The sequence below is a fragment of the Micromonospora sp. WMMA1998 genome (assembly GCF_027497375.1).
Lineage (GTDB): Bacteria > Actinomycetota > Actinomycetes > Mycobacteriales > Micromonosporaceae > Micromonospora > Micromonospora sediminicola.
In genome coordinates this window covers 2,740,001-2,850,028 of sequence record NZ_CP114911.1, presented here as the reverse complement: position 1 = coordinate 2,850,028, position 110,028 = coordinate 2,740,001, and the positions used below count along the sequence as shown (strand labels likewise).

Sequence of the window (110,028 nt, the reverse complement as noted above, 5' to 3'; positions counted from 1 at the left end):
GGTGGACCCCGCCGAGCTGGGCGACGAGGACCTGATCCGGGAGATGCAGAGCCTGCACCGCACCCGGCTGGACACGCTGCGGCACGCCACCGACTCCGCGCTCGCCAACCACCTGCGTCGGACCGCCGAGCTGGAGACCGAGTACCTGGCCCGGCACCCGGGCCGGGAGGTCGACCCGAGCCGGTTGCGGGACGCCTGATGGCCAGTCACGCCGAGCGCGGCATGTCCGCGCCGCCCGAGGTGGTGTTCAACACCGCGACCGACCCGGACCGCTCCTCCGCCTGGCTGCCGGAGGTGCTGCGCCGCTCCGGCGACTGCCAGGTGGAGGTGGTCGACGCCGAGGACATGCGGGTCCGGTGGAGCGCCGCCGACTGGTCCGCGGAGATCGACGTGGAGCCGGCCGACGCCGGCGGCGCCCGGGTACGCCTGGACCTGGCCGGCCCGGACCACGCCCTGGCCGACGAGATCCTGGCCAACCTCGACCGCGAGGTGGCCGACAACCTGACCGCCGGCTGAGCCCGGCCCGCCACGACACACGAGAGGGAGGCCGGGTTGACCGGGAGTGGCCTGAAGCAGAAGGTGGCGCGCCTGCGCCAGGCGTACGCGCCGCACGAACACCGACCGCTGGAGGGCTACCTGAAGGCGATGGGCACCTACGCCGGGGTGACCGCGGCGCTGGTCGGGCTGGTCCGGGCGACCGGCCGGCCGGTGCCGGAACGGCCCTCGCCCGGCGACGTGGTGCTGCTCTCGGTCGCCACGCACAAACTGAGCCGGCTGCTGTCCAAGGACGCGATCACCAGCCCGCTGCGGGCGCCGTTCACCCGCTACGACCACCCGATCGGCAGCGGTGAGGTGATGGAGCAGGTCCGGGACGAGGGCAGCCCCACCCGGCACGCGCTCGGCGAGCTGGTCAGCTGCCCGTTCTGCCTGGCGGTCTGGGTGGCCACCGGGCTCACCGGCGGCCTGGTGCTGGCGCCCCGGCTGACCCGGCTGGTCGCCACCGCCCTGACCGCGGTGGCCGCCTCCGACTTCCTCCAGATGGGCTACGCGGTGGCCCAGCAGGCCGCCGAGGGCGGGCGCCACGAGAAGTGAGCACGACGCGACGGGGCCGGCGCGAGTGCGCCGGCCCCGTCGTCGTCGCGCCGGAGATCAGGTGGGGGTGGTGCCGTGGTCCTCGCCGGCCCAGCCGCGCGAGGTCTCCGGCTCGCGCTCGTCCTCGTCCGCCCCGGTGATGATGTCCCGGTCCACCGCCGTGCGGTCGTGCTCGTTGGCGAAGTCCGGCTCCGGCAGCGTGTCCATGCCCTCCGGGGGCTGGCCGAGCGCCGCCAGGTGCTCGTGCTCGGGCTCGCGGTCGGTCATGTCGGGTCCTCTCGGTCGGGCGGGTGTTCAGGCGACCGTGCCGCCCAGCAGTTCGGCCGCCTCGTCGACCGCGTACTCGCCCTGGGGGAGCGCGGCGATCCGGGTGAGCAGCTCGGCCGGGAGCTCGGCGGCCACCGCCCGGCGGTAGATGTCGGCCTGGGTGATCCGTTCCTGACCGCGGTAGAGGTCGTCGAGCAGGTCGTCGAGCGGCCTGGTGTCCGGCTGCTCGGTCACGGGCGCGTCATCGGTCACGCCGACCACCTACCCGGCCCCGAACCGGTCAAACTCCCCCAACCCCGCTCAGGCAGGGGCCGGAAGCGTGGCGCGGCGCGCCCGGACGGCCTGGGCCAGGTGGTCCAGGACCTCGCCGGTGGTGTCCCAGCCGATGCAGGCATCGGTGATCGACCGGCCGTACTCCAGCTCCCGGGTCGGGTCCAGGTCCTGCCGGCCGGGGAGCAGGAAGCTCTCCAGCATGATGCCCACGATCCCGCGCTGCCCGGCGGCGAGCTGCGCCGCCACGTCGGCGGCCACCACCGGCTGGTTGCGGTGGTCCTTGCCGCTGTTGGCGTGGCTGGCGTCGACCACGACCCGCTCGGGCAGGCCTGCCGCGCGCAGCAGGTCCAGCGCCCCGGCCACCGACTCCGCGTCGTAGTTGGGCCGGCCGCCCCCGCCGCGCAGCACCAGGTGACCGTCGGCGTTGCCCCGGGTGTGCATGATCGCCGGGGTGCCGGAGACGTCGATGCCCGGGAAGACGTGCGGCACGCCGGCGGCGCGGATCGCGTCCACCGCGGTGGCGATGCTGCCGTCGGGCCGGTTCTTCATGCCGATCGGCATGGACAGGCCGGAGGCGAGCTGCCGGTGGACCTGGCTCTCCACGGTCCGGGCGCCGATCGCCCCCCAGGCCACGGTGTCAGCGATGTACTGCGGGGTGATCGGGTCGAGGAACTCGCACCCCACCGGCAGGCCCAGCCGGAGCACGTCGAGCAGGAGCGCCCGCGCGGTCCGCAGACCCGTGTTCACGTCACCCGAGCCGTCCAGCGCCGGGTCGTTGATCAGGCCCTTCCAGCCCACCGTCGAGCGCGGCTTCTCGAAGTAGACCCGCATCACCACCAGCAGGTCGTCGGCGACCCGGTCGGCGGCCTCGCGCAGCCGTCCCGCGTACTCCAGGGCGGCGGCCGGGTCGTGCACGGAACACGGGCCGACGACGACGAGCAGCCGGTCGTCGTCGCGGTCCAGCACCCGGCCGACGGCACGCCGGCCGGCCACGACGGCGTCCGCGAGCGGGGCGTCGAGCGGCAGGTGGTGGTGCAGCAGGGCCGGGGTGGTCAGCGGCACGACGCGGTCGATCCGCTGGTCGATGACCCGATGGGCGTCCGGGGACGTGGTCACGGTGGGGATTCCTTCCGCCGACCGCGCCCCCGTGCCGGGTCCGGGGGATCGAGCCGGCTGCTCGCATACGAAAGGGCAGGGAAAAGAATCCCTGCCCGGCCGGCTCGAAGAGGTGGTGACGTCAGCTCACGGTCGAGTCACCGGCTCCTCCAGCCGGCTGCCTAAACCATCGATACGACCGCGTCACGTCGGCCAGCCTACCCGACGCGACCGGGAAGTCCCGCTCCGTTCCGCAGAGCGGAACGCGGGGTATGGAACGACCATGAGCCACGACCAGAGCGACCAGGACCGGATCGAGTCCCGCGCCCACCTGCTGCCGGAGGAGGCGGCGGTGGGCAGCGACGACGCGGAGGCCCAGGCCGACGCGATCCTCGCCGAGTCGGACCTTCGCGAGGAGGACCGCAACGCCGCCCCGGACACGGTGCTGGAGCACCGCACCTCCGAGGAGACCGTCACCCCGATCGAGCCCCCCGACTGAGCCCGACGCCCCGGCCCCGACGCGATCCCCGGTAGCCGGCGTCCCGCAGCCGGGCCAGCGGACCGGCCAGGCGCAGGCCGGGTGGCACGTTGCCGACCGGGTCGAAGGCGAGCGCGGCGTCCTCCGGGGCGCCGCGCCGCCCGTCGAGGCGTACCTCGCCGAACGGTCGCCACGGGCCCACCGCCGAGGCCACCGCGAGCACCAGCCGGGGCTCGTCCGCCGCCACCGCCGCGTCGACCCCGGCCAGGGAGCGACCCAGGTCGGGCGAGTCCGGGTCGGCCAGCGCGGCGAGGAACAGCCGCCGCGCCCCGGCGCGGAACGGCATGATCGAGGTGTACGTCCCGGTGAAGCGCCGCCGGGGCAGCGGCAGGTTCCGCAGCACCGGCGCGGCGCCGCTGGAGCTGACCAGCAGGTCCACCGGCGGCTCCGGGTCCCGGTGCAGGCGGACCGCCACGCCCAGCACGTCCGGCCAGCCGCCCGGCGTCGGCACCCCCTTGGAGAGGCGGACCGTGGCCGGCCACCGGCCCGGCCGGTCCAGCAGCGGCACCCCGGTCGGCGGTCCCGACGTACCCCAGATCAGCACCTCGGCGGCGAAGGTGCGGCCGGCGGGGTGCAGCAGCCGGGCGTGCCGGAGGCGGGCCAGCGCGGCGGCGGCCCGCTCGACGGCGGACGGTGCGGGGGTGACCATGGCGCTCGGGTACCCCGGCGCGCGGCGACGATGCTCCCCGCGCGTCACCTTTCCGCCCCCGGGATCGGATAGCGTCGTGCCATGCCCGACAGCGGTTACCCCTGGCCGATCGAGACGACCCGACTGGACAACGGCCTGCGTGTGGTGGTGAGCGAGGACCGCACCGCCCCGGCCGTGGCCGTCAACCTCTGGTACGACGTGGGTTCGCGCCACGAACCGGCGGGCCAGACCGGCTTCGCCCACCTCTTCGAGCACCTGATGTTCGAGGGCTCGGTGAACGTGGCCAAGACCGAGCACATGAAGCTGATCCAGGGCGCGGGCGGATCGCTGAACGCGACCACCAACCCCGACCGGACCAACTACTTCGAGACCGTCCCCGCCGAGCACCTGGAGCTGGCGCTCTGGCTGGAGGCCGACCGGATGGGCGGCCTGGTGCCGGCGCTGACCCAGGAGACGCTGGACAACCAGCGCGACGTGGTCAAGAACGAGCGGCGGCAACGCTACGAGAACGTCCCCTACGGCGACGCCTGGCTGCGGCTGCTGCCGCTGCTCTATCCGCCCGGCCACCCCTACCACCACGCCACCATCGGGTCGATGGCCGACCTGAACGCCGCCGACCTGGCCACGTTCCAGGCGTTCCACAGCACCTACTACGCGCCGAACAACGCGGTGCTGACGGTGGTCGGCGACACCACCGCGGCCGAGGTGTTCGCGCTGGCCGACAAATACTTCGGCGGCCTCGCCGCGCGCTCCGACATCCCGGCCGCCCCGGACGGGCGCGCCGTGCCCGCCACCGGCACGCCGGCGGTGGAGACGGTCACCGCCGACGTGCCCGCCCCCCGCGTCTACCTCGCGCACCGCACCCACCCGTTCGGTGACCCGGGGTACGACGTGACCACCGTGCTCGCCACCGTGCTGGGCAGCGGCCGGGGCAGCCGGCTCTACCAGCGGCTCGCCGACGGCGAGCGGATCGCCCAGCCGGACCTCGTCGGCGCGTACGGGGTGGACCTGGCGCACGCCCCCGCGCCGCTGATCGCCACCGCCACCGCCCGTCCCGGCGTGACCGCCGAGCGGCTGCGCGACGGGCTCGCCGAGGTGGTCGACGAGCTGGCCACCGTGCCGGTGACCGCCGCCGAGCTGGACCGCGCCAAGGCCCTGCTGAGCACCATGTGGTGGCGGCAGATGTCCACCGTCGACGGTCGCGCCGACACGCTCGGCCGGTACGCCACCCAGTTCGGTGACCCGGCCCGGGCCGCCGACCGGCTGCCCGGCTGGCTCGCCGTCACCGCCGAGCAGGTCGCCGAGCAGGCCGCCGCGCTGCTCGGCGCCGACGACCGGGTGATCCTGACCTACCTGCCCGAGGAGACCTCATGACGCTGATCGCCACCCGTCCCGGCCCCGGCGCCGCCCGCGCCTACCGGTTCCCGCAGGTGGTCCGGCGGACGGTGGCCGGCGGTCAGGTGGTCGCCGCGCACCTGCCCGGGCAGACGCTCGCGGTCGCGCTGCTGCTGCTCGACGGCGGCGCGGGCCGCGAGCCGGTCGGCAAGGAAGGGCTCGGCGCGGTGCTGGCCAAGGCCCTGGAGGAGGGCACCGCGCAGCGCGACGCCACCGCCTACGCGCTGGCCATCGAGGCGCTCGGCACCGAGCTGGTGGCCGGGCTCGACTGGGACTCGTTCCAGGTGAGCGTGCAGGTGCCGGTCGACCGGCTGAGCGCCGCGGTGGAGCTGCTCGCCGAGGCGGTCCGCACGCCCCGGCTCGACCCGACCGACGTGCTGCGGGTCCGCGACGACGAGGCGACCGCGCTGCGGATGGACTGGGCCAACCCGGGCCCGCGCGCCGACGCGGTGCTGCGCGCCGACCTCTTCGGCGCCGACAACCGGTGGGGCCGCCCGCTCTACGGCGACCCGGAGAGCGTGGCCGCGTTGGAGGTGGACGACGTGACCGTCTTCCACTCCGAGTGGTTCATCCGTCCCGGCACGCTGATCGTCGCCGGCGACCTGGAGCGGATCGACCTGGACGCGCTGGGCGCGACCGCGTTCGCCGGCACCGGCGGCGGTCCGGTCGACCGGGGCGGCCCGATCGAGACGACGCTCGCCGGCCGGCGGCGGGTCATCCTGGTCGACCGGCCCGGCTCGGTGCAGTCCACGCTGCGGCTCGGTCATCCGTCCCCGCACCGCGCCCACCCCGACCACGTGCCGATGACGCTGGCCGGCACCGTGCTCGGCGGCGCGTTCACCTCCCGGCTCAACCACCTGATCCGCGAGGTGCGCGGCTACACGTACGGCATCCGGGGCGACTTCGCCTCGTCCCGGCGCTTCGGCCGCTTCGCGGTCACCTCCGGCGTGCAGACCGCGGTGACCGCGCCGGCGCTGGTCGAGTCGGTGGGCGAGGTCTCGCGTACCCAACTGACCGGGGTGACCGAGGAGGAGCTGGAGGTGGCCCGCTCGTGGCGGGCCGGCCAGCTCTCGGTCGAGTTGCAGAGCCCCCGGGCCATCGCCTCGGCGCTGACCACGCTGGTGGTGCACGACCTGCCGGACGACTACCACGCGCGGCTGCGCGAGGCGCTGCTCGCGGCGACCGTCGAGGAGGTGTCCGCTGCCGCCGCCACGCACCTGCACCCGGAGTCGCTGACGCTGGTGGTCGAGGGGGACGCGGCGGTGATCCGGGACGAACTGGTGGCCGCCGGCCTCGGCGAGGTGCTCGACCACGACTGACCGGGCGGGGCGACGGGTGTGATTCCCGTCGCCCCGGCCCGCGCGCTGGGAAAGGCCTCCCGCCCGCCCCGCCCGGCTGGGTAGCCTCGCGGGCATGAGGATCGGCATTGTGGGAGCCACCGGCCAGGTCGGTGGGGTCATGCGGCAGGTGCTGGCGGAGCGCGCGTTCCCGGCGGAGCAGGTGCGGCTGTTCGCCTCGGCCCGGTCGGCCGGGCGCACCCTGCCCTGGCGCGACGGCGAGGTGACCGTCGAGGACGCGGCCACCGCGGACTACCGCGGGCTGGACATCGTGCTCTTCTCGGCGGGCAAGGGCACGGCGAAGGAGCTGGCCCCCCGGGTCGCCGAGGCCGGCGCCGTGGTCATCGACAACTCCTCCGCGTTCCGGATGGACCCCGAGGTGCCGCTGGTGGTCGCCGAGGTCAACCCGCACGCCCTCGCCGACCGGCCCAGGGGCATCGTGGCGAACCCGAACTGCACCACGATGGCCGCCATGCCGGTGCTGCGCCCGCTGCACGCCGAGGCCGAGCTGGTCAGCCTGGTCGTCGCCACCTACCAGGCGGTCTCCGGCGCCGGCCTGGCCGGCGTGGCCGAGCTGGACGAGCAGGTCCGCAAGGTGGCCGAGGACGCGAGCGCGCTCGCCTTCGACGGCTCGGCGGTGCCGTTCCCGACGCCGCGCTCGTTCGCCGCCCCGATCGCGTTCAACGTGCTCCCGCTGGCCGGCTCGATCGTCGACGACGGCTCCGACGAGACCGACGAGGAGCAGAAGCTGCGCAACGAGAGCCGCAAGATCCTGGAGATCCCCGGGCTGAAGGTCTCCGGCACCTGCGTGCGGGTGCCCGTCTTCACCGGTCACTCGTTGCAGATCAACGCCCGGTTCGCCCGGCCGATCGACCCGGCCCGCGCCCGGGAACTGCTCGACGGCGCGCCCGGGGTGGCGCTGCGCGACGTGCCCACGCCGCTGGAGGCGGCCGGCCAGGACCCGACGTACGTGGGCCGGATCCGGGTCGACGAGACCGTCGCGCACGGGCTCGCGCTGTTCTGCGCCAACGACAACCTGCGCAAGGGCGCGGCGCTCAACGCCGTGCAGCTCGCCGAGCTGGTCGCCGCCGAGCGCTGAGCCCGGCTCGGCGCCGGGGCGTCGAATCGTCACGGGGGCGTCCGTGGCCGCACGGACGCCCCCGCAGCGGGTATGCGGGCCCGGTCGTCGGCGAACCACGCCGGCGGGCGGGAGGAACCATGGCGGCCGGACGGGACCCGGGGGACGTCGACGAGGTCGAGATCGAGGCCGGGCTGCGCTCGGACACGGCCCGGGCGATCGGCTTCAGCGACGCGGTCTTCGCCATCGTCATCACCCTGCTGGTGCTCGACCTGCGCGTGCCCGAGTCGGCGCCGGGCGGGATGCTGCACGCGCTGCTCGACCAGTGGCCGGTCTACCTCGCCTACGTCACGTCCTACCTGTACGTGGCCGTGAACTGGCTGAACCACAAGGGGACGTTCCACCGGGTCCGCTGCGCCGACCGGGGCCTGCACTGGGCCAACCTCGGGGTGCTGTTCAGCGTGGCGCTGCTGCCCTTCGTCACCGCGCTCGTCTCCCGCGCGGTGGAGCAGGGTGACACCTTCGACGAGCGGGTCGCGGTCGCCGCGTACGCGGTTGTCGGCGTCGTCCTCTCGGCGGCCTGGCTCTGGCTCTACCACTACCTGAGCCGGCACCGGGAGCTGCTGCAGGCGGGCGTGACCGCCCGGTTCTTCGCGGCCGAACGGGTCCGGGCGGCGCTCGGCGTCGCCGCGTACGCGATCGCCGGCGGGGTGGGATGGTGGGTGAGCGTGCCGGTGGCGCTGGTGGTGCTCCTGCTGCTGCCGCTCTTCTACGGGCTGTCCAGCAACGGCTCCTACGACCTGCTCCGGCGGCTGCGGCACCGGCGGTGACGCGGCCCGCGTTACCCCGCCTCGGGCGGCGGGTAGACGGCGGTGCCGACACCGAGAGGGGAGCACCATGACAACGGTCGGAGAGTTCATGACGACCCGGTTGGTGACGATGGACGGCAACGACACGCTCACCGCCGCGGCGCAGGAGATGCGCGACAGCGCCATCGGCGACGTGGTGGTGACCGACGGCGACAACGTGATCGGCATCGTCACGGACCGGGACATCACGGTCCGGGGCGTCGCCGAGGACATGAACCCCAGCGCCACCACGCTCAACCAGATCACCAGCAAGGACGTGGTGACGGTGAGTCAGTACGACGACGCGGTGGCCGCCGCCGACCTGATGCGTACCTACGCGGTCCGGCGGCTCCCGGTGATCGACGACGGGCGACTGGTCGGCCTGATCTCGATGGGTGACCTGGCGGTGGAGCGGGAACCCCAGTCGGTGCTCGCGGACATCAGCGCCGACGACCCCAACAACTGACCGGTCCACGCGGTGACGCCGGCTCCCGGTCCGGGGGCCGGCGTCTCGCGTACGCCGACCGTCGCCTCACCCGGAACGGGCGAGGTTGACCCGCCGCCCGGCGGGGACCCGTGCTCGGACGGAGGAGGCCGGGAGCGCGGGAGGAGTCGGCCGGATGGTGGACGTGACGACGAGATTCTTCGAGGACCTGGACCGGCGGGGGTTCGAACCCCTGCTGGTCAAGACGTCCGGGACGCTCCGGTTCGACCTGCACGAGGGTGCGCAGACCACGCACTGGCTGCTGGAGATCGACCGGGGCAACTTGCGCGTGCGGCAGGAGGACGGCCAGGCGGACACCGTGGTCGGCACCGAGCCCCGGCTCTTCGCCGAGCTGGTCGGCGGCGAGGAGAACGCCGTCGCCGCGCTGCTGAGGGGCGACATGACCGTCGTCGGTGACCTGCGGCTGGTGCTCCAGGTCGAGCGGGTCTTCCCCGGTCCGCCGAACTCCCGGGGACCGCACCACACGTTCCAGAGGAGGGCCGCCTGATGCCCGGGACCAACACCGTCCGGATCCTGGACGGCAACACGTTCGTGGTCTCCGAGGACACCGGTGACATCGAGGCCACGCCGAGCGAGCCGACCGGCCTCTTCTCACTCGACACCCGCTACCTCTCCAAGTGGGTGCTGACGGTCAACGGCGAGCGGCTCAACGCGCTGTCCTACGACGACCTGCAGTACTACGAGGCCCGGTTCTTCCTGGTGCCGGGAATGGCCACGCACTACGTCGACGCGAAGCTGTCGATCATCCGGGAGCGGGCGGTCGGCGGCAGCTTCCGGGAGACGGTGACCATCCTCAACCACGACGAGAAGCCGGTCGACCTGGAGATCCGGATGGACGCCGGCTCCGACTTCGCCGACCTGTTCCAGGTCAAGGACGAGATCCTGAACAAGAAGGGCGAGCTGTACTCCGAGGCGGAGTCCGACCGGCTGCGCCTGGGCTACCGGCGCGGCAACTTCAAGCGGGAGACGGTGGTCTCGGCGAACCAGCCGGCCCGCTACGACCGCAAGGGCTTCGCCTGGAGCATCCACCTGGAGCCGAACGAGCAGTGGGACGTGCTCATCGACGTGCAGACGTTCGCCATCGGTCCGGGCGGTCGGGACCTGCGGATGGGGCTGCGCGCGCACGGCACCGAGCGGCTCGCGCTCCAGCACGACCTGGAGGAGTGGATCGACCGGGCGCCGAAGGTGAACAGCGAGCACGGACGTGTCGCGGCCACCTACCGGCGGAGCCTGGTCGACCTCGCCGCGCTGCGCTTCTCGCCGCTGTCGCTCGGCGGGCAGACGCTGCCCGCCGCCGGCCTGCCCTGGTTCATGACCATGTTCGGCCGGGACAGCATCCTCACCTGCCTCCAGGTGCTGCCGTTCGCACCGGAGATGTCGAAGACCACGCTGCGCATCCTCGCCGCGTTGCAGGGCACCCGGTTCGACGACTTCCGGGACGAGGACCCGGGCCGGATCCTGCACGAGATGCGGTACGGCGAGACCGCCGCGTTCGAGGAGCAGCCGCACTCGCCCTACTACGGCTCGGTCGACGCCACCCCGCTGTTCGTGGTGCTGCTCGACGAGTACGAGAAGTGGAGCGGCGACGTCGCGCTGGTCCGGGAGCTGGAGCGGGAGTGCCGCGCCGCGCTGAAGTGGATCGACGACTACGCCGACCTGATCGGCAACGGCTACATCTGGTACGAGCGGCGCAACACCGACACCGGCCTGGAGAACCAGTGCTGGAAGGACTCCTGGGACTCCATCTCGTACGCCGACGGCACGCTGCCGCCGTTCCCGCGCGCCTCCTGCGAGGTGCAGGGCTACGCGTACGACGCGAAGATGCGCGCCGCCCGGATGGCCCGGGAGTTCTGGGGCGACCCCGCGTACGCCGACCAGTTGGAGCGGGAGGCGGCGGAGTTGAAGGCGCGGTTCAACCGCGACTGGTGGGTGGAGGACGGCGGCTTCTACGCGCTCGCCCTGGACCCGGAGGGGCGCCAGTGCGACGTGCTCAGCTCCAACATCGGCCACCTGCTGTGGAGTGGGATCGTCGACGAGGCGCGGGCGCCGATGCTCGCCGAGCACCTGGTGGGGCCCCGGCTCTGGTCGGGTTGGGGCGTGCGGACACTGGCCGAGGGCGAGGTCCGCTACAACCCGATCGGCTACCACAACGGCACGATCTGGCCGTTCGACAACTCGTTCGTGGCGTGGGGCCTGCGCCGGTACGGCTTCGCCGAGGAGGCGGCCACGGTCGCCAACGGCATCCTGGACGCGGCCACCTACTTCGACGGCCGGTTGCCGGAGGCGTTCGGCGGCTACCAGCGGGACCTGACCAAGTTCCCGGTGGAGTATCCGACCGCGTGCAGCCCGCAGGCCTGGTCGACCGGGGCGCCGCTGCTGCTGATCCGGACGATGCTCGGGCTGGAACCGCACGAGGGGCACCTGGCGGTGGACCCGCGGTTGCCGGTGGGCATGGGTCGGATCGAGGTGCTGGACATCCCGGGCCGCTGGGGTCGGGTGGACGCGTTCGCCCGCGGCCGGCTGGACCTGCACAACCTGGGCGACTGAGCCGGCCGGTCAGTGCCCGGCGTGTGCCTCGTTCGGGGGCAGCAGGCAGAACTCGTTGCCCTCCGGGTCGGCCAGCACGGTCCAGCGGGGCAGCTCGCGCACGACTGTCGCGCCGGCCTCCAGCACGGCGGCCCGCTCCTCCGCGTCGCCGACCAGGTCCAGGTGGATCCGGCCGGGCGCGGGCAGCTCGGCGGCCGGACTGATCCACAGGTCGGGCCGCCGGCCGTGCGGGTCGCGCAACAGCACCGCCTCGCTCGGGGCGAGCGTACGGTCGGCGAGCTTCGCCCGGTCCGCCTCGACCACGGGCAGCCCGCTGACCGCGCTCCAGAACGGGGCGAGCAGGTAGGGATCCCGGCAGTGGATGACGATCGCGGCGAGGTCGGGCATGCCTGTAGAACCTAGTCGGCCGGGACCTCCGGCAGGACGCTGTCCAGGAACGCGGCGGCGACGGCGCGCAGGTCGGGCCGGGCCAGGTCGAGTTCGTGGCCGCCTGGGCGGCCGGAACCCGGTCTGCCCCGGGGCAGAGCGGCCCTACGGTCGCGTAACCTACCCGGGGTAAAGTTACCGGATGCCGGAGCTCGTGTACCCGCCCGTGATCACCGCCGCCAAGACGATGTTCCGCGCACTCGACCTGCGCCTGGACGTGCAGGGCAGCGATCATGTCCCGCGCACCGGTGGCGCCGTGCTGGCGTCCAACCACGTGAGCTACCTCGACTTCATCTTCTGCGGCTACGGCGCGCACGAGTCCCGCCGGCTGGTCCGGTTCATGGCCAAGGACAGCGTCTTCCGGCACCGGATCTCCGGGCCGCTGATGCGCGGCATGAAGCACATCCCGGTCAACCGCGCCGCCGGCGCCGGGTCCTACGCCGCCGCGGTCGGCGCGTTGCGCCGGGGCGAGGTGGTCGGCGTCTTCCCGGAGGCGACGATCAGTCGTTCCCTCACCGTGAAGGACCTGAAGAACGGTGCCGCCCGGATGGCGCAGGAGGCCGGCGTGCCGCTGCTGCCGGTCGCGCTCTGGGGCACCCAGCGGTTGTGGACGAAGGGCCGCCCGCGCACGCTGACCCGCCGGCACACCCCGATCACCATCCTGGTGGGGGAGCCGATGGACCCGGCCGCCTACCCGGACGGCAACGCCATGACGGCCGACCTGCGTACCCGCCTGTCGGCGCTGGTCGACCGCGCCCAGCGGGAATACCCGGACCGGCCGGCCGGCCCGGACGACGCGTGGTGGCAGCCGGCGCATCTGGGTGGCAGCGCGCCCACGCCGGAGCGGGCCGCCGAGCTGGACCGGTCGGACCGCCGCTCCCGCAGCACCTCCTGACCGATCCGCCCGCGGGGCGTCAGCAGGCGGAGCCGGGCTGGTCGCGGACCGGGAAGTCGGTCAGCGGCCAGGCGGGCGTGTCCACCGCCAGCGGGCGGTAGTAGTCGTCCCGGGACAGGAACTCCACCGGCAGCGAGCCCGGCAACGTCACCGCGCCGAGCGTCGGACCGGGGGACACGGCCACCCGGGTGGCGAGGACGTCGCGTTCCGGCGGGGACAGGTCCACCAGGTCCGGGTGGGCCAGCCGGAATCCGGCCACCGACCGGCGTACCTGCCGGGCCAGCGCGGTAACCAGGTCGACGGGGCCGCTGAGCGCGAGCGCCGGCTGCCGGATGGTGCGCAGCGCGTCGCAGACCACGCGCAGCTCGGCGGTGTCGTCGCCGACCTCGGCCAGCTCCAGTCGGGACGGCCACTGCCAGCGGATCTGGCCGCTGACCAGACGGGACAGCCGGACGGTACGCCGGTGCCGGGCGTCCGTCCGGCTGTCCCGCCCGGGGACCAGGGACAGCTCGGAGCCGGTGCAGACGTACGCCAGCCGCCGGTCGGTCACCGTGACGGACGCCGGGACGGGCATCGCCCAGCAGCGCACGTCCTCGGTCGGGCCGAGCAGGTGACCGGCGACCGGCAGCCGGTGCTGGCCGAGCAGCCGCTCGCCCGGCTCGGGCACCAGCGCGTAGCGCCGGTCGAGCACGGGACGGGTGGGGTCGTCGTCGGCGTCGAACCGGTGTGGCCCGATGAAGAAGGGTGCGGCGTCCTCCGGCACGGTACGACCTCCCGGTGACGGTTGGCGATACTGACGAGCCTCGCGGATTCCTGGGGTGATTGTCATGACACCCGTTAGGGGGTCGGCCGGTCGGCCGACGCCTGCGACCGGTAGATGCCGATATCTTCCGGTCGGACGAGGCCGTCCTCGATCGCCCGGGCGAGGAGCGCCGCCTTGGTGGCGGCCGGACGCCCCGCCCGGGTGTACTTGATGCGCGCCCGGTCGACGTACTGCTTCACGGTGTGCTCGCTGATCTGCATCCGCCGGGCCACCGACGCCTTCGACATCGACTGGAACCACAGCAGCAGCGCCTCGCGTTCCTTGTCCGACAGGGACGGACGGTCCGGGCGCGCGTCGCCGACCATCGCCCCGGCCAGCGCCGGCGGCACGTACGGACGGTCGCTCGCCGCGGCGAGCACGGTGGCCACGCAGTGCTCGCGCCCCTCGTGCTTGGCCAGGAACGCGATCGCCCCCGCGTCCAGCGCGGCCAGCATGGTCTGCGGGTCGGTGTGCTCGGAGTAGACCACCACCCGCCGCCCGGCCGCGCTCAACTCGGCCAGCTTGTCGAGCACCATCCGCCCGTGCAGACGCAGGTCGAGCAGCACCACCTCGGCGTCCGGCGCCGCCCGCAGCACCGCGTCCGGGTCGTCCCCGGTGGCCAGCACCCGCAGCCGTGGCTCCGTGGCCAACCAGGCGCGCACCCCGTCGATGACGACGGGATGGTCGTCCACGATCGCCACCCCGATCGCCCGTCCCGCGTTCACATCCGCCGCCAGCGGGTCTGCGTCCATCTGATCTCCCCGTCCCGCTCGTGCAGATGCTCCACCGGCCCGTCCCCGCCCGGTGGGGCGACGCCGTCGTCCGGGCCGTCGTGGTCCGGTGTCACCAGGCTGACCACCACCTCGTCCGGGCCGGCGACCACGGTCAGCCGGGCCCAGCCCCGGGCGCCGGCGAGCGCCGCCGTCAGCGGGTCGGCCAGGCCCCGGCGTACCTCGACCGGCAGCGCCGGCGGGGTGCCGACCGCGACCAGCTCGATCGGCAGGCCGTTCCGCTCGGCCAGGTCGGCGGCGGCGCGCAACTCGTGCAGCAGCGGGTCGGGCACGTCGTCCGACTCGGCGATCAACCGGCGCAGCCGGGCCGCGGCCAGCACCGCGCGGCGGCGTACCGCCGGGTCGGCCGGATCGGCGTCCCCGGCGGCCAGGGCGGCCAGCACCTCCTCGGCCGTGCCGCTGACCAGCGCGAGCCGTTCCTGCCGTTCGCTGCGGGCCCGCTCGGCGGCCTCGCGCTCCGCGGCCACGGCCAGCACCGCCGCGGCGGTGCCGGCCCGGTCCCGGACCAGGGCGGTCAGCGCCGCCGCGCCGGCGAAGACCGCCACCGGCAGGGTGGAGGTGCCGTAGACGTACATCGCGTAGCGGCTCAGGTCGGCCGGCGCGGTCGCGCCGTGGAGCACGACGGCCGCCAGCGCGATCGTCGCGTGCGCGGCGAGCAGCGCGAGCAGCCAGCGCACCGGCCGCCGCCAGAGCACCAGCAGGAAGAACCAGGCCAGGCCGCCCCACACCCAGTTGGCGGAGGTGAACAGGAACCGCTCGCCGGCCGCCGCGAACACCGCCGCGTCGACCACCAGCAGCACCGCGGCCAGTCGTCCGGCCGGGGGCAGGCCGCCACGCAGCAGGCGTACGCCGGTCGCGACGCCGACCAACGCGGTCACCAGCCAACCGGCGGCCACCACCGCTGGGGAGGCCATCCCGGGACCGGCCGCCAGCACCGCCGGCAGCCCGATCGCCAGGTGCCAGGCGAGCGCGATGACGACCGCGACGACGCGCGCGCCCCGGTCCGACGCGTCCGCCACCGCGTGCGCCTCCGGCGGGGCGGCGGCGGTCCGGGAGCGCGCCGCCGGCCGGGGTCGGGGCAGCGCCCGCGACGCCGCGCCGGTGGTCACCCTCGCGCCCGCCTCAGTCGCCATCCGACCACTCCAACCGGATTCCGGTGCCGGCGCCAGGGGCGGAGGTCACCACCGCTCGACCGTGGACGGTGGCCATCCGGCCGTGGATCGACTCGCGCAGCCCGTACCGGTGGGCCGGGACCGTGGTCGGGTCGAAGCCGGGACCGTCGTCGACCACCTCGACCACGACGGCGCCGCCCTCGCGGGCCAGGCGCAGCGTGGTGGTCGCGCCGGGCGCGTGCCGCGCGACGTTGGCCAGCGCGGCGGCGGCGCTGTCCGCGAGCGCCGCGGCGACCTCGGCCGGCACCCGGCACGGCGCCAGCGTCGCGGCCACGGTCAGCTCGGGCAACCCGGCCACCACCGCGCGGAGCCGCCCGTCCAGGTCCACCTCGCCGGTGGCGGTCCGCGCGCCGGCCAGCGCGGTGAGGGTACGCAGGTCCGCCGCGCACCGTTCGCGCAACGCCGCCGAGCTGCCGGGAACCGCGCCGAGCCCGACCATGGTGAGCGTCCCCAGGACGGTGTCGTGCAGGTCCCGGTGGTGCCGCCGCTCGGCCTCGCGCGCGGTGCGGGCCACCACCGCCTCGTGGGAGAGGCGCTGGTAGTCCGCGAACGCCGCGTCGGCCCGTCCGATCCGCCGGCGCATCACCGCCGTCATCACCGCCGTGCAGCCGGTCTGCACCAGCAGCGTGCCGGTGTGCGCCCGAGCCTCGACCGGGTTCCCGGCCACCGTGGCCCCGGTGGCGTAGGCGGCGGTCACCAGCAGGCCGGCCGGCACCGACCAGCGGGCCGGGGCGGTGGCCTGCGCGTTGATGACCGTGGTGCTGGCGAGCACCGCGACCCAGCTCGCCTCGCCCGGGAGCACCTCCGGTGCGACCAGCCAGGGCAGGGCGAGCACGGCGGCGGTGGTCAGCGCCACGTCACCGGCGACCAGCGCGCCGCCGATGCCGTGCCGCAGCGCGCGGAAGGCGTACCAGCCGGACCAGGCGGTGAGCAGCGCGACGGCGGGCAGCAGCAGCGCCACCCGCACCGGCGGCGTCCGCACGGACAGCGCGACGACCGCGCCGACCAGGCCGCAGGTGAGTCGCAGCAACGCGGGCAGCGTGGTGAAGATCAGGGTGAACGCGCCGCCCGCCGGACGGTCCAGAGGCGACCGGGACAGGGGCGTGGCGGCAGCGACCGGCATCGGGGAGGTGTCCTTCCGGCAGCGACCCGGCCGGGTCCGCACGGCATAGATTGACGCCGGAGAATAACATACCTTTTCGGAATTGGTCACCCTCGGTGCGCGGCGCGTCGCTGTGGTACCCCCGGATCAGGCGCGTGCGACCGCCAGCAGGTGCGCGCTCGCCCCGAGCACCGACCAGTCCCGTTCGAACGTCTCGGCGCAGGCCACCGCGTCCTCGAACAACCGCTCGGACGGGGCGGTGTCGAGCGCGTTCAGCAGCGGCCAGAGCGGACCCTCCACCCCGTACACGGTCGGGTCGGGCAACCCGGCCGCGGTGAACTCGCCGACCAGATCGTCCGGCCGATGGAAGTACGCGGTGGTGAAGCCCGTGCGCGGGTCGTTCACCCCGGTCGCGTACTCCTCCCGCAGCAGCGCCCGGTTCTCCTCGTCCACCAGGCCCCGCGCGGTCAGGTCGATCAGGGCCGCGTTGCGGCTGATCACGGCCGCCACCACCGGCCCACCCGGCCGGGTCAGCCGGGCCGCCTCCCGCAGCGCCGCCACCCGGTCCGCCCGGTCGGGCAGGTGGTAGAGCGGGCCCAGCAGCAGCGTCGCGTCGGCCACCGCGTCCGGCAGCGGCACCGCCCGGGCGTCCCCGACCGTGGCCGTGACCAGCGGATACGCGGCCCGCGCGGCGGCCACGTGCGCGGGCACCAGGTCGACCAGGTGCACCCGGTGACCGGCGGCGGCGAGCGGGCCCGCGTAGGCCCCCGGGCCGCCGCCGATGTCCAGCACGTCGGCGGGCGGGGCGGGCAGCAGCCGGGCCAGCAGGTCGCGGGTGCGCCGGCCCTCCAGCCGCCCCTGCGGCGACCGGTCGAGCCGGTCCGCCTCGACGAAGACGTCGGTGTAGTAGGCGCGGATGTCCGGCTCGGGTGGACGGTGTGCGGGCATCCGTCGATGGTCGCCGAGAAGCGGAGGACCGGCATCCGGTTTACCGGTTGACCGGGCTCCCTACCCTGCCGGCATGGCGTACGAGCCGGCCATGGTGCCACCGAAGAAGTCCAAGCGGACGCTGTTCATCGTGCTGGGTGTGGTGCTCGCCCTCTGCTGCTCGGGCGGCGTCGTGGGTGGCTTCGTCCTCTACCGGGTGGTGCAGGACGCCACCGGTCCGGCCCGCGCCACCGTGGACACCTTCGCCGGCGCGGTCGTCGCCCGCGACTATCCGGCCGCCTACCGGCTGTTCTGCGCCGACGTGCGCGACCGGCTCGGCGAGGCGGACTTCGCCCGGCAGCAGTCCGCCCAGCCGGAGCTGACCGGCTACGAGATCGTCGGGTTGAACGTCACGAACAACAACGGCCGGGTACGCGGCTCGGCGAACGTCCGCTTCACCCCGCGCGACGGCGTCGCCATCACCCAGGTCCTCCCGCTGGTCAAGGAAGACGGGGACTGGCGGATCTGCGACTGAGCCACGCCAGCGCCGGCTCGGCGTGCCGCAGCACGGAGATGTGCCCGTCCTCGGGGAAGGTGCGCAGCTCGGCGGCGGGGCAGCGGTCGGCCAGCCACCGCGCGTGCGACACCGGCGCGATGCCGTCCCGCTCGCCGTGCACCAGCAGCACCGGCGCGGTGACGGCGGCCGGGTCGAAGCCCCACGGCCGCACGTATGCCAGGTCGTCGGCGATCGACCCGTCGGGGCCGGCCGCCACCGCCGGGCCGACCACACTGTCGAACCAGGACCACTCGGCGTGCAGCGCGGCCAGGTCGGCCTCGGTGAACTCCGGGTCGTACCCGACGTCGGACGCCTCGTGCGCCTCCTTGGCCGCCCGCCCGGCAGCGGCGGCGCGCAGTGCCGCCACCCCGGACGGCACCATGCCGGCGAACCAGTCCAGCCCGGCCGCGCCGTAGGGCGCGAGCCCGGCGCCGACCACCACCGCGACCACCCGGTCGGGCAGCAACGCGCCGCAGGCCAGGGCGTGCGGGCCGCCGCCGGAGTGGCCCATCGCCGCGAACCGGTCGAGACCCAGCGCGTCGGCCACCGCGGCCACGTCGCCCGCCACCGAGGCGACGTCGCGGTCGGGCAGCGGGGTCGAGCCGCCGTAGCCCGGGCGGTCGTGCGACACCCAGCGCAGGCCGAGCCGGTCGGCAGCGGCGAACAGCGGCGCGGGCGGGGCACCGACGTTCGGCGTGCCGTGGTGCCAGAACACCGGCAGCCGGTCCGCCCCGCCGGTGTCGTAGACGTGCAGGGTGCGGCCGTCGGGCAGGCGGAGATCGGTCTCGGTCACCATGCGGGGAGCCTACGGGCGGCGGGCGACACTTCCGGCCGCTATGGTCGGCGCGTGACCGGGGCGGGCAGGGCCGACGGCGTACCGGCGGTGCGGCTGCGGCCGGTCGCCGAGGAGGATCTGGCGGTGTTCCGCCGGTTCGCCACCGAACCCGGCCTGATCGGCCTGGACTGGACCGGCTTCACCGACCCGCAGGCCCCGGCCCGGCGCTTCGCCCTCGACGGTTGGCTGGGCACGGAGAGCAGCCGGCTGATGGTCGAGGTGACCGACGAGCCGACGGCGGCCGGCTTCGTCGGCTGGGGCCGGCGCGACTTCGGCGGCCCCACCTGGTGCTGGGAGATCGGCATCGCGTTGCTGCCCGAGTGGCGGGGCCGGGGGATCGGCTCGCGGGCGCAGGCGATGCTCTGCGACTACCTGTTCACGCACACGCCGGTGCAGCGGATCCAGGCCGGCACCCACCCGGAGAACACAGCCGAGCAGCGGGCGCTGGTGCGGGCCGGCTTTCGGTTGGAGGGCGTGGTGCGGGCGTGCGAGTTCCGGGACGGCCGCTGGTGCGACGGCCTGCTCTACAGCCGACTCCGCACCGACCCGCCCCCGCCTGACGCCTGTCGCTGGTGAGGAGCCCTGGATGGAACACGACGGACGTCTCCGATGCCCGTGGCGCGCATGACGTTCCATCCGGGATGGGTCAGGTTGCGCCGCTGGTGCACACTCCGCGACATGGTCACCGACGTCCGAGGGGACGGGCGGACCCGGATGCCGATCCGAGTTCGTCGTCGAGCCACGCTCCTCACCGGACTGCTGCTCGGGCTCGTCCTGCTCTGCGGCGCCTGCCTGCACCCGCCGCGCCCCGACTACGACCTGGGCTTCGCGCGGATCGGCGACCGAACCGTCGTCCACGCGCCGATCTGCCCCGGTGAGGCGGTCGACGGGGTGGAGTTCCACCGGCTGCCCGACAAGGACAAGGGCGGTGACTTCGTGCTGCTCTGGGAGGCATGGAGACCGACCGACGAAGACACACGCTCCGGCCTGATCGTCCTCGGCGCGGGGTTCAGCAACGTCCGGCAGGCGCCGCCGGCCCAGTTCGACAGACGGTTGTCGGTGGCGATCGAGACGACCGACGGCAGGACGTACTCCGATGCGCTCGAACTGCCGGAGGACGTGGTCACCTATCCGGCCGGCACGCCCGTCACCGAGATGTCGTTCGAGACCCAACACGGTCGGGTCAGCTACGACGCGTTGCGGGCGCACTTCAGGTCCGAGTACCGACGGTGCCAATGAGGCCGCCCGTCGAGACTGCTTCCCGTCGGCCGCCCCGAAGGTGTCAGTCCGGCGGTGGGGCGAAGGGACGGCGTCGAGGTTGCCGCAGCTCCCACTCGGCCGGACACAGGTAGGCCCAGGCACCCGACGTCACCGAGCTCATCTCGGGCAGCGCGGAGCCCCACCGTGGCGAGCGATCTCCGACGTGCTGCTCGTAGCGCTGGTAGACAGCTTGAAAGTGGTACCGCGCATCCGTTCGCCACAGGGCGTACGGCTGGTCGCGCATCCAGTCGCACGCCTTCTCGCCCTCGGCGACCAAGTCGGCGGCGGGCGGCAGCACCGGTACGGGGTTGTCGCTTCCCGGATCGCCGTACCGCTGGAGGTAGGCGAGGTATCCGTCCTCGTCCCTGGGGTGGGCGAGGTGGACGCCGAGGACGGTGGCCGGCGCCACCAGCGCGCCGGCCAGCGCGACACCGAGCGCGATCCGTAGGCGCTTGCGCATACCGCAGAGGTTAGGCCGAGGACGCTCGATCCTGATCGGACGAACGGCGGTGGCGTCGTCGACACGTGCCGCCTACCGTTGACGAGCGCGACTTCGTCCGGACGGGGGAGGACCGGTGCCGCCGTACGAGGGACAGCGACCGTTCGTCGCGTTCGGCGACCGGCCCATGACGGTCATGCGGCAGGCCTACGCGGTGGCGGTGCGCAACGGTTCGAGCAGCGTCGGCACCCTCGACCTGCTGTGCCGCGTGGCCCCGCACCAGAGGTCGGTCCCGCCGTGGCTGTTCGCGGGCGCCAACGGCGCGAACCTCATGCGGATCGTCGCCGACCCGCGCCGCCTCCCGGCCGGGCGGTCCGTCGGCGAGCTGGTCACGCAGCCCGTCGGCGAGTTCGACGCCGAGGTGCGGGCCGCGCTGCGCGAGGTCGAGTGGAGCGTGCACCGCCGTCCGGACAGGCGCGGGAGGGCCGACCCGCCGGCTCCGCAGCACCGTCCGACATGGACCAACGGTGCCCGGGGCGCGTTGACCGGCGCCCTGCGGGCGGCGCGCGACGGCCGGACACCGTTCGCCAACCTGTCCCACCTCGTGCTCGGCATCCTGGAACTGCCCACCTGCGACGGAACCCGCTACGTCTTTCCGTACGAACACGCCCGCGCCGAGGCCGTCGACCGGTTGCGCGCCGACCCGGCCATGCGCCGGGCCGACGACCCCCATCCGGACCTCGACGTGGAGAGGCTTGCGGTGTCGCCGGGTGCGGGGTCGCTCGGCGCCCGACTTGCGGGAAGGTTGTTCGCCCGCATGTCCCGACTGAGCCGCCTCGGACCCGTCCTGGCCGGAGTCGAGGTCGAGGCGAGGCGACAGGCGGTCCGGCTGGGCCACGGCGTGATCGGGCCGCCGCACATGCTGCTCGCACTTCTCACCCACGACGACACGCTCGCTGCGGCCCGAATCCCGCTGACCGCCGAACACGCCAGCCGTAACCGAGGAGCAGCCGTCCTCCGTGCCCACGGCGTCGACGCCGACCGCCTCCGCGACCTGGCCTCGCGATGTGGCGCTCCCGAGGAACCGCCCGCCGAGGCGCTCACCGAGCAACTGGGCAGTCTGCGCCCCGGCGACCCGTTCACGGGCACCGACGTCACGGCCGCGATGGCACGGGCGATGGAGATGTCGCTCGCCCACCGCCACCCCGACACCGGCACCAGTCACCTTCTGCTGGCGTTGGTCGAGGACGACGCCGGCGAGGCCGCCGCGACCTTGCGCGAACTCGGCGTCGATCCGGAGTCGGTGCGCGCGCGGGTCGAGCAGGACCTCCGTGCCGCACCGACCGGCTGGGCGTGACCGGGGCCGTCGGGCGTGGCTCAGAGGCAGATCCAGCAGTAGACGTTATCCCCGCTCTCGCGTGCTCGGCGGGCCAGCCCGACGAGCTCCCGCAGACGCGACAGCATGACCTCCGGCTGCGTGTCGCTGTAGTACGACAGCTCCTCGACGCGCGACCACCGCTCGGCCAGGCCCGGCAGGCGGTCGTCGGGGAGGTCGGCGAGAGCATCCCGGGCGCGTTCGCCCAGCACGACGACCCAGGGTCCCTCGTACTCCCGGTCCTGCGCGACGCCCTCCGGCCAGACGAGTCGATCCCCGACCAGGTCGGTGGACCACGGCACGTCGAGGGCGAACGCGACGACCTTGCCGAGGACGACGGCTGGATCGATCGCCTTGCCGTCCACGGCATCCGCGACGGGGGAGTCTCCCGCCCGCACCACAGGTCCGCCGTCGATGGCGGCCATCAGCTTCGCGACGGCCTCGTCGTCGGGAGCGCGGAAGTAGTCGTACAGAACACCCACGGGATCCTCCGGTCGCGGTCCGCCCCGGCTTCGGTCGCAGCGCCTCAGCGACACAAATCGCCAGGATATGCGTCCAACTGGCCGTTCTTCCGCCTCACCACGAGGTGATACTGCGGCCAGCGGTGCTCAGGTAGCCCGAAGTCCTCGACCCAGATCGTCTCTCCGGCCTGGACCAGGACCGGGCGCTCGGGCACGAAGTTGCGCCACTCGGTGAGCAGCGTCAAGCGGTCCGCCTGCTCGGGCCCTCTCCGGTAGGGCCTGTTCACGGGGGCCCCGGGTATCGGTTCTTCTTGCCCATGTCTCACCGCCGTTGCTCGCACGCTTGGTCGGCCGCCGTGTCGGGCACGCCGACGCCTCGCAGTACCTCGACAGCGGCCACTACGTCCGTGACGGTGCGGTCGGGCGGCGTGAGTTCCGCCGGCCATGCCTTCCCTCGGCTGACCCAGATGGTGGCGAGGCCTGCCGCGCGGCCACCCTCGACGTCGAGGACTGGGCTGTCGCCGATCGCCCAGCCCCCGCCCCGCAGATCGAGGCCGCACCCACCCGCCGCCGCCTCGAAGATCTCGCGTGCCGGCTTCCGGATGCCCAGCTCTCCGGACACCGCCCAGGCATCGACGCACTGGTCCAACCCGGTACGCCTGATCTTCCCCAGCTGGTTGTCGGCCTGACCGTTGGTCACGATCGCGACCGTCCAGCCTTCGTCGCGCAGTAGCGTCAGCGACGCCAGCACCTGGTCGGGGCAGCTCACCAGCTCCGGTATCCGGCGTCGGTACTGCCTCCACATCTCATCCACCGAAGCTGCCAGGCCGAGACGCTTCGTCACCTCGCCGAAGAACCAGTCGCGAGGCACGGACCCGTCCTGATCCGTAGCGATCAGCCAGGCCAATGCGTCGTCCGGCAGTCCGCGATCGGCGCAGAACTCGACCGCCCAGCGCCGGAATGCCCCCGAACGGTCCACGAGCGTGTTGTCGAGGTCGAAGAGCGCCAACCGCTGCATGGTCAACAACCGTACCGGGCGGTTGAGGCGGATCTCCTCGTCGGACAGTCGTCAGCCCGTCCGGCCTGCCCGGACGGGGACAAGGTGGAGCCCTTACCGCGACGAACTACCCTGGCCCGCGGCCTCAGCTCGTCAGTCGGCGGCCACCACCACGACTTCCTCCCCCTCGCCGAACGGCGGCTCGAAGCTCTGGAGGTAGCGGTCCAGCAGTTCGTCGGTAATCGGAAAAGCGGCGTTGGCGTCGAAGCGCTCAGCTCGCGCATGGAGACGCTTCCGCAGCAGCGCCGGGTCGGCCTTCAGGTAGACGAGGCGCCAACGGGCCCCGGCCTGCTCGATCAGCTCCTTGTATGCCTGCCGACGTGACCGTTGCCAGAAGCTGGAGTCGATGACGACGTTGCGACGCTGTGCGATCAGTGAGAGTAACCGCTCCCGCACAGCCTGCCTCGCGACTTCGGTGTGCATCTCGTACTGGTCGGGCTCGTAGTCGATGCCATAGCGACCGAAGCGACGCCAGATCTCCTCATCGACGGACAGACGGACGTAACCCATGGCCTCGAGGCCGTTGGCGAATGTCGTCTTTCCCGCGCCAGCCGCCCCGCACATCAGAACCACCTCAGGCTGATCAGGAAGCCCTGCTTCGTCCGCTCTCATGGCCGCCAGGGTGGCGGACAGGACCGGCGCTGTCGCCTGGAATTCGGCTACGAGGCCGCGAAGCGCCTCTTCGGCTGATTCGGCTGCACGAATGGCGGTACGGAGGCCGTGGAGATCTTCCCGACCGGGAGCGGGAAGCCGCTGACCTGCGGTGGGAAGGGTGCGCCCGGCAGGATTCGAACCTGCGGCCTTGGGATTAGAAGTCCCCTGCTCTATCCGCTGAGCTACGGGCGCGCGCCGACGATCGTCGCGCCAAGAGGGTACCGCCGGCTCCGGCCCGCCCGGGGGTACGGGTCGGCGCGTCCACGTCGTCGCCCAGCGTCCCATGCCGGGGCCCCGCCCGGCATCCCGGTTCCGGCGGGTCCCGGGCCGGCGGCCACCGCCCGGTCCGTACCCTCGGCGGATGCTGCTCGACCAGGAAACCGAGAACGAGATCGTCTTCGAGCTGTGCCAGCTGCTCGGGCGGGCCATCCTGCCCGTCACCGGGTCGGCGGGACCCGGCGCGGCGGCCGGCACGGTCGGCACCGCCTTCTTCTACAGCGAGCTGGTCGGCGCGACCGACGACGGGGAGGTCGCGCACGAGTGGCTGCTCACCGCGGACCCGGTCACCGCTTCCGCGTACGGGGAGATCGGGTTGCGGCCGAGCGTCACCGACCCGGGCGAGGGGGCGGAGGAGCCGATCGGGCTGCCCGGCTTCGCCGACCACTGGCTGCACCTGCCGGATCTGGGGCTGGCCGCGATGCCCACCGGCGGGCTGCACGGCTACGCCGACGACCGGGGCTGGCGCTGGCGTACCCAGCAGGTGACCGAGGCGGTGGCCGCGCCGGCCGACGCGGTCGCCCGGATCGGTGCGGCGCCCGCCTCGGCGTTCGTGCTGGCCCTGGGCGTGGGAGAGGACGGCTCGCGACCGCTGGAGGCGGTGGTCGAGCGGGTCGCGCGGGACGGCGACGAGGTGCGGGTCAGCCGCGAGCTGCCCGCCGGGTACGTGGGCGCGCCGGTGTTCGCGGTCGAGGCCGGGCCGGACGGCGGGCCGGCGCTGCGCTGCCTGGGCGTGCTGCTGCCACCCCGCGGGGGCGGGCACCCGGTCGCGACGTTCGACCGGATCCGGGCGGCGCTCGCCGAGGTGGTCGACGGCTGACCGGGGTCAGCCGTCGGCGGTCGCCCCGGCCGGCTCGTCGGCCGGCCGGCGCGGGCCCGGCGGCGTGGACTCCGGCTCGGTCGGGCCGGCCCGGAGGAAACCCTCCGCCCACCGCCCGACCTCCGCGAAGACCTTCTCGCGTACGACGGGACTGGACAGCGTGAGGTCGTGCAACCCGCCGTCGAAGCGGGCCAGGGTGACGTGCCGTCCGAGGCGGGGCGCCCAGCGCACCATGTGCTCGACGTCGAGCACCGCGTCGGCGAGCGTGGCGTTGTCGTGCCACTTCGCGCCCCGGAAACTGCGGGTGGAGCAGGCCAGCAGCACCGGCACCGGGATGTCGAGACCGGCCCGCAGCCGGCGCTGGCCGGCCCGGATCGCGTTGATCCAGCCGGCCCGGACCGGGAACCCGGCGAGCGGCTTCCAGGCCAGGTCGTAGCGCCACTCGCCCCGGTGGTCGGCGTGCAGGCTCTCGCCGTACACCGTGCCCAGCCCGAACGGCAGGATGCGCTGCGGCGCCCGGCGGCCCAGGCGGGAGACGGCGGCCGCGAGGGGTCGGCGGACCACCCAGGGGGCGTTGATGTCGAAGAAGGGGCTGTTGAGCACGATGCCGTCGACCAGGCCGGCGTCGCGTCGGGCGTCCGCCCACAGCGAGATGATCAGGCCGCCGGTGGAGTGGCCCATGGCGAGCAGGGTGTCGTGCCCCTCCTCGGCCCGGATGATCTCGGCCGCGGCGTCCAGTTCGGGGAAGTAGTCGGCCAGGTCGCGGCAGAAGTTCGGGGTCTGGTGCGGGAGCAGGCTGCGGCCGTACTTGCGCAGGTCGAGGGCGTAGAAGTCCCACCCGCGCTCGGCGAAGAAGTCGGCCACGTGGGTCTGGAAGAAGTAGTCGACGAAGCCGTGCACGTAGAGCACGGCGCGGCCGGTCGGGCGGTCGGCCCGCCGGCGGACCAGGGTGGCGACCACCGGGCCCTCGTCGTCGGTGCCCAGGTCGATCGTCCGCCGCTCGTAGGGCGCTCCCAGCACGTCCGGTTCCACGACCGCGACGGTACGCCGCCTCGCTACCCGGCGGTAGCCCCCGCCCGCCGGCACCGTGCGGGCGGGGGCGTACGGGGCTCAGGCGGTCTCGGCGTCCTCGCGCGCGGTGGCCTGCACCGGAACGTCCTCGGGCTGGTCGACCGCGCGCAGGTGCTTGTTGCTGCGCGGCTCCTGCCGGGTCTTCGCGTCGTTGAGCTTGCGGCGCAGGTCGTCCCGGACGTCGTTGAGCGCGGCGTGCAGGTCCTCCTCGGTCGAGGTGGTGACGATCTTCTGCCGGCCGGCGACCCAGCACTCCAGGGTCACCTTCTGGCCCCGGGCCTCGCGGTCCTTGACCGACACCTCCAGCTCGGTGGCGTCGGCGTGGAAGCCGGCGAGTCGGGCGTCCAGCGTCGCGAACTGCTCGGCGATCCAGTTGCGGTCGCCCTGGGAGAACCCGGCGCCGACCCGCAGGCACTCGGCCACGGTCGCGGGGTTCGCCACGGCGCTCATCGCCCTGCCTCGCGGACGTCTCGGAGAAGCATCGGCGCTCCCTTTCTCTCGGTTGATCAAGTACTTACCCAGCCGGCGTGGTTCCGGAACGCCCCTCCGCCGGTCACATTCCGATCATGTGTCGCCGCAGGTCGGCGCCGTAGGGTCAGTGGTCCTAGCAGACCGGGACCTTGATCAGGGGGTTGTCCACAAGGCGGTCCGTCGTCCACAGGCGGGGCGCCGACGGTCGAACCGACCGGGCGAAGCGGCCACGCTCTGCCGGACAAGCCGATCCCTGGAGGGGCGATGTTCGATACGTACGTCACGATCGTCGGCAACGTGCTGACCGCGCCGGAATGGCGCCGGACCACCCAGAGCGGGACACTGGTGGCCAACTTCAAGGTGGCCTCGACCGCCCGCCGGCTCGACCGCGACAGCGGCCGCTGGGTGGACGGCAACAGCCTGCGCGTACGTCAAAGTACCATGTCCCACCATGACCACGGCGATCATCTACGTACGTCTTTCGTCGCACCGGGGAGACCTCGACCCCTCGACCTCGCCCGCGCGGCAAGAGGAAGTCTGCCGCGCGTACTGCGCGGCGAAAGGCTGGGACGTTCACCCGTACGTCGTGCGCGACCTGGACGTGAGCGGCTCCGACAAGGGTCTCAGACTGGACCGACCGGGCCTCGGCGAGATTCGCGACCGGTGGGGCGAGGTCGACGTCGTGATCTTTGCGAAGATCGATCGGCTCGCCCGCAACGTCGTCGACTTCCGGGCCTTCGCAGACGAGGCCGAGCTGCACGGCGCGGCGCTCGTGAGCGTCGCCGAATCGCTCGACATGACTACGCCCTCGGGCCGCTTCGTCGCGACCATCCTCGCGGCGTTCGCCGAGATGGAGGCGGCGACTATCGCCGAGCGCGTCACGGCAGGTATTGCGGCGACACGCAAGCTCGGCCGGTGGGCGGGCGGTGCCGCCCCGTACGGGTACAAGGTCGTGCCCGCGCCCGACGGTCCGGGCTACGTGCTCGCACCTGAGCCTCAGGCGGCAGCGGCAGTGCGGGAAGCGGCCGAGCGGCTGCTCACGGGCGAGAGCCTCTACCGGATCGCGCACGACTTCAACGCGAGGGGCGTGCCGACCCGCTCGGCAATGCTGATCGCCCAGGGCCGCACGCGGCGCACGAAGCCTGCGCCGTGGTCGACCCAGGTCATCGCGCAGATGCTCGTCAATCCGGCGACCGTCGGCAGGTCGGTCTATCGGGGCGAGGTCATGCGCGGCGACGACGGGCTGCCTCGGCAGCTCTGGGAGCCGATTCTCTCGCTCGACACGTGGCACCAGCTACGCGCGGCGCTCGCGGCCAACGATGACGGCGTCGAGGGACGCGGGCGGCGGGTGCGGGCGGCGCGGTTGCTCTCCGGTATCGCGACGTGCGCGGGCTGCGGCAGAAAGCTCTACGCCTCGTCGCGGAAGCACGCGAGCGGTACGACCGTGCCGACGTACGCCTGCGCAGCCCGGCGCAACGGGCAGGGCTGCAAGGGCGTTGCGATCACAGCCGAGATGACCGAGCAGTACGTCGAGCGCGAATTCCTGCGCATGGTCGGGCACTGGCCGGTCGTCGAGGTCGTGACGGTCGCGGTCGACGACGGACGGCGGGCCGACATCGAGGCGGCCATCGCCGACACGGCGCGGCAGATGACCGAGCGCGGCGCAGATGTCCCGGCGCTCGCCGCGCGGCTCGGCGAGCTGCACGCGGCGCGCGAGGCGCTGCCCGCCACGGCGGTCACGGAGACGCGCGAGGTCGAGACCGGCGAGACGTTCGCCGAGGCGTGGCAGGCGCGAGACGTCGACGGGCGGCGCACCCTGCTTGTTTCCGCCCGCGCTCGTGTCGTTGTCCATCGCGCGGCGGTGCATGGGCGAAAGGTCTTCGACGAGTCCCGCATCGACCTTCAGCTCGGCGTCTTCGACGACCCCGAGGCGCAGCGGCTCGCCGAGATCGGGGCCGAAGAGTCGATGTAGCGGCCCCCGCCCATTGCGTGACCTCGATACAGTCGCGCGGTGAACTGGCGTCAATTCACGGTCGCGCTCGTGCAGTCCCTCGCGTGGCCGTCGGTCGTTGCTGTCGTGCTACTCGTGTACCGGCGGCGGGTCTCGCAACTACTCGGCGACAACCTGCGGCGGCTCACTGTCGGGCCGATCGAAGCCGAGTGGGAGCGAGTAGCCGAAGAGACGCGGGCGACGATCGAGGTCGCCGAGGCACTGCCGGGGCTCGAAGAGGGGAACGATGAGTATTCACACATAGGAGCGATGCTGACCAAAGCGCGTGCCCTGATATACGCAAGGCCAACGGCCGCGATCGCCCTCGGCGGGCAAGCCGCGCAGGAGGCGCTTGAGGCGCACTTACCTAAGGATGACGGAGATTTACACCACGCCCATTTGGTTTGGCCCCTGCTCAAGAGAGCACGAGAGCGCGGCTTGATCAACCCAGGGGCGGCCCTTGTATTCGAGCATCTGCAGACGCTACGCAATCTGGTCAGTCACACACGGTCTGATCGCCAAGAGTGGACGGCCGAACAGGCCGAGGAGTACCTGCAACTGGTTGAAGACTTCATGGCGCTCCTTGAGCAGCCTGCAAAGGCAGCGCCGCTGCCATCGCCGAGGCAGCAAAAGCGGGCCGAGATGCAGACGCCCGGCGAATAAGCGAAAGAACCTGCCCTCGGGCCTGCGTGAGGGCGAGCGCAGGCGACGAGAGCAGGCCCTCGGGATTCAGTACCAGTCGGGCCGCTGCCATCCCTCGACGGCGGCGGGTGGCGCGGTCACTCGGGCACCTCGTCGGCGGCCTCGTCGACGCCCAGGTCCCGAACGACGTACATGCGGTCACGGGCAGACCGCGCGGGCGTCGTCGGCGTCGGGCGGGCCTCGTCTGCGGGGCGGGCGATCACCCATCGGTAAGCGCGCATACCGGCGGCCGAGAGGCCGAGCGAGTCGCCGAGCTGCCGCACGAGGATCGACCTCGCGGCGAGCGCGCCCGGCAGCTCGGCGGCGGCGAGGTTGCGCACGTAGAGTCCGACCTCGATCTCGAGGCCGAGGCGCTCCCATTCGATCGCTTGCGGCTTCGCCCAGAGCGCGGCCCATAGCTCGGCCTCGCGGGGCGATGGGTCGAGCAGCGGGAACGGCGGCGGGTCGCCCTCGCGGCCCTCGGCGGGCAGCACAGTCCAGTCGGCGAGGTTGGCGCGCAGGGACGTCGGTGAGGCGCGGCGACCGCCTCGGGCGTGACCACCTCGGGGCACGGTTTGCTCCTTACGGAATGTGACGGGCGAGGCGTCGCCCGAAAGTCTTTGAAATGGCCGACCATCGAGACGCCTCCCCGGCGGTCTACGCGGCGAGGGCCGAGCGACCCCCTCCCCAGGGGGTAGCGGCCGGCAGCTACGCAGAGTGAGCCGCGGCCTCACTGGTCGAGGTCGAGGCCCAGGTCGACGAGCACGCCGAGGGCGCGACCGGCCGGTGGGGTCGATCGCGCCCAGGGCGTGCGAGGTGGGCTACTCGGCGGTGTCCTGCTCGGTCGCCTCGGTGCCCGGCAGGGTCACGCCGTTACGGGCGAGGCGTGCGGCCTTGACGGCGGCCCGGTCGGCGACGTGCGCCGCACGGATCGCAGCCTCGTCGATGCGGCCCTCGCGCATCGCTGCGGCGAGCTGCTCCGGGCGTAATGCCCGCAACTGCTCGCGGGTGGTGTAGGTCGGCCCGCTCACTCGGTACCCCCGTCGGTCGCCACACGCACGCCGTGCGGGGTATCCGGCAGATTCCGCAGGGACGCTTCGCCGAACCAGCGGCCGAGCCCGTCCATCTCAGCGACGGCTCGCTGCGCCTCGGCGAGCTGCGCCCGCAGGCGCTCGACCTTCGTCGCGCGCTTGTCCCTCTCGGCCTCGATGCTCCCCTGCGCCTCGGCGGCGAACTCCTGAGCGACCTGCCCGACCTCGGCGGCGCGGGTGAGAACGGGCTTGCGGAACGCGGCGAGAATCGCACGGGCCTTGTCTCGGGCGGCGGTCGCCTTGCGCTGCTCGGCGTCGGCGATGGCGGCGAGCGTCTCCTCGGGCTCGTCGGCGTCGATCGCCTCGACGAGCGCGACGGCGTCGAGCTGCGGCGCGTTGCGTACCCACGCCTCGGCCTCGTCGACGTCGATGCGCGCGTTACGAGCACGATCGCAGATCGCGGCGTAGTCACGGGCGGCGCCGATTAGCTCGGCGTTGGCCGGCAGGATGCCGGCAGCGATGTACGCCTCGAAATCGGGCAGGGTCTTTACGAACAACTCGAAACTCACGGGCTTTCCTTTCGGGCGGTCACGACCTGCGCCGGGCTGCGGCGAGGTCGCCTTATGGGGCGGCAGGCGGTCGGTGTTTAAACCGGGCCGAGAGGGCGTGCGAATGACCCAGACGCACGCACCTCTCGGCCACGGCGAGCGCGCCCTCAGGGCTGCGCTGAGCCCTCGACCAGCGACCGCCCAGGTTCCGGCCGAGGGACAACTCGATAGGGCGCAGAGAGGCGCTCAGGCGGCCCTCAGGGCGCGCCGCGAGGCGAGGTCGACGACCAGGGCGCGACGCTCGACGTCGGGCACGGCCTGCTCGGTCCGGCGCTCGGCGGCGAGGTCGGCGAGACCGTCGAGAGCGGCCTCGCGCCATTCGGCGGTTAGGCGGTCGACAATCAGGGCGGCCAAGTCGCGGCGCTGCTCGACGTTCAAGGTCTTGACCTCCTGAGGCACGACCCAAACGGGGCCGGTGGCCCGTCGCTTGCGCGGGCCGAAGACCTCGTCGGCGAGTTGAAAGAGCTGCTTTTTGCCGACCGGCGTCATGCCGGCCCGCTCGGCGGCAGCGAGGTAGGCGCGGTGAACGGCCGGGGCAGGGTGGGCGCCGGGGCCGATCTGCTCGCGCCATGCGGTCAGCCATGCGGCGGCCCGCATCATGTCGGCACGGCGGCCCTCGCGCTCTGCGGCACGGGCGGCCCGACTGTGCTCTCGCATGTACTCGCGGCGCTGCTCGGCGCGGGCCTCAGGCGACACGGTCGACGAGGCGGTGCCCGCCCGCATGAGCACGGGCTGCGGGTCGAGGTCGGCGAGGTATGGCAACCGGTCGGCGATCTCGGCGGCGATACGTCGCACGTAGGGCGACGCCGCGCCACGCTCGGCAAGTAGGCGGGTATGGGCGACCGCGCGGCGGGTTGAGTGCGAGGCGGTCGCGGGCGCGTCGGGGAAGTGCCGCAGCACGGTCGACACGGCCTCGGCGACGCGCTCGCGCGTGAGGTGCTGCGCGGTGGCGGCGGCGCGGTCGACGCGAGCGACGAGGCGGCGGTCGTGCTCGAGGTGCTGCACGTAGTCACGCGAGGCGAACATCGGGGCGAGCGCGGCGGCGACCTCACGGGCGAGCAGCGGCTCGAGGTGGCGGTGCGAGACGCGGTCGTAGGTTGGTCGCTCGCGATCGGGCAGGCTCGCGAACATCGGGGCGACGGCGGCAGCGAGAGCCTCTCGCGCCGCCCCGCTTGGTGGGGGCTCTGGGTTCACTCGGTCACCTCGCGGGCAGCGCGCAGGCGGGCCAGCTCGGCGGCCAGCTCGGCGATTCGGCGACGGGTCTGCGCGTGGCGGAACGCCGAGCGGCAACGGTCATCGCAAAAGCGCCGATTGATCTGCGCCTCGGCGGGCAGCTCTGCACCGCAGTGCACACAACGGGACACGCGTTACTCCTTTCGTGCGAGCGCACGGGATGAGACGAAAAAAGGGGCGAGGGCGCATCGCCCCTCATAAGACAAGTCGGCCTGATACTGATGACGCGGGCGCACGCCCTCATAACCCAAGTCGGCATGGGTGTTCACCACTCGCGGGCAGCGGCGGCGAGGCGCGGCCGGCGGCGGCCTGGGCGAGGCCCGAGGGCTAGTGAAGGAATGGCGTAACAGGCGTTGGAAGCGTCACTACGGTATTAACCCTTAAGGAGGAGGAGGAGAAGAAAAAGGAGGAGGTATATAAGAGTGACGTTTCTAAGGGGTGTTACGTCATTCCTTCACTAGCTGAGAGCTGCTCGGCCCTCGCCCGCGCTGCTCTCGGCGTGCTCAGGGCGACGCCCGCCTCGCCCGGCGGCCTCGCCCGCGCATGCACGCACAGTGCCGCCGGCGGTCACCCCTCGCGGTCACGGCGGGCACCTCGCCCAGGTCGCGCAGCTCGACGCCGCGCAGCTCGACGCCGCGCAGCTCGACGCCGCGCCCGGAAACGCGAAAAGCGCCCCGCCGGGCAACCCTTGCGGGCTGCTCGACGAGGCGCTCTCGGTCGTGCTCGGCGGCCCGCCTCACGCGGGCTCGGTATCTGGTGGGTCGGCGGCGTCGTCCATCGGGCGCAGCCCCTCTCAGGTAGGCGGGCACCTCTCAAGTCGGCCGGGCGGCCCGGAAGTGTTCATCAGGCGACGATGCAGCGGGCGGGAGGCACAGCGCTGGCGCGCCCGAATTTGACTGGAACCTCTACCGTCGAGGAGTGACCTCAATCGACCTCGGCGACTTTCCGGGCTGGGTGCAGGCGGGCACTACAGCGGTTGCCCTATATTTCGCGTACCGCGCCGCCCGAACCGCTGAGCGCCTCTATTTGGTAGAGAGAGAGCGCGACGAGGAGCGCTCCAAAGCGGTAGAGCAGGAGCAGGCGGCCCGAGTCGTCATTTGGATGGAACAGGACACGGAAGCGAAGACCGACCACGACGTCGACTTGGGATTCATGACAGGCGAGCGAGGAACCGCTCAGCGCTGGGAACCGCTGGCGGTGGTCCGCAATGCTTCCGACCTCCCAATCACTGACGTCATAATCTGGTTTCAACGTGAGACGGTACATGGACCTGATGACTCAGAGTTCAGAGATGACGCGCAGAATCATCCCGGAATTCCCCCCGGCTCGACTTACAAGTTCCGTGCTGACCCGAGCCTCCTGAAGCCACGCTCGTACGGTAATGCCGATATCGCGTTTAAGGTGAGCGTGTACTTCAAGGACGCAGCCCGGCGTGAATGGATCCGACATGCCGACGGGCGGCTTGAACGCACATCTCGCAACCCGGGCAGATCGCATTCTTAAGTTTGGGTCGCGGTGAGGGAGACCCCGCAGAACTGAGAAGGGCTATCCCTCGTCGGGCCTCTAGGCGCTGCCCGCCCAGACGTTGAGGTCGGCCCTCGCGTACAGGTCGGCGGTGCCTCGCTTGCCTCGCGGCGTCGGCACGGTCCCCACGTTGCGCTGTAGGCGTTTCTTCGCCGCGCCGTAGGTCCAGGGCAGCACGCCCGCCTCGGCGGCCTCTCGCAGGGTGAGGAAGTCCCCGCTAGGGCTTGATAGCGGCTCTACCTGCGTTGTCTCCGGTGACCGGGGACAAGCGAGGGCGCGGGCCTCGGCGGTCGTGAGGTATGCGACCTGCACCTCGGTTGCTTGCCCGCCGATGACGAGCTGCCATCGGCCGAGGTGTCGCGAGGGCCTCGGCACGGCGGCCTCGGGCGCAAGCATCTTCCAAGCGTTGACGGTGTACCGGGCGAGCAGCCGCACGCCGAAATTCTCGCGGGCCTCAGGGCCGCCGATGGCGCGGGCGGTGAGCATCTGTGCGACGGCGAGCACGTTCACTTTCGCGCTGCGGCCCATGAAGAGCAGGTCGGCGAGGGCGGCGACGGCCGGGCTGCGCTTCGGCTCGCCCTTGCTGCGGGCGGTCACCCAGAAGTTGACGAGTTGCCCGATGGTGGCGTTCAACTCTTCGCAGATCACGAGCACGCGCGGCCCGCAATCCCAATCGTCGGCCTCGTGCAGCGCGAGGGTGTTCCGCTCGTCGGCGAGGGCCGCGAGTCGCACGAGGGCCTCGTGCATCTGCTCGGCGCGGGTGCAGTAGTCGACGCCTGCGAGGTTAAGCGCCCAGCGGTGCGAGCCCTTGCGGTCGAGGATCACGACCCGCCCGCCACGGGCGAGCACCTGCACCGCGAGCAGCTCGGCGAGCACGCTCTTACCCGCGCCCGTTCCCGCCGATACGGCGATGTGCGGCGAGTCGTCGCGAAGCGAGATCGTGACCGGGCGGTCGCCCGCGCCCAGGCCGAGGAAAAACTCATCCTCGGCGAGGCGGGCGAGCTGCTCGCGCACCTGGGCGGCGCCGACGCGAGCGGGTGGGCGCTTACGCACTGTCCACGTTGCGGTTACCCGCGGACCGACCTGCGCCCAGGTCTCGATGAGGTCGGCTACGGGGATCTTCGCCGAGATGATCGACGAGACGAGCGCGCGCTGCTCCTTCGTCAGATAGGGCGTGTCGGCGGTCAGCTCGATACGCGGCCCGACCTCTTCGGCGCCCGGCCGGCGGAACACTGCGAGGCGCGACGTCACGGGCCGGGCGGCACGCTGCATCGCCCACGCGGCGCGCTGAGCACGCTCAGGCAGCCAACGCACGACGGGCTCGACGTGCTCGCCGTACCACGCTCGCACGGCGATCTCGGCGGGGCTGAGCGGCTTCGCGAGGCGGGGCGTGAGGTTGCCGAGGGTCGGGTCGACGTGCAGACGCACGCCCGTCGACAGCCCGAGGGCGGGCGCGAGGGCGGCGAGCGTCGGGGCGACGTACTCGCGGTGAAAGCGGCGGGCGACGAGGCGACGCCGCGCCCGATAGACGCCCACGGCGGCGACGGTGCCGAGGGTCGCCCCGGTCTGCTCGGGCTGCACTGCGGCGAGCACGCCGACGGCGGGCACGCCCAGGCGCACGGCCTGCCGTTGCCAGCCTGCGAGGCGGCCCGCGCCGCGCCGTCGGTACGGGTAGCCGGCGCGCCCGTCGAGCGGGCGGCCCGACACGTACCGGTAGGCGACACGGGCGACGGTGTGACGGCGGCGCAGGCGACGCACGACACGCTCGAGGTCGGTCATGCCGTCACCCCCGCGAGCGTCGGCGTCGCGACGGCGACACGGGGCCAGTGACGCTGAGCGGTGCGGACGCTGACGCCCAGGGCGGCGGCGACACTCGCGGGCGTCGCGCCCGGCTTGGCGGCGGCGTCGCGGATGGCGTCGGCGCTCGACTGGCGCGACGGGCGGGGCGTCGCCTTGTCGCGGGCCGAGGGCGTCACCTGCGCGACGACACGAGCAGGCGACGGGCGAGCAGCGGCGACGGCGAGGGCGGGCGACACGGCGACCGGGGCGGGCGTCACCTCGGCGACGACACGCTCGGGCGTCAGGTCGGCGACCTCGGCGACCTCGTCGGCGGGGCGACCGACACGCGACAACACCTCGACGGCGAGCAGCAGCGCCACGGCGGGCACGGCGGCGACGACACGCGCGCCCGCCGACGGCGCGGCACTGGCGACGTTGGCGGCGAGCGACGCCGTGACGCCGAACGCGAACGCGACACGTGCCGACCAGCGGACGCGGCGCCCGTTGCGCTTGTCGTCGAGCATCGCCGTCGTCGCGACGATCAGCAGCCCGTCGATGGCGAACGGCAGAGCGTAGGCGACCTCCCGGCGCTCGCCGTACCTGAGGGCGACGTGCGCGATGTGAGAGAACGACGAGTAACCGGCGACGAGGGCGACGAGGGCCGCCGAGGCGCGAGCAGCAAAGGCGGTCGGGTTCATCGGGTCACCTCGCAGGCGGGCAGGGTGTCGGCGGTGTCGGCGGCGTCGTCGACGAGCTGCTCGGTCTCATGCGTGTGGCAGACAAGCCACGGCCACGCCTCCGTGATCTGGCAGGCGGCGGGGGCGGTCACTTGGCGATCTCCTTACGGGCGGTGCGGGCGGCGGCGATGGCGGCGGCGGTGCGGTCGGCGTGCTGCTCAGCAGAGAGGCGGGCGAGGGCGAACGGGGCGAGCAGCACGGCAGGCCCGACCAGCAGCACGGCGGCGAGGGCGTAGGCGGCGGTCGAGGTCATCGCGCACCGCCGAGGCGCTCAGAGCGGCAGGGCGCGCAGTGCGAGGCGGTCTGCCCGATATGGCGCGGGCACCGCTCAGCGTCACGAGGCGGCGGCAGAGCAGCGCCTCGGCGCTCGGGGTACCCGTACGGCGGTCGCTGCGGGTTGGGGTTGGGGTTCTTGCTCTTGAGCCACTGCCGCCAGTCCCGCGCGCCAGCGCGGCCCTTCATCTTCGATTGCCCTTCGGGAACTTCGTGTGCCACGGTCCCGCTCTCCGTGGCAGACCCGGCGGCCGGATTGGCAGAGTCACTCGCCGAAATGGCAGAGCGTTCGGCCTGCGGCGTCACAGCGTCGAGCACGACCCGGTAGACGTTCGACGCGATGCCGGCGACCTTGCGCACGACGAGGCGGCCGAGCTGCACGAGCTTCGCGAGTACGCGGTGAACCGTGCGCGGCGAGACGCCCGCGTGCTCGGCGATCGTGGCGACGGACGGGAACGCCTCGCCCGTGTCGTAGTTGCTGTGCGCGGCAATAGCCACCAAAACCAGCCGCTCACTCGGGCGAAGATCCTTCGACGCGAGCAGGGCCGCCTTAACGGCCTGGGCACCGCCGAGGGTGCGGGGCTGAGTAGAGTCGTGGGTCATGTCGGGGTACCTCCCGGCTAGGCCCCGGGGCCAGCGTTGGCGCGCTGCCCGGGGCTGTCTTCGTCTGTGGGCGGGCCTCGTGTGGGAATCACTCAAGACCTGCGTACGGGTCAACTGCTGGCGCCGGCTGGCCGAGGGAGTGGCCGCGTCGGTGGCGGTCGGCGACCCGGTGATCGTCGCCGGCCGTCTCTACACCCGTGACTGGACCGACGAGGCCGGCACCCACCGCACGCTCTACGAGCTGGAGGCGGTCGCGGTCGGGCACGACCTGTCCCGGGGGCGGGCCCGCTTCCTGCGCAACCAGCCCCGCGCCGCCACCAGTTCGGTCGAGGACGCGGAGGCGGAGCAGCGGGTGCACGGCGAGGCGACCGAGCCGGTGCCCGACGCGCAGGCCCCGGCCACGTTCGACCGCCGGCCGTTCGACGACGACTTCCCGCCGCCGGAGTTCGGGGCGGCGCGGGTCGGTCTCACCGGCCGGATCGAGCGGGCCGGCGAGGCCCACCCGTTCGACGCCCGCCCCGACGCGGTCGGCGGGCTCGACGGCGTGGGCGGCGCCCACGGCGGGCTCGGCCCCGGCGAGGGCCGGCCGGGCGCCGGGGACGGTCGGTTCGGCGGCGTGGTCCCCGACGGGGACGCCTGGCCCACCGGCCTGGACGCGGGCGAGCCCGACGAGTTGGCGGCCGACGACGGCGACGAGCCGGTCGAGGTCGGGGACGACGAGTTGGCCGAGGTCGACCTGCCGGAGACCGACCGCGCGGGCGGTGACGAGCCGGGCGAACCCGGGCCGGGTGACGGGAGCGCGGGTGGCGCGGGCGGCGTCGGGCCCGCCCCGGGTCGTCGCGGACGGCGGCGGACCCCGGTGCCCGCCTGAGTGTCCGGGCCGTGCGAACGGGGGCGCGGGGTGGCGACGGCGACGTGGCCACCCCGCGGTACGGCTAGGCTGGCCGGCCGGAGGTGGTGACGGGTGCGGCAGGCGACCGCCATGGCGAACGCGACCGGGCTGGTGGCGGGCTACGCGCTCGACGCGCTGCTCGGCGACCCGCGTCGCTGGCATCCGGTGGCCGGCTTCGGCCGGGCGGCAGGCGCGCTGGAGCGCCGGCTCTACCGCCCCGACCGGTCGGCCGGCGCCGCGTTCACCGCGCTCGCGGTCGGCGCGCCGGTGCTGCTCGGCGCCGCCGCCACGCTGGCCACCCGCCGGCATCCGGCCGCCCGGGCCGCGCTGGTCGCCGCCGGCACCTGGACGGTGCTGGGCGGGCGCACGCTGCGGCACGAGTCCCGGGTGATGGCGCGGGCGCTGCGCCGGGCCGACCTGCCCGCCGCGCGGGCCCGCCTCGGTCACCTCTGCGGCCGCGACCCGTCCGCCCTCGACGAGCCCGAGCTGGCCCGGGCCACCGTCGAGTCGGTCGCCGAGAACACCTCCGACGCGGTGGTCGCGCCGCTGGTGTGGGGCGCGGTCGCCGGGCTGCCCGGCCTGCTCGGCTACCGGGCGGCGAACACGCTCGACGCCATGGTCGGCCACCGCTCGCCCCGCCACGCGCGCTTCGGCACCCCGGCCGCCCGCCTGGACGACCTGCTCAACCTCGTGCCGTCCCGCCTGACCGGGCTGCTCACAGTGGCCGTCGCCCCGGTGGCGCACGGCGACCGCGCCGCCGCCTGGCACGTCTGGCGGCGGGACCGGGCCGACCACCCCAGCCCGAACGCGGGCCAGTGCGAGGCGGCCATGGCGGGCGCGCTCGGCGTCCGGCTTGGCGGGCGCAACGTCTACTTCGGTCGCTCCGAGACGCGGCCGTTCCTCGGCGACGGCCCCCGCCCGGAGGCGCGGCACCTGAAACGGGCCGCCCGCATCTCCGGCGCGGTCGGGGTGGCCGCGCTCGGCCTGGCCGCGCTCTACCCGGTGACCGTCGGCCGGCTGGCCGGCGCCACCGGCCGCGCCGCGGCGCGCGCGCTCCTGCGCGCCGCCGCCGGGCGAGCCACCTCCGGCCGGGCGGCCGCCGACTCGGCCGGTGCCACCTCCGGCCGCGTCCCCGCCGGCTCGGCCCCGGTGGGCGGCGGCGGCGCGCGTGGCGGGTGGCGGGGGAGCGGGCGGTGAGCGGCGGTCTGCTGGTCGCCGGCACCACCTCGGACGCCGGCAAGAGCGTGGTCACCGCCGGCATCTGCCGCTGGCTGCGCCGCCGGGGCGTCCGGGTGGCCCCGTTCAAGGCGCAGAACATGTCCAACAACTCGGCGGTGGTGGTCGGCCCGGACGGCCGGGGCGGCGAACTGGGCCGGGCCCAGGCGATGCAGGCCGCCGCCTGCGGGCTCGCCCCCGACCTGCGCTTCAACCCGGTGCTGCTCAAGCCGGGCAGCGACCACGCCAGCCAGGTGGTGCTGCTCGGCGAGGCGGTCGACACGGTCACCGCCGGCAACTTCCACACGCTGCGGCCCCGGCTGGCCGCCACGGCGTACGCGGCGCTGGCCGAACTGCGGTCCGAGTACGACGTGGTGATCTGCGAGGGCGCCGGCAGCCCGGCCGAGATCAACCTGCGCGCGGGCGACTACGTCAACCTGGGCCTGGCCCGGCAGGCCGGCCTGCCCACGGTCGTGGTCGGCGACATCGACCGGGGCGGGGTCTTCGCGTCGATGTTCGGCACGGTCGCGCTGCTCGACGCCGCCGACCAGGCGCTGGTCGCCGGCTTCGTGATCAACAAGTTCCGGGGCGACCTCGGGTTGCTCCGACCCGGGCTCGACATGCTGCGCCAGGTCACCGGCCGTCCCACGTACGGGGTGCTGCCCTGGGCGCTCGACCTGTGGCTCGACGCGGAGGACTCACTGGCCTACGGCCGGGTGCTCGGCCGGCCGGCGGCGCCGCGGGGCACCGAATGGCTGGACGTGGCGGTGGTCCGACTGCCCCGGATCAGCAACGCCACCGACGTCGAGGCGCTCGCCACCGAGCCGGGCGTGCGGGTCCGGCTGACCGTGGAGCCGGCCGAGTTGGCCGCCGCCGACCTGGTGGTGCTCCCGGGCTCCAAGTCCACCGTCGCCGACCTGGCCTGGCTGCGCGAGACCGGCCTGGCCGACGCCGTCCGCGCGCACGCCGCCGCCAACCGGCCGCTGCTCGGCATCTGCGGCGGCTTCCAGATGCTGGCCCGGGTCGTCCACGACCCGGTGGAGAGCCGCCGGGGCACCGTCCCCGGCCTCGGGCTGCTTCCCGTCGAGATCACCTTCGACGAGCGCAAGACGGTGCGCCGCGCGGTCGGCACCACCGCCGGGGACGTGCCGGTGCACGGCTACGAGATCCACCACGGGCGGGTCTCGGCCGCCGACCCGGGGCTGCCGCCGCTGCTGCGCCACGCCGACGGCACCGGCGAGGGCGCCCGGCTCGGCGCGGTGTACGGCACCCACTGGCACGGCACGTTCGAGTCCGACGCGTTCCGCCGCCGCTTCCTCACCGAGGTGGCCGAGGCGGCCGGGCGGACCGGCTTCAAGGTCGCGCCGGACACCTCGTTCGCCGCCGCTCGGGAGCGGACGCTGGACCTGCTCGGCGACCTGGTCGAGGAGCACCTCGACACGGACGCGCTCTGGCGGCTGATCGAGTCCGGCCCCCCGCCGGGCCTGCCGTTCGTGCCACCCGGCGCGCCGGAGGCACGGCGACCGTAGGGTTCCGGCGCGGACCGGTCGGCGCGACTCAGTGGCGCACGTCGGCCGGCCGGTCGGACATCGGCAGCCCGGCCTCCCGCCAGCCCTGCACCCCGCCGACCATGTCGGTCGCCTGCCGCAGGCCCAGCGTCTGCAGGCTGGCCGCGGCCAGGCTGGAGCTGTAGCCCTCCCGGCAGACCACCACGATCTCGCGGTCGTACCCGGTCGCCTCCGGGATGCGCCAGGCGCTGGCCGGGTCGAGCCGCCACTCCAGCACGGTGCGGTCGATGACGATCGCGCCGGGCAGCTCACCCTCCTCGCGGCGCTGCGCCTCGGTACGCGTGTCGATGAGCAGCGCGCCGCCGCGGACCGCCTCGACGGTCTCGTGCGGAGTGAGCCGGCGGAGACCGGCGCGGGCCTGTTCCAGGAGGGCGTCGACGCCCGGACACATCACGTCATGGAGCACCCCCCGATCATGCCCAGGGTGCCGTCACGCCGCCCGGTGAACGGGCCCGCCCGGGTCGCAGGATCCAGCGGACGGGGGAACGTTAGCGTCGGTCGGGTGAACGTGGCGGTGGTCGAGGCGTACGCCGGTCTGGCCGGGCGGGTGCTGGCCGGGCCGGCGCGGTTGGGGCGTACCCGCCTCGTGGCGGTCGACGGGCCGAGCGGCGCGGGCAAGAGCGTGTTCGCGACGCGCCTCGCGGACGCCCTCGCGGCGCGGGCCGGCGGGGACCGGCCGCCGCTGGTGCGCACCGACGACCTGCTCGACGGCTGGGACGACCAGCTCACCTTCTGGACCCGGCTGGAGGAGTGGGTGCTCGGGCCGGTGCGGGCCGGGCGTTCGGGCGGCTACCGGCGGTACAGCTGGGTCCGCCGCCGCTTCCTGGACCGGGTGACGGCGGTGCCGGCCGCGCCGGTGCTGATCGTGGAGGGGGTGAGCGCCGCCCGCGCCCTGGTGCGCCCCGAGCTGACCCTGTCGGTGCTGGTCACCGCGCCGGCCGAGCTGCGGCTGTCCCGCGCGCTGGCCCGCGACGGCGCGCAGGTCCTGCCCGAGCTTCGGCGCTGGCACGCGGGGGAGCGGGCGCACTTCGCCGCCGACGGCACGGTGGCGGCGGTGGACCTGGTCGTCGACGGCGCGCCGGCGGTGCCGCACGACCCGGACCGCTACTACGTGCGGTTCGGCCGGCGACCGGGCTCGGACACCGCGCTCGGGTAAGGCCGGCATACGATTCCGGTCATGACCTCACCGATCATCTCCGAGTCCGAGGTGCGGGCCGCCGTCGAGCGCGAACTGCCCGGCGTCCGTGCCGACCTCGAACGCCTCGTCCGCATCCCGGGCATCGCCTTCGAGGGCTTCGACCACTCGCACGTGGAGCGTTCCGCCGAGGCGGTGGCGGAGCTGCTGCGCGGCTGCGGTCTTGACACCCGGATCGTCCGGTCGGGCGGCCAGCCGGCGGTGATCGGGACGAGGGCGGCCCCGCCCGGCGCGCCCACCGTGCTGCTCTACGCGCACCACGACGTGCAGCCGGTCGGCGACCTGTCGCTGTGGGAGTCCGACCCGTTCGAGCCGGTGGAGCGCGACGGTCGCCTCTACGGCCGGGGCGCCGCCGACGACAAGGCGGGCATCATGGCGCACGTCGCCGCGCTGCGCGCGTTCGGTGACCGGCTCCCGGTCGGCGTGGTGCTCTTCATCGAGGGCGAGGAGGAGTACGGCTCGGACTCGCTGGAGCGGCTGCTCGCCGAGCACCGCGACGAGCTGACCTCCGACGTCATCGTGATCGCCGACTCCGCCAACTGGGACATCGGGGTGCCGGCGCTGACCACGTCGCTGCGCGGCATCGTGAACTGCTTCGTGGAGGTGCGCACGCTGGAGCACGCGGTGCACAGCGGCATGTTCGGCGGGGCCGTGCCGGACGCGCTCACCGCGCTGGTGAAGCTGCTCGGCACGCTGCACGACGACGCCGGTGACGTGGCGGTGGAGGGTCTGGCCGCCCGCGAGGGCGCCAGCGTCGACTACCCGGAGGACCGGTTCCGGGCCGAGGCCGGCCTGGTCGACGGCGCGAAGCTGTTCGGCACCGGCCGGATCACCGACCGGCTCTGGACCAAGCCGGCGCTGGCGATCCTGGGCGTCGACGCGCCGTCCACCGGCGAGGCCCCGAACGCGCTGGTGCCGTCCGCCAAGGCCAAGCTGAGCGTACGGCTGGCGCCCGGCGACGACCCGAAGAAGGCGTACGCGGCGCTGACCGCCCACCTGGAGCGGCACGCGCCGTGGGGCGCGCGGGTGACGGTCACGTTCGAGCACGACGGCTCGCCGTGTGTCATCGACGCGACCGGCCCGATGTTCGACGCGGCCCGGGCGGCGTTCCGGGGGGCCTGGGACGGCACCGACCCGGTGGACATCGGGGTGGGTGGCTCGATCCCGTTCATCGCCACGTTCCAGGAGATGTTCCCGCGGGCGGCGATCCTGGTGACCGGCGTGGAGGACCCGCACGCCCGGGCGCACGGGCCGAACGAGAGCCTGCATCTGGGCGAGTTCGCCCGGGTCTGCCTGGCCGAGGCGTTGCTGCTGGCCAAGGTGGCCGAGGCGGGCCGCGCCTGACCCGGCCTGCCCGGACAGCGTCGTCACGTCGAGTGACGGCCGCAGTGGCGTTGAGGTGGTGGGAGCGATATACCGGTGAGTCATGATTATGCCGCTGAGGTATATCGCTCCTGGCCGGCCTCTCGCCCCGTCGACGACGCGCCCGGTGTCGAAACCGTAACTTCGGGGCGGATGTCGGAGTTTGCGGTGTGTCGGCCGGCCGGGTGTTATAGCCTTTCGAACATGCGTACGAACGACGAGATGGTGCGGCTCCAGGCCGCCGTCCGTGCTCTGGGGGACGTCGACGTCTCCGCGTGGCCCGAGGCCACGCTCAAGGAACAGCTCGGTGAGCTCTCCGCCACGCTTGTCACTCTCGACGCGCTGCTGACCCGGGTCGCCGACGGCGTGCGCGGGCGCGGCCTGCGCGTCGAGGAGCCGGTCTCGGCCTGACCTCCAGCGGGGCCGGAGCGACTCCGGCCCCGCTGTCACAGGCGACTGGCAGGATGTGGACGTGCGTTTCGCGGAGCTGGCGGCCACCTCGGCCGCAGTCGGCGCCACCGGCGGCCGTCGGGCCAAGGTGGAGCTGCTGGCCGCCGCGTTGCGCGCGCTCGATCCGGGCGAGATCCCGGCCGGCGCCGGCTACCTCGCCGGCGAGCTGCGCCAGCGCCAGACCGGCGTCGGCTGGGCGGGTCTGCGTGACCTGCCCCCGCCGGCGGCCGAGCCCACCCTGACCGTGGCCGGGGTCGACGCGGCGATCGAGGAGATCTCCCGCATCGGCGGCGCCGGCTCCCAGGCACGGCGGCGTGAGCTGGTCGGCCGGCTCTTCGCCGCGGCGACCGCCGACGAGCAACGCCTGCTGGTCGGCCTGTTCCGGGGTGAGCTGCGCCAGGGCGCACAGGCCGGCCTGCTCGCCGAGGCGGTGGCCCGGGCCGCCGACGTGCCGGTCACCGCCGTCCGGCGCGCGCTGCTGCTCGCCGGCGACCTGCGGGCGGTGGCGGTCGCGGCGCTCACCGGCGGCGCCGCCGCGTTGGCCGGGTTCGGGCTCCAGGTGGGCCGGCCGCTCGCGCCGATGCTGGCGCAGAGCGCGCCCTCGGTCGACGAGGCCCTCACCGCCACCGGCCTCCCCGCCGTGGTCGACGTCAAGCTCGACGGCATCCGCATTCAGGTGCACCGCTCCGGGCAGGACATCGCGGTGTTCACCCGCAGCCTCGACGAGATCACCGGCCGGCTGCCCGAGGTGGTGGCCGCCGTCCGCGCGCTGCCCGCCCGCGAGCTGGTGCTCGACGGCGAGGCGATCGGGCTGGACGCCACCGGCCGTCCACTGCCGTTCCAGGAGACGTCCAGCCGCGCTGCCCGGCGCACCACGCCCAGCACCACCGGGCGCACCCCGGTCGCGCCCGCCGTGCTGGCCGCCGCCGAGCGCACCGGCGAGCCGGTGCTGACGCCGTACTTCTTCGACCTGCTGCACCTCGACGGCGCCGACCTGATCGACGAGCCGGGCCGCGAGCGCTGGGCGGCGCTGGCCGGGGCGGTCGACCCGTCGCTGCTGGTCGGGCGGGTCGAGGTGGACGACGTGGCGCAGGCCGGCGCGGCGTTCGCGGCGGCGGTCGACGCCGGTCAGGAAGGGGTGGTGGTCAAGGATCCCGCCGCGCCCTACGACGCGGGCCGGCGCGGCGCCGCCTGGGTCAAGGTCAAGCCCCGGCACACGCTCGACCTGGTGGTGCTCGCGGTCGAGTGGGGCAGCGGCCGGCGTCAGGGCTGGCTGTCCAACCTGCACCTCGGCGCCCGCGACCCGGGCACCGGCGAGTTCGTCATGCTCGGCAAGACGTTCAAGGGGCTCACCGACGAGCTGCTGCGCTGGCAGACCGAGCGCTTCCTGTCGCTGGCCTTGGAGAAGGGCGACTGGGTGGTGCGGGTCCGGCCGGAGCAGGTGGTCGAGATCGCCTTCGACGGAGTGCAGACCAGCAGTCGCTACCCGGGCGGGATGGCGCTGCGTTTCGCCCGCGTGGTGCGCTACCGGGACGACAAGACCGCCGCCGAGGCGGACACGATCGACGCGGTGCGGGCGATCCACGCCGGCCGGGTCACCGGCTGACGGGTCAGGTGGCGGCGGGCTCGGCGGCCCGGTCCACCGGCTCACGCGGGCCGTCCAGGCCGGCCCGTCGACGTGCCTCCCGGCGGGCCACCCAGCCGTAGCCGACCAGGCTCATCACCGCGAAGATCCACCACTGCCAGACGTAACCGAAGTTCTGCCAGTTGTTGGTGTGCCCGATCGGCACCGCCTGGAACGTCGGGTCGGCGGCCGGGGTCTGCCCGTCGAGCAGCACGTAACCGCCGGTCACCGGGTAGGGCAGCTGCTTCGCCAGGCGGGGGATGACGATGCGTCGGGCCTCCAGCTTGCCGTCGCGCCGGTCCACCCCGCCGCCACCGCTCTCGCTGCCGACCACCCGGCCGGTGACGGTGACCTCGCCGGTCGGCGCGGCCGGCACCGACGGCTGCGCGGTGGCGCCGGCGCCCGGCGTGGGCGGGACCCACCCGCGGTCGACCAGCACCGCGCTGCCGTCGGCCAGCACCAGCGGGGTGAGCACCTCGAAGCCGACCTTGTTGTCCACGGTCCGGCCCCGGATCAGCACGACGTTCGCGGTGTCGTAGCGGCCGGTGGCGGTGACCCGGCTCCAGGTGAGCCGCTCGGCCGGGGCGGGACCGACGCTGCCCGGGCCACCGGTCGGTGCGGGCAGCGCGTCGCGCAGCGGCGCGGGGGTCATCGTGGCGCCGGCGTCGATCCGGTCGTTGATCGCCGACCGGCCCCGATAGCGGTCCAGCTGCCAGTTGCCCAGGAGGACCATCACCGTGGCGGCCACCAGCGTCAGCGCGAGGTAGCCGAGCCAGCGCGGGGTCAGCAGGAACCGGTACACGTTGGCCAAGGCTACCCGTATGAGCGGGGCCACTCGCGGCTGCCGGGCGGAACGGGACGCTCCGCGGCCGACGGGCGTCGGGGCGGACGGGTATGGTCACGCGGGCGGAAATCACCCCGGACCCAGGAGTCGATGATGACCGACGTGCCGCGCGTCGTGCTGAGCGCGCCCTCCTCCGGGCACGGCACCGGTGCCCTCTCCCTCGGCCTGCTCGCCGCCCTCGCCGAGCGCGGCGTGCCGGTGGCCGGCTTCAAGGTCGGGCCGGACCAGGTGGACGCGGCCTACCTGGGGCTGGCCGCCGGTCGCCCCGGCCGCACGCTGGACCCCCGGCTGGTCGGCCCGGAGCGGGTCGCGCCGCTCTTCGCGCACGGCGCGGCCGGCGCCGGGTTCGCGCTGGTCCAGGGCACCATGGGGCTCTACGACTCGGTCGCCGGTCGGCCGGAGAGCGAGTCCACCGCCGCCGTGGCCACCGCGCTGCGCAGCCCGGTGGTGTTGGTCGTGGACGTCGCCGCGATGGGGCAGTCGGTGGCCGCGCTGGTGCACGGCTTCCGCTCCTACGACGAGCAGCTCTGGTTGGGTGGCGTGATCCTCAACCGGGTGGCCTCGCCCCGGCACGAGGCGCTGCTGCGCGAGGCGCTGGACGACGTGGGGGTGCCGGTCTACGGCGCGCTGCGTCGGCACGAGCTGCCCCCGGTGCTGCCCGCCCGCCGGCACGGCGCCGCGCCCGTGGTGCGCGGTGACGCCGAGGCCGAGCGCGGTGTGCGCCGGCTCGGTGAGGCGGTCGCCGCCACCGTCGACCTGGACCGGCTGCTGGCGCTGGCCCGGTCCGCCCCCGCCCTGACCGTGGAGCCCTGGTCGCCGGAGCCGGCGGACGAGCCGTCCGCACCGGCGGAGCGGCCGGTGGTGGCGCTGGCCGGCGGCCCGGCCGGCAGCTACAGCCATCCGGAGGCCGCCGAGCTGCTGCGGGCCGCCGGCGCCGAGGTGGTCACGCTCGACCCGCTGCGCGACGAGGCGCTGCCCGCCGGGGTCCGCGCGCTGGTCGTCGGCGGCGGGCTCCCCGAGACGTACGCGGAGCAGCTCTCCGCCAACCGCCGGCTGTGCATCGCGGTGGCCGAGCTGGCCCGGTCGGGGCGTCCGGTGGTCGCCGAGGGGGCGGGCCTGCTCTGGCTGGCGCGCGAGCTGGACGGCCTGCCGATGTGCGGCGTGCTCGACGCGGTCGGCACGGTCCGCGACGGCCTGGTGGTCGGCTACCGGGACGCCACGGCGGTCACCGGCGGCGTGGTGGCGCCGGCCGGCGCGGCCGTGACCGGGCACAAGCAGCACGCCGCCGTGCTCACCCCGCGCGCCGGTGACCAACCGGCGTGGCGCTGGGACGGCGGCACCCCGGAGGGCTTCGTCCGACACGGCGTGCACGCCTCGCAGCTGGTGCCGCACTGGGCCGCGCTTCCGGGCGTCGCGTCCCGCCTGGTGGCCGCCGCGCTGGCGCCCTCGGCGGCCCTGGCGTGATCGGTCAGGTGGCGGTACGCCGGTTCCCGGCGCTGACCGTCTCCACCCCGCGGACCGAGGTGCGCCGGCTGGTGGCGACGGACGCGGCGGCGGTCGACGAGGTGTTCGGCGACCGGCAGACCCAGCGGTGGCTGCCGCTGGCCGAGGCGGCCGGGCAGATCGACGGGCGGGCCTGGTGCACCGAGCTGGCCCGGCAGCGGCGGGACAGCGGCGACGGCGACCACTGGGCGGTGGTCCGCCGGGAGGACCAGCGCGTGGTGGGGTGCCTGTGGACCCGCCGCACCGACTGGGGCGCCCGGCTCACCGAGGTGTCGTACGCGATCGCGCCGCACGCCCGCGGCTACGGCCTGGCCGCCGAGGCGGTGGACGCGGTGGCCATCGCGCTGATCCTGGAGCACGGTTTCCACCGGGTGGAGCTGCGGGTGGCGCCCGGCAACGTCGCGTCCCGGCGGGTGGCCGAAAAGGCCGGCTTCAGCTACGAGGGCCTGCTCCGCAACGCCGGCTACGTGCGGGGCGCCCGGGTCGACCTGGAACTGTGGTCCTTCGTCGCCGCCGACCTCCGCTGAGCCCTCTCCCACGTCGATCAAGGAGTTCGCGTCGGCGGATCTGGCGATCCCTGACGCAAACTCCTTGATCAACTGACCCGGGCGCACCCCCGGGCGGAACGTGGGGCTCAGCCGACGATCTGGTCGGAAGGCGGGGTGAACTGGCGGGACGGCTGGCCCTTGAGGGCGTCCCGCAGCGTCTGGGCCACCGCGTTCACCGGGATCTGGGACTGCCCGTCGCCCACCGCGTTGAACGGATTGTCCGGGTCGGCGATGAAGCTCGCGGCCGCCAGCTCCGGCGTGTAGCCGACGAACCACGCCGACCGGGTGCTGTCGGTCGTACCCGTCTTGCCGGCGACCGGGCGGCCGACCGTGCCCCGCACGCTGTCGGCCGTCGACCAGCCGCCACAGCTCCCCTTGGCCGGGGTGTCGCCGGTCGGGCAGCGCGCCGCGTCGGTGGCGGCCCGGGCCGCGTCCGCGTTCACCACCTGCCGGCACCGGGGCTTGGCGACCTCCCGCTGCACCCCGCCCGGGGTGGAGTAGGTGGCCGGCGTGCCGTCCCGGTTCATGATCGCGTTGACCGGGATCGCCTCGCAGTAGCGCCCGTCGGCGGCGATCGCCGCGTACGCGTTCGCCATCTCCAGCGGGGTGGCGTCGGAGACGCCCAGCGTGAACGCGCCCCACTTCTTCGCCTTGGCCGGCGACGCCTGCTCCTTGTCCACGTCGGTCCGCCAGCGCAGGCCCAGCTGCTCGGCCAGCCGCACCCCGGCGTCCGCGCCGATCTTCTCCTCCAGCTGGATGAAGTAGGTGTTCACCGACTTGCCGAAGCCGGACCACATGGTCTGCCGGCCGGTCATCGCGCCGCTGGCGTTGGACGGCGCCCAGCCGTCGTAGATCGCCGACTTGTACGTGTACGGCGAGTCGTAGGCGGTGGACAGCGGCATCCCGGCGTTGAGCGCGGCGAGCATCGGGAACATCTTGAACGTCGAGCCGGCCTGGTAGCCGGGGAGCGACCCGCCGCCCAGCAGCGGCGCCACCGTGTTCGGGTAGTTCGCCTTGACCTTCGGGCCGGCCTCGGGGTTCGAGCTGTTCGGGTTCTCCGCCAGGTCCAGCGAGTAGTTCCGGTTGACCGCCATCGCCTTGATCCGCCCGGTGCCGGGTTCGGCGACCACGATGCCGTTGGCGAAGGGGCTGCCGGTGTTGTCCTTGGCGCCCACGTTCTTCTCCGCCGCCGCCTGCGTCTTCGGGTCGAGGGCGAGCACGATCCGGTAGCCGCCGCGCCGCAGCTTGTCCATCCGTTCCAGCCGGTTCTCGCCGAACGCGGGCTGCGCGCTCCACCAGTTCTTCAGGTAGTCGCAGTAGAAGCCCCAGCTGCGGTGCCCGCCGTCGATCGCGGCGCAGTCGTTCGGCGGCGTGGTCAGCTTCAGCCTGATCGGCTGGCCCTTGGCCGCCGTGGCGGCGTCCGGCGACAGGTAGCCGAGGCGGGCCATGTTGTCGAGCACGTAGTTGCGCCGGCCGGTGGCGTCCTTCTGGTCGGAGGTGATCGGGTCGTACTCCGAGGGGGACTTCACCAGACCGGCCAGCGTGGCCGCCTCGACCGGGGTGAGGGTGGCCGGCGTCTTGGAGAAGAAGATCTGCGCGGCGGCGTAGATCCCGTAGGCGCGGTGGCCGAAGTAGGCCGAGTTGAGGTAGCGCTCCAGGATCTGGTCCTTGCTCAGGTGCTTCTCGATGTCCAGCGCCATGCGCATCTCCTTGACCTTGCGCAGGCTGGTCTGCTGGGTGGCCTCCTGGACCTCCCGGGGCGTGGTCGCGCTGTCCCGCAGGGCCATCCGGACGTACTGCATGGTCAGTGTCGAGGCGCCCTGGGAGACGCCGCCGGAGCGGGCGTTGGACACGAACGCCCGCGCCACGCCCTTCGGGTCGACGCCGTGGTGCTGGTAGAACCGGTTGTCCTCGGCGGCGACGATCGCCTGCTGGATGTTCGGCGACATGTTCTCGATCTTGGTGTACTGCCGGTACTCCTCGTAGAACATGGTCAGCACGGTCTTGCCGTCGGGCGCGTAGACGTACGACGTCTCGGCCGGCAGCGCGGTCTTGAGGATGTTCGTCTTCTGTTCCACGGCGTGCGCGGTGGCCTTGGCGCCGATGCCGGTGACGGCGACGAGCGGGTACAACGCGGCGGCGACGACGATGCCGGCGATCAGCCCGGCGCGGAGAAGGGGCACGGCACGACCAGCGGAGGCAAGGGGTCGGTTGCTCACGGGGTCAAGCTATGACATTTCCGATTCGGAAATGAGAAGAACTCATAAACCGGCGGGTCGTGACGCGACCCACGCCGCGATGCGCTGTCCCGGGCGGCGGCTTCCCGGCAGGATCGCGGACATGCCCGCACCACCGACCGGGAGCGCCGCCGCGCTCGACGAGCCCGACCTGGGCCACCACGGGGACGCCGAGGCCACGCCCGGCCTGGTCGACCTGGCCGTCAACGTGCGCCGCGCGCCGATGCCCGAGTGGCTGGCCGACCCGCTGACCGCCGCCCTGGGCGAGCTGGCCGCGTATCCGGACCCGGCGCCCGCGCGCACCGCCGTCGCTCACCGGCACGGGCGACCCCCGGACGAGGTACTCCTCACCGCCGGGGCCGCCGAGGGTTTCGTGCTGATCGCCCGCGCGCTGCGCGCCGCCCGCCACCCGGTGGTGGTGCACCCGCAGTTCACCGAACCGGAGGCCGCCCTGCGCGCCGCCGGCCACCGGGTGGACCGGGTCCTGCTCGACCCGGCCGACGACTTCCGGCTCGACCCGGCCCGGATACCCGCCGACGTCGACCTGGTCATGGTCGGCAACCCCACCAACCCGACGTCGGTGCTGCACCCGGCGGACACGATCGCCGCGCTGGCCCGCCCCGGCCGGGTGCTGGTGGTCGACGAGGCGTTCGCCGACACCACCGCCGCCCCGGGCGTCGACGGCGAACCCGAGTCCCTGGCCGCCCGGCGCGACCTGCCCGGCCTGGTGGTGGTGCGCAGCCTGACCAAGACCTGGGGGCTGGCCGGGCTGCGGATCGGCTACCTGCTCGGCGACGCCACGCTGCTGGCCCGGTTCGCCGCCGCCCAGCCGCTCTGGGCGGTCTCCACCCCGGCGCTCGCCGCCGCCACCGCCTGCGCCGCCCCGGTCGCCGTCGCGGCCGAACGCGCGATCGCCGCCGGGCTCGCCGCCGACCGCGACCACCTGGTGACCCGCCTGTCCGGTCTGCCCGGGGTACGCGTGGCGGGCCGCCCGGCCAGCGCCTTCGTGCTGATCCACCGCGTCGGCGCCGCCGACGTGCGGGAGCGGCTGCGGGAGCGGGGTTGGGCGGTACGCCGGGGTGACACGTTCCCCGGGCTCGGCCCGGACTGGCTCCGGATCGCGGTGCGCGACCGGGCCACCACCGACGCGTTCATCGAGACGCTGGCACGGATCCTGGAGGCATGATGCTGGAGTCCACCGTCGCGGCGATCCGGCCGCTCGACGAGGCGGCCATGGCGGCCGCGCGTGAGTTGCAGGGCCGGCTGACCAAGCCCGCCGGCTCGCTCGGCGCCCTGGAGCCGCTCTCGGTACGCCTGGCCGGGCTGGCCGGCGCCTGCCCGCCGCCGCTGCCCGACCAGGCCGCGGTGGCGATCTTCGCCGGGGACCACGGCGTGCACGCCCAGGGCGTGACCCCGTGGCCGCAGGAGGTCACCGCCCAGATGATCGGCAACTTCCTGGCCGGCGGCGCGGTGGTCAACGCGTTCGCCCGGCAGGCCGGCGCCTCGGTCACCGTGGTCGACGTCGGCGTGGCCACCCCGCTGTCGGTCACCCCGCCCGACCCGGCGGCGCGCGCCGCCGACCCGGCCGGCCCGTCCGCGCTCACCGTCGACGTCGTCGCGACGCCCGCCGACCCGGACGGGCCGCGCCTGGTGGCCGCGAACGTGCGCGCCGGCACCCGCGACATGACCGTCACCGCCGCGCTCACCCGGGACGAGGCCCGGGCGGCGGTGGAGACCGGCATCCGGGTCGCCGACGAGCTGGTCGACGGCGGCGCGGGCATCCTGCTCACCGGCGACATGGGCATCGGCAACACCACCCCGGCCGCCGCGCTGGTCGCCGTGTTCGCCGGGGTGGACGCGGCGGCGGCGACGGGCCGGGGCACCGGCGTGGACGACGAGACGTACGCGCGCAAGGTCGCCGTGGTCCGGGCCGCGTTGGCCCGGCACACGCCCGACCCGAGCGACCCGCTGGGCGTGCTCGCCGCGGTCGGCGGGCTGGAGCACGCCGCGCTGGCCGGCCTGATCCTCGGCGCCGCCGCGCGGCGGGTGCCGGTACTGCTCGACGGCGTGATCGCGGTCAGCGCCGCGCTGGCCGCCGCCGCGTTCGCGCCGGACGCGGTCGGCGCCATGGTCGCCGGGCACCGCAGCGCCGAGCCGGGTGCCACGGCGGCGCTGCGGCACCTCGGGCTCGATCCGCTGATCGACCTGGGGCTGCGCCTCGGCGAGGGCACCGGGGCCCTGCTCGCCCTGCCGGTCGTCACCGGCGCCGTCCGGGTGCTGCACGAGGTGGCCACGTTCGACGCGGCCGGGGTGGCCGAGAAGTGAGCGAGCCGGCCCCGGAGGCGTCGCCCAGCCCGTACCCCCTGGGGTTGCGGCTGGCCGGCCGGCGCGTGGTCGTGGTGGGCGGGGGAGCGGTCGCCACCCGGCGGGTGCCCGCGCTGCTCGACGCGGGCGCGGACGTCCTGCTGGTGTCGCCCGAGCTGACCCCGGCGCTGCGCGCGCACTCCGACGCCGGCCGGCTGCGCTGGGAGCCGCGCCGGTTCGCCCCCGGCGACCTGGACGGCGCTTGGCTGGTCCAGGTGGCGGTGGACGACCGGGTGGCCGCCGCGGCGGTCAGCGCGGCCGCGGCCGAACGGCGGATCTTCTGCGTCCGGGCCGACGACCGGGCCGCCGCCAGCGCCTGGACGCCCGCCGTGACCCGGCACGGCCCGGTGACCGTGGCCGTCCTCGGCGGTGGCGACCCGCGCCGGGCGATGACCGTCCGCGACGCCGTCCGCGCCCTCCTGGGCGCAAGGAAGGGCCCCTTGTTAACGCCTCCGGTAGAGGAAGGGGCCCCGCTTAACACCACTGGCGGTCGGGTAGCGCTGGTGGGCGCCGGGCCGGGCGATCCGGAGCTGATCACCGTGAAGGGCTGGCGGCTGCTCACCGAGGCCGAGGTGGTGGTCGCCGACCGGCTCGTTCCGGGGCTGCTCCTGGACGAGTTGCGTCCGGACGTCGAGCTGGTCGACGCCTCCAAGATCCCGTACGGGCCGTCGCGCGCCCAGGAGGAGATCAACCGCATCCTGGTGGACCGGGCCCGGGCCGGCAAGGTGGTGGTCCGGCTCAAGGGCGGTGACCCGTACGTCTTCGGGCGCGGCGGCGAGGAGCTGCTGGCCTGCGCCGAGGCGGGCGTGCCGGTGACCGTGGTGCCCGGGGTCACCAGCGCGGTCGCGGTGCCCGGGGTGGCCGGCGTGCCGGTGACCCACCGGGGCGTGGCGCACGAGTTCACCGTGGTCTCCGGGCACGTCGCACCGGATTCGCCGGCGTCGCTCGTGCGCTGGGAGGCCCTGGCCGGGCTGCGCGGCACGCTGGTGGTCCTGATGGGCCTGAAGAACCTGGCCGCGATCGCCGCCACCCTGATCGCGCACGGCAAGCCGGCGGACACCCCGGCCGCGGTGGTCCAGGAGGGCACCACCGCCGCCCAGCGGACGCTACGCTCCACCCTCGCCACGGTCGCCGCCGACGTCGAGGCCGCCGCGCTGCGCCCGCCCGCGATCGTGGTGATCGGTGACGTGGTCCACGCCCTGACCCCCTGACGCCCGCCCTCCCCGCCGATCTTGCACTTGGCGCCCGAGAGATGCCCGTTGTGCCCCCTTTGCCGGGGCAGTAAGTGCAAGATCGCCGAGGGTGGGGCGGCGGGGGAGCAGGTCCCCCGCCGCCGTCGGGTTACTGCTTGAGCATGTTGTCCAGCAGCAGGGCGCAGCGGATCAGGCCCAGGTGGCTGTAGGCCTGGGGGTGGTTGCCCAGGCCCCGCTCGGCGAGCGGGTCGTACTGCTCGGGCAGCAGGCCCGTGGGGCCGGCCGTGTCGACCATCTGGGTGAACAGCTCCTCGGCGTCGGTGCGGCGGCCGGTGCGCAGGTACGCCTCGATCAGCCACGCCGTGCAGATGTGGAAGCCGCCCTCCCGGCCGGGCAGGCCGTCGTCCCAGTGGTAGCGGTAGACGACCGGGCCGCTGCGCAGGTCCGCCTCGATCTTCAGCACCGTGGAGAGGAAGCGCGGGTCGTCGCCGGCGAGCAGGCCCGAGATGCCGATCCAGAGCGACGAGGCGTCCATCTCCTCGTACCCGTACGCGACGCTGTATGCCTCGGCCTCCGGGTGCCAGCCGTGCTCCAACACGTTGGCGGCGATCCGGTCGCGCAGCTCGACCCACTCCGGCCGGTCCTCGCCGCCGTGCTGACGCACCACGTGCAGCGCCCGGTCGACGGTCATCCAGAGCATGACCTTGGAGAAGACGTGGTGCCGGGGTGGGAGGCGGGCCTCCCAGATGCCGTGGTCGGGCTCGTGCCAGCGCCGGCGTACCGCCTCGACCATGTTCTCCAGCACCCGCCACTCGTCGTCGCGGACCGAGCCCCGGGCGTCGGCCACCGCGGCGATCAGGTCGGCGACCGGGCCGAAGACGTCGAGCTGGAGCTGGTGGTTCGCCAGGTTGCCGACCCGGACCGGCCGGGAGCCGGCGTAGCCGGGCAGCGTGTCGATGACCGCCTCGGCGCCCAGCTCGAAGCCGTCGACGGTGTAGAGCGGGTGCAACCGCTCCGGATGCCCGCCGGTGCGGTCGACCACGCCGTCGATCCAGCGCAGCAGTCCCTCGGCCTCCTCGGTGGAGCCGAGGTCCACCAGCGCGCGGGCGGTCATCGCCGCGTCGCGCAGCCAGCAGTAGCGGTAGTCCCAGTTGCGTACCCCGCCCAGCTCCTCGGGGAGCGACGTGGTCGCCGCGGCGAGGATCGAGCCGGTCGGCTCGTGGCAGAGCCCGCGCAGCGTCAGCGCGCTGCGGGCGACCAGGTCCCGGGCGGTGGCGGGCAGCCGCAGCGAGGCCACCCAGTCCTTCCAGGGCTGCTCGGCGGCGGTCTGCCGCTCGTGCACCGGCAGCCGGTGCGGCTCCAGGCTCTGCGTGCCGAAGCGCAGCTCCAGCACCACCTGGCCGCCGGCGGCGGAGAGGTCCACCACCGCCTTCGCGGTCTCGTAGCCGGCGTCGTTGGTGACCTCCCACTCGACGCCGGGGGAGTGCAACGCGACCGGCTCGTTGGAGCCGAGCACCAGCAGCCCGTCGTCGAGCGGCTGGAGCTGGACCGCCACCTGGCCGAACTCGGGGCGCGGGGCGAACTCGACGCGGGCCCGCCCCTTGCCGCTGAGCACGCGGACCAGGGTCGAGTCGCCGCTGACCACGACCGGGTCGTCCGGCGTCGTCTCCCGGGCGGGCAGGTCCAGCCAGTCGGTGACGGTCAGGCCGGACCAGCGGGTCTCCACGGTCATGGTGTTGCTGCGGTAACGCTGGCCCAGTGGGATGCCGCCGCGCTCCGGGCCGACGGTGAAGTGCCCGGCCGGGCTGCCGCCGACCAGGTCGGCGAAGATCGCCGCCGAGTCCGGCTTCGGGTGGCACAGCCAGGTGATCTTGGCCTCGGGCGTGACCAGCGCGACGGTACGGCCGTTGGCCAGCATCGAGTGCCGCTCGATCGGCACCGCCCGCTCGCCGAAGAGCCAGTGCCGCCGGGTCTCCAGCAGCAGGCCGAGCGCCCGGGCCGCCTCGATCGGCTCGGCCACCCGGTAGTCCGCCTGGGTGTCCCCGGGGCCGATCTTGATGCCGACGTCCGGCCCGTGCAGGTTGCCGAACGCGTTCTCGTCGGTGACGTCGTCGCCGATGAAGAGCACCGCGCTGGCCGCGAGCTGGGTCCGGAGCTGGTCCACGGCGGTGCCCTTGTGGGTGGCCACCACCGACAGCTCGATGACCTCTTTGCCCTGGGTGACGGTGACGTCCTCCCAGGTCGCGGGCCCGCTACGGACCGCCTCGACGGCGGCGGCGGCGATCTGCGGGTCGACCCCGCGGGTGTGCACGGCGACGCTGGCCGGCTTGCGCTCCAGGCGGACCCCCGGATGCGCGGTGGCGATGTCCCGCAGCACCTCGCGGAGCCGGTGTCGGACCGCGATCAGCTCCGGGGTGAGCCGCTCGACGAAGCCGATGTCGAACTCCGAGCCGTGGCTGCCGACGAGGTGCACCTCGCTGGGCAGCCGGGAGAGCGTGGCCAGGTCACGCAGCGCGCGACCGGAGACCACCGCGACGCTGGTCTGCGGCAACGAGGCCAGCGCGCGCACCGCGGCGACCGACTCGGGCAGCGGCACGGCCTTGCTCGGGTCCTCGACGATCGGGGCGAGCGTGCCGTCGTAGTCGCAGGCGACGAGGAGCTGGGGCATCCGGGCGATGCGGCCGATGGCGGCACGCAGTTCCGGGTCCAGCGCGCCACCGTGGGCGGTGGCGGTTGCGGGCGAGGTCACGCCACCTCCGTATCGGGGACGCCGAGCTCGCTGAGGAACGACTTGGCCCAGTGGCCCACGTCGTGGCTGCGCAGATGGCGCTGCATGACGCGCATCCGCCGGCGGGCCTCGGGTTTCTCGATGTGCACGGCCCGGAGCAACGCGTCCTTGACCGCGTCCGGGTCGTGCGGGTTACACAGGAACGCCTGGCGCAGCTCGGTGGCGGCGCCGGCGAACTCACTGAGCACGAGCGCGCCGCCCTGGTCGGCGCGCGATGCGACGTACTCCTTGGCCACCAGATTCATTCCGTCTCGCAGCGGGGTCACCATCATCACGTCGGCCGCGACGTACATCGCGGCCAGTTCGGAGCGACTGTACGACTGATGCAGATAATGCACCGCCGGCACGCCGACCCGGCCGAATTCACCATTGATCCGGCCAACCTCGCGTTCCACCTTCACCCGAAGTGCCTGGTAGTGCTCCACGCGCTCGCGGCTGGGCGTGGCGACCTGCACCATAACCGCGTCGGGAACTGTCAACTTTCCGTCAGCCAGGAGTTCCCGGAAGGCCTTGAGGCGGAGTTCGATGCCCTTGGTGTAGTCGAGCCGGTCGACGCCCAGGATGATGGTCTTCGGGTTGCCCAGCTCCTCGCGGATCTGCTTGGCCCGGGCCTGGATCGCGGGGTCCTCGGCCAGCCGCTCCATCTCCCTGGTGTCGATCGAGATGGGGAACGCGCCCGCCTTCACCTGCCGGCCGTCGACCTGGATCATCTGCCCCTCGTAGCGCAGGCCGAGCAGGTGCCGGGCCAGCCGGACGAAGTTCTGCGCCGCCAGGCGCTGCTGGAAACCGACCAGGTCCGCGCCGAGCAGGCCGCGCAGGATCTCGGTGCGGAACGGCATCTGCATGAACAGCTCGATCGGCGGGAACGGGATGTGCAGGAAGAACCCGATCCGCAGGTCCGGACGCAGCTCGCGGAGCATCGCCGGCACCAGCTGGAGCTGGTAGTCCTGCACCCAGACCGTGGCCCCCTCGGCCGCCACGTCGGCCGCGGCCTCCGCGAACCGGGCGTTGACCAACCGGTACGCCTCGCGCCAGCGCCGCTTGTAGGCCGGCGTCTCCACCGCGTCGTGGTAGAGCGGCCAGATGGTCGCGTTCGACTGGCCCTCGTAGTAGCGCTCCAGTTCCTCGGCGCTCAACGGCACCGGGTGCAGCCGGATCCCCTCCAGGTCGAACGGCTCGGGTGCGGCGCCGGTGCCGCCGGCCCACCCGACCCACGTGCCCTGGTGCTCGGCGAGCACCGGGTGCAGCGCGGTCACCAGGCCGCCCGGGCTGCGCCGCCACTGCCGCCCCTCGGGTGTGCTCACCTCGTCGACGGGCAGGCGGTTGGCCACTACGACAAAGGAGCTACGGACGGTCACGATCGGCCACCTCCGGGTATGACGGGTCCACCGCGATGAGCGTACTGAGCGTAGCTGCGGCGTCTGATCCCCCGTGCCGGAGTTCCCTACCCGTCTGAGAACCGCCGAACCCTCCGCGTGATCTTGTCGACACCGCGGCCTCGTACACCGCTGGGGTGGGGTGATGTGGGCGGGGCCGCCCGTACCTGTCAGGATTGACGATGGCGTGCGCGCGGCCGGCCCCCGGCCGGCGGCGGCGGGCGGAGATCGACGCCCGCGCCTCGCGCCCCGCAAGCCCGCGATCGCAACCGACGGAGGTAGCCCGCACCGTGGCCCAGTTCATCTACGTCCTGGACAAGGCGCGCAAGGCGCACGGCGACAAGGTCGTGCTCGACAACGTGACGCTGAACTTCCTGCCGGGTGTCAAGATCGGTGTGGTCGGTCCGAACGGCGCCGGCAAGTCCAGCCTCCTCAAGATCATGGCAGGGCTCGACCGGCCGAGCAACGGCGAGGCCCGGCTGATGCCCGGCTACTCCGTCGGCATGCTGGCGCAGGAGCCGCCGCTGAACGACGCCAAGACGGTCCTCGGCAACGTCGAGGAGGCGGTCGCCGAGACCAAGGCCAAGCTGGAGCGGTTCAACAAGATCGCCGAGCAGATGGCGACCGACTACTCCGACGAGCTGATGGAGGAGATGGGCAAGCTCCAGGAGGAGCTGGACACCGCCGACGCGTGGGACATCGACTCCAAGCTCGAACTGGCCATGGACGCGCTGCGCTGCCCGCCGCCGGACGCCGACGTCACCACGCTGTCCGGTGGTGAGCGTCGCCGGGTGGCGCTGTGCAAGCTGCTGCTGGAGGCGCCCGACCTGCTGCTGCTCGACGAGCCGACCAACCACCTGGACGCGGAGAGCGTGCAGTGGCTGGAGCAGCACCTGGCCAAGTACGCCGGCACCGTCCTGGCCATCACCCACGACCGGTACTTCCTGGACAACGTGGCCAACTGGATCCTGGAGCTGGACCGCGGCCGGGCCTACCCCTACGAGGGCAACTACTCCACCTACCTGGAGAAGAAGGCCGCCCGGCTCTCCGTCGAGGGCCGCCGCGACGCCAAGATGAAGAAGCGCCTCTCCGAGGAACTGGAGTGGGTCCGCTCGAACGCCAAGGCGCGGCAGACCAAGTCCAAGGCCCGTCTCGACCGCTACGACGAGATGGCCGCCGAGGCGGAGAAGACCCGGAAGCTGGACTTCGAGGAGATCCAGATCCCGCCGGGCCCGCGTCTGGGCAACACGGTCATCGAGGCGAACAACCTGACCAAGGCGTTCGGTGAGCGGGTCCTGATCGACAACCTGTCGTTCTCGCTGCCGCGCAACGGCATCGTCGGCATCATCGGCCCGAACGGCGTCGGCAAGACCACGCTGTTCAAGACCATCGTCGGGCTGGAAGAGCCGACCGGCGGTTCGGTCCGGGTCGGCGAGACGGTCTCGCTGTCGTACGTCGACCAGAACCGGCAGGGCCTGGCCGGCGACAAGAGCGTGTGGGAGGTCGTCTCCGACGGGCTGGACCACCTCATGGTGGGCAAGGTCGAGATGCCCTCCCGGGCGTACATCGCCGCGTTCGGCTTCAAGGGGCCGGACCAGCAGAAGCCGACCAAGGTGCTCTCCGGCGGCGAGCGGAACCGGCTCAACCTGGCGCTGACGCTCAAGATCGGCGGCAACGTCATCCTGCTCGACGAGCCGACCAACGACCTGGACGTGGAGACGCTCTCCAGCCTGGAGAACGCGCTGCTGGAGTTCCCCGGCTGCGCCGTGGTCATCTCCCACGACCGGATGTTCCTGGACCGGGTCGCCACGCACATCCTGGCCTGGGAGGGCGACGACCAGAACCCGGCCAAGTGGTTCTGGTTCGAGGGCAACTTCGAGGCGTACGAGAAGAACAAGATCGACCGGCTCGGCGCCGAGGCCGCCCGGCCGCACCGGGTGACCTACCGCAAGCTCACCCGTGACTGACCGGTTCGTCTACCACTGCGCGCTGCGCTGGTCCGACCTGGACGCGTACGGCCACGTCAACAACGCCCGCTTCCTCACGCTCTACGAGGAGGCCCGGGTGGCGATGATGTTCGCCGGCGGCCGGGCGTGGGGGGTGGGCTCGTTCGCCGACGGTGTGGTCATCCGCCGGCACGAGGTCGACTACCTGCGCCCGGTCGACTACGCGCTCGGCCGGGCCACCGCGGAGGCGGCACCCACCGTGCGGATCGAACTCTGGGTCGACGAGATCCGCGCCGCGTCCTTCTCGGTCGCCTACGAGCTCTACGACGGCGACGCGCTGGCCGGCACCGCCCGGTCGGTGCTGGTGCCGTTCGACCTGTCCGCGCAGCGGCCGCGCCGGATCGCGCCCGAGGAGCGGGCGTTCCTGCTCCGCTACGCCCCCGGGCTGACCGGGTGACCGGGCACGGGCTCACCGCGGTGGCCGACGCCGGCGCGTTCCTGGCCCGGCTGGTCCGGCTCGACCCGGCCTCCCCGGTCCGGCTCCGGCCGGTGCCCGGCGCCGGCCGTACGGCGCTCTGGGCCCACCTGCCCTGGGGCGTGCTCGTGGTGCGCAGCGTGCCCGGCACGGCGCCCGGCGACGTCACGGTCGCCGCCGGGGAACTCCTGGCCGAACTCTCGGCCGGCGGGGACGCGCTGCCGCGGCGGCGGGACGACGCCTGGCGCTGGCCGTTGCCGCCGCCGGCCAGCCGGCCGGTGGAGGTGCTGCCCGGCGGGGAGGTGCGCCGGATCGCCGAGGCGGCGGCCGGGACGCTGCGCGAGGCGGCGGCGCACGGGGTGGCCGGGCGGGCGGTCGGCCAGCGCGTGCTGCGCGACGCGCTGCTGGACCACGTCGCGGTGGTGGTCACCCCGGACGAGGCGCCACAGGCGCCGGTGGAGGTGTCCCAGCGGTTGGTGCAGGGCGTGGTCCGGATGGGCTTCCTCGGCGCGGGTGACGTTCAGGTGCGGGTGGCCGGCCGTTGGGTCGGACTCGTCGGTCCGCACGGGGCGGCGTGGTCGCGTACCGTCGCGGATCTTGCACTGACGCCTACCCGGTCTCATCCGAACGGATGACCCCGCATCGTTCTTCCGGGCTGGGGCGGCCGTTGGGGGGATGCCTCCTGCCGGCTGTCCGGGTACCGTCCATCCTCGGATCCAACGCACCGTAGGCGGCTGGATCCGCTGGGGAGTGAGGTGCGCGAGCGATGCCGTGGTGGTCATGGCGCCCCGGTCCCGCCGGTGGCGGCGATCCGGAGACTCGAAGCGGGACCACAGTGGACGACACCGTCCGGGTCGGGCCACCGGCCCCGCGCCAGCCGGGAGACGACACGGCGGCGCCCGAGCGGCCGGTCATCGCCGACATGCCGGCCACGGTCGCCCCGGTCACCCTCCGCCGGGTCTGCGACGCGCTCGACCTGCTCGACGTGCGTTACCTGGCCGACGGTGACGGCAACCTGCTCGCCATGTGGGAGCGGCACGCCGTGCTGGTCGCGCTGGAGGGCCCGGAGGACGAGATCCTGGTGATGCGGGCACGTCCACACGCGACGGTGCCGCCCGACTGGGCCGACCGGGCCTACCGGGTGGTCAACGAGTGGAACCACACCCGACGGTTCTGCAAGGCCTACATCGGCGACCCGACCGAGCGTGGGCAGCTCCCGATCTACGCCGAGCTGCAGGTGCCGCTCGGCGCCGGCACCCACGACGCGCTGCTGGTCGAGATGCTCGACTGCGGCGCCGCGGTGGCCACCACGTTCGTCGACTGGCTGCACGACGAGGGCGCCCTGCTCTGACTACCCACCGGGCCGTCGGTCAGCCGGCGGCCGGGTCCTCCATCACGTTCACCATGAAATAGGCGGCCCGCTCCAGGTAGTCCCAGAGCGCGGCGGCGAGCTGCGGCGGCAGGTCCAGCTCGTCCACCGCCCGGCGCATGTGGCGCAGCCAGGCGTCGCGCTCGGCCGCGCCGATGCGGAACGGGGCGTGCCGCATCCGCAGTCGCGGGTGGCCGCGCTGCTCGGAGTAGGTGTGCGGGCCGCCCCAGTACTGGACCAGGAAGAGGGTCAGCCGGTCCGCCGCCGGGCCCAGGTCCTCCTCCGGATACATCGGCCGCAGCAACGGGTCGTCGGCGACGCCGGCGTAGAACACGTCCACCAGCTTGCGGAAGGCCGGTTCACCGCCGATCGCCTCGAAGAGCGTCATCGACTCGCCTGGGGAAGTCACGCTCCCATCCTGCCAGGTGCGCCCCGGCCGCCGCCCCCGCCCGCTGGGCGGCGCCGGTCACGTCACCGCGTGCCGGCGTCGGCCGTGCTCCCGCCCCCGGTCGCCCCCTCCCGGCCCTCGGGCCGGGGTGTGCGCCCGCGCGGCGCTGGACTCGGCCTGGGCGGTCTCGACGGCCGCCTGGATCGTCGCCGGGCGGGGCCAGGTGGCCGCCGCCACGAGCATCAGGAGCACCCCCGCCGCGCTCCAGACCCCGACGACCGCGGGGATGGAGAAGCGCTCGGCCAACGCGCCGGTGGCCAGCACCGCGCCGCCCTGGATGACCTGCGTGCCGCTGGCCATCACCCCGAACGCCCGCGCCCGGTAGCCGTCCGGGAGGGCCTGCACGAAGAGGCTGTTGGCGACCGGGACGATCCCGGCGACCGCGAAGCCGCACGCGGCGGCGAGCAGGGCCACCACGGCCGGCGGCGGGTCGAGCAGCGCGGGCACGAGCGCGGCCGGTGCGAGCACGGCCAGTGGCGGCAGCAGGGTCAACCGGCGGGTCGGACCGACCAGTCGCGCGATGAGGATCCCGCCGATGACGTAGCCCACCGGGTTGGCCGCCATGATCAGCGCCTGCGCGGTGCCGGCGTCCATGCCGCCGCCGGTGCGCTCCGCGGCCCAGCCGGCGGCGAGGCCCTCGGGGACGATCGAGAAGACCATCGCGCTGAACACCAGCACCGCGATGGCGCGCAGCACCGGTCGCTCGAAGACGATCCGGAAGCCCTCGGCGGTCTCCCGCAGCAGGTGGCTGCGGGGCCCCGCAGCCAGCGCCGGCGCCCGGTCCCGCAGGCCGAACCGGACCAGGAGGGCCGACAGGGCGAACGTGCCCGCGTTGATCAGCAGCGCGGTGCTCGGGTTGAGCGCCGCGATGGTGGCGCCGGCGAGGTAGCCGACGACCTGGGCGGTCTGGACGGCGCTGGTGGAGGCGGTGAGGCCCACCACCAGCCGGTCGCCTTCGAGGATGTGCGGCAACAACGCCGAGCGCGCGGCCTGGCTCGGCGGGTTGGCCAGCGTCGCCACGAAGATCAGGACGAGGATCGCCCAGGCCGGCATGAACGGCATCGCGACCAGCACCATCAGCGCCATGCGGATGAGGTCGCAGAGCACCATCACACGGCGGTAGCGGTGCCGCTCGGCCAGCGCCGACAGCAGCGGGCCGCCGATCAGCCAGGGCAGGTAGCTGGCCGCGAAGGCGGCGGCGGAGAGGGCGACCGAGCGGGTCTCCTGGAGGACCAGCACCGTGAGCGCGGCCTTGGCGAGGTAGTCGCCGATCCAGGAGAGGACGTTGGCGGCGAAGAGCGCGCGGAACTCGGACTGACCGAACACGTCGCGGAAGGTGGCCGGACCCTCCTGGTCGGGTCGCTCGTCGGACACCGTCGCCTCCATCGTTCCTGGTCGACCACTTGTGATGGCCCGGCCGGGAACCGTCGTCAGATCAACCGATCAGCGAGGACAGGAGCACACTCCCCGGTGGAGTGCGTTCACCGGATTCTGCCCGATCGTCTGACAACTGGCTAGGGCGAATGGATTGATCGTCGCATCTCCGACTGAACGAACGGACGATACCCGAGGGGCCGCGCGACGCGCGACCCCCGGAAATCGTCCGTCCGGTACGGGTACGTCAGGTGGCGCCGCCGGTGCCCGTCCCCTCCGGCCGCGGCGGCGGCGAGGGCTGCGGCGGCAGGCCGGGGAAGAGCCGGGCCGCCGCGATCCGGGCCGTGATCCCCGAGTTCTCCAGCGCCTCCGCGAGGCGCCGGCGCAGCTCGCGACCGACCGCGAACTGCCCATCGGCGGTGGTCTTGACCACGGTACGGATCACCGCGCCGTCGACCGTCATCTGCTCGACGCCGAGCACCTCGGGTTCGGTCACGATCAGCGGGGCCAGATCGGGGTCCAGCGTGACCGACCCCGCCGCGGTACGCAGCACCGCGATGGCCTCCTCGGTGCCGGCGAAGCCGATCGGCAGGTCCACCACGACCAGCGCCCAGCCCTGGCTCTTGTTGCCGACCCGCACGATCTCGCCGTTGCGGATGTACCAGAGCACGCCCCGGGCGTCGCGTACGTTGGTCACCCGCAGGCCCACCGCCTCCACGACGCCGCTGGCCTCCCCGAGGTCCACCATGTCGCCCACGCCGTACTGGTCCTCGATCAGCATGAACAGACCGGCGATCAGGTCCTTGACCAGGCTCTGCGCGCCGAAGCCGAGGGCCACGCCGGCGATGCCCGCGCTCGCCAGCAGCGGGGCCAGGTCGAAGCTGAACTCCTTGAGCACCATCAGCAGCGCGATACCGAAGACGAACGCGGTGACCATGCTGCGCAGCACCGACCCGATCGCCTCGGCGCGCTGCCGGCGCCGCTCCGGCACGAACTGCTCCGGGTCGAGGGTGGCGCTGGGGATCCGTTCCCGCAGCGGGCGGAGCATGGTCGGCACCGCACCGTCGGTGGTGGTGCGCACCAGCCGGTTGATGGTGCGGTGCAACGCCCAGCGAGCGGCCACCGCGAGCAGCAGGATCAGCGCGATGCGCAGCGGCTTGAACAGGATCCAGTAGCTGCTCTCGGCGAACCAGGCGGAGCCGGACACCCGGTACACCCACTCGCAGGAGCTGCTGCCCTGGCAGTCCGGTCGCCGGTCGGCGACGGCGGCCAGCACAGCGGTGATCAGGTCGGAGAGATTCACAGTGCTTTCGTACCGCACCCGCTGACCCCGTCCGGCGCGGACCCACCGTGTGCCGGTGCGTGGGCAACCCCCTTGCCTCCCTGCTCCGTTGTACCAGGGGGCGGGAGAACGCGCCCTGGCCCACACGGGGGGCCCCGCGACCGGCCGTCCACGTCGAGGTCGGGCGAGCAAGGGGGAGAAGAGCGACATGACGGAGGAACACATAGGCACGAACCGGTCCTGGTCCCGTCGGCGGGTGCTGACGGTGGCGGCCGCGGCGGCCGGTGCGGCGTCGCTGGCGGCCGCGGGGGCGGCGGCGACGCTGTCCGGCGACTCGCCGCTGAGGTTCCGGTACGACCCGTTCGACATCCGCGATCTGCCGCAGGGCCAGCGGCCGTACTACAGCGGCGTCCGGCTGCCGATCGTCGACTCGGGCACGCACGACGAGCACGGCGCACGCATGTCGATGCTCGGCGGGAAGCTCTACGACCATCCGGTCGGCCAGGCCCAGTACGGCATCAACCTGCTGGAGACCTACCGGGTGACCGGCGAGCAGGTGTTCCTCGATCGGGCGATGACGCAGGCGCAGCGCCTGATCGACCGGCGGGTCGTCCACCAGGGCGGCTGGTTCTATCCGTACCGGTTCCGGCACGCCATGCACCGGGAGACCGACGTCTACGAGACGCCGTGGTACTCGATGATGGCCCAGGGGCAGGCGCTGAGCCTCTTCGTCCGGCTGGCGCAGGTGGTGGGCGAGCGCACCCCCTGGCGTGAGGCGGCGGACGCGACGTTCGCGTCCTACCGGGTCCCGCCGGTGGCCGGCGAGCCGTGGGGGGTGTACGTCAAGGACGAGTTGCTCTGGCTGGAGGAGTACGCCCACCCGAAGCGGGTGCGCGGCGACCGGACCTACAACGGGCACATCTTCTCGGCCTTCGGCCTCTGGGACTACTGGACCATGAGCCGCGACGCCAGGGCCAAGCAGATACTCCAGGGTGCGATCACGACCGCCCGGGACGTCCACCATCTCGTCCGCACCCGCCAGTGGCGGAGCCGGTACTGCCTCACCCACCGCAAGGACGCGGGCATGTACCACTCGACCCACATCATCCAGCACGCCGTGCTGCACGCGATCACCGGCGACCCGGCCTTCGCACGGATCATGGACCTGTTCTACTCCGACCACCCCACGCGCGGGGTGTCCGGAACGGTCGTGCTCGCCGCCGGGGACCACGAGGGGTACAGGTTCGACGCGTCCGGCACGGTCCTCGACCGGAAGCGGGTCACCCTCACCCGGCCCGCGGAGGCGGCCTCCGCGGAACGGCACAAGGTGCTCCGGCAGACCGGCATCTGGTACGACCTCACCGAGGGCGCGCTGAGCGGTTACCTGGTCCGGGAGATCCCCGGACGGTCGTACCAGAGGGGGAGAGCTGCGCCGATCGGCTACCGCATCCCGCGGCCGGCGGTGGTCGTCGCCGCGCCCGGCAGGGCGTACTCCGTCGACGAGGCCGGGAGGGTGACGTCGGTGGCCGTCGACCTCGCCGTCGGTGACACCGTGACGGTGGATATGCGCGCCGCCCTCGACGGTGTTCAGCACTACCGCCTGGCCTCCGGCGCCCACGCCGGCCAGTGGGTCAGGCTCGACACCCTGCGTAGCGCCGGCCCGGCGTAGCGTGCGGCGCCGGACCGACCCGATGCGGGTGATCCGGTGGGCGGCTTGAAGATTCGTGCGTGCAATCCGGGGCGCGATCAGGGACTATTGGCGCAACGGACGTCGGTGGTCCCGGCCGGCGCTCGGGGCCGTCGCGCGCTGCCGCGGGCGGTCCCGGCGTGCAGGTGGCGGGAGCGGCTGAACCGGGAGGGTGAGCGCGATGCCTGACATACGACCCACGGCGGGCTCCGGTGCACTCGTTCTCAACGCCACCTACGAGCCCCTGTGCGTCGTGTCGGTGCGTCGTGCCGCGATCCTCGTGCTCTCCGCCAAGGCCGTCTGCGTGGCCGACGGCGAGGGCATCCTGCACAGCGCCCGCAACGCGCTCCCGGTGCCCTCGGTGGTACGGCTGACCCGCTACGTCCGGGTGCCCTACCGCACCCACGTGGGGCTGTCCCGCCGGGCGATCTTCGCGCGCGACGGGTGGCGGTGCGCCTACTGTCGCGGGCCGGCGGAGACCATCGACCACGTCTTCCCGCGCAGCCGGGGCGGCCGGCACGCGTGGGAGAACGTGGTCGCCGCCTGCGCCCGGTGCAACCACACCAAGGGCGACAAGACCCCGGCCGAGTTGGGTTGGCGGCTGCACCATCTGCCCGCCGCGCCGAAGGGCAACGCCTGGCGGGTGCTGGGCCATCGCGCGCCCGACCCCCGCTGGGCGGACTGGCTCGACCTGCGTGAGCCCGAGGTCGAAGCGGCCTGACGGCGCTCAGCGGGCCTGGACCAGCGACGCGTAGACCACCAGGTTGTCGGCGTACCCGGTCTCGCCGCCGACCCAGCGCCCGCCGCAGGTGATCAACCGCAGATTGGGGCGGCTGAAGTCGCCGTAGACGTCCTCCACCGGCAGCTTCTCCTTGCCGTACCGCTCGATCGAGGTGACCTCGAAGACCGCCACCGACCGGTCCTGCCGGGTCACCTCGATCCGGTCGCCGTCGTCGAGTTCCTTCAGCCCGTGGAAGACGGCCGGCCCGGTGGTGGTGTCGACGTGCCCGACCAGCACCGCCGGCCCGTACTGGCCGGGGGTGGGGCCCTGGTCGTACCAGCCGACCTCGCCGGCGCGGGCCACGTCCGGCACCGCGATGCTGCCGTCGGGCGCGATGCCGACCCGGTGCACCGGCGCGCGCAGGTCGAGCTTGCCGATGGTGAGGTCGGTCGGCGGGCTGGCGGGCAGCACCGGGAACTTCTTCGGCGGCGGGCGCAGCCCGGCCACGATCCGGTCCGGCAGCACGCTGATCCCGGTCACCCGCTCCATTCCGAGCATGGCCACGATCAGCGCCATCAGGCTCGCCACCACCAGCACCGGGGTGCCGGGGCCACGCCCCGGGGCGTACCGGCGGGTGGTGGTCCGGCCGGGGCGGGCGGTGACCGGGCGGGCCTGCGGGTCGGCGGTGGCGACGCTGGCCGAGAAGGCGTGCCCGGCGGCGTGGGCGAACCGGCGGGCGGCGCGGGACGTCAGCCGCAGCGCGGCCCGGAGCCGCCGTCGGGCGCGCTCCCGGCCGCCGCCCCCGCTCCCCGCCTCGGCGGCGACGGGCGGGTGCGCGACGCCGCGCCGTCCCGTGCCGCCGGGGCGACGCCGGGGCGGCCGCGGTCCGGTGCGGGTGTGGCGTCGCGGTGAGCGGGCCATGGCCGCACCCCGGTCAGACGCGGCTGCCGGACTTGCGGCGGGCGCCCACGCCGGCCACCACGGCCACCGCCACCAGGCCGCCGACCAGCAGCAGCGAGCCGGCGCCCCGGCCGCCGCCGGCGGTGCCCCCGCCGCCGGTCGCCGGGCCCTTGCTCGGCTGGCTCATGTTCAGCACGGTGAGCATGGTGGAGGCGGTGTTGCCGTTGGAGCAGTCGAGGTTCACCGGATAGTCGCCGGGCGCCTTGTTGCCGGGCACCGTGACCGAGCCGGTCAGGAAGCCGTTGTCCGGCCGCAGCATCACCCGGCCGAACGCGTCCGAGGTGACCTGGGCCTGGCGGTTGTTGCTGTTGTCGCAGCCGGCCCGGATGGTCACCCGGGACCCGGCCTGGACGCTGTTCGGCGTCACCTCGATGAACACGCTCTCCCCGGCCCGGGCCGGTACGGCGGTGGTCAGGACGAACGCCGCGACCAGGCCGACCAGGCCCAGGACGGACGACAACACACGGTGTGACAGGAGCCCTCGCATGGTTCCCCCCTCCCGGTGCGTCGGTGCACCGGAATCCTGCTGACGGGCAGCGGGGGCTGCGTTCCCGGCCGGCGGGGGTGTTAACAGGGGGCCCCGCCCATACCGGAGGCGTTAAGCGGGGGCCCCGCCTTTCACGACCGGGTGCCAGGCCAGCGGGGTGGAGAGCACCATCGTGCTGGACGGCTGGCCGTACGGGGCGAGCCGGTCGATGACCTCCTCGAACTCGCCCATCGACCCGGCCGCGACCTTGAGGAAGCTGCACGCGTCACCGGTGATCCGGTGGATCTCCATGATCTCCGGCCACTGCGCCACCCGGGGGTCGTTGAGGATGCAACGCGAGCCGTAACAGGACATCCGGATCAGCGCCAGCACGGTCCGCCCGGCCCGGGCGAGGTCCACATGGGCGTGGTAGCCGGTGATCACCCCGGACTCCTCCAGCCGCCGGACCCGCTCCGCGACGGCCGGCGGGGACAGGTGCACCCGGCGGGACAGCTCGCTGTAGGAGAGTCGGGCGTCGGCCTGGAGCTCGCGCAGCAGCGCCCAGTCCATGTCGTCCACGCGGCGACCTTCCTTACGTTAAGTCGGCGACCCGAGATGCTTTCAGGTCGTGAGGTCAGACCACCTTACCGCCGTTGAACAGGCATTCCATCCGCGCCCGGACCAGCGAGATCATGGCGTCTACCCCGCGTACGGACGGAGAAGACGGTGGAACAGACGACGGCGGTGCGCCCGGCCACCTCGCAGCAGCGGGCGGCCCGAGCGGCGCGCAACGGTGGCGAGCCGACGCTGGAGTTCGCCGACCGCGTGCCCTACGACGCGTACGTGCACGCGAGCACGCTGCACCGGCTCCAGCAGCCGCTCAGCGACGATCCGGGCGAGATGTCCTTCCTGATGGTCAGCCAGATCATGGAGCTGTACTTCAAGCTGACCTGCCACGAGCTGCGGCACGCCCAGCGCGAGGTGCGGGCCAACCGGATCTGGGAGGCGCTGCCCCCGCTGCGCCGGGCCGCGCTGCACCTGGAGGGGCTGAACGCGGCCTGGCAGGGGCTGCGCTGGATGACGCCGGCCGACTTCAACCGGTTCCGCGACCGGCTCGGTGAGGGCTCCGGCTTCCAGTCCGCCATGTACCGCCAGCTGGAGTTCCTGCTCGGCCTTCGGGACCCGGCGCTGATCCGCCCGTTCCGCCGGCAGACCGACGTGCACGCCGAGCTGACCGCCGCGCTGGCCACGCCGAGCCTCTGGGACGACGTGGTGGCGCTGCTCGCCCGCCGCGGCTTCGACCTGCCGGACGAGCTGCTGGACCGGGACGTCGCGGCCGAGCACGAGCCGCACCCGGGCGTCGAGGCGGCCTGGGTGCGCGTCTACGCCGACAGCGGCCCGGACAACCACCTGCGCCTGCTCGGCGACGCGCTGACCGAGGTGGCCGAGCAGTTCGGCGACTGGCGCTGGAACCACGTCAAGGCGGTGCAGCGGACCATGGGCGCCAAGGTCGGCAGCGGCGGTTCGGCCGGCCTGGCATGGTTGCAGCGCAGCATGGCCCGGGTCGTCTTCCCGGAGCTGTGGTCGGCCCGTACCGCTATGTGACCGGAGAGAACAGCATGCACACCCCCGAGAGCGAAGCCCACCGGCGGGACGCCGCCGATCCGGGCCACCGCCACCTGTTCCACGTGCCGCCGGCCGAGGGCGGGCGCTATTCCGACGTGGCGTACCTGGCCGGCAACTCGCTGGGCCTGCAACCCCGGGCCACCCGGGATGAACTCGTCGCCGACCTGGACGCCTGGCGCCGGCTCGGCGTGGAGGGGCACCTGGAGGCGGAGCGGGCCTGGCTGCCGTACCACGAACTGTTGACCGCGCCGGCCGCGCGCCTGGTCGGCGCGCTGCCCACCGAGACCGTGGTGATGAACTCCCTCACGGTCAACCTGCACCTGTTGATGGTCAGCTTCTACCGCCCGGCGGGGGAGCGCACGACGATCGTCATCGAGGACAGCGCGTTCCCGTCGGACGGCTACGCGGTGCGCAGCCAGGCCCGCTTCCACGGCCTCGACCCGGACGCCTCCGTGGTGCGGCTCAAGCCCCGCCCCGGCAGCGACACGCTGGGCACGCAGGACGTCCTGGACTACCTGGCCCGCGAGGGGCACACGGTCGCGTTGCTGCTGCTCGGCGGCGTCAACTACCTGACCGGCGAGCTGATGGACATTCCGGCGATCACCGCCGCCGGCCGGGCCGCCGGGGCGGTCGTCGGCTGGGACCTGGCGCACGCCGCCGGCAACGTGCCGCTGGCGCTGCACGACTGGGACGTCGACTTCGCCGCCTGGTGCTCCTACAAATACCTGAACTCCGGCCCGGGCGCCCTGGGCGGCGTCTTCGTCCACGAGCGACACCACGGCGACCCCTCGCTGCCGAGGTTCGAGGGCTGGTGGAGCACCGAGGCGGCCACCCGGTTCGAGATGACGCCGGTGTCCCGGCCGCCGGCCACCGTCGAGGCGTGGCAGATCTCCAACCCGCCGATCTTCGCGATGGGCCCGGTGCGCACCTCGCTGGAGCTGTTCGACTCCGTCGGCATGCCCGCGCTGCGCGAGCGCAGCCTGCGGCTCACCGGCTGGCTGGAGGAGCTGCTCGACGAGGTGACGCCGGGTCGGCCGCTGACCGTGGTCACCCCGCGCGACCCGGCCCGCCGCGGGTGCCAGCTCTCCGTCCGCATCGGTACGGGCAGCGCGAACGAGCTGACCAAGCGGCTGCGGCACGAGCACGGCGTGATCGCCGACGCCCGGGAGCCGGACATCGTCCGGTTCGCCCCGGTGCCCCTCTATTCCACTTACCACGACTGCTGGCGTGTCGCCGACGCGCTGGCCGCGACCGTGCCGGTGAGCGCGAGGAGTGAGCCGGGTTTGCGAGCCCCGCAGTCGCGAACGGAAGGCGGCCATACCCGATGAGCACGGAGCGCGACGAGGTCGCGGTGGTCGGCGCCGGGTTGGCCGGCTGCCTGCTGGCCTGTTTCCTGGCCCGGCGCGGCTACCCGGTGACCCTCTACGAGCGGCGGCCGGACCCGCGGACCGGCACCGTCGAGCGGGGCCGCTCGATCAACCTGGCGCTCTCCGAGCGCGGGCTGGACGCGCTGCGCCGCATCGGCCTGGACGAGCAGGTGATGGCGGACGCGCTGCCGATGCGCGGCCGGATGATCCACCCGGTCGAGGGCGAGGCGCAGTTCCAGTCGTACAGCGTCTCCGGGGACCGGGCGATCAACTCGATCAGCCGGGGCGCGCTCAACAACGCGCTGCTCGACGCCGCGACCGCGCTGCCGGGCGTGCGGGTCGCGTTCGACCACCGCCTGGTCGGCCTCGACCCGGTCGGCGGCGAGATGACGTTCGAGACTCCGCAGGGCAAGGTCACCGCCACCGCGTCGGTCGTCCTCGGCGCCGACGGCGCCGGCTCCGCGGTGCGCGGGCAACTGCTCGCGTACGGGGGCCTGACCGAGAGCCTGGACTTTCTCGACTACGGCTACAAGGAGCTGACCATCCCGCCGATCGGCGGGGAGTTCGCGCTCGACCCGGGCGCGCTGCACATCTGGCCGCGCGGCACCTCCATGATGATCGCGCTGCCGAACCCGGACCGCTCCTTCACCTGCACGCTGTTCTGGCCCACCCACGGCACCCGCAGTTTCGCGTCGCTGAGCAGCCCGGCCGCGATCGAGCGGTTCTTCGCCGACCACTACCCGGACCTGGTGCCGCTCGCCCCGAACCTGGTCGACGACTACCAGCACAACCCGGTCGGGGTCCTCGGCACGGTGCGCTGCACGCCCTGGCAGGTGGCCGGGCGGGTCGGCCTGCTCGGCGACGCCGCGCACGCCATCGTGCCGTTCTACGGCCAGGGCGCGAACTGCGCCTTCGAGGACGTGGTCGAGCTGGACCGCTGCCTCGACGAGTGCGACGACGAGTGGGCCGCCGCGCTGCCGCTGTTCCAGCACCGCCGGCAGGACGACGCGGAGGCGATCGCCCGGATGGCGCTGGCCAACTTCGTGGAGATGCGGGACAAGGTCGCCTCGCCGGTGTTCCGGACCCGCAAGAAGGTCGAGCACGCGCTGGAACGCGCGCTGCCCGGCCGCTACGTCTCCCAGTACGAGCTGGTCTCCTTCTCCACCACCCCGTACGCGCAGGTGCGCCGACGGGTGCGCCGGCAGTACGCGGTCCTCGGCGCGGTCGCGGCCGGCGCGGCGGCGCTGCTGACCGCCGGTGTCTGCGCGGCGCTGGGGCGGCGGCGATGACGCTCTGGGAACCCCGGCTGATGGCCGGGCACGCGCCGGACGGCCCCGGCCTGCTGCGCAACTTCGTCGGCGGCGCGTTCGTCGACGCCGGGACCCGGTTCACCAAGCGCAGCCCGGTCACCGGCGAGCCGGTGTTCGAGGTCGTCGAGGCATCCTCGTCGGTGGTCGACGACGCGGTGGCCGCCGGCCGGGCGGCGCTGCGCGGCCCGTGGGGCCGGATGGGGGAGCGGGAACGCGCCGAGGTGCTGCGCCGGGTCGCCGACGAGCTGGAACGGCGCTTCGACGACCTGGTCGCGGCCGAGGTGGCGGACACCGGCAAGTCGATCTCGCAGGCCCGCACGCTGGACATTCCGCGCGGCGCGGCCAACTTCCGGGCGTTCGCCGAGATCGTGGCGACCGCGCCGACCGAGTCGTTCACCACGGTCACCCCGACCGGCGGCCGGGCGCTCAACTACGCGGTCCGCAAGCCGGTCGGCGTGGTCGCGGTGATCGTGCCATGGAACCTGCCGCTGCTGCTGCTCACCTGGAAGGTCGCCCCGGCGCTCGCCTGCGGCAACGCCGTGGTGGTCAAGCCCAGCGAGGAGACCCCGGCGTCGGCCACGCTGCTGGCCGAGGTTATGGCCGCGGCCGGCGTGCCCGACGGGGTGTTCAACCTGGTGCACGGCTTCGGGCCCGGCTCGGCCGGCGAGCACCTGACCCGGCACCCCGGCGTGGACGCGATCACCTTCACCGGGGAGTCGGCCACCGGCAGCGCCATCATGCGGGCCGCCGCGGACGGCGTGAAGGCGGTCTCCTTCGAGCTGGGCGGCAAGAACGCCGGCCTGGTCTTCGCCGACGCCGACCTGGACGCGGCGGTCGCCGGCTCGGTCCGCTCCAGCTTCACCAACGGCGGCCAGGTGTGCCTCTGCACCGAGCGGATCTACGTGCAGCGGCCGGTGTTCGAGGAGTTCACCGCTCGGCTGGCGAAGCGCGCCGACGAGCTGGCGTACGGCTGGCCGGCCGACGAGGCGACGGCGAACATGCCGCTCATCTCGCACGGCCACCGGGACAAGGTGCTCGGCCACTACGCGCTGGCCCGCACCGAGGGGGCCGAGGTCCGCGCCGGCGGCGGCACGCCCCGGTTCGGCGACGCCCGCGACGGCGGCGCGTACGTGCAGCCGACGGTGTTCACCGGCCTCGGCGCGGACGCCCGCACCAACCAGGAGGAGATCTTCGGCCCGGTGGTGCACGTCGCGCCGTTCGACGACGAGGACGAGGCGTACGCGCTGGCCAACGGCACCGAGTACGGCCTGGCGGCGACCGTCTGGACCCGGGACGTGGGCCGGGCGCACCGGGCCGGGTCCCGGCTGGACGCCGGCATCGTCTGGGTCAACACCTGGTTCCTGCGCGACCTGCGCACCCCGTTCGGCGGGGTGAAGGCGTCCGGTGTGGGCCGGGAGGGCGGCGTGCACTCGCTCGACTTCTACTCCGAGCTGACCAACGTCTGCGTGGACCTCTCATGAGTGAGAATGGCCGGCGTCCCGAGGACAGTGAGCGAGGAGCCGACATGACAGTGGACATCGAGGCCGCCAACCGGGAACTCGCCGTGGCCCGGCAGGAGGGGAAACCCTGCCCGCCGCTGCGCGGCCGGCTGTTGCCCGAGGGCGACGTCGAGGCCGCGTACCAGGCGCAGCAGGTCTACACCCGGCAGCGGCTGGGCAAGGGGCACCGCCGCGTCGGCGCGAAGATCGGCCTGACGTCGCGGACCGTGCAGGAGAGCTTCGGCGTCTTCCAGCCCGACTTCGGGGTGCTCTTCGACGACATGGCCGTCGGCGACGGCGTCGAGGTGCCGATCGGCCGGCTGCTCCAGCCGCGGGTGGAGGCGGAGATCGCCTTCGTGCTCGGCGCCGACCTGCCGGACGAGCGGGTCACCACCGTCGACCTGATCCGGGCCGTGGACCACGTGCTGCCGGCCATCGAGATCGTCGACTCGCGCATCGCCGACTGGGACATCTCCATCGTGGACACGGTGGCGGACAACGCCTCCAGCGGGCTGTTCGTGCTCGGCACCGCGCCCCGCCGGCTCGCGGACGTGGACCTGCGGCTGTGCGGGATGGTACTGGAGCACGCCGGGGAGCCGGTCTCGGTCGGCGCCGGCGCGGCCTGCCTGGGCAACCCGCTGCACGCGCTCCAGTGGCTGGCCGGCACCATGGCCCGCGCCGGTGACCCGCTGAAGGCCGGGGACGTGGTGCTCTCCGGCGCGCTCGGCCCGATGGTGCCGGTCACGCCCGGCGCCGCGTACGAGGCGCGCATCTCCGGGCTCGGCTCGGTGCGTACCTGCTTCTCCCGGGAGGTTTCGTGACCACGACAGGTGTGGCGGTGCTGGGGTCGGGCAACATCGGCACCGACCTGATGATCAAGGTGCTGCGGCTCAGTGAGAGCCTGCGCATGGTGGCGATGGCCGGCATCGACCCGGCCTCCGACGGCCTGGCGCGGGCCCGCCGGCTCGGCGTCACGACCACCGCGGAGGGCGTCGACGGGCTCGTGGCGCTGCCCGAGTTCGCCGATGTCCAGCTCGTCTTCGACGCCACCTCGGCCGGCGCGCACAAGCGGCACGACGAGGTGCTGCGGGCACACGGCCGTACGGTCGTCGACCTGACGCCGGCGGCGATCGGCCCGTACGTGGTGCCGCCGGTGAACCTCGACGAGCACCTGCGCGAGCCGAACGTCAACATGGTCACCTGCGGCGGCCAGGCCACCGTGCCGATCGTGCACGCGGTCGGCCGGGTCACCCCCGTCGCGTACGGGGAGATCGTCGCCTCGATCGCCTCGAATTCGGCCGGGCCGGGTACCCGGGCCAACATCGACGAGTTCACCGAGACCACCGCCCGGGCCATCGAGGTGGTCGGCGGCGCCGAGCGCGGCAAGGCGATCATCGTGCTGAACCCGGCCGACCCGCCGCTGCTCATGCGCGACACGGTCTACTGCCTCTGCTCGGACGCCGACGCCGACCGGGGCGCGATCGCCGCCTCGGTGGCCGACATGGTGGCGACCGTGCAGGAGTACGTGCCCGGCTACCGGCTCAAGCAGGACGTGCAGTTCGACCCGGTGGACACGTACGCGCCGGTGCTCGGCCGGCACGTCACCGGCCTCCAGGTGTCGGTGTTCCTGGAGGTCTCCGGTGCCGGGCACTATCTGCCCGCGTACGCCGGCAACCTGGACATCATGACGTCGGCCGCGCTGCGAACCGCAGAGCGGCTGGTGGCGCTGCGCGCGACGGAGGTGAGCGCCCGATGACCGACCTCTACATCCAGGACGTGACGCTGCGCGACGGCATGCACGCCATCGGGCACCGTTACACGGTCGACCAGGTGCGGACCATCGCCGCCGCGCTCGACGCGGCCGGCGTGGCCGCCATCGAGGTGGCGCACGGCGACGGCCTGGCCGGCTCCAGCGTCAACTACGGGCACGGCGCCGCCGCCGACGCGGACTGGATCGCCGCCGCCGCGGAGGTGCTGACCACCGCGCGGCTCACCACGCTGCTGCTGCCCGGCATCGGCACCATCGCCGACCTGAAGGCGGCCAAGACGCTGGGGGTGACGAGTGTCCGGATCGCCACGCACTGCACCGAGGCGGACATCTCCGCCCAGCACATCGCCTGGGCCCGGGAGAACGGGATGGACGTCTCCGGCTTCCTCATGATGTCGCACCTGAACGACCCGGCCGGGCTGGCCGCCCAGGCCAAGCTGATGGAGTCGTACGGCGCGCACTGCGTCTACGTCACCGACTCCGGCGGACGGCTGCTGATGTCGGACGTGGCGCAGCGGGTGGACGCGTACCGGCAGGTGCTGGCGCCGGAGACGGAGATCGGCATCCACGCGCACCACAACCTCTCGCTCGGCGTGGCGAACAGCGTGCTGGCGGTCGAGCACGGCCGGATCCTCGGCGACGGCCCGCTCGGTTCGCCGTCCGGGCGGACCGTCCGGGTGGACGCGTCGCTGGCCGGCATGGGCGCGGGCGCCGGCAACGCGCCGCTGGAGGTCTTCGTCGCGGTCGCCGAGCTGCACGGCTGGAAGCACGGCTGCGACGTGTTCGCGCTGATGGACGCCGCCGACGACCTGGTCCGCCCGTTGCAGGACCGGCCGGTCCAGGTCGACCGGGAGACGCTCTCCCTCGGGTACGCGGGCGTCTACTCCAGCTTCCTGCGCCACGCCGAGCGGGCCTCGGCCAAGTACGGGGTGGACGTGCGCTCGATCCTGGTCGAGCTGGGCCGCCGCCGGATGGTCGGCGGCCAGGAGGACATGATCGTGGACGTGGCACTGGACCTGGCAGGCAAGGAGAAGACCGCATGATCGGGCCGGACATCACCGGCATCGCCGAGAAGCTGGGCGCGGCGGCGGACACCGCCACCGCGATCCCGCAGCTCGCCGCCGAGACCGGCCTCGACGTGGACGCCGCGTACGCGGTGCAGAGCGCGCTGGTGCAGCGCCGCCTCGACCGGGGTGAGCGGCTGGTCGGACTCAAGATGGGGCTGACCAGCAAGGCCAAGATGGCCCAGGTCGGTGTGGACGAGGTGATCTGGGGCCGGCTGACCGACGTGATGCGGGTGCCCGACGGCGGCGGCGTCGACGTGAGCGCGTTCATCCACCCCCGGGTCGAGCCGGAGGTGGCGTTCCTGCTGGACCGGCTGCCCGACCCGGGCGAGCCGGTCGGTTCGTTCACCCGGGCGGTGCGCGCGGTCGCCCCGGCGATCGAGCTGATCGACTCCCGGTACGCGAACTTCAGCTTCTCCCTGCCGGACGTGGTCGCCGACAACACCTCGGCCGCCGCGTTCGTGGTCGGTCCCTGGTCGCCGGTGCCGGACGGGCTGGACAACCTCGGTGTGCTGCTGGAGATCGACGGGCGGGTGGCGCAGGTCGGGTCGACCGCGGCGATCCTCGGTGACCCGCGCCGCGCGCTCGACGAGGGCCTGCGGCTGGCCGGCCGGCACGGCGTGCGGCTGCGCAAGGGCTGGATCTTCCTGGCCGGCGCGGCCACCGCCGCGGTGCCGCTGCGCCCGGGCGCGCACGTCCGCGCCACAGTGGAGAAGCTCGGTACGGCCTCCCTGAAGGCCCTGCCATGACCGCCCGCGTCGTGGCGGGGAAGGCCGTGCCGCGCGGGGCCTTCCCGCACGTCAAGGTCGCCGGCGGGTTCGTCTTCGTCTCCGGCACGTCGTCGCGGCGGCAGGACAACACGTTCGCCGGCGTCTCGGTGGACGAGTTCGGCACCACCGACCTCGACATCCGGGAGCAGACCCGGGCCGTGGTCGGGAACATCCGCGACCTGCTCCGCTCGGTCGGCGCCGACCTGGCCGACCTGGTGCAGGTCACCAGCTACCTGGTCAACATGAACGACTTCGGTGGCTACAACGAGGTGTGGGCGGAGTTCTTCGACGCCACCGGGCCGACCCGGACCACGGTGGCCGTGCACCAGCTTCCGCACCCGCACCTGCTGATCGAGATGCAGGCCGTCGCCCTACTTCCGTCGGGAGGTCCCCGTGAGTGAGATCGCCGAGCCGTTCAGCTTCTCCGGCTGGATCGGGGAGAACCAGCACCTGCTCAAGCCGCCGGTGGGCAACAAGGAGATGCTGCCCGGCAGCGACGACTTCATCGTCATGGTGGTGGGTGGCCCGAACCAGCGCACCGACTTCCACGTCGACCCGTACGAGGAGTTCTTCTACCAGGTCAAGGGCAACATGCACATCAACCTGATGACCCCGGAGGGTCCGCGTACGGTGCACGTGCGCGAGGGTCAGATGTGGATGCTGCCGCGCAACACCCCGCACTCGCCGCAGCGTCCCGAGGCCGGTTCGATCGGCATGGTGATCGAGCGGGTCCGCGAGGAGGGCACGCTGGAGAAGTTCCAGTGGTACTGCGCCGAGTGCCACCACACGGTGCACGAGGTGGAGTTGCAGGTGCGCGACATCGCCGCCGACCTGCCCCCGGTCTTCGCCGCGTTCTACGCCGACGAGAAGGCCCGCACCTGCGACAACTGCGGCGCGCTGCACCCGGGCAAGGGCTGATGCCGGTGCCGGTGGTGGACGTGCACACGCACGTCGTACCGAAGGGTTGGCCGGACCTCGCCGCGGCGTGCGGCGGGTCCGGCTGGCCCTGGCTGCGGGTGGACTCCGAGCGCGCCGCCATGATCATGGTGGGGGAGACGGAGTTCCGGCCGGTCGGCGCGACGTGCTGGCACGCGCCCAGCCGGCTGGCCGACATGACCGCCGACGGCGTCGACGTGCAGGTCGTCTCGCCGACCCCGGTCTTCTTCAGCTATGACCGCCCGGCCGACCAGGCGGTCAAGGTGGCCCGGATCTTCAACGACCTCACCCTGGAGGTCACCGCCGCCGGCGGCGACCGGCTGGTGCCGTTCTGCCAGGTGCCGTTGCAGGACCCGGCCGCCGCCTGCGCCGAGCTGGACCGCTGCCTGGCGGCCGGGCACGCCGGCGTGGAGATCGGCAACCACGTCGGCGACCGGGACCTCGACGACGCCGGCATAGTGGAGTTCCTGACCCACTGCGCCGAGGTCGGCGCGCCGGTCTTCGTGCACCCGTGGGACATGCCCGGCGGGCCCCGGCTGGACCGGTGGATGGCCCGCTGGCTGACCGGGATGCCGGCCGAGACGCACCTGTCGGTGCTGGCGTTGATCCTCGGCGGGGTCTTCGACCGGGTGCCGGACACGCTGCGGATCTGCTTCGCGCACGGCGGCGGCAGCTTCCCGTTCTGGCTGGGGCGCGCCGACAACGCGTGGCACCGCCGTGGCGACCTGGTACGCGGGGCGTCCAGCGCGCCGCCCAGCTCCTACGTCGACCGGTTCAGCGTCGACTCGGTGGTGTTCGACCCGGCCGCGCTGCGGCTGCTGGTGGACACCATGGGCGCCGAGCGGGTGCTGCTCGGCAGCGACTACCCGTACCCGTTGGGGGAGCGGCCGGTCGGGCAGGTGGTGCACCGGTCCGACTTCCTCACCGACGCGCAGCGGGCCGCGCTGCTCGGCGGCAACGCCCTGCGCTTCCTCGGGCGGTGACGGGCCGCGCGCCCGGTCGTGTCGTCCGGCCGTCCCACCGCCCAAGGTGCAGGATGGCGGGATGGCCGAGCCGCACGACCTGACCGCGCTGGAGCAGGCCGCCGCGATCCGGCGGGGTGAGCTGTCCAGCGTGGAGCTGGTCGACCACCACCTGCGCCGGGTCGACGCGCTCGCCGACACCGTCGGCGCGTTCGTCACGGTCACCGCCGAGCGGGCCCGCGCGGCGGCCCGGGCCGCCGACGCCGTCCCCGCCGAGGCGCGCGGGCCGCTGCACGGGGTGCCGACCGCGATCAAGGACCTCACGTTGACCGCCGGGGTGCGGACCACCTTCGGCTCCGCCGCCTTCGCCGAGTTCGTCCCGCCGGTCGACGCCGACGTGGTCCGTTTCCTGACCGCCGCCGGGCTGGTCAGCCTCGGCAAGACCACCACCTCCGAGCTGGGCTGCTCGCTCTACTCCGAGGGGCGGGTGGCGCCGCCGGCCCGCAACCCGTGGGACCTGGCGTACACGGCGGGCGGGTCCAGCGGCGGCGCGGCCGCCGCGGTCGCCGCCGGGCTGGCACCGGTGGCGCAGGGCTCCGACGGCGGCGGCTCGCTGCGCATCCCGGCCGCGCTCTGCGGCCTGGTCGGCTACAAACCGAGCCGCGGCCTGGTCTCCGGCGGTCCGCTCGGCTTCGGCGCGTTCGGGCTGCCCACCAACGGCCCGCTCGGGCGCACCGTCACCGACGTGGCGGCGCTGCTCGACGTGCTGGCGCAACCGGTGCCCGGGGAGCCCTACCTCCCACCGGCCGCCCCGGCGGGCGGCTACCTCGGCGTCGCCCGCGCCGTCCCCGCCCGGCTGCGGATCGGTCGCTTCACCACGCCGATGCTCGCCGACGAGCCGGTCCACCCCGACTGCGTCGCCGCCGTCGACCGGGCCGCGGCGCTGCTCGCCGAGGCCGGCCACGAGGTGGTCGAGGTCCCCGCGCCGCTCGGCCCGGAGGCCTGGCCGATGTTCGAAACCGTCTGGTACGCGCTGGCGCTCGCCCCGGTGCCCGCCGACCGCGAGGGCGACCTGCTGCCGCTGACCCGGTTCCTGCGCGAACGGGGCGAGGCGCTCGGCGCCGCCCGGCTGATGGCCGCGCTCGGCGAACTCCAGGCCCAGGTGCGCCGCGGGGTGCGCCGCACCGCCGGCTGCGACCTGCTGCTCTGCCCGACGCTGGCGGCCCCGCAGGCGCCGGTCGGCGCGTTCGCCGCGCTCGACCCGGCCGAGGATTTCGACCGGCAGCGACGCTTCTCGCCGTACTGCGCCGTCTTCAACGTCAGCGGCGACCCGTCCGTATCGCTGCCGGTCGGCCGGACCGCCGAGGGCCTGCCGGTCGGGGTGCTGCTCACCGGCCGCTACGGCGACGACGCGACATTGATCGCCACTGCCGCGCAACTGGAGCACTGCTGTGGCGGATGGGATCAGCACCCCGCAATCTGGCGGGCCGCCGACTCCGCTAACGTGAACATCACAAGCGAGGTCGGGCGCGGCCCGTCGTGACCGTCCACCCGACCCGGAACATTCCTGGTCTCTCTTTCCGCCTGGGGGCGTTGGGATTGTCTGTTACCGAGACGTTGGTGGTCTTCGTCGGCATCCCGCTCGCCGCGGTGCTGGTGATCGCCGGGCTGGCGGCCGTCGGCAACCGTGGCAGCGGTGGCGGCGCCAAGCGCTACCGGCCGGGCCGGCCCTTCGACTTCACTCCGGTCTGGTTCCTGGGCCGTCCGGAGCAGCTGGCCGACTCGGCCGGCACGGCGCTGACCGCCGGGGCGCAGGCCCCGGCGTTGACCAGCCGCAAGCAGGAGCAGGCCGGCCGGGAGGCGCCGGCCGGTGGAACCGGAGGCGCAAGTGACCGTTGGTGAAGCGCGGCCCGCGACCGGGACGGGCACCCCGCCCGACGTGCTGGACGGGCCGTTCTCGACCCGGCAGCTGCTCCGCATCGACGAGGCGCTCCGCCTGGCCGACCAGGGCACCGGCCTGGTCTTCTCGGTCTACGTGGGCGGCCTCGACGAGCCGATCCGGGAGCACGCCGAGCGGCTGCACCGGCAGCTCGCCGAGCCGGACAAGTCGGTGCTGATCGCCGTGTCGCCCAACCAGCGGCAGCTGGAGATCGTCACCGGCAAGTACGCCCGCAAGCGCATCCCGGACACGTACGCCAAGCTGGCCGCGCTCTCCATGGTGGCCGCCTTCGGCGGCGGCGACCTGGCCGGCGGCGTCATCCAGGGCCTCGACCAGCTCGCCAGCCACGCCGGCAAGGGCTGAGCGCCGGTCCGCGGACACGACGAAGCCCGGCCCACGTAGCCCGTGGGCCGGGTTTTCTCGTGGGCTCAGCGAGGCCAGGCGGACGGGTCGAGCCGCATCGGCCACGGCTCGTCGACCTGCACCGGATCGTCGGGGCCGACCGTGCCGAGCGATTCGTAGTGCACGCCCTTGGTCAGCTGGTAGCGGTAGATCACCGGCCCGAACTCGCCCCGCTCCACCCGCCAGTAGTGCGCTATCCCGGCCTCGGCGTAGACGGAGGGTTTGGTGAAACGGTCGTGCCGCCGGCTGCTCGGCGACTCCACCTCCACCACCAGCGCCACGTCCGCTGCGTGCAGCCACAGGCCGTCGCGGGGGGCGTCCGGCTTGACCACGCTGATGTCGGGAATGAGATTGCTGCCGGGCGCGCGCAGGCCGGCTTCCCGGATGACCCGCCATCCGGCAGGCGCGGCGAGGCGGAGGGCCATGCGCAGATCGTCCGCCAACTCCTGGTGGGCGAACCCCGGGGGTGGGGTCACGTGCAGGCTCCCGTCGATGATCTCGTAGCGGTTACCGTCCTCGGGCAGGTCGAAGAGATCCTGCTCCCGCCAGTCGCGCTCGGGTGGCCGCCACTCGTAGATCGGCTGTGCCATCACGTCCACCTCCTCCGTACACGATAAACGGCCGGGGTCGGCGCGGGCTCCCACCCACGCCGGCCCCGGCCGTCGTGCTCCCTGCTCAGGCGCTGCGGGCGTCCCGCTCCCGGGCCTTCAGCGCGCGGACCACGCCGTCGCGTCCCTCGGCCACCAGGCGGCGCAGCGACGCCGGCTGGCCGTCCCGGGCCAGCCAGGCGTCGGTCGCCGCGACCGTGTCCTCGTCGACCAGGTAGGCCGGGTAGGCGAGCTGCACGAACTCCTGCGCCGGCTCGCTGTCCCGCTGCGCCCACACCTGGTCGACGGTGGCGAAGTAGCGCTCCCGGTAGGGCGCGGTCAGCTCGACCTGCGCCGGGTGGGTGAAGCCCTGCAGCAGCGCCCGGTTGCGCCAGTTGGGCAGCGCGTCCGGGCCGGTGAGCTGCGCCCAGACCGCGGCCTTGTTCGCCTCGGTCGGCACCAGCGCGTACGCGTAGGCGGCCTCCCGCTCGCCGCTGGCCGTGCGGTCGCCCGCCAGCTCGGCGTCCACCTCGGCCGTACCCGCCGCACCGTTGGCGACGAGCGCCTGCAGCACCGCCCAGCGCAGCTCGGTGTCGACGGTCAGCCCGCCCGGCACGCCGTTGCCGTCCAGCCAGCCGCGCAGCGTCGCCAGGTCCTCGCTGGAGCGGGCCGCGGAGGCGTACGCCCGGGCCCAGGCGAGCTGGAAGCCGCTGCCCGGCTCGGCCGCGGCGAGCGCGGTCCGCGCGGAGCGGGCCAGGTCCGCCCAGCCGGTCGGCGCCCACGCCGGGTCGGCGTAGAAGGTGAGCGCCGTGGTGGCCTGCCGCAACGTGGCGGTCACCAGGTTGATGTCGGTCTCGGCGGTCAGCCCGGCCAGCACCAGCGCCACGTAGTCGCGGGCGGACAGCTCGGCGTCGCGGGTCATGTCCCAGGCGGCCGTCCAGCACAGCGCCCGGGCCAGCGACGAGTCGAAACCGGAGATGTGCTGCACCACCGTCGACATGGACCGCTCGTCCAGCCGCAGCTTGGTGTAGGTGAGGTCCTCGTCGTTGAGCAGTAACACGTCCGCGGCGGGCTTGCCGTGCAGCGCGGACAGCTCGGTCACCTCACCGGTCACGTCCGTCTCGACCAGCTCGCGGCGGACCAGCCGGCCGTCGGTCAGGTCGTAGAGACCCACCCCGATCCGGTGGGTACGCAGCGTCGGGTGCCCGGCCGGCGCCTCCTGCCGGACCAGCACCCGCTCGTACGCGCCGTCGGCGCCGATCGTCACCTCCGGGCGCAGCGTGTTGACCTGCGCCGTCTCCAGCCACTGGGCGGCGAACTTGCGCAGCTCCCGGCCGGAGGCCGCCTCCAACTCGGAGAGCAGGTCGTCGAAGGTGGCGTTGCCCCAGGCGTGCTTGCCGAAGTAGGCGCGCAGGCCGGCCAGGAACGGCTCCTCACCCACGTACGCGACGAGCTGCTTGAGCACGCTGGCGCCCTTGGCGTACGTGATGCCGTCGAAGTTGACCTCGACGGCCTCCAGGTCCGGCATCTCGCAGTAGACCGGGTGGGTGGAGGAGAGCTGGTCCTGCCGGTAGCCCCAGTTCTTGCGGATGGACAGGAACGTCGTCCAGGCGTCCGTGAAGCGGGTGGCGTGGGTGTTGCACCAGTGGCTGGCCCACTCGGCGAACGACTCGTTCAGCCACAGGTCGTTCCACCAGCGCATGGTGACCAGGTCGCCGAACCACATGTGCGCCAGCTCGTGCAGCACCGTGTTGGCGCGCTGCTCGTACTCGAAGTCGGTGACCTGGGAGCGGAAGATGTAGTGCGACTCGGCGTGTGTGACGCAGCCGAAGTTCTCCATCGCGCCGGCGTTGAAGTCGGGCACCCAGAGCTGGTCGTACTTGGGCAGCGGGTAGCGGACGCCGAACTTCTCCTGGAAGAAGTCGAACCCCTGCGTGGTGATCAGGTGCAGGTCGTCGGCGTCCAGGTGCGGCGCCATGCTGGCCCGGCAGAAGTAGCCCATGTCGATGCCGTCGTGGGTGTGGCGCACCTCGTGGTACGGCCCGGCGCAGAGCGCGGTGATGTAGGTGCTCATCCGCTCCGACACCGCGAAGTGCACCGTCTTCAGGCCCTCACCGGCGGCCTCCTCGCGCTCCACCGGCATGTTCGACACGACCCGCCAGTGGTCCGGGACGGTGGCGTGCCAGGTGTAGACGCTCTTCAGGTCGGGCTGGTCGAAACAGGCGTAGACCTTCTGCGCGTCGGCGGTCTCGAACTGGCTGTAGAGGTAGGTCTCGCCGTCCACCGGGTCGACCGTGCGGTGCAGACCCTGCCCGCTGTTCGAGTAGCCGAAGTCGGCGTCCACCACGAGCACGTTCTCGGCGGCCAGGCCGGTCACCGTGAGGCCCTTCTCGGCGGACCAGTCGGACAGGTCGACCGGATCGCCGTTCAGCGTGGCCGAGCGCACCGACTCGGCGGCCGTCTCGATGAAGGTGGTCGCGCCCGGCTCGGTGCAGCGGAACCGGACCTCGGTCACCGAGCGGAACGTGCGGCCGGTGGGCTGCACGGCGGTCGACAGGTCAAGGCTGATGTCGTACCCGGTCACCTCGAGCAGGCGGGCCCGCTCGGTCGCCTCGACCTGGGTCAGGTTGCGCACTCCCGGCACTGTTCGTCTCCATCCCACTCGTCTCGCCGCGCCCCGCGGCACCGGCCTCGCCCCGGTCCGCTCGTGGCGGCCGGCCGAAACCGAGTCTTCCATGCACACACCGCTTTCGGTGGCCGAGGTCACGCTCTCATTCCGGTACCGGTCGATGCGGCGCGGGGTGAGGATCGGAGGTGAAGGCGCCGGGCTCCCGGCGTGCGGAAAGTCGTGAAGGGATGACACCGTGACCGAACGTGTCACCGCGGACATGTGGTTCGACCCGCTGTGCCCGTGGGCGTGGATCACCTCCCGCTGGCTGCTGGAGGTCGAGCAGGTCCGGGACGTGGACATCCGGTTCCACGTGATGAGCCTGGCCGTGCTCAACGAGGGCCGGGACCTGCCCGAGGAGTACCAGGACCTGATGCGCAAGGGCTGGGGTCCGGTGCGGGTGTGCATCGCCGTCGAGCAGGCGCACGGCGCCGAGACGCTGGCGAAGCTCTACACCGCGATGGGCACCCGGATCCACCTCGGCAAGGAGGAGTTGGGTCGGGACATGCTGGTCGGCGCGCTCACCGACGTCGGCCTGGACCCGGCGCTCGCCGACGCCGCCGAGTCGACGCAGTACGACGACGCGCTGCGGGCCAGCCACGAGGCGGGCATGCGCCCGGTCGGCACCGAGGTGGGCACCCCGGTGGTCCACGCCCCGGGGCCGGACGGCCGGCAGGTGGCGTTCTTCGGTCCGGTGATCACGCCGGCGCCGAAGGGGGAGGCGGCCGGCCGGCTCTGGGACGGCGTGCTGCTGGTCTCCGCGACGCCGGGCTTCTACGAGCTCAAGCGCACCCGCACCCAGGGCCCCATCTTCGACTGAGGGGTAAGGAATTGCCCCCTATTAACGCCTCCGGTATAGGCGGGGCCCCTTCTTAACAACCCGCGCCGAGCCCCGCGCCGCCCGTCACCGGGTCGGCGCGGGGCTCGTTTCACCGGGTGTCCCGGCCGGCGGCCCGAGCGAGGCCGCACCACGGCAGCTCCTGGAGGCATTCCCATGGGTAAGCACCGCCGCATGTCCGACGACGCGCCGCAGCCGGCGACCGAGGACTCCGGTGCGACGTACTGGTCCGTGGCCGAGGGCGACTGGCCGGCCGGCCCCGCCGACCTGGCCGACCTGCTGGCCCCGCCGATCGTGGTCGGCGTGGCCCGGGTGGTGGCCACCTCGCGGATGACCCCGCCCGAGGCCGACCGGCCCGGCCGCGCTCCGGCCCGGTCCGGCGCCGCCGGCCTCCCGGCCACCGCGGGGGCGACGACGGTACGCCTCAACGCCGGCTCCCGTCCGGCTGCGCCGACCCGCCGTCCCGCGACGCCCGGCCGGCACCGCAACCCCACCGCCTGAACCCGCCCGCTGTTAACAAGGGGCCCTTCCTCTACCGCAGGCGTTAACAGGGGGCCCTTCCTTTCACCTGGTGGAAGGGAGCGAGTCCGGCGGCGGCGGCGGAGCGGGCCCGGGTAGCGTCAGCGGGCATGACGGTCGTGCACCCGATCACCCGGGCCTGGATCACCACTGGCGGCACCGGCGCGCAGAACTACGACGAGTTCGCCGACGACGCGGAGATCACCGCCATCGTCGAGGCGAACCCGCACAGTGCCCTGGGCATCGAGATGCCCCACCGGGCGCCGGGCAGCCTGGGGAAGTCGTTCCTCGACGCGCTGCCGGACGCGGTGTCCCGCCTCGGCGAGGCCAAGGCGGACGGCAGCTACACCCCGGCCGAGCAGGTCGTGGTGCTCTACCGGATCAGCGCGCCCGGCGAGGAGAGCGCGTACGGGCTGTGGGCGATGGTCGACACCGACCAGATCTCCACCCGGGCCGACGAGCCGGGTCTGGTGATCCGCAACGAGGACGTGTTCATCGCCAAGGTGCGCGAGCGCGTCGCGTTGGCCGAGGCGCTCGGTCACCTGCTCTCACCCGTACTCCTGCTCCAGACCGGGCGGGGCGACGAGCTGCACGCCGCGCTCGCGGCGGCGACCGAGACGGCCGGCGCGCCCGCCGCGACCGACGTCGACCAGTCCGGCCGCACCCACGCCATCTGGCTAGTCGGCCCCGGCCGGACGCAGGACGAGCTGACCGCCCTGGCCGGCGGCGGCGAGCTGGTGGTGGCGGACGGCAACCACCGCAGCCTGGCCGCGCAGACCGGCGGTTTCCCGCGCTTCCTGGCGGTGGTCACCACGCCCGCGTCGGTCGCCATCCAGCCCTACAACCGGCTGGTCAGCGAGCTGACCACCACCCCGGACGAGCTGCTCGACCGGCTCCGCGCCGCCGGCGCGGAGGTCACCCCGGCGGACGGCCCCCTCGGCGTGCCGACCACCGGCGGCGCCGTGCACCTGCACCTCGCCGGCCGGGGGTACGCGGTGACGCTGCCGCACGTCGGCGCCGGCCGGCTGGAGAACCTCGACCACGCGCTGGTCGAGCGGCTGCTGCTGCGCGACGCGCTCGGTCTCGACCCGGGCGACAAGCGGATCACGTACGTGGGCGGCGACTACCCGGCGAGCTGGCTGACCGGCGAGGTCGACGCCGGCCGGGCCGAGCTGGCCGTGCTGGTGGCGCCGGTGACCGTGGACGACTTCGTCGCGGTCAACCTGGCCCGGGAGAAGATGCCGCGCAAGAGCACCTGGTTCACCCCGAAGGCGCGGGCCGGCCTGGTGGTGGCCGAGCTGCCCCGCTGACCGGCGTGTGACGAATCCGCCTCCGGGTCGCCGCCCGCGCGCCGACGGAGGGGCGGGCCTGTCAGACTGCGCGGTATGCGCGTCTACCTGGGATCCGACCACGCCGGCTTCGAGTTGAAGGTGCACCTGGCCAACCACCTGGCCAAGCAGGGCTACGAGGTGGTGGACGTCGGTCCGCACGCCTTCGACCCGGACGACGACTACCCGGCGTTCTGCCTGCACACCGGTGACCGGGTGGTCGGCGACCCGGGCAGCCTGGGCGTGGTGATCGGCGGCTCGGGCAACGGCGAGCAGATCGCCGCGAACAAGGTGGCCGGCGTCCGGGCGGCGCTCGCCTGGAACGTGGACACCGCCCAGCTCTCGCGGGAGCACAACGACGCCAACATCGTCGCGATCGGCGCCCGGCAGCACACGCTGGACGAGGCCACCGCCCTGGTCGAGGCGTTCCTGACCACGCCGTTCTCCGGCAACCCCCGGCACAGCCGGCGGATCGCCCAGGTGGCCGACTACGAGCAGAGCCGCCGGCTGCCCGAGCTGCCCGCCTGATTCGCGTCCGGCCGCACCCGCCCGGGTGCGGCCGTCAGCGTCCGCCGCGCGGCAGCTCCTCGCGGGGCACCCAGTTGCGGCGGACCAGCACCATTCGTTCCTCGGCCTCGGCGAGGTCGTCGTCGGTGGGGCGGGCGGCGTCCCGGGCCCGCATCGCCGCGGTCACGCTCACCTGCGACGACCCCGAACCGACCAGCCCGCGCAGCCCGCGCTCGCCCTCGTCGGCGGCGGGGGCGGCGCGCCGGCCCCGCGGTTCCGACTCCGGCTCAGCACGCCGGGCGCCGCGCGGCGATCGCGAGCCGCCGTCCGCGGGCCCGTGCTCGGCCCGCCGGGGGCCGTGCGGTGGGCGGGGCGCGACGTCGTCGTGCACCCCGGACGTGCTCGCGCTCGTCTCCACGGCCGCGCTCGCCGCCCCGGACGTGTCAGCGCCCGTCTCGCGGGTCGGGTGCGCGCTCACGGCGCCGGTGTCGACCGCCTCGGCCTGGTGCCGCAGTCGCCGTCGCCGTCGCTCCGCCTCGCCCATTCCCCGACCGTACCGCCCCGGGGGACCCGTCAGAAGTTCTCCATCGGGGTCGGGGCGCGGTGCCAGGTGAAGGCCGGCGAGACGGTACGGAGGGTGTGCGGGACCAGTTCGCGGACCCGGCCGGTGCCGGCCAGCGCGGCCGGGGTGGTGCCGCCCAGGTACAACTCGCCGAGCGCGCGCACGTCGCAGGCCAGCCCCGCCGGCGCGGTGGTGGCGGCGCACTCCGCCCCGCCCGGCCCGCCGACGAGCCGCCACCGGCCGGTGTTCTCCGGCAGCAGATCGTCGGTGACCTCGATCACCACGTCGACGTCGGCGGCGTAGCGGCGGGCGGCGAGGGCGGCCGGCACGTCCACCACCCGTACCCAGAGCCCGTCGACGAGCTGCGGGGCGAGCTGACGCGGCTCGTCGACCAGGCGCAGCAGCGGCTCGTCGACGGCCGCGATCGGGAACGACAACCGGCGGGTCAGGTCGACCGAGAGCAGCAGCCGCCACAGCGCCAGGTACGCCTCCGGCGTGACCGCGACGACCTCGTCGACCCGTACCTCGCCGCGGGGGACCTCGCCGACCCACTCCTCCTTCGTCCGGTAGAGCGCGTACCCGTCGATCCCCTCCGGTCCGTCGTGCCGCAGCACCCGCCGCTCGGTCGCGCCCTGCCGCCGGCTCGTCACGTCCGCCAGCACGTACGCCCACCAGCGCTCGTCGCGTCGGGACCAGCCGGGGCGGTCGGCGCGCGCCCGCTCGTACAGCAGGGCCAGCTCCTCGCGGTGCGCGGCCGGGCGGTCCAGGCGCAGCGTGCCCTCGGCGGCCGTCGGGGCGGGCAGTCGCAGCCCGGTGGTGTCGGCGCTCAGGATCAGCCGTTGCGCGGCCGAGCCGTAGCCGAACCGGGGGTAGATCCGTCCCTCGCTGGCCCAGAGCACCGCGACCGGTTCGTGCCGGGCGTCGCGGATCTCCCGGAGCTGCCGCCGCATGAGCCCGCTGAGAAGACCGCGCCGGCGGTGCGTGGGGGCGACCGCGACCATGGTCACGTGCGCCGCCGGCAGGGTCGCCCCGGGTACGGTCAGGTCGCGGCTGAACGCGGCGGCGTGCGCCACCGCCGTGCCGGCGTCGCGGACCAGGAGCGAGCGTTCCGGCTCGAAGATCGGGCGCTCGACCGCCTGGAGTTCGGGGTTGAGGTCGCTGTGGAAGGCCAGCGCGAGCAGCGCGGCGATCTCGTCGAAGTCGTCGGCCCGGGGCACCACCGCGTCGGTCATCGCCCGTGTGTACCCCATCACCGTGGGGGTCGGCACCCTATTTGCCGGGTGGCTACCCTCGGAACCGTGGCCGACGTCGGTCGAGGGGGAGGACGGAAGATGGCGGACCAGACACAGCCGTGGGCGGAGCGCACCGTGGAGGTGCCGCCCCAGTCGGTGCCCGAGCAGCGGGACGCGTTCCGGCGCGGGGTGGCGGCGGTCGGCCGACCGCGTACGCCCCGCACCGAGCAGTTCCCCACCGTCGAGCACGCCGACTGGTCGGGCGAGCCCGCGCCGCGCCGGTCGATGAGCTGGCACCTCACCCAGGCCCGCCGGGGCGGTGAGTGGAGCGCCGCCGGCGCCCTGTTCGCGTTCGTCTGCTGGGGCATCTGGGCGATCTCCGGTCGGGGCAACCTGATCGCCCCGCTGCTCACGTTCGTCCTCAGCCTGCTCACCGCGGTCGGCCTGTTCGCGCTGGCCCGGCTGCTCGGCCGGTTGATCCTGGAGCGGCAGCTCGGCCGGGTGCGCCGCAGCGCCCGCGGCGCCCACCTGATCACCGCGCTGTTCCTGGTCGGCGTCGGGGTGGCCTACCTCCAGCAGACCGAGTGGGTGGTCTCCGCCTGGAACTGGGTCACCGGCAACTGATCACCGCGGGACGCGCGGGCGGGCTGCCGCCCGCGCGTCCCCGGCGCCGCTCAGAAGACGGTGGTGACGCCGACCGTCTTGCAGGCGGCGTTGAAGTCCTCGCCGGCCTTGGCCATGGTCGGGTTGTCGGCGGCGCTGACCGGGTCGGGGGCCGCCGCGGCCTTGGTGACCTCCACGCTGAACTGCCGCAGGGCGGTGGCCGCCGGGCCGTCGCCGGCGGTCGCGACCAGTGCGCTGACCTTTCCGCCCAGCTCCTTCATGATCTTCGCAAGCTCGGCGTTCGTGTCGCCGCTGGACTGCACGACCGCGACGAGCTTCGCCTTCATCTCGTCGTTGATCTTCTTGGCCGAGGTGCAGAGGTCCTTCTCGCCGACGGTGGCCGCCGCGGCCGCCGAGGTCGGGGCGGCGGAGGGGGTCGACGAGGCGGACGCCGGCGCGGCGGAGGTGGCGACGGAGTCGGCCCGGGTGGAGCTGTCCTCGCCGCCGCAGGCGCTCAACGCCGTGACCGCGACGCAGGCCAGCACAACAGGGAAAATGCGCATCGATTTCACGAGGGCGCACGCTAGTCGACGGAACCCTCTTGATCAACAAAGATCCCGCGGCACGCGGGCGGACGGTGTGTCACCGCCCGCCCGCGGGGTCGCGGTACGCCGCGACGCCGGTCGTCACTCCACCAGGACGGCGTTGCCTTACCCGGCGCCGCCCGGTTCATCCGTCGCCCGTCGGGATGAGCCAGGCGTGCCGACGCCGACCGCCCGTCGGCGGCTCGGGGCCGCTCACCGAGCCGGGACGCGCTTCCGGCGCACCGGCCCCGGCCCACCGTCGTGCCCCGGCCCCACCCGCGTCAGCATGGCGGCATGGGCGCGTATCGATCAGCGTACGAGCGGAGCATCGCCGACCCGACCGGCTTCTGGCGGGACGCGGCGGGGGACATCGACTGGTTCACGCCCCCGGAGCGGATCCTCGACGACTCGGCCGCGCCGCTGTACCGGTGGTTCCCGGACGGGCGGCTCAACACCTGCCACAACGCGCTCGACCGGCACGTCGCCGCCGGTCGGGGCGACCAGCCGGCGCTGATCCACGACAGCCCGGTCACCGGCACGGTCCGCACCCTCACGTACGCCGAGTTGCTCGCCGAGACCGCCCGGTTCGCCGGGGCGCTGCGCCGGCTCGGCGTCGGACCCGGTGACCGGGTGCTGCTCTACCTGGCCATGGTGCCGGAGGCGGTGATCGCCATGCTGGCCTGCGCCCGGATCGGCGCGGTGCACTCGGTGGTCTTCGGCGGCTTCGCCGCGCACGAGCTGGCCGTGCGGATCGACGACGCCCGGCCGACGGTGGTGGTGGCCACCTCGTGCGGCATCGAGGTCGACCGGGTGGTGCCGTACCACCCGATCCTCGCCGCCGCGCTCGACGAGGCCGACCACGCGCCCCGACACTGCGTGGTGGTGCAGCGCCCGCAGGAGCCGGCGCCGCTGGTCGCCGGCCGCGACCTCACCTGGGACGACGCGATGGCGGACGCCGAGCCGGCGGAGTGCGTGCCGGTCGCCGCCACCGACCCGCTCTACATCCTCTACACCTCCGGCACCACCAGCCGCCCGAAGGGCGTCGTGCGGGACAACGGGGGGCACGCGGTGGCGCTGCGCTGGTCGATGCGCAACGTCTACGGGATCGAGCCGGGCGACGTGTTCTGGGCCGCCTCCGACGTGGGCTGGGTGGTCGGCCACTCCTACATCGTCTACGCGCCGCTGCTCACCGGCGCGACCACCGTGCTCTACGAGGGCAAGCCGGTCGGCACCCCGGACGCCGGGGCGTTCTGGCGGGTCGCCGCCGAGCACCGGGTGGCCGCGCTGTTCACCGCGCCCACCGCGATCCGGGCGATCCGCCGGCAGGACCCGGACGGCGCGCACCTCTCCCGGTACGACCTGGGCGCGCTGCGCACCCTCTTCCTGGCCGGTGAACGTCTGGACCCGGACACCTGGGCCTGGGCGGGCGAGCGGCTCGGCGTACCGGTGGTGGACAACTGGTGGCAGACGGAGACCGGCTGGCCGGTGGCGGCCAACCCGCGTGGCCTGGAGCCGCTGCCGATCAAGGCCGGCTCACCGTCCGTGCCGGTCCCCGGCTACGACGTGCGGGTGGTCGACGGCGCGGGCCGGGAGGTGCCGGCCGGCGTCGACGGCTCGATCGTGATCCGGCTGCCCCTGCCGCCCGGCTGCCTGCCCACGCTGTGGGGCGACGACGAGCGGTTCGTCCGCTCCTACCTCGCCACCTTTCCCGGCCACTACCTGACCGGCGACGGCGGCCGGTTCGACGACGACGGCTACCTCTACGTGATGGGCCGCACCGACGACGTGATCAACGTGGCCGGGCACCGGCTCTCCACCGGGGCGATGGAGGAGGTGCTGGCGACCCACCCCGCGGTGGCCGAGTGCGCGGTGATCGGGGTGGCCGACGCGCTCAAGGGCCAGGTGCCCAGCGGGTACGTGGTGCTCAAGGCCGGCGCCGAGGTGGACCCGGAGGCGCTCGCCGGTGAGCTGGTCGCCCTGGTCCGGCAGCGGATCGGCCCGGTGGCGGCGTTCCGCCGGGTGACCGTAGTGCCGGCCCTGCCGAAGACCCGGTCCGGCAAGATCCTCCGTCGCACCATGCGTGGACTGGTCGAGGGGCGGGACGAGCCGGTGCCCCCGACCATCGACGACCCGGGCGCGCTGGCGGTCTTCCGCGACCTCGGCCACACCGGCTGACGCGGCTCCCGGGCCGCACGTGCCGGCCGACGCGGTTCTGGGCTGAGGCGGTCCCCGGCCGGACGTGCCGGCCGGGGACCGCCCGGGTCAGCGCCGGACCGGGTTGCCGGCGGCGTAGTCGCGGGCCACCCGGACCAGCTCCACCAGGCCGCCGGCGTACTCCTGCGACTCGCCGTGCGCCTCGTCGAAGGGCGGCTGGAAGCCGACGCCCTCCCACTGCCCGGTGGCCTCGTTCCAGCGGTCGTTGCCCACCTCGAAGTCCCAGGCGAAGATGCCCAGCTCGTAGTAGAGCTGGTCGGCCGAGTTGCCGGCCGCCGAGTAGAGCACGTCGGCGACCGGGCCGGTCTGCGACGGCCAGGTGACCGTGCCCCGCTCGGCCGCGATGGCCCCGACGATCCGCCGGGCGCTGGCCAGGAACAGGGTCGACTCGTCGATCGACGGGCGCGGCAGCGTGACCCGCCCGTCCGCCCTGTACGCCCCGGGCGGCCACATGAAGTAGCCGCCGTAGGAGTGCACGTTCATCGCGAACCTGATGTTGGGGTGCGCCCGGGCCAGGTCGATCACGTTGCGGCTCTCCGGCTCGGACAGCTCGGTGGTGCCCGCGTAGTTTCCGGACAGGCAGTTGGCGCTCGCGCCCACGTATCCGTCGAACAGGGACCCGACCGTGTAGTTGCGGTTGACGTCCACGCCCCACATGGTGCGGTACTTCGGGTCCCGGGCCGCGCCGGTGCAGTGGTTGACCAGGTTCTTGCGCTGGAAGTTGTAGTCGTGGAACGAGTAGTTCGCGCCGTCCGGGTTGACGGTCGGGATCACGAACACGTCCACCTGCTCCAGCAGTTGCCGGGTCGCCGCGTCGGTACGCGCGTTGGCCAGCAGCCGCTCGGCGAACTCCAGCGTGACAAGCGGTGTCGCCCACTCCCGGGCGTGTTCCTGCGAGTACGCGAGCACCCCGACCCGGGAGCCGTCCCGGTGCTTGCCGATCCGCAGCGCCTGCACCGTCCACGGGCGGGCCGGCACCTCCGTGCCCTGCAACCCGTCGTCGAGGCGTACCGGGCCGGCCACCGGCATCGGCAGCCCGGCCGAGCCGTCCTCCACGGTGGCCCGCAATCGCGCCCCCTGCCGGGCGTTGATCGCGGCGGCGACGTCGTCGGTGCTGCTGGTCACCTTGCCGGCACTGTCGGTCGCAAGGGAGACGGTGAGTACCCGGTCCCGGTACCGGACGGTCAGCGGCCGGCCGGGGCGACCCGGGTCGACGGTCCGCACCTGGACACCGTTCATGCCCTGGTCGCCGAAGCGGACCGACTCCACCACCACCGCGGCGGCGGCCGGATCACCCAGGTAGGCGGCGGCGGTGCGCCGGTAGCCCTGGGTGCGGTTCGGCAGGTCGATCACGTCGACCAGGTCGCGGTACTGGCGGCCCAGCCGGGCGATGCGTGCCCTGATGTCGACGGGCGTCAGGTAGGCGTCGATGAAGTCCTTCTGGTAGCCGGCCGGCCGCGGCGGCGGGGTGGCGTTCGGCCAGAGCGCGGGCGTGACCGGCCGGCTCGTCCCGCCCAGGCTGGAGGTGGCGGTGAGCTGCACCGGCCGGGCGGGCACCGGCTGGGGGAGCGCGTAGTGGTACTGGTACTCGCCCGAGTCCTCGAACCGGTAGAGCGGGAAGGAGCCGGTGGCGCCGTCGGCCGTACGCCAGTTCACCGTGATCTCCACGTCCGGGTCGTCGGTGGCCGTGGTGGCCACCTGGGCCTGGAGGAAGGTCCTCCCGCCGGTGGTCCACCAGTACGCCTGGAGGAACTGCAGCGTGTCCGCCCCGTCGGCGGCCCGCAGGCCGTTGCGGGTGCGGGTCTCGGCGGCCCGGACGCTCTCGGCGAGCCGCCGGGCGCCGTCGTCGGCGCGCTGCACGACCTGCACCGCGCTCGCCCCCTGCCGGGTGAGGTCGGCGAGCTGCCGGCCGGTGAGGACGAGGTCGGCGACCGGCCGGCCGTCCCGTGAGCGCGGCCGGTTGGCCAGGTCGGCGCCGCCGGCGACCAGGCGGTCGAGCTGCCCCTGGTCGGCCAGGCGCACCCGGACCAGCGCGGTCTCGGTGGGGGCGAGGGTGATCGTGGGTGCGGCCGGCGCGGCCACGCCGGGATCCGGATGGGACAGGGCGGCGGTGATCAGGATGCTGGTGGCGGCGAGCGCGGTCCACCGTCGTCGGACGAACACGGGGCCTCCTGACGGACGTCGATGTCACTGCCGTCCACACCAGCCGAGGCATCGATCGCTGTCAAGCTCACTTTCGGTCCGCCGTCCGGACGCCCTCACCCGGCGAACCGGTACAGCCGGAACTCCTTGTCCGCGCCGCACACCAGCGTGTCGGTGTTCCACGAGCAGGACTCGCTGCGGATCTGCTTGACCAGCCCCATCTCGAACGGCTTCCCGGCCAACGCCAGCCCGGCGAGGCTGCGGTCGTCCTCGTAGCCGCTCGGCGCCTCGCTGAACAGCAGCAGGTTGCCGGCGTCCAGCCGGACCGCCACGCCGTCGCGGTCGCGCAGGACCGCAGCGGCGCCGTCCGGCCCGAACAGGGTCACCGCGTCGCGCGGCGTGTCCCGCTCGGCGAGCAGGTGCTCGCCGAGCGGGACCAGCCGTTCCGCCTGCGGGGCCGGCCACTGCCGGCTGTCCTCGCCCTCGGTCACCGCGACCACCCGGGTGCCGTCCGCGCCGGCCTCCGGCACCTCCAGCAGGCAGGCGCGGTGTTCCCCGCAGGTGACCAGGTCCTTGGCCCGGCTGCCCGGCTCCGAGGCGTACAGCACGTCCGGCACGCCGAGGCTGCCCAGGTCGTAGGAGACCAGGCGCAGGCCCCGGTCGGTCTCCGCCACGTACAGCCGGTCGTCGCGGGCGGTCACCGGGTCGTCGAGGTCGGCCACGTTGCCCCGGCTCTTCAGGACCTCGCCGCTGCCCATGGCCAGCACCCGCACCGACCGGTCCGCGCCGACCTGCACCAGCCGGTCGGCCTTCCCCGCCCACGGCGCGCGCGGCGAGCCGTCCGGATACCCGGCCCCGTCGAGCGCCTCGCCGGTGCCCACCGGGACCACCACGGTCCGGGCGTCGCCGTACTCGCTGCGCGGGTTGTCCCGCACCCAGCGCTGCCGGCCGTCGTCCAGCCGCAGCCCGACCAGCCGGTTGCCGGTCCGGTCCAGCCACACCACCCGGTCGGCGCCGAGGAAGATCTCGTCGTCGCCCCGGATGTCGATCGTCCACCGCTGCTCGCCGTTCCCGCCGTCGAGCACCAGCAGCGGGCGGGGCGTGGCGGAGCCGGACGCCTCGGCGAGGACGGCGACGCCGTCGGGCAGCGCGCGGATCCCGGCCCACCGGTCCGCGGCCACCCCGGTCTGCTGCTCCCAGATCTTCTTCCCGGTGGCGGTGTCGACCGCCCGCACGGTGAGGCGGTCGTCCGGCCCCGACCAGGCCAGGTAGGCGCGGTCGGCCACTGTCGCGGTGAACATCTCGCCCGGCCGCTCGTCGCCGACGCCCACCGCCCCGACCAGCTCCGGCGCGTGGAAGTCCAACGCCGGATGCCGGTCCCGGAACACCCAGAGCAGCGTCGCGGCCACCACGCCGACCACCACCACACCAGCGCCCAGCGCGATCCACCGGCCCCGACGGCCGCGTCCCCGACCCCTGCCGCCCGGCGGTGCGGCGTCCGGGGTCGGCGGGAGCGGCGATCCGGGTACGCCGGCAACCGGCGCCGCGCCCGGCCAGCCGCCATCGGCCGGCCGCGCCTGTTCGGGTGTCGCAGGGGCGGCGTACGCCGACGCGTACCCCGGCATGAACGCGCCGGCGTGCGACGGCGCGCTGCCCGGCGGCGGGGGCGCCGGACGGGTCGTGGCCGCGTACCCCACCGGGTTCTGCTCGGGCGCGTCGGCGACCAGCGTGCCGTGCGGGCCGGCGGGCGTCGGGGCCGCCGCCTCGGGGACGGTGCCGTGCGGTCCGCGCACCGACGCGGGGCTCTCGCCGGCGCGGGCCGCGGGGACGGTGGTCGCCTCGGGTCCGCCCGGCGTCGGCGGTCCGGGCTGCGCCGGCGCCGCCGGCGTCCCGGGACGCCGGGCCGCGCGGGGCAGCGGCAGGTCGGTCAGCGCGCCCTCGGCGACCGGCAGCTCCGGCTGTTCCAGCACGGTCGGCGCGATCCCCAGCTCGGCGTGCAGCAGCCGGGCCACCAGCGGCACCCGGGTCGAGCCGCCGACCAGGAAGAGACCGGAGAGCTGGTCCGGGCGCAGGCCGGCGGCGGCGGTCACGTTCCGGGTCTCGGCGACCGCGCGGGCGAGCAGCGGCGCGGCGAGCCGCTCGAAGTCCTCCCGGGTCAGCGGAACGGCCTCCTCCACCCCCGGTACGGCGACCGGCGCGACCACGGCCCGGGAGAGCATCTCCTTGGCGCCGCGCACGTTGTCCCAGAGCTGTTGGCGGTCCCGCCGCTCGGCGGTCGTCGTCGGGTCGGTCAACCGGGCCCACCGCTCGGGATGGGCCGGCCGCACCAGCTCGCCGAGCCGGCCCAGCAGGGCCGCGTCCAGGTCGAGGCCGCCGAGGTCGGCGATCCCGCCGGTGGCGACGAGCGGGAAGCCGGAGTCGCCCCACGGGTCGGCGCCCTCGTTGCGGAGCACGGCGACGTCGAGCGTGCCCCCGCCGAAGTCGAAGACCGCCACCACGCCGCCCACCGGCACCGGCCGGCGCAGCACCTGGGTGTAGTAGCGGGCCGCGGCCACCGGCTCGCGCAGCAGGCGGGTGCCGGGCGCGATCGGCCCGGCGAGGGTGTGCTCGGCCGCCGCCGGCCACCCGGCCAGCTCCAGCGCGTCGTGCAGCACCCGTCGCCGAGGGGCCGCCCAGGCCGCCGGATGGGTCACCACCGCCGGGGGCAACAGGCCGACCGCCGCCACCGCCGCGTCCGCGACCGCCCGCAGCGTCGCGGCCAGCAGCTCCGCCGGCCGGTACGCGCGCCCGCGCAGCTCGACCGTCTCCTCGTCGACCCGCCGCTTCGGGTTCGGCTCGTAGCCGGCCGGGTCGGCCTGGGCCAGGCGCTGCGCGTCCCGGCCGACGTGCAGGTGACCGTCGGCGTCGGCGTACACACCGGACGGCAGGATCGGGTGACCGTCCACCAGCAACGCCCGGGTACGCCCGTCGGGCCGGCGCAGCACCGCCACGGTGTTCGAGGTGCCGAGGTCCACGGCGAGCGCGAAACCGTCCTGCTGGCCTGACATCCGTCGCTACCTCCACCCGACGAGCCGATGTCCGGCCCCGCATCGTACGCAGCCCGCGCCGCCGGGCGACCCGGCCGGTGCGGAAACGGGGTGGCCCGATCGGGTCGCCCGCGCCTACCGTCGCCGCCATGAAGGTGCTTTCGGTCAACGTCGGCCGCCCGCGACCCAATCCGTGGAAGGGAATCGAGGCCACCGGCATCGACAAGCGGCCCGTCGACGGTCCCGTCCCGGTCACCGCGCCCGGCCCCAAGGGCACCGGCCAGGTCGGGCTGGCGGGCGACCGGGTCTACGACGTGGCCCACCACGGCGGCCCCGACCAGGCGGTCTACGCGTACGCCCGGGAGGCCCTGGACCGCTGGGAGGCCGAGCTGGGCCGGGCGTTGCGCAACGGCGCCTTCGGGGAGAACCTGACCACCTCCGGCGTCGACGTCGACGGCGCGCTGATCGGGGAACGGTGGCGGGTCGGCGCGGACCTGGTGCTGGAGGTCTCCTGCCCGCGCATCCCGTGCGGCACGTTCCAGGGATGGCTGGGCGAGCGCGGGTGGATCAGGCGGTTCACCGAGGCGGCGCGGCCGGGGGCATACCTGCGCGTGGTCACTCCGGGCAGCGTGCGGGCCGGCGACCGGGTCGAGGTCGTGCACCGCCCCGACCACGACGTGACCGCGGCCGTCGTGTTCCGGGCGACGACGCTGGAGCCGGAGTTGCTGCCCCGGCTGCTGGTCGCCGACGCGCTGCCCGGGCAGGACAAGGAACGAATCCGCCGCCGACTGGACGCGTCTGCGGCCATGGCGACGCACGACGGCCCCGAGGAGGCCCGATGACACCGGACGACGAAGCGTTCCTGCGCCACGCCGTGGACCTCGCCGACCGGGCCGGGGCGTCCGGGGAACGGCCGTTCGCCTCGTTGCTGGTCGGTCCGGACGGCAGCGTCCTGATCGAGGACCACAACACCGTGGTCTCCGACTCGGACGTCACCGCCCATCCGGAACTCAAGCTGGCCCGCTGGGCCGCCCGGGAACTGGCCCCCGACGTGGCCGCCGGCACCACCATGTACACCAGTTGCCAGCCCTGCCCGATGTGTGCGACCGCGATCGGCGTGTCCGGCCTCGGCCGGGTGGTGTACGCGCTGTCCAGCGAGCAGTTCGCCGCGGTGAAGCCGGCCACCCCGGCGCCGCCCCCGGTGCGCTACGAGGGGCCGGCACTGTTCGACGAGGCGCGCCGGCCGATCGAGGACCACTACTGACGCACCGGATCCGCCGTCGGGGCAACCTCCCCGCGCCACCGCGCCGTTCACCAGTCATGGGACCGGGAGACGTGGCGCGGTGAAGCGCGCCGACGAGGACGAGTACCGGCAGTTCGTGACGGCCCGACGTCTCGTCGGGCCGGGCGCGGGGCAAGCGAGCCCCGCGCGCGGCTACGCGACCCACCACCAGCCGTCGCCGAGATGCCGCACCGGCTGACCGAGGTCACCGGGTGCGGTGGCGATCAGCGTGTCGGGTCCGGGCGGGGTGGGGAAGTAGGCGATGCCGACTCCGCTCTCCCCGCGCCAGTCCTGCCACAGCGGCAGATACCGCGCGTCGCCGCGCCGGTGCGACTGCCCGTCGACGGAGAGATGGCCGAGCTGCCACGGGAGTCGGGCATCGGCGGGCAACGTCCCGGCGCGGTGCTGCGCCGCCAGGTCGTCCAGTCCGCCGCGGTGCAGGCGGAACTGGCTGTCGACGTACACGCGTTCCCAGTCCGTGGTCCACAGGACGCCCCCGACCCCGGCCGCCGCGAGCAGGACAACCGCCGCCCACACGTACGCGCGCCGTTGCAGCAGCGCGACAAGCGCGGCCACCGAACATCCCGCGGCCAGCACCCAGCACGCGGCTCCCACCACCAGCCCGCCCAGCGGCAGCACGGCGGACAGGGGGTACGCCAGATAGTGGCCGACCAGCAGAGCGAGCCAGCCGGTGGCAGCTCCGATCAGCCAACGGCGGACCCGGCCGGCACGACGAGGACCCTCGACAACGGACATCTCGACAGTATGGGCGGCCGATCGCTCACTGTGGGTACGGGCGGACGCCAGGTCGGCCGGCTTGACCGCCCTGCCGACCGGTCGGTAGGAGACGGCGCACCGATCCGGCGCGCGCCCGCGGTCACGCGCTCGACCTGGGCCTTGACGGGTGGAGCGGGCGACGGGAATCGAACCCGCGTAGTCAGTTTGGAAGAGCGCGCTCAACCGGTCGTGATGCCCGAAACGCCTGCGGCCGGCGGCGGCGCTACGTGCCCCCCGTGCCCGCTCATGACCGCTGCGCGCCACGGTTACTGGCCCGTGGATGGCCCAGCCAGGACTCCGGCGTCGACGTCGAGTTGCTACGGTCGATTTCATGATCGATGAGCTGACGCGGGCCTATCTCCAAGCGGTTGATCAGGCACTGCCCGGCTATGTGCGAGGCCTCTACGTCGTCGGGTCCGCCGCGCTCGGGGCCTGGCAGCCCGGTGTCAGCGATGTCGACACATTGATCATGACGTCGCGTCCGGCAACGGGCCACGACCTCGCCCATCTCGCGAAGATCCATGCCGAGATGCCTCGGTCACCCCATCTCGACGGGGTCTACCTGGAGCCCGCGCTGGCGAAGTCCTGGCCGAGCGACAGGCGGGTCCTGCCGTTCGTGGTCAACGGTGAATTGAGGACCGACAAGCCCTGCGGCGAGCTCACGCCGGTGCTATGGCTGACCTTGCAGCGGTACGGCATCCCGGTTCGCGGCCCGGCCGCCGTAGAACTGGGGGTGCGAGTCGATCCCGAGCAGTTGCGCCGCTACAACCTCGACAACCTCCGTGAATACTGGCAGTCGACGGCTTCGACGTTCCCCGCAGAGCTAGCCGACGTGGCACCCGACGCAGCCATGGACGCCGAGACGGTGGCCTGGTTCGTGCTCGGACCCGCGCGACTGCACTACACGCTGGCCCACGGTGACATCATCTCGAAGGCCGCAGCCGGCGACTACCTCGCGCAACTGTTCCCTGAGTACGCCGATCTCGGTCACCGAGCGGTCCGCTGGCGTTTGGGTGAGGCGGAACGGTTCACGACTACAGACCTTGTTGCCGCAGGTGAGAGTGTCAACGCGGTAGTCGAAGATGCTTGGCGTCGCTTTGGAAAGTGAGCTACCTGGCTGTGCGGATCTCCGAGGAGGGTCGGGGTTCGGGGCGGAGCCCCGAGGTCTTCACGGGATTGTCGTCCCCAAGCGTGGCCGGCCGGCCCGGCCGATGCCGGCCGGAGGTCGCCAGCAGGCCGGGGCCGGGCCGGCGCGGCCCGCTTTGCGGGCCGCCTTGAATTCGGGCCGCCCAAGTCGGCGGCCGGGGTCCGGGTCGTCGCCCTGCCGGCCGCCGCCGTCGAAGCCCTGCGGGCGCATCTGGCCGAGTTCACCGCCGTCGACGCTGACGCCCTGGTCTTCACCGGCGACAAGGGTGCGCTGCTGCGATCCGGCAACTTTCGGCCGTGCGGTCAAATGGACGCGAACGGTCGCCTCGGTGGGCCTTCCTGGCTTCCACTTCCATGACCTGCGGCACACCGGGAACACCCTCGCCGCAGCCTCTGGCGCGAGCACCCGCGAACTGATGCAGCGAATGGGGCACGCAAGCATGCGAGCGGCGTTGATCTATCAGCACGCAACCAGCGAGCGGGACCGCGAGATCGCCTCGGCCATGGACCGGCGGATCGTCCGGCAGACCCGAGGCAAGGGCGGCCAGAACAGCTAATGGCCCACGGATGGCCCGCAAGATCGGAGCGGGGGAGTGGCCGACCGTCCCAGGATCGGGGGATGCAGCCTCTGACCTGGGCCGGAGGGTGTTGGAGCGGGCGACGGGAATCGAACCCGCGTAGTCAGTTTGGAAGACTGAAGCTCTACCATTGAGCTACGCCCGCGTGCACCCCACAGCGGCGGGGCGCGCCCGACAGCCTACCGAATCCCCGATCCGGACGCGCGGCGGTATACCGCGTCGTCGTCGACCTCCATGATCGACGCCACCTCGGCGAGGTGGCGGGGTTCGGGGCAGGACGATCCCGCCACCTCGGTGAGGTGGCGGGGCACGGCCACCGGCCGGCAGGCCCCGCCGGGCGACGCGGCGCGCCCCGGTCACCCGCTCGGGGGGTCGGACGGCATACACTCTTCGTCGCCACGGGGTGTGGCGCAGCTTGGTAGCGCACTCGCTTTGGGAGCGAGGGGCCGTGGGTTCAAATCCCGCCACCCCGACTGTCGTACGCGACCGGATCGTCCCGGGAACCGCCGGTTTTTCCGCGCGGCACCCGGGCGCTGCCCGTGCCGCAGCCCGGCTCGCCTACACTCGGTGCGCGCAATCACGCCCCAGACTCAACACCCAGATCCGTCAAGGAGTACGCCTGTGAAGAGCACCGTCGAGACTCTGAGCCCGACGCGCGTGCGGCTCGCCATCGAGGTGCCGTTCGTCGAGCTCGAGCCGAGCCTCAAGAAGGCGTACCGGGAGATCGGCCAGCAGGTCCAGGTTCCCGGCTTCCGCCGGGGCAAGGTTCCCAGCGCGGTGATCGACCAGCGGGTGGGCCGGGGGACCGTCCTCAACGAGGCGATCCAGGAGGCCATCCCGCAGAACATCCTCGCCGCGGTCCGCGAGCACGACCTCAAGACGCTCGGCCGTCCCGAGGTCGACATCACCGAGTTCAACGACGGTGACTCGCTCAACTTCACCGCCGAGGTCGACGTCCGTCCCGAGATCACGCTGCCGGACCCGGCCACCATCGAGGTGACCGTCGACGAGATCGAGATCGCCGACAGCGAGATCGACGACCAGGTCAACAGCCTGCGCGAGCGCTTCGCCACGCTGAAGACCGTCGAGCGGGCCGCCCAGGAGGGCGACTTCGTGCAGATCGACCTGAACGCCACGGTCGACGGCGAGGAGGTGCCGGGCGGCTCGGCGAGCAACATCTCGCACGAGGTGGGCAGCAAGCAGCTGCTGCCGGGTCTGGACGAGGCGCTGGTCGGCCTGGCCGCCGGCGAGAGCACCACCTTCACCACCCAGCTCGTCGGCGGCGACTACGCCGGCCGCGACGCCGACGTGGCGGTGACCGTCCGCACGGTGAAGGAGAAGGAGCTCCCCGAGCTCGACGACGACTTCGCGCAGATGGCCAGCGAGTTCGACACCATCGAGGAGCTGCGCGGCGACCTGCGGGAGCGGGTCACCCGGGGCAAGCAGGTCGAGCAGATCTACGCCGCCCGCGACAAGGCCCTCGAGCAGATGGTCGCCGCCGCCGAGGTGCCGGCGCCGGAGGGTGTCGTCAAGGAGGAGGTCGAGAGCCGCAAGGCCGCGATGGTCGACCAGCTCGAGCGCATCGGCGCCTCCCTGGAGGAATACCTCGCCGCCGAGGAGAAGACCGAGGAGCAGATCGACGCCGAGCTGACCGAGGCGGCGACCGACGGCGTCAAGATCCAGCTCCTGCTGGACACCCTGGCCGACGCCGAGGACGTGCAGGTCTCCGACGACGAGTTCGGGCACGAGATCGTGCACCGCGCCCAGCGTGCCGGCATGGCGCCGCAGCAGTACTACGACCAGCTGGTCCGCTCCGGCGCCGCCGCGGCCGTCTTCGGTGACGTCCGCCGGGGCAAGGCGCTCGCCGCGGTGATGGAGAAGATCACGATCAAGGACGCGGCGGGCAACGAGGTCTCCCTCGACGCGCTGCGGGCCCAGAACGAGGCCGAGCACGACCACCAGCACTGATCGTCAGGGCGTCGGCCGTCGTCCCGCGCTGCGCGCCGGGCGGCGGCCGAAACCCTTTCCGGGGTACGCCGAGCGGGTGACTGCGCTGAGAGCGAACAGTGCCCCGACCGGGAGTACGCCTCCCGGCAGAGCGGTTAGTGTCGGGTAGGACGGTACGGAGAGCGAAGGGCTGCCATGACCGACATGCACATCCCCAAGAAGTCGCTCCGGGCGATCGAGGCCCGCGGTGGCGACTCCATTGGCAACCTCGACGACTCGGTCTACAACCGGTTGCTCAAGGAACGGATCATCTTCCTGGGCAGCGAGGTGAACGACCAGGTGGCCAACCGCATCTGCGCGCAGCTGCTGCTGCTCGCGGCGGAGGACCCGGACCGCGACATCTTCCTCTGGATCAACTCGCCGGGTGGCTCGGTCTACTCCGGCATGGCGATCTACGACACGATGCAGTACATCGACAACGACGTGTCGACGGTGGCCATGGGCATGGCCGCCTCGATGGGCCAGCTCCTGCTCTGCGCGGGCACCAAGGGCAAGCGCTACGCCCTGCCGCACGCGCGGATCATGATGCACCAGCCCTCCGGCGGCCTCGGCGGCACCGCGTCGGACATCGCGATCCAGGCCGAGCAGATGCTCTACACCAAGCGGATGTTCCAGGAGCGGGTCGCGCACCACACCGGCCAGTCCCAGGAGCAGATCGAGGCCGACTCGGACCGCGACCGTTGGTTCACCGCCCAGGAGGCCATGGACTACGGCTTCATCGACAAGGTGATCATCGGAGCCGCCCAGGTTCCGGATGGCGCCGGGACCCTGAGCTGAGCGAGGAGCTGACGATGACCGACCTGAGCCTGCCGCCCCAGTTCGCGGCCGTGCACAACCGCTACGTGCTGCCGTCGTTCGTCGAGCGCACGTCGTACGGGATGAAGGAGTCCAACCCGTACAACAAGCTCTTCGAGGACCGGATCATCTTCCTCGGCGTCCAGGTGGACGACGCGTCGGCCAACGACGTGATGGCCCAGCTGCTGACGCTGGAGGGCACCGACCCTGACCGCGACATCATCATGTACATCAACTCGCCCGGCGGCTCCTTCACCGCCATGACGGCGATCTACGACACCATGCAGTACGTCCGCCCCGACATCCAGACCGTCTGCCTCGGGCAGGCGGCCAGCGCGGCTGCGGTGCTGCTCTCCGCGGGCACCCCGGGCAAGCGGATGGCGCTGCCCAACTCCCGGATCATCATCCACCAGCCGGCCACCGAGGGCGGCTACGGCCAGGGCTCGGACATCGAGATCCAGGCGCGGGAGATCCTGCGGATGCGGACGCAGCTGGAGGACATGCTGTCCCGGCACTGCAACCGCCCGATCGAGCAGGTCCGCAAGGACATCGACCGTGACAAGATCATGACGGCCGAGGAGTCCAAGGACTACGGTCTGGTCGACACCATCCTGACCAGCCGCAAGAAGGGCCTGCTGGCGTCCCACGCCGCGGGCTGAGCGACGCGGGGTCGGAGGTCGGTCGGGGCATCGTTCCCGGCCGACCTCTGACACACCCGTTTTGGGGGTCGGAGAAAACCCGGCCACCGGGTAACGTCGGGTCTGTACCGCTCCGCGGGTCGGATCGGGTGGAGCCGACAGCATGGTGGAACGACAGGACGGACGAGCGCCTCGGGCGCTCGCAGGTCAGGGCCGGCGCTCCGGCCGATGAGTGCAGGGAGAACGTAGGTGGCACGGATCGGTGACGGCGGCGACCTACTGAAGTGCTCCTTCTGTGGCAAGTCGCAGAAGCAGGTCAAGAAACTCATCGCGGGCCCCGGCGTCTACATCTGCGACGAGTGCATCGATCTCTGCAACGAGATCATCGAGGAGGAGCTGGCCGAGTCCGGCGAGGTGAAGTGGGAAGAGCTTCCCAAGCCGATGGAGATCTGCCAGTTCCTCGACAACTACGTCGTCGGTCAGGAGCAGGCCAAGAAGGCGCTCGCCGTCGCGGTCTACAACCACTACAAGCGGATCCAGGCGGAGGCCGCCGGCGCGCCCGGCTCGGGCAGCGACGGCGTCGAACTGGCCAAGTCCAACATCATGCTGCTCGGCCCGACCGGCTGCGGTAAGACCCACCTGGCGCAGACGCTGGCCCGGATGCTCAACGTCCCGTTCGCGATCGCCGACGCCACCGCGCTCACCGAGGCGGGCTACGTCGGCGAGGACGTGGAGAACATCCTGCTCAAGCTGATCCAGGCCGCCGACTACGACATCAAGCGCGCCGAGACCGGCATCATCTACATCGACGAGGTCGACAAGATCGCCCGCAAGTCGGAGAACCCTTCGATCACGCGCGACGTCTCGGGCGAGGGCGTGCAGCAGGCGCTGCTCAAGATGCTGGAGGGCACGGTCGCCAACGTGCCGCCGCAGGGCGGCCGGAAGCACCCGCACCAGGAGTTCATCCAGATCGACACCACGAACGTGCTGTTCATCTGCGGTGGCGCGTTCGCCGGCCTGGACCAGATCATCGAGGCTCGCACCGGCTCCGGCGGCACCGGCTTCGGCGCCCGACTCCGGTCGGTTTCGGAGCGGTCCACCGACGACATCTTCAGCCAGGTCATGCCGGAAGACATGTTGAAGTTCGGGCTGATCCCCGAGTTCATCGGCCGGCTCCCGGTGATCACCAACGTGCGCAGCCTCGACCGGGGCGCCCTGGTGAAGATCCTCACCGAGCCGCGCAATGCCCTGGTCCGGCAATACCAGCGCCTGTTTGAGCTGGACGGCGTCGAGCTGGAGTTCGAGCAGCCGGCGCTGGAGGCCATCGCCGACCAGGCCATGCTCCGCGGCACCGGCGCCCGGGGCCTGCGGGCGATCATGGAAGAGGTGCTCCTCTCCGTGATGTACGAGGTGCCGAGCAACCCCGACGCCGCCCGGGTGCTGATCACCCGCGAGGTTGTCCTGGAGAACGTCAACCCGACGATCGTGCCCCGCGAGTTCACCGGCCGGCGCCGGCGGGACCGCGAGGAGAAGTCGGCCTGACCCGTCGCGACCGCGCCCGGGTCAGCTCGGGCGCGGTCCGCGTGACCGGGTCCGCCGGTCCCACTCGCCCGACGGGGTCACCACCACCATCACGAGGTGCACCGGTTCGTCGCCGGTCACCCGGTAGCCGTGCTCCCGGTCGGCGTGGAACTCCACCGTCTCGCCGGCGCGCACCTCGTGGTCGACGCCGTCGACGGTGACCGTGACGGCGCCGTCCAGCACGTACAGGATCTCGCGGGTGCCGTGCGCGTGGTCGGCGGAACGCAACTCCTCTCCGGGCCGCATCCGCCAGTCCCAGAGTTCGACCAGGTCGGGTTCGCCGATGCCGCTGAGCAGCTGCGCGGTGCCACCGTGCGCGCCGCGCCACAGCACCGGCGCCTCGTCGGCCGTGGTGACCCGTACCGCCTTCTCCTCCGCCGGCTCCAGCAACCGGGCGATGTTGACGCCGAACGCGTCGGCCACCCGGCAGAGGGTGCCGATGCTCGGGTTGGTCCGGGCGCCCTCGATCTGTACGAGCATGCCCTTGCTGACGCCGGACCGGCCGGCCAGCTCGTCGAAGGACCAGCCCCGGGCGGCCCGCAGTTCGCGTACCTGCCGGGCGACCGCGGAGGTCACCGCGCCCACGCGTCCGCCGGTATCGGTCATCACACTGTCCTTCACGGTCAATATTATGGTACGACTGTCGGGTGCTTCCCATTGTGCTCGCCGCGGTGTCCGCGATCGCGTTCGGCACGGCCGACTTCTCCGGGGGCAAGGCGTCCCGGCACGCCCACCCGATCGCCGTGACCGTCGTCTCGCAGCTGCTCAGCCTGCCGCTGCTGCTCGTCCTCGTGCTCGTCGTGCCCGGCACGCCGGCGCCGCTCGACCTGGCCTGGGGCCTGCTCGCGGGGGTGGCCGGCGCCGCCGGCGTCATGCTGCTCTACCGCGCGTTGGCCACCGGCGTCATGGCGGTCGTGGCACCGGTCACCGCGATCACCGCCGCGGTCGTGCCGATCGTCGCGGGCCTGCTGCTGGCCCACTCCCCGGGCGCCCTGGCGCTGGGCGGCGCCGGGCTCGCCGTGGTGGCCATCGCGCTCGTCAGCCTGGGGGAGCGGGGTGGCGCCGGCCGCCTCTCCGGCCGGGTGATCGGGACCGCCCTCGCCGCCGGTCTGCTCTTCGGCATCTTCTTCGCCCTGCTCGGCCAGGCCGACGAGAGCGCCGGCATGTGGCCGGTGCTGGCGGTACGCGTCAGCTCGATCGCCTTCGGCCTCGTGCTCGTCGCCCGCACCGGAGCCCGCCTGCGAATCGGCCGGCGGGTCCTCGGCTGGACGGCCGCCGCCGGTCTGCTCGACTCCGCGGCGAACGCGCTCTTCCTCGCCGCCGCCGGTCGGGGGCACCTCAGCGTGGTGGCCGCGATCGCCTCGCTCTACCCGGCGAGCACCGTCCTGCTGGCGCTCGCCGTGGACCGGGA

General features: G+C 73.5%; 113 protein-coding genes, 3 tRNA genes and 4 pseudogenes (2 of these 120 only partly in view). 70 read left to right on the top strand and 50 right to left on the bottom strand.

Features of this window, described 5'->3' with window-relative positions; genetic code table 11:
- The 3 genes in view from O7600_RS12685 to O7600_RS12675 are tightly spaced (at most 36 nt apart) and all read left to right on the top strand, a layout consistent with a single transcriptional unit that may run on beyond the window.
- Positions 1-199, top strand: partial view of a DUF6158 family protein gene (locus tag O7600_RS12685; RefSeq protein ID WP_098747077.1) — the 3' portion only. Its footprint begins 104 nt before the window's first position; only the last 199 of its 303 coding nucleotides appear in the window; its start codon lies off the left edge, out of view; it ends in the stop codon at positions 197-199.
- Positions 199-516: a hypothetical protein gene (locus O7600_RS12680; protein ID WP_281593776.1), complete on the top strand. Its 318-nt coding sequence runs from the start codon at positions 199-201 to the stop codon at positions 514-516. Before O7600_RS12685 ends, O7600_RS12680 begins: the two co-directional genes overlap by 1 nt.
- Before the next feature lie 36 nt (positions 517-552).
- Positions 553-1,092 carry a DUF1360 domain-containing protein gene (locus O7600_RS12675; RefSeq protein WP_281593775.1) on the top strand — a complete coding sequence of 180 codons (540 nt, stop codon included), beginning with the start codon at positions 553-555 and terminating at the stop codon, positions 1,090-1,092.
- A gap of 57 nt (positions 1,093-1,149) precedes the next feature.
- Here the strand turns inward: O7600_RS12675 and O7600_RS12670 are convergent, their stop codons facing one another.
- From O7600_RS12670 to O7600_RS12660, 3 genes are read right to left on the bottom strand one after another with little or no spacing between them, the layout of a single operon-like run.
- Positions 1,150-1,359, bottom strand: a complete 210-nt coding sequence (locus O7600_RS12670) for a hypothetical protein (RefSeq protein WP_091571527.1) — start codon at positions 1,357-1,359, stop codon at positions 1,150-1,152.
- 27 nt (positions 1,360-1,386) lie between these two features.
- Positions 1,387-1,611, bottom strand: coding sequence for a hypothetical protein (locus O7600_RS12665; protein WP_091577044.1), 225 nt, complete (start codon positions 1,609-1,611; stop codon positions 1,387-1,389).
- A 48-nt stretch (positions 1,612-1,659) separates the two neighbouring features.
- A complete protein-coding gene (locus O7600_RS12660; protein WP_281594140.1) occupies positions 1,660-2,757 on the bottom strand; it encodes a 3-deoxy-7-phosphoheptulonate synthase in 1,098 nt (365 codons plus the stop codon).
- A gap of 253 nt (positions 2,758-3,010) precedes the next feature.
- On the opposite strand from O7600_RS12660, the gene O7600_RS12655 reads away from it, so the two are divergent.
- Positions 3,011-3,226, top strand: coding sequence for a hypothetical protein (locus O7600_RS12655; protein ID WP_099163923.1), 216 nt, complete (start codon positions 3,011-3,013; stop codon positions 3,224-3,226).
- Here O7600_RS12655 and O7600_RS12650 read toward each other — a convergent pair.
- A complete protein-coding gene (locus tag O7600_RS12650) occupies positions 3,201-3,914 on the bottom strand; it encodes a phosphodiesterase (protein ID WP_281593774.1) in 714 nt (237 codons plus the stop codon). The two genes, O7600_RS12655 and O7600_RS12650, sit on opposite strands and share 26 nt — an antisense overlap.
- Before the next feature lie 81 nt (positions 3,915-3,995).
- On the opposite strand from O7600_RS12650, the gene O7600_RS12645 reads away from it, so the two are divergent.
- The 7 genes from O7600_RS12645 to O7600_RS12615 all read left to right on the top strand — a co-directional run bounded on the left by O7600_RS12645 (position 3,996) and on the right by O7600_RS12615 (position 11,624).
- Entirely contained in the window at positions 3,996-5,288 is a 1,293-nt protein-coding gene (locus O7600_RS12645; RefSeq protein ID WP_281593773.1) for a pitrilysin family protein, read from the top strand.
- A complete protein-coding gene (locus tag O7600_RS12640; RefSeq protein WP_281593772.1) occupies positions 5,285-6,628 on the top strand; it encodes a pitrilysin family protein in 1,344 nt (447 codons plus the stop codon). The genes O7600_RS12645 and O7600_RS12640 overlap by 4 nt, the downstream gene beginning before the upstream one ends.
- Positions 6,629-6,722: 94 nt before the next feature.
- On the top strand, positions 6,723-7,745 hold the full coding sequence (locus O7600_RS12635; RefSeq protein ID WP_281593771.1) for an aspartate-semialdehyde dehydrogenase: 1,023 nt from the start codon (positions 6,723-6,725) through the stop codon (positions 7,743-7,745).
- A gap of 119 nt (positions 7,746-7,864) precedes the next feature.
- Positions 7,865-8,554 carry a TMEM175 family protein gene (locus O7600_RS12630; protein ID WP_281593770.1) on the top strand — a complete coding sequence of 230 codons (690 nt, stop codon included), beginning with the start codon at positions 7,865-7,867 and terminating at the stop codon, positions 8,552-8,554.
- Positions 8,555-8,621: 67 nt separating this feature from the next.
- Positions 8,622-9,038 (top strand): CBS domain-containing protein, encoded by a 417-nt coding sequence (locus tag O7600_RS12625; RefSeq protein ID WP_281593769.1) that lies wholly within the window; start codon positions 8,622-8,624, stop codon positions 9,036-9,038.
- A 154-nt stretch (positions 9,039-9,192) separates the two neighbouring features.
- Positions 9,193-9,564, top strand: coding sequence for an SCP2 sterol-binding domain-containing protein (locus O7600_RS12620; RefSeq protein WP_281593768.1), 372 nt, complete (start codon positions 9,193-9,195; stop codon positions 9,562-9,564).
- A complete protein-coding gene (locus tag O7600_RS12615; RefSeq protein ID WP_281593767.1) occupies positions 9,564-11,624 on the top strand; it encodes a glycogen debranching N-terminal domain-containing protein in 2,061 nt (686 codons plus the stop codon). Before O7600_RS12620 ends, O7600_RS12615 begins: the two co-directional genes overlap by 1 nt.
- A 9-nt stretch (positions 11,625-11,633) precedes the next feature.
- Here the strand turns inward: O7600_RS12615 and O7600_RS12610 are convergent, their stop codons facing one another.
- A complete protein-coding gene (locus tag O7600_RS12610; RefSeq protein ID WP_281593766.1) occupies positions 11,634-12,011 on the bottom strand; it encodes a VOC family protein in 378 nt (125 codons plus the stop codon).
- A 181-nt stretch (positions 12,012-12,192) separates the two neighbouring features.
- Between O7600_RS12610 and O7600_RS12605 the strand changes: the two genes are divergently transcribed.
- Positions 12,193-12,945 carry a lysophospholipid acyltransferase family protein gene (locus O7600_RS12605; protein ID WP_281593765.1) on the top strand — a complete coding sequence of 251 codons (753 nt, stop codon included), beginning with the start codon at positions 12,193-12,195 and terminating at the stop codon, positions 12,943-12,945.
- A gap of 19 nt (positions 12,946-12,964) precedes the next feature.
- Here O7600_RS12605 and O7600_RS12600 read toward each other — a convergent pair whose 3' ends face one another.
- The 5 genes from O7600_RS12600 to O7600_RS12580 all read right to left on the bottom strand — a co-directional run bounded on the left by O7600_RS12600 (position 12,965) and on the right by O7600_RS12580 (position 17,760).
- Complete coding sequence (locus O7600_RS12600) at positions 12,965-13,708, bottom strand: hypothetical protein (protein WP_281593764.1); 744 nt, start codon at positions 13,706-13,708, stop codon at positions 12,965-12,967.
- Between the two features lie 74 nt (positions 13,709-13,782).
- On the bottom strand, positions 13,783-14,499 hold the full coding sequence (locus O7600_RS12595) for a response regulator transcription factor (RefSeq protein WP_099163935.1): 717 nt from the start codon (positions 14,497-14,499) through the stop codon (positions 13,783-13,785).
- Positions 14,469-15,671 (bottom strand): hypothetical protein, encoded by a 1,203-nt coding sequence (locus tag O7600_RS12590; protein ID WP_281593763.1) that lies wholly within the window; start codon positions 15,669-15,671, stop codon positions 14,469-14,471. Before O7600_RS12590 ends, O7600_RS12595 begins: the two co-directional genes overlap by 31 nt.
- Complete coding sequence (locus O7600_RS12585; protein WP_281593762.1) at positions 15,661-16,833, bottom strand: ATP-binding protein; 1,173 nt, start codon at positions 16,831-16,833, stop codon at positions 15,661-15,663. Before O7600_RS12585 ends, O7600_RS12590 begins: the two co-directional genes overlap by 11 nt.
- A gap of 126 nt (positions 16,834-16,959) precedes the next feature.
- Positions 16,960-17,760, bottom strand: a complete 801-nt coding sequence (locus tag O7600_RS12580; protein WP_281593761.1) for a class I SAM-dependent methyltransferase — start codon at positions 17,758-17,760, stop codon at positions 16,960-16,962.
- 73 nt (positions 17,761-17,833) lie between these two features.
- On the opposite strand from O7600_RS12580, the gene O7600_RS12575 reads away from it, so the two are divergent.
- Positions 17,834-18,274, top strand: a complete 441-nt coding sequence (locus tag O7600_RS12575; protein ID WP_281593760.1) for a hypothetical protein — start codon at positions 17,834-17,836, stop codon at positions 18,272-18,274.
- On the opposite strand, the gene O7600_RS12570 is transcribed toward O7600_RS12575, so the two are convergent.
- Positions 18,240-19,091: an alpha/beta hydrolase gene (locus O7600_RS12570; RefSeq protein ID WP_281593759.1), complete on the bottom strand. Its 852-nt coding sequence runs from the start codon at positions 19,089-19,091 to the stop codon at positions 18,240-18,242. The two genes, O7600_RS12575 and O7600_RS12570, sit on opposite strands and share 35 nt — an antisense overlap.
- A 51-nt stretch (positions 19,092-19,142) precedes the next feature.
- Here O7600_RS12570 and O7600_RS12565 point away from each other — a divergent pair, with 51 nt between their 5' ends.
- Positions 19,143-19,706 carry a GNAT family protein gene (locus O7600_RS12565; protein WP_281593758.1) on the top strand — a complete coding sequence of 188 codons (564 nt, stop codon included), beginning with the start codon at positions 19,143-19,145 and terminating at the stop codon, positions 19,704-19,706.
- 102 nt (positions 19,707-19,808) lie between these two features.
- Positions 19,809-20,369, top strand: coding sequence for a hypothetical protein (locus tag O7600_RS12560; RefSeq protein WP_281593757.1), 561 nt, complete (start codon positions 19,809-19,811; stop codon positions 20,367-20,369).
- Positions 20,370-20,412: 43 nt separating this feature from the next.
- Here the strand turns inward: O7600_RS12560 and O7600_RS12555 are convergent, their stop codons facing one another.
- Positions 20,413-20,850, bottom strand: a complete 438-nt coding sequence (locus tag O7600_RS12555) for a hypothetical protein (RefSeq protein ID WP_281593756.1) — start codon at positions 20,848-20,850, stop codon at positions 20,413-20,415.
- A 115-nt stretch (positions 20,851-20,965) separates the two neighbouring features.
- Between O7600_RS12555 and O7600_RS12550 the strand changes: the two genes are divergently transcribed.
- Positions 20,966-22,186: a Clp protease N-terminal domain-containing protein gene (locus tag O7600_RS12550; RefSeq protein WP_281593755.1), complete on the top strand. Its 1,221-nt coding sequence runs from the start codon at positions 20,966-20,968 to the stop codon at positions 22,184-22,186.
- Positions 22,187-22,206: 20 nt separating this feature from the next.
- On the opposite strand, the gene O7600_RS12545 is transcribed toward O7600_RS12550, so the two are convergent.
- The 5 genes from O7600_RS12545 to O7600_RS12525 all read right to left on the bottom strand — a co-directional run bounded on the left by O7600_RS12545 (position 22,207) and on the right by O7600_RS12525 (position 24,568).
- A complete protein-coding gene (locus O7600_RS12545) occupies positions 22,207-22,686 on the bottom strand; it encodes a hypothetical protein (protein ID WP_281593754.1) in 480 nt (159 codons plus the stop codon).
- 44 nt (positions 22,687-22,730) lie between these two features.
- A complete protein-coding gene (locus O7600_RS12540; protein WP_281593753.1) occupies positions 22,731-22,910 on the bottom strand; it encodes a hypothetical protein in 180 nt (59 codons plus the stop codon).
- 77 nt (positions 22,911-22,987) lie between these two features.
- Positions 22,988-23,683 (bottom strand): HAD family hydrolase, encoded by a 696-nt coding sequence (locus O7600_RS12535; RefSeq protein WP_281593752.1) that lies wholly within the window; start codon positions 23,681-23,683, stop codon positions 22,988-22,990.
- A 132-nt stretch (positions 23,684-23,815) separates the two neighbouring features.
- The gene (locus O7600_RS12530; RefSeq protein ID WP_281593751.1) at positions 23,816-24,334 is read right to left on the bottom strand and encodes an ATP-binding protein; all 519 of its coding nucleotides are present in this window, start codon (positions 24,332-24,334) and stop codon (positions 23,816-23,818) included.
- 161 nt (positions 24,335-24,495) lie between these two features.
- A tRNA-Arg gene (locus O7600_RS12525) sits at positions 24,496-24,568 on the bottom strand.
- 169 nt (positions 24,569-24,737) lie between these two features.
- Between O7600_RS12525 and O7600_RS12520 the strand changes: the two genes are divergently transcribed.
- Positions 24,738-25,472 carry a hypothetical protein gene (locus tag O7600_RS12520; RefSeq protein WP_281593750.1) on the top strand — a complete coding sequence of 245 codons (735 nt, stop codon included), beginning with the start codon at positions 24,738-24,740 and terminating at the stop codon, positions 25,470-25,472.
- 6 nt (positions 25,473-25,478) lie between these two features.
- On the opposite strand, the gene O7600_RS12515 is transcribed toward O7600_RS12520, so the two are convergent.
- Together O7600_RS12515 and O7600_RS12510 are read right to left on the bottom strand one after the other, a co-directional pair.
- Positions 25,479-26,504, bottom strand: a complete 1,026-nt coding sequence (locus O7600_RS12515; protein WP_281593749.1) for an alpha/beta hydrolase — start codon at positions 26,502-26,504, stop codon at positions 25,479-25,481.
- Between the two features lie 78 nt (positions 26,505-26,582).
- On the bottom strand, positions 26,583-26,993 hold the full coding sequence (locus O7600_RS12510) for an HPF/RaiA family ribosome-associated protein (protein WP_099163947.1): 411 nt from the start codon (positions 26,991-26,993) through the stop codon (positions 26,583-26,585).
- Positions 26,994-27,278: 285 nt separating this feature from the next.
- Between O7600_RS12510 and O7600_RS12505 the strand changes: the two are divergent.
- The 3 genes and pseudogenes from O7600_RS12505 to O7600_RS12495 form a co-directional block, all read left to right on the top strand.
- Positions 27,279-27,446 (top strand): annotated as a pseudogene (locus tag O7600_RS12505) (single-stranded DNA-binding protein); the annotation flags it as partial.
- 19 nt (positions 27,447-27,465) lie between these two features.
- Entirely contained in the window at positions 27,466-28,986 is a 1,521-nt protein-coding gene (locus tag O7600_RS12500; RefSeq protein ID WP_281593748.1) for a recombinase family protein, read from the top strand.
- Between the two features lie 39 nt (positions 28,987-29,025).
- Positions 29,026-29,667 carry a hypothetical protein gene (locus O7600_RS12495; protein WP_281593747.1) on the top strand — a complete coding sequence of 214 codons (642 nt, stop codon included), beginning with the start codon at positions 29,026-29,028 and terminating at the stop codon, positions 29,665-29,667.
- Between the two features lie 116 nt (positions 29,668-29,783).
- On the opposite strand, the gene O7600_RS12490 is transcribed toward O7600_RS12495, so the two are convergent.
- The 5 genes from O7600_RS12490 to O7600_RS12470 form a co-directional block, all read right to left on the bottom strand.
- Positions 29,784-30,257 (bottom strand): hypothetical protein, encoded by a 474-nt coding sequence (locus O7600_RS12490; protein ID WP_281593746.1) that lies wholly within the window; start codon positions 30,255-30,257, stop codon positions 29,784-29,786.
- A gap of 249 nt (positions 30,258-30,506) precedes the next feature.
- Positions 30,507-30,716, bottom strand: a complete 210-nt coding sequence (locus tag O7600_RS12485) for a hypothetical protein (protein ID WP_281593745.1) — start codon at positions 30,714-30,716, stop codon at positions 30,507-30,509.
- Positions 30,713-31,285: a hypothetical protein gene (locus O7600_RS12480; protein WP_281593744.1), complete on the bottom strand. Its 573-nt coding sequence runs from the start codon at positions 31,283-31,285 to the stop codon at positions 30,713-30,715. Before O7600_RS12480 ends, O7600_RS12485 begins: the two co-directional genes overlap by 4 nt.
- A gap of 225 nt (positions 31,286-31,510) precedes the next feature.
- The gene (locus O7600_RS12475; RefSeq protein ID WP_281593743.1) at positions 31,511-32,455 is read right to left on the bottom strand and encodes a hypothetical protein; all 945 of its coding nucleotides are present in this window, start codon (positions 32,453-32,455) and stop codon (positions 31,511-31,513) included.
- Between the two features lie 59 nt (positions 32,456-32,514).
- Positions 32,515-32,688 (bottom strand): DUF2116 family Zn-ribbon domain-containing protein, encoded by a 174-nt coding sequence (locus O7600_RS12470; RefSeq protein WP_281593742.1) that lies wholly within the window; start codon positions 32,686-32,688, stop codon positions 32,515-32,517.
- 787 nt (positions 32,689-33,475) lie between these two features.
- Here O7600_RS12470 and O7600_RS12465 point away from each other — a divergent pair.
- A complete protein-coding gene (locus O7600_RS12465; RefSeq protein WP_281593741.1) occupies positions 33,476-34,060 on the top strand; it encodes a hypothetical protein in 585 nt (194 codons plus the stop codon).
- Positions 34,061-34,120: 60 nt separating this feature from the next.
- Here the strand turns inward: O7600_RS12465 and O7600_RS12460 are convergent, their stop codons facing one another.
- The 5 genes from O7600_RS12460 to O7600_RS12440 are packed head-to-tail and all read right to left on the bottom strand — an operon-like array spanning position 34,121 to position 37,473.
- The gene (locus tag O7600_RS12460) at positions 34,121-35,860 is read right to left on the bottom strand and encodes a type IV secretory system conjugative DNA transfer family protein (protein WP_281593740.1); all 1,740 of its coding nucleotides are present in this window, start codon (positions 35,858-35,860) and stop codon (positions 34,121-34,123) included.
- Positions 35,857-36,558, bottom strand: coding sequence for a DUF2637 domain-containing protein (locus tag O7600_RS12455; protein WP_281593739.1), 702 nt, complete (start codon positions 36,556-36,558; stop codon positions 35,857-35,859). Before O7600_RS12455 ends, O7600_RS12460 begins: the two co-directional genes overlap by 4 nt.
- Entirely contained in the window at positions 36,555-36,689 is a 135-nt protein-coding gene (locus O7600_RS12450; protein ID WP_281593738.1) for a hypothetical protein, read from the bottom strand. Before O7600_RS12450 ends, O7600_RS12455 begins: the two co-directional genes overlap by 4 nt.
- Positions 36,686-36,850: a hypothetical protein gene (locus O7600_RS12445; protein WP_281593737.1), complete on the bottom strand. Its 165-nt coding sequence runs from the start codon at positions 36,848-36,850 to the stop codon at positions 36,686-36,688. Before O7600_RS12445 ends, O7600_RS12450 begins: the two co-directional genes overlap by 4 nt.
- On the bottom strand, positions 36,847-37,473 hold the full coding sequence (locus tag O7600_RS12440; RefSeq protein WP_281593736.1) for a helix-turn-helix domain-containing protein: 627 nt from the start codon (positions 37,471-37,473) through the stop codon (positions 36,847-36,849). Before O7600_RS12440 ends, O7600_RS12445 begins: the two co-directional genes overlap by 4 nt.
- Positions 37,474-37,552: 79 nt before the next feature.
- Here O7600_RS12440 and O7600_RS12435 point away from each other — a divergent pair, with 79 nt between their 5' ends.
- The 3 genes and pseudogenes from O7600_RS12435 to O7600_RS12425 all read left to right on the top strand — a co-directional run bounded on the left by O7600_RS12435 (position 37,553) and on the right by O7600_RS12425 (position 41,109).
- Positions 37,553-38,344: a single-stranded DNA-binding protein gene (locus O7600_RS12435; protein WP_281593735.1), complete on the top strand. Its 792-nt coding sequence runs from the start codon at positions 37,553-37,555 to the stop codon at positions 38,342-38,344.
- 111 nt (positions 38,345-38,455) lie between these two features.
- Positions 38,456-39,409, top strand: a pseudogene (locus O7600_RS12430) (cobalamin biosynthesis protein); the annotation flags it as partial.
- A 149-nt stretch (positions 39,410-39,558) separates the two neighbouring features.
- Positions 39,559-41,109 (top strand): cobyric acid synthase, encoded by a 1,551-nt coding sequence (locus tag O7600_RS12425; RefSeq protein ID WP_281593734.1) that lies wholly within the window; start codon positions 39,559-39,561, stop codon positions 41,107-41,109.
- A 28-nt stretch (positions 41,110-41,137) separates the two neighbouring features.
- Here O7600_RS12425 and O7600_RS12420 read toward each other — a convergent pair whose 3' ends face one another.
- Positions 41,138-41,539 (bottom strand): rhodanese-like domain-containing protein, encoded by a 402-nt coding sequence (locus tag O7600_RS12420; RefSeq protein ID WP_281594139.1) that lies wholly within the window; start codon positions 41,537-41,539, stop codon positions 41,138-41,140.
- Between the two features lie 111 nt (positions 41,540-41,650).
- Between O7600_RS12420 and O7600_RS12415 the strand changes: the two are divergent.
- From O7600_RS12415 to O7600_RS12400, 4 genes and pseudogenes are all read left to right on the top strand, one after another.
- Positions 41,651-42,351, top strand: a pseudogene (locus tag O7600_RS12415) (hypothetical protein); the annotation flags it as partial.
- Positions 42,326-43,687, top strand: a complete 1,362-nt coding sequence (locus O7600_RS12410; RefSeq protein WP_281593732.1) for a dipeptidase — start codon at positions 42,326-42,328, stop codon at positions 43,685-43,687. The pseudogene O7600_RS12415 and the gene O7600_RS12410, both read left to right, overlap by 26 nt.
- 222 nt (positions 43,688-43,909) lie before the next feature.
- On the top strand, positions 43,910-44,116 hold the full coding sequence (locus O7600_RS12405; protein WP_174530387.1) for a hypothetical protein: 207 nt from the start codon (positions 43,910-43,912) through the stop codon (positions 44,114-44,116).
- 61 nt (positions 44,117-44,177) lie between these two features.
- A complete protein-coding gene (locus tag O7600_RS12400) occupies positions 44,178-45,761 on the top strand; it encodes an ATP-dependent DNA ligase (protein ID WP_281593731.1) in 1,584 nt (527 codons plus the stop codon).
- A 4-nt stretch (positions 45,762-45,765) separates the two neighbouring features.
- Here the strand turns inward: O7600_RS12400 and O7600_RS12395 are convergent, their stop codons facing one another.
- Positions 45,766-46,581 (bottom strand): SURF1 family protein, encoded by an 816-nt coding sequence (locus O7600_RS12395; protein WP_281593730.1) that lies wholly within the window; start codon positions 46,579-46,581, stop codon positions 45,766-45,768.
- A gap of 135 nt (positions 46,582-46,716) precedes the next feature.
- Here O7600_RS12395 and O7600_RS12390 point away from each other — a divergent pair, with 135 nt between their 5' ends.
- Positions 46,717-48,087 carry a cobyrinate a,c-diamide synthase gene (locus O7600_RS12390; protein ID WP_281593729.1) on the top strand — a complete coding sequence of 457 codons (1,371 nt, stop codon included), beginning with the start codon at positions 46,717-46,719 and terminating at the stop codon, positions 48,085-48,087.
- Positions 48,084-48,653, top strand: a complete 570-nt coding sequence (locus O7600_RS12385) for a GNAT family protein (protein WP_281593728.1) — start codon at positions 48,084-48,086, stop codon at positions 48,651-48,653. Before O7600_RS12390 ends, O7600_RS12385 begins: the two co-directional genes overlap by 4 nt.
- A gap of 107 nt (positions 48,654-48,760) precedes the next feature.
- Here the strand turns inward: O7600_RS12385 and O7600_RS12380 are convergent, their stop codons facing one another.
- Positions 48,761-50,893 carry a transglycosylase domain-containing protein gene (locus tag O7600_RS12380; protein ID WP_281593727.1) on the bottom strand — a complete coding sequence of 711 codons (2,133 nt, stop codon included), beginning with the start codon at positions 50,891-50,893 and terminating at the stop codon, positions 48,761-48,763.
- 121 nt (positions 50,894-51,014) lie between these two features.
- Between O7600_RS12380 and cobC the strand changes: the two genes are divergently transcribed.
- Genes cobC through cobA form a run of 3 tightly spaced genes read left to right on the top strand, consistent with a single transcriptional unit; the run spans position 51,015 to position 54,486 of the window.
- Positions 51,015-52,097, top strand: coding sequence for an Rv2231c family pyridoxal phosphate-dependent protein CobC (cobC, locus tag O7600_RS12375; RefSeq protein WP_281593726.1), 1,083 nt, complete (start codon positions 51,015-51,017; stop codon positions 52,095-52,097).
- Positions 52,097-53,236 carry a nicotinate-nucleotide--dimethylbenzimidazole phosphoribosyltransferase gene (gene cobT / locus O7600_RS12370; protein ID WP_281594138.1) on the top strand — a complete coding sequence of 380 codons (1,140 nt, stop codon included), beginning with the start codon at positions 52,097-52,099 and terminating at the stop codon, positions 53,234-53,236. The genes cobC and cobT overlap by 1 nt, the downstream gene beginning before the upstream one ends.
- Positions 53,233-54,486 carry a uroporphyrinogen-III C-methyltransferase gene (gene cobA / locus O7600_RS12365; protein WP_281593725.1) on the top strand — a complete coding sequence of 418 codons (1,254 nt, stop codon included), beginning with the start codon at positions 53,233-53,235 and terminating at the stop codon, positions 54,484-54,486. The genes cobT and cobA overlap by 4 nt, the downstream gene beginning before the upstream one ends.
- A gap of 130 nt (positions 54,487-54,616) precedes the next feature.
- Here cobA and otsB read toward each other — a convergent pair whose 3' ends face one another.
- Complete coding sequence (gene otsB, locus O7600_RS12360; protein ID WP_281594137.1) at positions 54,617-57,136, bottom strand: trehalose-phosphatase; 2,520 nt, start codon at positions 57,134-57,136, stop codon at positions 54,617-54,619.
- Positions 57,137-57,213: 77 nt separating this feature from the next.
- Positions 57,214-58,614 carry a trehalose-6-phosphate synthase gene (locus O7600_RS12355; protein WP_281593724.1) on the bottom strand — a complete coding sequence of 467 codons (1,401 nt, stop codon included), beginning with the start codon at positions 58,612-58,614 and terminating at the stop codon, positions 57,214-57,216.
- A 308-nt stretch (positions 58,615-58,922) separates the two neighbouring features.
- Here O7600_RS12355 and ettA point away from each other — a divergent pair, with 308 nt between their 5' ends.
- The 4 genes from ettA to O7600_RS12335 all read left to right on the top strand — a co-directional run bounded on the left by ettA (position 58,923) and on the right by O7600_RS12335 (position 62,404).
- Positions 58,923-60,599 (top strand): energy-dependent translational throttle protein EttA, encoded by a 1,677-nt coding sequence (ettA, locus tag O7600_RS12350; RefSeq protein ID WP_091571685.1) that lies wholly within the window; start codon positions 58,923-58,925, stop codon positions 60,597-60,599.
- Positions 60,592-61,035, top strand: a complete 444-nt coding sequence (locus tag O7600_RS12345) for a thioesterase family protein (RefSeq protein WP_098747018.1) — start codon at positions 60,592-60,594, stop codon at positions 61,033-61,035. Before ettA ends, O7600_RS12345 begins: the two co-directional genes overlap by 8 nt.
- Positions 61,032-61,688, top strand: a complete 657-nt coding sequence (locus O7600_RS12340) for a hypothetical protein (RefSeq protein WP_281593723.1) — start codon at positions 61,032-61,034, stop codon at positions 61,686-61,688. Before O7600_RS12345 ends, O7600_RS12340 begins: the two co-directional genes overlap by 4 nt.
- A gap of 131 nt (positions 61,689-61,819) precedes the next feature.
- On the top strand, positions 61,820-62,404 hold the full coding sequence (locus O7600_RS12335) for a YbjN domain-containing protein (RefSeq protein ID WP_091571696.1): 585 nt from the start codon (positions 61,820-61,822) through the stop codon (positions 62,402-62,404).
- A 19-nt stretch (positions 62,405-62,423) separates the two neighbouring features.
- On the opposite strand, the gene O7600_RS12330 is transcribed toward O7600_RS12335, so the two are convergent.
- From O7600_RS12330 to O7600_RS12320, 3 genes are all read right to left on the bottom strand, one after another.
- Positions 62,424-62,810, bottom strand: a complete 387-nt coding sequence (locus O7600_RS12330) for a globin (protein WP_091571699.1) — start codon at positions 62,808-62,810, stop codon at positions 62,424-62,426.
- Positions 62,811-62,888: 78 nt separating this feature from the next.
- Positions 62,889-64,256: an MFS transporter gene (locus O7600_RS12325; protein WP_176558931.1), complete on the bottom strand. Its 1,368-nt coding sequence runs from the start codon at positions 64,254-64,256 to the stop codon at positions 62,889-62,891.
- A 235-nt stretch (positions 64,257-64,491) separates the two neighbouring features.
- On the bottom strand, positions 64,492-65,520 hold the full coding sequence (locus O7600_RS12320; protein ID WP_281594136.1) for a mechanosensitive ion channel domain-containing protein: 1,029 nt from the start codon (positions 65,518-65,520) through the stop codon (positions 64,492-64,494).
- Between the two features lie 214 nt (positions 65,521-65,734).
- On the opposite strand from O7600_RS12320, the gene O7600_RS12315 reads away from it, so the two are divergent.
- Positions 65,735-67,195, top strand: coding sequence for a D-glucuronyl C5-epimerase family protein (locus O7600_RS12315; RefSeq protein WP_281593721.1), 1,461 nt, complete (start codon positions 65,735-65,737; stop codon positions 67,193-67,195).
- Between the two features lie 199 nt (positions 67,196-67,394).
- Positions 67,395-67,934 (top strand): HNH endonuclease, encoded by a 540-nt coding sequence (locus O7600_RS12310; RefSeq protein ID WP_091571705.1) that lies wholly within the window; start codon positions 67,395-67,397, stop codon positions 67,932-67,934.
- A 6-nt stretch (positions 67,935-67,940) separates the two neighbouring features.
- On the opposite strand, the gene O7600_RS12305 is transcribed toward O7600_RS12310, so the two are convergent.
- The 3 genes from O7600_RS12305 to O7600_RS12295 form a co-directional block, all read right to left on the bottom strand.
- Positions 67,941-68,855 (bottom strand): class F sortase, encoded by a 915-nt coding sequence (locus tag O7600_RS12305; protein WP_281593719.1) that lies wholly within the window; start codon positions 68,853-68,855, stop codon positions 67,941-67,943.
- Between the two features lie 13 nt (positions 68,856-68,868).
- Positions 68,869-69,381: a hypothetical protein gene (locus O7600_RS12300; protein ID WP_281593717.1), complete on the bottom strand. Its 513-nt coding sequence runs from the start codon at positions 69,379-69,381 to the stop codon at positions 68,869-68,871.
- 111 nt (positions 69,382-69,492) lie between these two features.
- A complete protein-coding gene (locus O7600_RS12295; RefSeq protein WP_281593715.1) occupies positions 69,493-69,939 on the bottom strand; it encodes an Lrp/AsnC family transcriptional regulator in 447 nt (148 codons plus the stop codon).
- Between the two features lie 147 nt (positions 69,940-70,086).
- Here O7600_RS12295 and O7600_RS12290 point away from each other — a divergent pair, with 147 nt between their 5' ends.
- The 14 genes from O7600_RS12290 (at position 70,087) to O7600_RS12225 (ending at position 82,964) form a co-directional block, all read left to right on the top strand.
- Positions 70,087-70,965, top strand: coding sequence for a tryptophan 2,3-dioxygenase family protein (locus O7600_RS12290; RefSeq protein ID WP_091571719.1), 879 nt, complete (start codon positions 70,087-70,089; stop codon positions 70,963-70,965).
- A gap of 14 nt (positions 70,966-70,979) precedes the next feature.
- On the top strand, positions 70,980-72,314 hold the full coding sequence (gene kynU, locus O7600_RS12285) for a kynureninase (protein ID WP_281593712.1): 1,335 nt from the start codon (positions 70,980-70,982) through the stop codon (positions 72,312-72,314).
- Complete coding sequence (locus O7600_RS12280) at positions 72,311-73,642, top strand: NAD(P)/FAD-dependent oxidoreductase (protein WP_281593711.1); 1,332 nt, start codon at positions 72,311-72,313, stop codon at positions 73,640-73,642. Before kynU ends, O7600_RS12280 begins: the two co-directional genes overlap by 4 nt.
- Before the next feature lie 20 nt (positions 73,643-73,662).
- Positions 73,663-75,144 carry a 2-hydroxymuconic semialdehyde dehydrogenase gene (locus O7600_RS12275; RefSeq protein ID WP_281594135.1) on the top strand — a complete coding sequence of 494 codons (1,482 nt, stop codon included), beginning with the start codon at positions 73,663-73,665 and terminating at the stop codon, positions 75,142-75,144.
- Positions 75,145-75,188: 44 nt separating this feature from the next.
- Positions 75,189-75,983 carry a fumarylacetoacetate hydrolase family protein gene (locus O7600_RS12270; protein WP_281593710.1) on the top strand — a complete coding sequence of 265 codons (795 nt, stop codon included), beginning with the start codon at positions 75,189-75,191 and terminating at the stop codon, positions 75,981-75,983.
- Positions 75,980-76,918, top strand: coding sequence for an acetaldehyde dehydrogenase (acetylating) (locus O7600_RS12265; protein ID WP_281593709.1), 939 nt, complete (start codon positions 75,980-75,982; stop codon positions 76,916-76,918). The genes O7600_RS12270 and O7600_RS12265 overlap by 4 nt, the downstream gene beginning before the upstream one ends.
- Positions 76,915-77,973, top strand: a complete 1,059-nt coding sequence (gene dmpG / locus O7600_RS12260; protein ID WP_281593708.1) for a 4-hydroxy-2-oxovalerate aldolase — start codon at positions 76,915-76,917, stop codon at positions 77,971-77,973. Before O7600_RS12265 ends, dmpG begins: the two co-directional genes overlap by 4 nt.
- Positions 77,970-78,743 carry a fumarylacetoacetate hydrolase family protein gene (locus tag O7600_RS12255; RefSeq protein ID WP_281593707.1) on the top strand — a complete coding sequence of 258 codons (774 nt, stop codon included), beginning with the start codon at positions 77,970-77,972 and terminating at the stop codon, positions 78,741-78,743. Before dmpG ends, O7600_RS12255 begins: the two co-directional genes overlap by 4 nt.
- Positions 78,740-79,165, top strand: coding sequence for a RidA family protein (locus O7600_RS12250; protein WP_281593706.1), 426 nt, complete (start codon positions 78,740-78,742; stop codon positions 79,163-79,165). The genes O7600_RS12255 and O7600_RS12250 overlap by 4 nt, the downstream gene beginning before the upstream one ends.
- Complete coding sequence (locus O7600_RS12245) at positions 79,158-79,682, top strand: 3-hydroxyanthranilate 3,4-dioxygenase (protein WP_281593705.1); 525 nt, start codon at positions 79,158-79,160, stop codon at positions 79,680-79,682. The genes O7600_RS12250 and O7600_RS12245 overlap by 8 nt, the downstream gene beginning before the upstream one ends.
- Complete coding sequence (locus O7600_RS12240; RefSeq protein WP_281593704.1) at positions 79,682-80,683, top strand: amidohydrolase family protein; 1,002 nt, start codon at positions 79,682-79,684, stop codon at positions 80,681-80,683. Before O7600_RS12245 ends, O7600_RS12240 begins: the two co-directional genes overlap by 1 nt.
- A 61-nt stretch (positions 80,684-80,744) precedes the next feature.
- The gene (locus tag O7600_RS12235; protein WP_281593702.1) at positions 80,745-82,205 is read left to right on the top strand and encodes an amidase; all 1,461 of its coding nucleotides are present in this window, start codon (positions 80,745-80,747) and stop codon (positions 82,203-82,205) included.
- A gap of 74 nt (positions 82,206-82,279) precedes the next feature.
- On the top strand, positions 82,280-82,564 hold the full coding sequence (locus tag O7600_RS12230) for a hypothetical protein (protein ID WP_091571767.1): 285 nt from the start codon (positions 82,280-82,282) through the stop codon (positions 82,562-82,564).
- Positions 82,551-82,964 (top strand): DUF5130 family protein, encoded by a 414-nt coding sequence (locus O7600_RS12225; RefSeq protein WP_281593700.1) that lies wholly within the window; start codon positions 82,551-82,553, stop codon positions 82,962-82,964. The genes O7600_RS12230 and O7600_RS12225 overlap by 14 nt, the downstream gene beginning before the upstream one ends.
- Before the next feature lie 65 nt (positions 82,965-83,029).
- Here the strand turns inward: O7600_RS12225 and O7600_RS12220 are convergent, their stop codons facing one another.
- Complete coding sequence (locus O7600_RS12220) at positions 83,030-83,593, bottom strand: Uma2 family endonuclease (protein ID WP_281593698.1); 564 nt, start codon at positions 83,591-83,593, stop codon at positions 83,030-83,032.
- Positions 83,594-83,678: 85 nt separating this feature from the next.
- Positions 83,679-86,225, bottom strand: coding sequence for an aminopeptidase N (pepN, locus tag O7600_RS12215; protein WP_281593697.1), 2,547 nt, complete (start codon positions 86,223-86,225; stop codon positions 83,679-83,681).
- 229 nt (positions 86,226-86,454) lie between these two features.
- On the opposite strand from pepN, the gene O7600_RS12210 reads away from it, so the two are divergent.
- The 4 genes from O7600_RS12210 (at position 86,455) to O7600_RS12195 (ending at position 89,471) form a co-directional block, all read left to right on the top strand.
- A complete protein-coding gene (locus O7600_RS12210; protein ID WP_281593696.1) occupies positions 86,455-87,078 on the top strand; it encodes a disulfide bond formation protein DsbA in 624 nt (207 codons plus the stop codon).
- Between the two features lie 192 nt (positions 87,079-87,270).
- Entirely contained in the window at positions 87,271-87,597 is a 327-nt protein-coding gene (locus O7600_RS12205) for a hypothetical protein (protein WP_253866192.1), read from the top strand.
- A 128-nt stretch (positions 87,598-87,725) separates the two neighbouring features.
- Positions 87,726-88,925 carry a DUF1015 family protein gene (locus O7600_RS12200; protein ID WP_281593695.1) on the top strand — a complete coding sequence of 400 codons (1,200 nt, stop codon included), beginning with the start codon at positions 87,726-87,728 and terminating at the stop codon, positions 88,923-88,925.
- Between the two features lie 75 nt (positions 88,926-89,000).
- Positions 89,001-89,471: a ribose-5-phosphate isomerase gene (locus O7600_RS12195; RefSeq protein WP_091571788.1), complete on the top strand. Its 471-nt coding sequence runs from the start codon at positions 89,001-89,003 to the stop codon at positions 89,469-89,471.
- A 34-nt stretch (positions 89,472-89,505) separates the two neighbouring features.
- On the opposite strand, the gene O7600_RS12190 is transcribed toward O7600_RS12195, so the two are convergent.
- Positions 89,506-89,841: a hypothetical protein gene (locus tag O7600_RS12190; protein ID WP_281594134.1), complete on the bottom strand. Its 336-nt coding sequence runs from the start codon at positions 89,839-89,841 to the stop codon at positions 89,506-89,508.
- 182 nt (positions 89,842-90,023) lie between these two features.
- Positions 90,024-91,244 carry a GNAT family N-acetyltransferase gene (locus O7600_RS12185; RefSeq protein WP_281593694.1) on the bottom strand — a complete coding sequence of 407 codons (1,221 nt, stop codon included), beginning with the start codon at positions 91,242-91,244 and terminating at the stop codon, positions 90,024-90,026.
- Positions 91,245-91,343: 99 nt separating this feature from the next.
- On the opposite strand from O7600_RS12185, the gene O7600_RS12180 reads away from it, so the two are divergent.
- The gene (locus O7600_RS12180; protein ID WP_281593693.1) at positions 91,344-91,868 is read left to right on the top strand and encodes a hypothetical protein; all 525 of its coding nucleotides are present in this window, start codon (positions 91,344-91,346) and stop codon (positions 91,866-91,868) included.
- A gap of 50 nt (positions 91,869-91,918) precedes the next feature.
- Here the strand turns inward: O7600_RS12180 and O7600_RS12175 are convergent, their stop codons facing one another.
- Positions 91,919-92,410: a hypothetical protein gene (locus O7600_RS12175; RefSeq protein ID WP_281594133.1), complete on the bottom strand. Its 492-nt coding sequence runs from the start codon at positions 92,408-92,410 to the stop codon at positions 91,919-91,921.
- Positions 92,411-92,725: 315 nt separating this feature from the next.
- Between O7600_RS12175 and O7600_RS12170 the strand changes: the two genes are divergently transcribed.
- Complete coding sequence (locus O7600_RS12170) at positions 92,726-94,606, top strand: propionyl-CoA synthetase (RefSeq protein ID WP_281593692.1); 1,881 nt, start codon at positions 92,726-92,728, stop codon at positions 94,604-94,606.
- A gap of 87 nt (positions 94,607-94,693) precedes the next feature.
- Here O7600_RS12170 and O7600_RS12165 read toward each other — a convergent pair whose 3' ends face one another.
- Complete coding sequence (locus O7600_RS12165) at positions 94,694-96,808, bottom strand: M14 family zinc carboxypeptidase (protein ID WP_281593691.1); 2,115 nt, start codon at positions 96,806-96,808, stop codon at positions 94,694-94,696.
- A 95-nt stretch (positions 96,809-96,903) separates the two neighbouring features.
- The gene (locus tag O7600_RS12160; RefSeq protein ID WP_281593689.1) at positions 96,904-99,834 is read right to left on the bottom strand and encodes an Hsp70 family protein; all 2,931 of its coding nucleotides are present in this window, start codon (positions 99,832-99,834) and stop codon (positions 96,904-96,906) included.
- A gap of 128 nt (positions 99,835-99,962) precedes the next feature.
- Between O7600_RS12160 and O7600_RS12155 the strand changes: the two genes are divergently transcribed.
- Together O7600_RS12155 and O7600_RS12150 are read left to right on the top strand one after the other, a co-directional pair.
- Positions 99,963-100,655: an MOSC domain-containing protein gene (locus tag O7600_RS12155; RefSeq protein WP_281593688.1), complete on the top strand. Its 693-nt coding sequence runs from the start codon at positions 99,963-99,965 to the stop codon at positions 100,653-100,655.
- A complete protein-coding gene (locus O7600_RS12150) occupies positions 100,652-101,077 on the top strand; it encodes a nucleoside deaminase (protein ID WP_281593687.1) in 426 nt (141 codons plus the stop codon). Before O7600_RS12155 ends, O7600_RS12150 begins: the two co-directional genes overlap by 4 nt.
- Before the next feature lie 171 nt (positions 101,078-101,248).
- Here the strand turns inward: O7600_RS12150 and O7600_RS12145 are convergent, their stop codons facing one another.
- Positions 101,249-101,851 (bottom strand): hypothetical protein, encoded by a 603-nt coding sequence (locus O7600_RS12145; RefSeq protein WP_099163989.1) that lies wholly within the window; start codon positions 101,849-101,851, stop codon positions 101,249-101,251.
- 352 nt (positions 101,852-102,203) lie between these two features.
- Here O7600_RS12145 and O7600_RS12140 point away from each other — a divergent pair, with 352 nt between their 5' ends.
- From O7600_RS12140 to O7600_RS12130, 3 genes and pseudogenes are all read left to right on the top strand, one after another.
- Positions 102,204-102,980: a nucleotidyltransferase domain-containing protein gene (locus O7600_RS12140; RefSeq protein WP_281593686.1), complete on the top strand. Its 777-nt coding sequence runs from the start codon at positions 102,204-102,206 to the stop codon at positions 102,978-102,980.
- A pseudogene (locus O7600_RS12135) lies at positions 102,955-103,437 on the top strand (hypothetical protein); the annotation flags it as partial. The gene O7600_RS12140 and the pseudogene O7600_RS12135, both read left to right, overlap by 26 nt.
- A 21-nt stretch (positions 103,438-103,458) precedes the next feature.
- Complete coding sequence (locus tag O7600_RS12130; protein WP_281594305.1) at positions 103,459-103,575, top strand: integrase; 117 nt, start codon at positions 103,459-103,461, stop codon at positions 103,573-103,575.
- Positions 103,576-103,667: 92 nt separating this feature from the next.
- Here the strand turns inward: O7600_RS12130 and O7600_RS12125 are convergent.
- A tRNA-Gly gene (locus tag O7600_RS12125) sits at positions 103,668-103,741 on the bottom strand.
- A 254-nt stretch (positions 103,742-103,995) separates the two neighbouring features.
- Here O7600_RS12125 and O7600_RS12120 point away from each other — a divergent pair.
- The 5 genes from O7600_RS12120 (at position 103,996) to clpX (ending at position 108,578) form a co-directional block, all read left to right on the top strand.
- Positions 103,996-104,069, top strand: a tRNA-Pro gene (locus O7600_RS12120).
- A 148-nt stretch (positions 104,070-104,217) separates the two neighbouring features.
- Entirely contained in the window at positions 104,218-105,564 is a 1,347-nt protein-coding gene (gene tig, locus O7600_RS12115; protein ID WP_157779179.1) for a trigger factor, read from the top strand.
- Between the two features lie 174 nt (positions 105,565-105,738).
- Positions 105,739-106,380 carry an ATP-dependent Clp protease proteolytic subunit gene (locus O7600_RS12110; RefSeq protein ID WP_091571833.1) on the top strand — a complete coding sequence of 214 codons (642 nt, stop codon included), beginning with the start codon at positions 105,739-105,741 and terminating at the stop codon, positions 106,378-106,380.
- A gap of 14 nt (positions 106,381-106,394) precedes the next feature.
- A complete protein-coding gene (locus O7600_RS12105) occupies positions 106,395-107,057 on the top strand; it encodes an ATP-dependent Clp protease proteolytic subunit (protein WP_281593684.1) in 663 nt (220 codons plus the stop codon).
- A 228-nt stretch (positions 107,058-107,285) separates the two neighbouring features.
- Positions 107,286-108,578 (top strand): ATP-dependent Clp protease ATP-binding subunit ClpX, encoded by a 1,293-nt coding sequence (gene clpX, locus O7600_RS12100; RefSeq protein WP_089158259.1) that lies wholly within the window; start codon positions 107,286-107,288, stop codon positions 108,576-108,578.
- A gap of 21 nt (positions 108,579-108,599) precedes the next feature.
- Here clpX and O7600_RS12095 read toward each other — a convergent pair whose 3' ends face one another.
- Complete coding sequence (locus tag O7600_RS12095; protein ID WP_281593682.1) at positions 108,600-109,223, bottom strand: XRE family transcriptional regulator; 624 nt, start codon at positions 109,221-109,223, stop codon at positions 108,600-108,602.
- Between the two features lie 41 nt (positions 109,224-109,264).
- Here O7600_RS12095 and O7600_RS12090 point away from each other — a divergent pair, with 41 nt between their 5' ends.
- On the top strand, positions 109,265-110,028 hold the 5' portion of the coding sequence (locus O7600_RS12090) for an EamA family transporter (protein WP_281593681.1). The gene runs 70 nt beyond the window's last position; the window shows 764 of its 834 coding nt (coding positions 1-764); the start codon lies at positions 109,265-109,267; the stop codon falls past the right edge of the window.

Excerpts from the sequence above, each read along its gene's own strand:
- otsB (WP_281594137.1), bottom strand. The coding sequence starts at position 57,136 with ATGCCCCAGCTCCTCGTCGCCTGCGACTACGACGGCACGCTCGCCCCG.
- O7600_RS12105 (WP_281593684.1), top strand. The coding sequence starts at position 106,395 with ATGACCGACCTGAGCCTGCCGCCCCAGTTCGCGGCCGTGCACAACCGC.
- O7600_RS12635 (WP_281593771.1), top strand. The coding sequence starts at position 6,723 with ATGAGGATCGGCATTGTGGGAGCCACCGGCCAGGTCGGTGGGGTCATG.
- O7600_RS12255 (WP_281593707.1), top strand. The coding sequence starts at position 77,970 with ATGATCGGGCCGGACATCACCGGCATCGCCGAGAAGCTGGGCGCGGCG.
- O7600_RS12205 (WP_253866192.1), top strand. The coding sequence starts at position 87,271 with ATGTCCGACGACGCGCCGCAGCCGGCGACCGAGGACTCCGGTGCGACG.
- O7600_RS12180 (WP_281593693.1), top strand. The coding sequence starts at position 91,344 with ATGGCGGACCAGACACAGCCGTGGGCGGAGCGCACCGTGGAGGTGCCG.
- O7600_RS12585 (WP_281593762.1), bottom strand. The coding sequence starts at position 16,833 with ATGCCGGTCGCTGCCGCCACGCCCCTGTCCCGGTCGCCTCTGGACCGT.
- O7600_RS12445 (WP_281593737.1), bottom strand. The coding sequence starts at position 36,850 with ATGACCTCGACCGCCGCCTACGCCCTCGCCGCCGTGCTGCTGGTCGGG.
- cobC (WP_281593726.1), top strand. The coding sequence starts at position 51,015 with ATGCCCGCACCACCGACCGGGAGCGCCGCCGCGCTCGACGAGCCCGAC.
- O7600_RS12410 (WP_281593732.1), top strand. The coding sequence starts at position 42,326 with ATGACCTCACCGATCATCTCCGAGTCCGAGGTGCGGGCCGCCGTCGAG.
- O7600_RS12110 (WP_091571833.1), top strand. The coding sequence starts at position 105,739 with ATGACCGACATGCACATCCCCAAGAAGTCGCTCCGGGCGATCGAGGCC.
- O7600_RS12250 (WP_281593706.1), top strand. The coding sequence starts at position 78,740 with ATGACCGCCCGCGTCGTGGCGGGGAAGGCCGTGCCGCGCGGGGCCTTC.
- O7600_RS12520 (WP_281593750.1), top strand. The coding sequence starts at position 24,738 with ATGCTGCTCGACCAGGAAACCGAGAACGAGATCGTCTTCGAGCTGTGC.
- O7600_RS12170 (WP_281593692.1), top strand. The coding sequence starts at position 92,726 with ATGGGCGCGTATCGATCAGCGTACGAGCGGAGCATCGCCGACCCGACC.
- O7600_RS12630 (WP_281593770.1), top strand. The coding sequence starts at position 7,865 with ATGGCGGCCGGACGGGACCCGGGGGACGTCGACGAGGTCGAGATCGAG.
- O7600_RS12680 (WP_281593776.1), top strand. The coding sequence starts at position 199 with ATGGCCAGTCACGCCGAGCGCGGCATGTCCGCGCCGCCCGAGGTGGTG.
- O7600_RS12310 (WP_091571705.1), top strand. The coding sequence starts at position 67,395 with ATGCCTGACATACGACCCACGGCGGGCTCCGGTGCACTCGTTCTCAAC.
- O7600_RS12275 (WP_281594135.1), top strand. The coding sequence starts at position 73,663 with ATGGCCGGGCACGCGCCGGACGGCCCCGGCCTGCTGCGCAACTTCGTC.
- O7600_RS12330 (WP_091571699.1), bottom strand. The coding sequence starts at position 62,810 with ATGACGCTCTTCGAGGCGATCGGCGGTGAACCGGCCTTCCGCAAGCTG.
- O7600_RS12185 (WP_281593694.1), bottom strand. The coding sequence starts at position 91,244 with ATGACCGACGCGGTGGTGCCCCGGGCCGACGACTTCGACGAGATCGCC.
- O7600_RS12570 (WP_281593759.1), bottom strand. The coding sequence starts at position 19,091 with ATGGTGACCGAGACCGATCTCCGCCTGCCCGACGGCCGCACCCTGCAC.
- O7600_RS12620 (WP_281593768.1), top strand. The coding sequence starts at position 9,193 with ATGGTGGACGTGACGACGAGATTCTTCGAGGACCTGGACCGGCGGGGG.
- O7600_RS12560 (WP_281593757.1), top strand. The coding sequence starts at position 19,809 with ATGGTCACCGACGTCCGAGGGGACGGGCGGACCCGGATGCCGATCCGA.
- O7600_RS12605 (WP_281593765.1), top strand. The coding sequence starts at position 12,193 with ATGCCGGAGCTCGTGTACCCGCCCGTGATCACCGCCGCCAAGACGATG.
- kynU (WP_281593712.1), top strand. The coding sequence starts at position 70,980 with ATGCACACCCCCGAGAGCGAAGCCCACCGGCGGGACGCCGCCGATCCG.
- O7600_RS12575 (WP_281593760.1), top strand. The coding sequence starts at position 17,834 with ATGGCGTACGAGCCGGCCATGGTGCCACCGAAGAAGTCCAAGCGGACG.
- O7600_RS12420 (WP_281594139.1), bottom strand. The coding sequence starts at position 41,539 with ATGTGTCCGGGCGTCGACGCCCTCCTGGAACAGGCCCGCGCCGGTCTC.
- O7600_RS12655 (WP_099163923.1), top strand. The coding sequence starts at position 3,011 with ATGAGCCACGACCAGAGCGACCAGGACCGGATCGAGTCCCGCGCCCAC.
- O7600_RS12160 (WP_281593689.1), bottom strand. The coding sequence starts at position 99,834 with ATGTCAGGCCAGCAGGACGGTTTCGCGCTCGCCGTGGACCTCGGCACC.
- O7600_RS12305 (WP_281593719.1), bottom strand. The coding sequence starts at position 68,855 with ATGGCCCGCTCACCGCGACGCCACACCCGCACCGGACCGCGGCCGCCC.
- O7600_RS12390 (WP_281593729.1), top strand. The coding sequence starts at position 46,717 with ATGACCGACGTGCCGCGCGTCGTGCTGAGCGCGCCCTCCTCCGGGCAC.
- O7600_RS12315 (WP_281593721.1), top strand. The coding sequence starts at position 65,735 with ATGACGGAGGAACACATAGGCACGAACCGGTCCTGGTCCCGTCGGCGG.
- O7600_RS12530 (WP_281593751.1), bottom strand. The coding sequence starts at position 24,334 with ATGAGAGCGGACGAAGCAGGGCTTCCTGATCAGCCTGAGGTGGTTCTG.
- O7600_RS12335 (WP_091571696.1), top strand. The coding sequence starts at position 61,820 with ATGCCGTGGTGGTCATGGCGCCCCGGTCCCGCCGGTGGCGGCGATCCG.
- O7600_RS12455 (WP_281593739.1), bottom strand. The coding sequence starts at position 36,558 with ATGAACCCGACCGCCTTTGCTGCTCGCGCCTCGGCGGCCCTCGTCGCC.
- O7600_RS12195 (WP_091571788.1), top strand. The coding sequence starts at position 89,001 with ATGCGCGTCTACCTGGGATCCGACCACGCCGGCTTCGAGTTGAAGGTG.
- O7600_RS12640 (WP_281593772.1), top strand. The coding sequence starts at position 5,285 with ATGACGCTGATCGCCACCCGTCCCGGCCCCGGCGCCGCCCGCGCCTAC.
- O7600_RS12300 (WP_281593717.1), bottom strand. The coding sequence starts at position 69,381 with ATGCGAGGGCTCCTGTCACACCGTGTGTTGTCGTCCGTCCTGGGCCTG.
- O7600_RS12200 (WP_281593695.1), top strand. The coding sequence starts at position 87,726 with ATGACGGTCGTGCACCCGATCACCCGGGCCTGGATCACCACTGGCGGC.
- O7600_RS12460 (WP_281593740.1), bottom strand. The coding sequence starts at position 35,860 with ATGACCGACCTCGAGCGTGTCGTGCGTCGCCTGCGCCGCCGTCACACC.
- O7600_RS12325 (WP_176558931.1), bottom strand. The coding sequence starts at position 64,256 with ATGGAGGCGACGGTGTCCGACGAGCGACCCGACCAGGAGGGTCCGGCC.
- O7600_RS12650 (WP_281593774.1), bottom strand. The coding sequence starts at position 3,914 with ATGGTCACCCCCGCACCGTCCGCCGTCGAGCGGGCCGCCGCCGCGCTG.
- O7600_RS12670 (WP_091571527.1), bottom strand. The coding sequence starts at position 1,359 with ATGACCGACCGCGAGCCCGAGCACGAGCACCTGGCGGCGCTCGGCCAG.
- O7600_RS12095 (WP_281593682.1), bottom strand. The coding sequence starts at position 109,223 with ATGACCGATACCGGCGGACGCGTGGGCGCGGTGACCTCCGCGGTCGCC.
- O7600_RS12610 (WP_281593766.1), bottom strand. The coding sequence starts at position 12,011 with ATGCCCGACCTCGCCGCGATCGTCATCCACTGCCGGGATCCCTACCTG.
- O7600_RS12625 (WP_281593769.1), top strand. The coding sequence starts at position 8,622 with ATGACAACGGTCGGAGAGTTCATGACGACCCGGTTGGTGACGATGGAC.
- O7600_RS12155 (WP_281593688.1), top strand. The coding sequence starts at position 99,963 with ATGAAGGTGCTTTCGGTCAACGTCGGCCGCCCGCGACCCAATCCGTGG.
- O7600_RS12145 (WP_099163989.1), bottom strand. The coding sequence starts at position 101,851 with ATGTCCGTTGTCGAGGGTCCTCGTCGTGCCGGCCGGGTCCGCCGTTGG.
- O7600_RS12140 (WP_281593686.1), top strand. The coding sequence starts at position 102,204 with ATGATCGATGAGCTGACGCGGGCCTATCTCCAAGCGGTTGATCAGGCA.
- O7600_RS12535 (WP_281593752.1), bottom strand. The coding sequence starts at position 23,683 with ATGCAGCGGTTGGCGCTCTTCGACCTCGACAACACGCTCGTGGACCGT.
- O7600_RS12510 (WP_099163947.1), bottom strand. The coding sequence starts at position 26,993 with ATGAGCGCCGTGGCGAACCCCGCGACCGTGGCCGAGTGCCTGCGGGTC.
- cobT (WP_281594138.1), top strand. The coding sequence starts at position 52,097 with ATGCTGGAGTCCACCGTCGCGGCGATCCGGCCGCTCGACGAGGCGGCC.
- O7600_RS12580 (WP_281593761.1), bottom strand. The coding sequence starts at position 17,760 with ATGCCCGCACACCGTCCACCCGAGCCGGACATCCGCGCCTACTACACC.
- O7600_RS12270 (WP_281593710.1), top strand. The coding sequence starts at position 75,189 with ATGACAGTGGACATCGAGGCCGCCAACCGGGAACTCGCCGTGGCCCGG.
- O7600_RS12645 (WP_281593773.1), top strand. The coding sequence starts at position 3,996 with ATGCCCGACAGCGGTTACCCCTGGCCGATCGAGACGACCCGACTGGAC.
- O7600_RS12440 (WP_281593736.1), bottom strand. The coding sequence starts at position 37,473 with ATGACCCACGACTCTACTCAGCCCCGCACCCTCGGCGGTGCCCAGGCC.
- O7600_RS12150 (WP_281593687.1), top strand. The coding sequence starts at position 100,652 with ATGACACCGGACGACGAAGCGTTCCTGCGCCACGCCGTGGACCTCGCC.
- O7600_RS12280 (WP_281593711.1), top strand. The coding sequence starts at position 72,311 with ATGAGCACGGAGCGCGACGAGGTCGCGGTGGTCGGCGCCGGGTTGGCC.
- O7600_RS12130 (WP_281594305.1), top strand. The coding sequence starts at position 103,459 with ATGCGAGCGGCGTTGATCTATCAGCACGCAACCAGCGAGCGGGACCGC.
- O7600_RS12500 (WP_281593748.1), top strand. The coding sequence starts at position 27,466 with ATGACCACGGCGATCATCTACGTACGTCTTTCGTCGCACCGGGGAGAC.
- O7600_RS12405 (WP_174530387.1), top strand. The coding sequence starts at position 43,910 with ATGCGTACGAACGACGAGATGGTGCGGCTCCAGGCCGCCGTCCGTGCT.
- O7600_RS12555 (WP_281593756.1), bottom strand. The coding sequence starts at position 20,850 with ATGCGCAAGCGCCTACGGATCGCGCTCGGTGTCGCGCTGGCCGGCGCG.
- O7600_RS12590 (WP_281593763.1), bottom strand. The coding sequence starts at position 15,671 with ATGGCGACTGAGGCGGGCGCGAGGGTGACCACCGGCGCGGCGTCGCGG.
- O7600_RS12615 (WP_281593767.1), top strand. The coding sequence starts at position 9,564 with ATGCCCGGGACCAACACCGTCCGGATCCTGGACGGCAACACGTTCGTG.
- O7600_RS12175 (WP_281594133.1), bottom strand. The coding sequence starts at position 92,410 with ATGCGCATTTTCCCTGTTGTGCTGGCCTGCGTCGCGGTCACGGCGTTG.
- O7600_RS12475 (WP_281593743.1), bottom strand. The coding sequence starts at position 32,455 with ATGTTCGCGAGCCTGCCCGATCGCGAGCGACCAACCTACGACCGCGTC.
- O7600_RS12235 (WP_281593702.1), top strand. The coding sequence starts at position 80,745 with ATGGCCGAGCCGCACGACCTGACCGCGCTGGAGCAGGCCGCCGCGATC.
- dmpG (WP_281593708.1), top strand. The coding sequence starts at position 76,915 with ATGACCGACCTCTACATCCAGGACGTGACGCTGCGCGACGGCATGCAC.
- O7600_RS12220 (WP_281593698.1), bottom strand. The coding sequence starts at position 83,593 with ATGGCACAGCCGATCTACGAGTGGCGGCCACCCGAGCGCGACTGGCGG.
- O7600_RS12595 (WP_099163935.1), bottom strand. The coding sequence starts at position 14,499 with ATGGACGCAGACCCGCTGGCGGCGGATGTGAACGCGGGACGGGCGATC.
- O7600_RS12240 (WP_281593704.1), top strand. The coding sequence starts at position 79,682 with ATGCCGGTGCCGGTGGTGGACGTGCACACGCACGTCGTACCGAAGGGT.